The organism is Cupriavidus gilardii, assembly GCF_008801915.1.
Taxonomy (GTDB): Bacteria; Pseudomonadota; Gammaproteobacteria; order Burkholderiales; family Burkholderiaceae; genus Cupriavidus; species Cupriavidus gilardii.
This window is the reverse complement of record NZ_VZOV01000010.1, coordinates 57,672-173,014: the sequence shown is the minus strand read 5'-3', so window position 1 is coordinate 173,014 and position 115,343 is coordinate 57,672. Positions and strand designations below refer to the sequence as shown.

General features: G+C 67.7%; 94 protein-coding genes, 2 tRNA genes and 1 pseudogene (2 of these 97 cut by a window edge). 57 read left to right on the top strand and 40 right to left on the bottom strand.

Going from position 1 to position 115,343, the window contains the following annotated elements; all coding sequences use genetic code 11:
* From F7Q96_RS14395 to F7Q96_RS14235, 31 genes are all read left to right on the top strand, one after another.
* Positions 1-746 carry the 3' portion of a replication initiator protein A gene (locus tag F7Q96_RS14395; protein WP_016254212.1) on the top strand. 112 nt of this gene lie to the left of the window's left edge, so 746 of the gene's 858 nt are visible here — the last part of the coding sequence; its start codon lies beyond the left edge, outside the window; it ends in the stop codon at positions 744-746.
* Positions 747-999: 253 nt separating this feature from the next.
* The gene (parA, locus tag F7Q96_RS14385; protein WP_003139018.1) at positions 1,000-1,638 is read left to right on the top strand and encodes a ParA family partition ATPase; all 639 of its coding nucleotides are present in this window, start codon (positions 1,000-1,002) and stop codon (positions 1,636-1,638) included.
* Positions 1,635-1,919 carry a hypothetical protein gene (locus tag F7Q96_RS14380; RefSeq protein WP_016254213.1) on the top strand — a complete coding sequence of 95 codons (285 nt, stop codon included), beginning with the start codon at positions 1,635-1,637 and terminating at the stop codon, positions 1,917-1,919. Before parA ends, F7Q96_RS14380 begins: the two co-directional genes overlap by 4 nt.
* The gene (locus F7Q96_RS14375; protein ID WP_016254214.1) at positions 1,916-2,473 is read left to right on the top strand and encodes a DUF2840 domain-containing protein; all 558 of its coding nucleotides are present in this window, start codon (positions 1,916-1,918) and stop codon (positions 2,471-2,473) included. The genes F7Q96_RS14380 and F7Q96_RS14375 overlap by 4 nt, the downstream gene beginning before the upstream one ends.
* Positions 2,470-3,045, top strand: a complete 576-nt coding sequence (locus tag F7Q96_RS14370; protein WP_003139016.1) for a S26 family signal peptidase — start codon at positions 2,470-2,472, stop codon at positions 3,043-3,045. Before F7Q96_RS14375 ends, F7Q96_RS14370 begins: the two co-directional genes overlap by 4 nt.
* Positions 3,046-3,493: 448 nt before the next feature.
* Complete coding sequence (locus tag F7Q96_RS14360) at positions 3,494-5,479, top strand: relaxase/mobilization nuclease domain-containing protein (RefSeq protein ID WP_016254215.1); 1,986 nt, start codon at positions 3,494-3,496, stop codon at positions 5,477-5,479.
* A gap of 110 nt (positions 5,480-5,589) precedes the next feature.
* Positions 5,590-5,988 (top strand): BlaI/MecI/CopY family transcriptional regulator, encoded by a 399-nt coding sequence (locus F7Q96_RS14355; RefSeq protein ID WP_025297936.1) that lies wholly within the window; start codon positions 5,590-5,592, stop codon positions 5,986-5,988.
* Complete coding sequence (locus tag F7Q96_RS14350; protein ID WP_016254216.1) at positions 5,988-6,983, top strand: M56 family metallopeptidase; 996 nt, start codon at positions 5,988-5,990, stop codon at positions 6,981-6,983. The genes F7Q96_RS14355 and F7Q96_RS14350 overlap by 1 nt, the downstream gene beginning before the upstream one ends.
* Positions 6,984-7,123: 140 nt before the next feature.
* Positions 7,124-8,371: a TolC family protein gene (locus F7Q96_RS14345; protein WP_003139003.1), complete on the top strand. Its 1,248-nt coding sequence runs from the start codon at positions 7,124-7,126 to the stop codon at positions 8,369-8,371.
* Positions 8,368-9,597: an efflux RND transporter periplasmic adaptor subunit gene (locus F7Q96_RS14340; RefSeq protein ID WP_003139001.1), complete on the top strand. Its 1,230-nt coding sequence runs from the start codon at positions 8,368-8,370 to the stop codon at positions 9,595-9,597. Before F7Q96_RS14345 ends, F7Q96_RS14340 begins: the two co-directional genes overlap by 4 nt.
* Positions 9,598-9,607: 10 nt before the next feature.
* The gene (locus tag F7Q96_RS14335) at positions 9,608-12,745 is read left to right on the top strand and encodes an efflux RND transporter permease subunit (protein ID WP_003138997.1); all 3,138 of its coding nucleotides are present in this window, start codon (positions 9,608-9,610) and stop codon (positions 12,743-12,745) included.
* Positions 12,746-12,792: 47 nt separating this feature from the next.
* The gene (locus tag F7Q96_RS14330; protein WP_022580528.1) at positions 12,793-13,485 is read left to right on the top strand and encodes a HupE/UreJ family protein; all 693 of its coding nucleotides are present in this window, start codon (positions 12,793-12,795) and stop codon (positions 13,483-13,485) included.
* 12 nt (positions 13,486-13,497) lie between these two features.
* On the top strand, positions 13,498-14,166 hold the full coding sequence (locus F7Q96_RS14325; protein ID WP_003138992.1) for a hypothetical protein: 669 nt from the start codon (positions 13,498-13,500) through the stop codon (positions 14,164-14,166).
* Between the two features lie 50 nt (positions 14,167-14,216).
* Positions 14,217-14,522, top strand: a complete 306-nt coding sequence (locus F7Q96_RS14320) for a hypothetical protein (RefSeq protein WP_003138990.1) — start codon at positions 14,217-14,219, stop codon at positions 14,520-14,522.
* Positions 14,523-14,708: 186 nt separating this feature from the next.
* Positions 14,709-15,644, top strand: a complete 936-nt coding sequence (locus F7Q96_RS14315) for a LysR family transcriptional regulator (RefSeq protein WP_022580529.1) — start codon at positions 14,709-14,711, stop codon at positions 15,642-15,644.
* A 4-nt stretch (positions 15,645-15,648) separates the two neighbouring features.
* On the top strand, positions 15,649-15,927 hold the full coding sequence (locus F7Q96_RS14310; RefSeq protein ID WP_025297938.1) for an EexN family lipoprotein: 279 nt from the start codon (positions 15,649-15,651) through the stop codon (positions 15,925-15,927).
* A 236-nt stretch (positions 15,928-16,163) separates the two neighbouring features.
* The gene (locus F7Q96_RS14305) at positions 16,164-18,164 is read left to right on the top strand and encodes a conjugal transfer protein TraG (protein ID WP_003138988.1); all 2,001 of its coding nucleotides are present in this window, start codon (positions 16,164-16,166) and stop codon (positions 18,162-18,164) included.
* Positions 18,161-18,625 carry a CopG family transcriptional regulator gene (locus F7Q96_RS14300; protein WP_003138987.1) on the top strand — a complete coding sequence of 155 codons (465 nt, stop codon included), beginning with the start codon at positions 18,161-18,163 and terminating at the stop codon, positions 18,623-18,625. The genes F7Q96_RS14305 and F7Q96_RS14300 overlap by 4 nt, the downstream gene beginning before the upstream one ends.
* Entirely contained in the window at positions 18,622-19,692 is a 1,071-nt protein-coding gene (trbB, locus tag F7Q96_RS14295) for a P-type conjugative transfer ATPase TrbB (RefSeq protein ID WP_003138986.1), read from the top strand. The genes F7Q96_RS14300 and trbB overlap by 4 nt, the downstream gene beginning before the upstream one ends.
* Positions 19,689-20,081 carry a TrbC/VirB2 family type IV secretion system protein gene (locus tag F7Q96_RS14290; protein WP_003138985.1) on the top strand — a complete coding sequence of 131 codons (393 nt, stop codon included), beginning with the start codon at positions 19,689-19,691 and terminating at the stop codon, positions 20,079-20,081. Before trbB ends, F7Q96_RS14290 begins: the two co-directional genes overlap by 4 nt.
* Complete coding sequence (locus tag F7Q96_RS14285) at positions 20,078-20,350, top strand: VirB3 family type IV secretion system protein (protein WP_003138984.1); 273 nt, start codon at positions 20,078-20,080, stop codon at positions 20,348-20,350. Before F7Q96_RS14290 ends, F7Q96_RS14285 begins: the two co-directional genes overlap by 4 nt.
* 12 nt (positions 20,351-20,362) lie before the next feature.
* Entirely contained in the window at positions 20,363-22,816 is a 2,454-nt protein-coding gene (trbE, locus tag F7Q96_RS14280; RefSeq protein ID WP_003138981.1) for a conjugal transfer protein TrbE, read from the top strand.
* Complete coding sequence (trbJ, locus tag F7Q96_RS14275) at positions 22,813-23,538, top strand: P-type conjugative transfer protein TrbJ (RefSeq protein ID WP_003138979.1); 726 nt, start codon at positions 22,813-22,815, stop codon at positions 23,536-23,538. Before trbE ends, trbJ begins: the two co-directional genes overlap by 4 nt.
* 11 nt (positions 23,539-23,549) lie before the next feature.
* The gene (locus F7Q96_RS14270) at positions 23,550-23,870 is read left to right on the top strand and encodes a hypothetical protein (protein ID WP_016254219.1); all 321 of its coding nucleotides are present in this window, start codon (positions 23,550-23,552) and stop codon (positions 23,868-23,870) included.
* Positions 23,867-25,237 carry a P-type conjugative transfer protein TrbL gene (gene trbL, locus F7Q96_RS14265; protein WP_003138975.1) on the top strand — a complete coding sequence of 457 codons (1,371 nt, stop codon included), beginning with the start codon at positions 23,867-23,869 and terminating at the stop codon, positions 25,235-25,237. Before F7Q96_RS14270 ends, trbL begins: the two co-directional genes overlap by 4 nt.
* 12 nt (positions 25,238-25,249) lie before the next feature.
* Positions 25,250-25,954 (top strand): conjugal transfer protein TrbF, encoded by a 705-nt coding sequence (gene trbF / locus F7Q96_RS14260; protein ID WP_003138973.1) that lies wholly within the window; start codon positions 25,250-25,252, stop codon positions 25,952-25,954.
* On the top strand, positions 25,951-26,940 hold the full coding sequence (gene trbG / locus F7Q96_RS14255) for a P-type conjugative transfer protein TrbG (protein ID WP_003138972.1): 990 nt from the start codon (positions 25,951-25,953) through the stop codon (positions 26,938-26,940). Before trbF ends, trbG begins: the two co-directional genes overlap by 4 nt.
* A gap of 2 nt (positions 26,941-26,942) precedes the next feature.
* A complete protein-coding gene (locus tag F7Q96_RS14250) occupies positions 26,943-28,214 on the top strand; it encodes a TraB/TrbI/VirB10 family type IV secretion system protein (RefSeq protein WP_003138971.1) in 1,272 nt (423 codons plus the stop codon).
* Positions 28,211-28,453, top strand: a complete 243-nt coding sequence (locus F7Q96_RS14245) for a DUF2274 domain-containing protein (protein ID WP_016254220.1) — start codon at positions 28,211-28,213, stop codon at positions 28,451-28,453. The genes F7Q96_RS14250 and F7Q96_RS14245 overlap by 4 nt, the downstream gene beginning before the upstream one ends.
* 718 nt (positions 28,454-29,171) lie before the next feature.
* A complete protein-coding gene (locus F7Q96_RS14240; protein ID WP_151022871.1) occupies positions 29,172-29,528 on the top strand; it encodes a hypothetical protein in 357 nt (118 codons plus the stop codon).
* Between the two features lie 159 nt (positions 29,529-29,687).
* On the top strand, positions 29,688-30,095 hold the full coding sequence (locus tag F7Q96_RS14235; RefSeq protein WP_053822150.1) for a heme-binding protein: 408 nt from the start codon (positions 29,688-29,690) through the stop codon (positions 30,093-30,095).
* A gap of 126 nt (positions 30,096-30,221) precedes the next feature.
* On the opposite strand, the gene F7Q96_RS14230 is transcribed toward F7Q96_RS14235, so the two are convergent.
* The 4 genes from F7Q96_RS14230 to F7Q96_RS14215 form a co-directional block, all read right to left on the bottom strand.
* Complete coding sequence (locus F7Q96_RS14230; protein WP_053822149.1) at positions 30,222-30,566, bottom strand: hemin uptake protein HemP; 345 nt, start codon at positions 30,564-30,566, stop codon at positions 30,222-30,224.
* A gap of 238 nt (positions 30,567-30,804) precedes the next feature.
* Entirely contained in the window at positions 30,805-31,218 is a 414-nt protein-coding gene (locus F7Q96_RS14225; RefSeq protein WP_006579474.1) for an ExbD/TolR family protein, read from the bottom strand.
* A gap of 38 nt (positions 31,219-31,256) precedes the next feature.
* Positions 31,257-31,985, bottom strand: a complete 729-nt coding sequence (locus F7Q96_RS14220; RefSeq protein WP_023263789.1) for a MotA/TolQ/ExbB proton channel family protein — start codon at positions 31,983-31,985, stop codon at positions 31,257-31,259.
* Positions 31,986-32,031: 46 nt separating this feature from the next.
* Positions 32,032-32,697 (bottom strand): energy transducer TonB, encoded by a 666-nt coding sequence (locus tag F7Q96_RS14215; protein WP_151022869.1) that lies wholly within the window; start codon positions 32,695-32,697, stop codon positions 32,032-32,034.
* A 589-nt stretch (positions 32,698-33,286) separates the two neighbouring features.
* On the opposite strand from F7Q96_RS14215, the gene F7Q96_RS14210 reads away from it, so the two are divergent.
* Entirely contained in the window at positions 33,287-35,587 is a 2,301-nt protein-coding gene (locus tag F7Q96_RS14210) for an AAA family ATPase (RefSeq protein ID WP_053822147.1), read from the top strand.
* Positions 35,588-35,675: 88 nt separating this feature from the next.
* Here the strand turns inward: F7Q96_RS14210 and murI are convergent, their stop codons facing one another.
* The 4 genes from murI to F7Q96_RS14190 form a co-directional block, all read right to left on the bottom strand.
* Positions 35,676-36,512, bottom strand: a complete 837-nt coding sequence (gene murI / locus F7Q96_RS14205) for a glutamate racemase (protein ID WP_053822146.1) — start codon at positions 36,510-36,512, stop codon at positions 35,676-35,678.
* Positions 36,513-36,784: 272 nt separating this feature from the next.
* Positions 36,785-38,308, bottom strand: coding sequence for a fumarate hydratase (locus F7Q96_RS14200; protein WP_053822145.1), 1,524 nt, complete (start codon positions 38,306-38,308; stop codon positions 36,785-36,787).
* 217 nt (positions 38,309-38,525) lie between these two features.
* The gene (locus F7Q96_RS14195) at positions 38,526-39,074 is read right to left on the bottom strand and encodes a TIGR00645 family protein (RefSeq protein WP_043441654.1); all 549 of its coding nucleotides are present in this window, start codon (positions 39,072-39,074) and stop codon (positions 38,526-38,528) included.
* Between the two features lie 87 nt (positions 39,075-39,161).
* Positions 39,162-40,157: a DMT family transporter gene (locus F7Q96_RS14190; RefSeq protein ID WP_226994744.1), complete on the bottom strand. Its 996-nt coding sequence runs from the start codon at positions 40,155-40,157 to the stop codon at positions 39,162-39,164.
* 389 nt (positions 40,158-40,546) lie between these two features.
* Here F7Q96_RS14190 and acs point away from each other — a divergent pair, with 389 nt between their 5' ends.
* Both acs and F7Q96_RS14180 read left to right on the top strand, forming a co-directional pair.
* The gene (acs, locus tag F7Q96_RS14185) at positions 40,547-42,529 is read left to right on the top strand and encodes an acetate--CoA ligase (RefSeq protein ID WP_053822144.1); all 1,983 of its coding nucleotides are present in this window, start codon (positions 40,547-40,549) and stop codon (positions 42,527-42,529) included.
* A gap of 92 nt (positions 42,530-42,621) precedes the next feature.
* Positions 42,622-44,667, top strand: coding sequence for a sodium:solute symporter family protein (locus F7Q96_RS14180; protein ID WP_053822143.1), 2,046 nt, complete (start codon positions 42,622-42,624; stop codon positions 44,665-44,667).
* Here F7Q96_RS14180 and F7Q96_RS14175 read toward each other — a convergent pair.
* The 9 genes from F7Q96_RS14175 to F7Q96_RS14135 form a co-directional block, all read right to left on the bottom strand.
* Positions 44,664-45,836, bottom strand: coding sequence for an HlyD family efflux transporter periplasmic adaptor subunit (locus F7Q96_RS14175; RefSeq protein WP_053822142.1), 1,173 nt, complete (start codon positions 45,834-45,836; stop codon positions 44,664-44,666). The two genes, F7Q96_RS14180 and F7Q96_RS14175, sit on opposite strands and share 4 nt — an antisense overlap.
* Before the next feature lie 4 nt (positions 45,837-45,840).
* Entirely contained in the window at positions 45,841-48,024 is a 2,184-nt protein-coding gene (locus F7Q96_RS14170; RefSeq protein WP_053822141.1) for a type I secretion system permease/ATPase, read from the bottom strand.
* Positions 48,025-48,187: 163 nt separating this feature from the next.
* The gene (locus tag F7Q96_RS14165; protein WP_390885691.1) at positions 48,188-49,567 is read right to left on the bottom strand and encodes a TolC family protein; all 1,380 of its coding nucleotides are present in this window, start codon (positions 49,565-49,567) and stop codon (positions 48,188-48,190) included.
* A gap of 359 nt (positions 49,568-49,926) precedes the next feature.
* Positions 49,927-56,862, bottom strand: a complete 6,936-nt coding sequence (locus tag F7Q96_RS14160; RefSeq protein WP_151022867.1) for an Ig-like domain-containing protein — start codon at positions 56,860-56,862, stop codon at positions 49,927-49,929.
* 294 nt (positions 56,863-57,156) lie between these two features.
* Positions 57,157-58,122 carry a helix-turn-helix transcriptional regulator gene (locus F7Q96_RS14155; RefSeq protein WP_053822138.1) on the bottom strand — a complete coding sequence of 322 codons (966 nt, stop codon included), beginning with the start codon at positions 58,120-58,122 and terminating at the stop codon, positions 57,157-57,159.
* A 469-nt stretch (positions 58,123-58,591) separates the two neighbouring features.
* The gene (locus tag F7Q96_RS14150) at positions 58,592-58,921 is read right to left on the bottom strand and encodes a DMT family transporter (RefSeq protein ID WP_053822137.1); all 330 of its coding nucleotides are present in this window, start codon (positions 58,919-58,921) and stop codon (positions 58,592-58,594) included.
* Positions 58,922-59,042: 121 nt separating this feature from the next.
* Positions 59,043-59,531 carry a GFA family protein gene (locus F7Q96_RS14145; RefSeq protein WP_053822136.1) on the bottom strand — a complete coding sequence of 163 codons (489 nt, stop codon included), beginning with the start codon at positions 59,529-59,531 and terminating at the stop codon, positions 59,043-59,045.
* A gap of 159 nt (positions 59,532-59,690) precedes the next feature.
* Positions 59,691-60,929 carry an NAD(P)/FAD-dependent oxidoreductase gene (locus F7Q96_RS14140; RefSeq protein ID WP_053822135.1) on the bottom strand — a complete coding sequence of 413 codons (1,239 nt, stop codon included), beginning with the start codon at positions 60,927-60,929 and terminating at the stop codon, positions 59,691-59,693.
* Between the two features lie 122 nt (positions 60,930-61,051).
* Positions 61,052-61,972, bottom strand: a complete 921-nt coding sequence (locus F7Q96_RS14135; protein ID WP_053822134.1) for a LysR family transcriptional regulator — start codon at positions 61,970-61,972, stop codon at positions 61,052-61,054.
* 188 nt (positions 61,973-62,160) lie between these two features.
* Between F7Q96_RS14135 and F7Q96_RS14130 the strand changes: the two genes are divergently transcribed.
* The gene (locus F7Q96_RS14130; RefSeq protein WP_053822133.1) at positions 62,161-63,153 is read left to right on the top strand and encodes a Bug family tripartite tricarboxylate transporter substrate binding protein; all 993 of its coding nucleotides are present in this window, start codon (positions 62,161-62,163) and stop codon (positions 63,151-63,153) included.
* A 6-nt stretch (positions 63,154-63,159) separates the two neighbouring features.
* Positions 63,160-64,692 (top strand): amidase, encoded by a 1,533-nt coding sequence (locus F7Q96_RS14125; protein WP_053822132.1) that lies wholly within the window; start codon positions 63,160-63,162, stop codon positions 64,690-64,692.
* On the opposite strand, the gene F7Q96_RS14120 is transcribed toward F7Q96_RS14125, so the two are convergent.
* The 4 genes from F7Q96_RS14120 to F7Q96_RS14105 all read right to left on the bottom strand — a co-directional run bounded on the left by F7Q96_RS14120 (position 64,625) and on the right by F7Q96_RS14105 (position 66,730).
* Positions 64,625-65,218: a DUF3800 domain-containing protein gene (locus F7Q96_RS14120; RefSeq protein WP_082371502.1), complete on the bottom strand. Its 594-nt coding sequence runs from the start codon at positions 65,216-65,218 to the stop codon at positions 64,625-64,627. The genes F7Q96_RS14125 and F7Q96_RS14120 overlap by 68 nt on opposite strands.
* Complete coding sequence (locus tag F7Q96_RS27400) at positions 65,163-65,534, bottom strand: DUF3800 domain-containing protein (protein WP_170292923.1); 372 nt, start codon at positions 65,532-65,534, stop codon at positions 65,163-65,165. The genes F7Q96_RS14120 and F7Q96_RS27400 overlap by 56 nt, the downstream gene beginning before the upstream one ends.
* Before the next feature lie 600 nt (positions 65,535-66,134).
* Positions 66,135-66,225 (bottom strand) — tRNA-Ser (locus F7Q96_RS14110).
* A 103-nt stretch (positions 66,226-66,328) separates the two neighbouring features.
* Positions 66,329-66,730, bottom strand: coding sequence for a VOC family protein (locus F7Q96_RS14105; protein WP_053822130.1), 402 nt, complete (start codon positions 66,728-66,730; stop codon positions 66,329-66,331).
* A 419-nt stretch (positions 66,731-67,149) separates the two neighbouring features.
* Here F7Q96_RS14105 and F7Q96_RS14100 point away from each other — a divergent pair, with 419 nt between their 5' ends.
* Together F7Q96_RS14100 and F7Q96_RS14095 are read left to right on the top strand one after the other, a co-directional pair.
* Positions 67,150-67,779 (top strand): hypothetical protein, encoded by a 630-nt coding sequence (locus F7Q96_RS14100; protein ID WP_053822129.1) that lies wholly within the window; start codon positions 67,150-67,152, stop codon positions 67,777-67,779.
* A 47-nt stretch (positions 67,780-67,826) separates the two neighbouring features.
* Positions 67,827-68,444 (top strand): annotated as a pseudogene (locus F7Q96_RS14095) (TetR/AcrR family transcriptional regulator); the annotation flags it as partial.
* Positions 68,445-68,580: 136 nt separating this feature from the next.
* On the opposite strand, the gene F7Q96_RS14090 reads toward F7Q96_RS14095, so the two are convergent.
* From F7Q96_RS14090 to glpK, 13 genes are all read right to left on the bottom strand, one after another.
* The gene (locus tag F7Q96_RS14090; RefSeq protein ID WP_053822128.1) at positions 68,581-68,850 is read right to left on the bottom strand and encodes a hypothetical protein; all 270 of its coding nucleotides are present in this window, start codon (positions 68,848-68,850) and stop codon (positions 68,581-68,583) included.
* A complete protein-coding gene (gene bcsG / locus F7Q96_RS14085) occupies positions 68,847-70,448 on the bottom strand; it encodes a cellulose biosynthesis protein BcsG (protein WP_053822127.1) in 1,602 nt (533 codons plus the stop codon). Before bcsG ends, F7Q96_RS14090 begins: the two co-directional genes overlap by 4 nt.
* A 54-nt stretch (positions 70,449-70,502) precedes the next feature.
* Positions 70,503-73,070: a UDP-forming cellulose synthase catalytic subunit gene (gene bcsA, locus F7Q96_RS14080; RefSeq protein ID WP_151022863.1), complete on the bottom strand. Its 2,568-nt coding sequence runs from the start codon at positions 73,068-73,070 to the stop codon at positions 70,503-70,505.
* Entirely contained in the window at positions 73,067-73,927 is an 861-nt protein-coding gene (gene bcsQ / locus F7Q96_RS14075; protein WP_053822126.1) for a cellulose biosynthesis protein BcsQ, read from the bottom strand. The genes bcsA and bcsQ overlap by 4 nt, the downstream gene beginning before the upstream one ends.
* Positions 73,924-74,127, bottom strand: coding sequence for a hypothetical protein (locus F7Q96_RS14070; RefSeq protein ID WP_053822125.1), 204 nt, complete (start codon positions 74,125-74,127; stop codon positions 73,924-73,926). Before F7Q96_RS14070 ends, bcsQ begins: the two co-directional genes overlap by 4 nt.
* Positions 74,128-74,134: 7 nt before the next feature.
* Entirely contained in the window at positions 74,135-76,003 is a 1,869-nt protein-coding gene (gene bcsE, locus F7Q96_RS14065; RefSeq protein WP_053822124.1) for a cellulose biosynthesis protein BcsE, read from the bottom strand.
* A 16-nt stretch (positions 76,004-76,019) separates the two neighbouring features.
* Positions 76,020-79,850: a cellulose synthase subunit BcsC-related outer membrane protein gene (locus F7Q96_RS14060; RefSeq protein ID WP_053822123.1), complete on the bottom strand. Its 3,831-nt coding sequence runs from the start codon at positions 79,848-79,850 to the stop codon at positions 76,020-76,022.
* Positions 79,832-81,025 carry a cellulose synthase complex periplasmic endoglucanase BcsZ gene (gene bcsZ, locus F7Q96_RS14055; RefSeq protein ID WP_053823141.1) on the bottom strand — a complete coding sequence of 398 codons (1,194 nt, stop codon included), beginning with the start codon at positions 81,023-81,025 and terminating at the stop codon, positions 79,832-79,834. The genes F7Q96_RS14060 and bcsZ overlap by 19 nt, the downstream gene beginning before the upstream one ends.
* Positions 81,026-81,056: 31 nt before the next feature.
* Complete coding sequence (bcsB, locus tag F7Q96_RS14050; RefSeq protein ID WP_249041682.1) at positions 81,057-83,351, bottom strand: cellulose biosynthesis cyclic di-GMP-binding regulatory protein BcsB; 2,295 nt, start codon at positions 83,349-83,351, stop codon at positions 81,057-81,059.
* Positions 83,352-84,021: 670 nt separating this feature from the next.
* A complete protein-coding gene (locus F7Q96_RS14045) occupies positions 84,022-84,405 on the bottom strand; it encodes a hypothetical protein (RefSeq protein ID WP_053822121.1) in 384 nt (127 codons plus the stop codon).
* Between the two features lie 83 nt (positions 84,406-84,488).
* Positions 84,489-84,881, bottom strand: coding sequence for an MliC family protein (locus F7Q96_RS14040; protein ID WP_082371500.1), 393 nt, complete (start codon positions 84,879-84,881; stop codon positions 84,489-84,491).
* Between the two features lie 62 nt (positions 84,882-84,943).
* Positions 84,944-86,554 (bottom strand): glycerol-3-phosphate dehydrogenase/oxidase, encoded by a 1,611-nt coding sequence (locus tag F7Q96_RS14035; RefSeq protein WP_151022861.1) that lies wholly within the window; start codon positions 86,552-86,554, stop codon positions 84,944-84,946.
* A 116-nt stretch (positions 86,555-86,670) separates the two neighbouring features.
* The gene (gene glpK, locus F7Q96_RS14030; RefSeq protein WP_082371499.1) at positions 86,671-88,254 is read right to left on the bottom strand and encodes a glycerol kinase GlpK; all 1,584 of its coding nucleotides are present in this window, start codon (positions 88,252-88,254) and stop codon (positions 86,671-86,673) included.
* A gap of 95 nt (positions 88,255-88,349) precedes the next feature.
* Here glpK and F7Q96_RS14025 point away from each other — a divergent pair, with 95 nt between their 5' ends.
* Together F7Q96_RS14025 and purU are read left to right on the top strand one after the other, a co-directional pair.
* Positions 88,350-89,210: an NUDIX hydrolase gene (locus F7Q96_RS14025; protein WP_082371639.1), complete on the top strand. Its 861-nt coding sequence runs from the start codon at positions 88,350-88,352 to the stop codon at positions 89,208-89,210.
* 84 nt (positions 89,211-89,294) lie between these two features.
* Positions 89,295-90,161, top strand: a complete 867-nt coding sequence (gene purU / locus F7Q96_RS14020) for a formyltetrahydrofolate deformylase (protein ID WP_053822118.1) — start codon at positions 89,295-89,297, stop codon at positions 90,159-90,161.
* 193 nt (positions 90,162-90,354) lie between these two features.
* On the opposite strand, the gene F7Q96_RS14015 is transcribed toward purU, so the two are convergent.
* Positions 90,355-91,122: a DeoR/GlpR family DNA-binding transcription regulator gene (locus tag F7Q96_RS14015; protein ID WP_053822117.1), complete on the bottom strand. Its 768-nt coding sequence runs from the start codon at positions 91,120-91,122 to the stop codon at positions 90,355-90,357.
* A 207-nt stretch (positions 91,123-91,329) separates the two neighbouring features.
* Between F7Q96_RS14015 and F7Q96_RS14010 the strand changes: the two genes are divergently transcribed.
* The 7 genes from F7Q96_RS14010 (at position 91,330) to waaC (ending at position 98,834) form a co-directional block, all read left to right on the top strand.
* On the top strand, positions 91,330-92,523 hold the full coding sequence (locus F7Q96_RS14010; RefSeq protein ID WP_053822116.1) for an ABC transporter ATP-binding protein: 1,194 nt from the start codon (positions 91,330-91,332) through the stop codon (positions 92,521-92,523).
* Positions 92,524-92,527: 4 nt separating this feature from the next.
* A complete protein-coding gene (locus F7Q96_RS14005) occupies positions 92,528-93,661 on the top strand; it encodes an ABC transporter ATP-binding protein (protein ID WP_053822115.1) in 1,134 nt (377 codons plus the stop codon).
* Entirely contained in the window at positions 93,658-94,539 is an 882-nt protein-coding gene (locus F7Q96_RS14000; RefSeq protein ID WP_053822114.1) for a carbohydrate ABC transporter permease, read from the top strand. Before F7Q96_RS14005 ends, F7Q96_RS14000 begins: the two co-directional genes overlap by 4 nt.
* Positions 94,532-95,353, top strand: a complete 822-nt coding sequence (locus F7Q96_RS13995) for a carbohydrate ABC transporter permease (RefSeq protein WP_053822113.1) — start codon at positions 94,532-94,534, stop codon at positions 95,351-95,353. The genes F7Q96_RS14000 and F7Q96_RS13995 overlap by 8 nt, the downstream gene beginning before the upstream one ends.
* Before the next feature lie 27 nt (positions 95,354-95,380).
* A complete protein-coding gene (locus F7Q96_RS13990) occupies positions 95,381-95,689 on the top strand; it encodes a DUF2160 domain-containing protein (RefSeq protein WP_006576489.1) in 309 nt (102 codons plus the stop codon).
* A gap of 170 nt (positions 95,690-95,859) precedes the next feature.
* Complete coding sequence (locus F7Q96_RS13985) at positions 95,860-97,611, top strand: ABC transporter substrate-binding protein (protein ID WP_053822112.1); 1,752 nt, start codon at positions 95,860-95,862, stop codon at positions 97,609-97,611.
* Between the two features lie 227 nt (positions 97,612-97,838).
* Positions 97,839-98,834 carry a lipopolysaccharide heptosyltransferase I gene (gene waaC, locus F7Q96_RS13980; RefSeq protein ID WP_151022859.1) on the top strand — a complete coding sequence of 332 codons (996 nt, stop codon included), beginning with the start codon at positions 97,839-97,841 and terminating at the stop codon, positions 98,832-98,834.
* A 198-nt stretch (positions 98,835-99,032) separates the two neighbouring features.
* Here waaC and F7Q96_RS13975 read toward each other — a convergent pair whose 3' ends face one another.
* Positions 99,033-99,779, bottom strand: a complete 747-nt coding sequence (locus tag F7Q96_RS13975) for a hypothetical protein (protein WP_053822111.1) — start codon at positions 99,777-99,779, stop codon at positions 99,033-99,035.
* A gap of 316 nt (positions 99,780-100,095) precedes the next feature.
* On the opposite strand from F7Q96_RS13975, the gene F7Q96_RS27025 reads away from it, so the two are divergent.
* The gene (locus F7Q96_RS27025) at positions 100,096-100,584 is read left to right on the top strand and encodes a DUF1801 domain-containing protein (protein ID WP_053822110.1); all 489 of its coding nucleotides are present in this window, start codon (positions 100,096-100,098) and stop codon (positions 100,582-100,584) included.
* Between the two features lie 96 nt (positions 100,585-100,680).
* On the opposite strand, the gene F7Q96_RS13965 is transcribed toward F7Q96_RS27025, so the two are convergent.
* From F7Q96_RS13965 to F7Q96_RS13950, 4 genes are all read right to left on the bottom strand, one after another.
* Positions 100,681-100,755: transfer RNA gene (locus F7Q96_RS13965), tRNA-Val, on the bottom strand.
* Positions 100,756-100,879: 124 nt separating this feature from the next.
* Positions 100,880-101,605 carry a DNA polymerase III subunit epsilon gene (dnaQ, locus tag F7Q96_RS13960; RefSeq protein ID WP_053823139.1) on the bottom strand — a complete coding sequence of 242 codons (726 nt, stop codon included), beginning with the start codon at positions 101,603-101,605 and terminating at the stop codon, positions 100,880-100,882.
* A gap of 10 nt (positions 101,606-101,615) precedes the next feature.
* Positions 101,616-102,065: a ribonuclease HI gene (gene rnhA, locus F7Q96_RS13955; protein WP_053822109.1), complete on the bottom strand. Its 450-nt coding sequence runs from the start codon at positions 102,063-102,065 to the stop codon at positions 101,616-101,618.
* 134 nt (positions 102,066-102,199) lie between these two features.
* A complete protein-coding gene (locus F7Q96_RS13950) occupies positions 102,200-103,003 on the bottom strand; it encodes a class I SAM-dependent methyltransferase (RefSeq protein ID WP_053822108.1) in 804 nt (267 codons plus the stop codon).
* Between the two features lie 10 nt (positions 103,004-103,013).
* Here F7Q96_RS13950 and gloB point away from each other — a divergent pair, with 10 nt between their 5' ends.
* The 9 genes from gloB to F7Q96_RS13905 all read left to right on the top strand — a co-directional run.
* Positions 103,014-103,823, top strand: a complete 810-nt coding sequence (gene gloB / locus F7Q96_RS13945) for a hydroxyacylglutathione hydrolase (protein WP_151022857.1) — start codon at positions 103,014-103,016, stop codon at positions 103,821-103,823.
* Positions 103,824-103,959: 136 nt separating this feature from the next.
* On the top strand, positions 103,960-105,645 hold the full coding sequence (locus tag F7Q96_RS13940; RefSeq protein WP_053822107.1) for a transglycosylase SLT domain-containing protein: 1,686 nt from the start codon (positions 103,960-103,962) through the stop codon (positions 105,643-105,645).
* A gap of 195 nt (positions 105,646-105,840) precedes the next feature.
* A complete protein-coding gene (locus F7Q96_RS13935; RefSeq protein WP_053822106.1) occupies positions 105,841-107,733 on the top strand; it encodes a propionate--CoA ligase in 1,893 nt (630 codons plus the stop codon).
* A 170-nt stretch (positions 107,734-107,903) separates the two neighbouring features.
* Entirely contained in the window at positions 107,904-110,273 is a 2,370-nt protein-coding gene (locus F7Q96_RS13930; protein WP_151022855.1) for a bifunctional salicylyl-CoA 5-hydroxylase/oxidoreductase, read from the top strand.
* Positions 110,270-111,076 carry an SDR family NAD(P)-dependent oxidoreductase gene (locus F7Q96_RS13925; protein ID WP_151022853.1) on the top strand — a complete coding sequence of 269 codons (807 nt, stop codon included), beginning with the start codon at positions 110,270-110,272 and terminating at the stop codon, positions 111,074-111,076. Before F7Q96_RS13930 ends, F7Q96_RS13925 begins: the two co-directional genes overlap by 4 nt.
* A gap of 60 nt (positions 111,077-111,136) precedes the next feature.
* Positions 111,137-111,988: an enoyl-CoA hydratase family protein gene (locus tag F7Q96_RS13920; protein WP_151022851.1), complete on the top strand. Its 852-nt coding sequence runs from the start codon at positions 111,137-111,139 to the stop codon at positions 111,986-111,988.
* Positions 111,989-112,003: 15 nt separating this feature from the next.
* Positions 112,004-113,224: an acyl-CoA dehydrogenase family protein gene (locus F7Q96_RS13915; protein ID WP_053822104.1), complete on the top strand. Its 1,221-nt coding sequence runs from the start codon at positions 112,004-112,006 to the stop codon at positions 113,222-113,224.
* A gap of 44 nt (positions 113,225-113,268) precedes the next feature.
* Positions 113,269-114,939 (top strand): AMP-binding protein, encoded by a 1,671-nt coding sequence (locus F7Q96_RS13910; protein WP_053822103.1) that lies wholly within the window; start codon positions 113,269-113,271, stop codon positions 114,937-114,939.
* A protein-coding gene (locus tag F7Q96_RS13905) for an acyl-CoA thioesterase (RefSeq protein WP_053822102.1) crosses the window boundary here: on the top strand, positions 114,936-115,343 show its 5' portion. It continues 96 nt past the right edge of the window; only the first 408 of its 504 coding nucleotides appear in the window; its start codon is at positions 114,936-114,938; its stop codon lies beyond the right edge, outside the window. Before F7Q96_RS13910 ends, F7Q96_RS13905 begins: the two co-directional genes overlap by 4 nt.

Here is a 115,343-nt window from a genome sequence, read left to right as displayed (position 1 = left end):
TGGCCTATCCGTTCTTCTCGCTCGCCAAGTCCAAGCGGGTCAAGCCCATCGACTTCCGGGCGGGCAACGTCACGATCCGCGTGGAAGGCACGCAGGAGCATGGCATCGCCACGATTTGGGATGCCGACGTGCTGATTTGGGCGGCCTCACAGATCGTGGAGGCGAAGGATGCGGGCCTGCGGCCTTCGCGGCTGATCCGTGCGACGCCCTACGAGATCCTGCGCTTCATCGGGCGCGGCAAGTCGCTGCGCGACTACCAGCGCCTCAAAGCGGCCTTGGATCGCCTGCAATCGACCACGGTGGCCACGTCCATCCGCGAGACAACCGGGCGGCGTTTGCACCGCTTCTCGTGGATCAACGAATGGAAGGAACTGGCCGATGCCAGCGGCACACCGCTGGGCATCGAGCTGATCTTGCCGGACTGGTTCTATACGGGCGTGCTGGATGCCGCCCTGGTGCTGACCATCGACCCGGCGTATTTCCGGCTGACCGGCGGCATCGAGCGGTGGCTGTACCGCCTGGTGCGCAAGCACGGCGGCAAGCAGGCATACGGCTGGCAGTTCGACTTCCGCTACCTGCACCAGAAATCCGGCAGCACCGCCAAGCCCTACGACTTCGCCTGCGACCTGCGCGCGCTCGTCGCGCGGCAGTCGCTGCCCGGCTATGTCCTGGGCATCGAACGGATGCCGGACAACGGCATGGAACTGCTGACCTTCCGGCCCGTGCCGCATACGGCACGGGGATAACTCGGGGAAAGCCTGTGAATGGAGTCGTGCTATCAGGCGTGCGGGGTATCGTGCTATCAGGCGTGGGACTATCGTGCTATCAGGCGTGCCAATCGGCCGAAAACCCGCGCCAGCACTGGGTTTGCGCGCCCTCTAACTTCCCTAACTTAATTTCTCTAACTTTTAGTAGGGAAACGCCGCTGCGGTGGATAACCGCCACGCGGCCACAAACGCAGCAGCAACAGCCGGGCTTTCCAGCAGGGAGGGCCGCGTCATGATCGTTGCTCTGCTCAACCAGAAAGGGGGCGTCGGCAAGACCACGCTCGCCACCCACATCGCCGGCGAACTGGCAATGCGTGGCCAGCACGTCGTGCTGCTGGACGCCGACCCGCAGGGTTCATCGCTGGACTGGACGCAGCGTAGAAGCCAGCAAGGCTTGCCACGGCTGTTCAGTGCCGTGGGCCTCGCACGCGAAACGCTGCATCAGGAAGCGCCAGAGCTTGCCAGGCGGGCCGATCACGTCGTCATCGACGGCCCGCCGCGCATCGCCGCCTTGGCGCGCTCCGCGCTGCTGGCGGCCGAGCGCGTGCTGATCCCGGTGCAGCCCAGTCCCTACGACTTATGGGCCAGCGCCGAGATGGTGGCGCTGATCCGCGAGGCGCAGGTGTTCCGGCCTGCGCTGCGCGCGGCCTTCGTCATCAACCGGCGCATCAGTACCACCGTGATCGGGCGCGAAGCGCGCCAGGCGCTGGCCGACCAGCCGCTTCCTGCGCTGCGCGCGGAAGTGCATCAGCGCATCGTGTTCGCCGACAGCGTGGCCGCTGGCCGGCTTGCACGCGAGACGGCACCGGTCAGCGCCGCCGCGCGCGAAATCACCGCCCTGGTGGACGAACTGCTGCGGTGGACGACATGACAGCGAAGCCACCACAGAGCGGCAAACGCACGGCAAAACGCGTCGGCATCGGTGCGCGTCCTCCTGCGAATCCGCACGCCGAGGCGTGGATTCGCCAGGGCGATGCCGATGCGCTGGGCAAGGGCGACCTCTACACGGCTCGCCTCACGCTCGACATCACGCCCGCACTGCGGGCGCGCATCAAGGTATCGGCCTTCACGCAAGGCGTGACCGTGGCCGACCTGCTGCGCGGCCTGCTGGAGCGGGAGTTTCCCGAGAACCGCAGGGAGAACACACCATGACTGCATCCACTGCACCTGCTGCCGCGCCTGCCGCTGGCGCGGCCACGGCTGCGCCACAGCCATCATTCATCGCACCTTCCGGCCAGCCCGCCAGCGCGCCGCTGACGCGCGTGGCGCTGGCCTACATCGAGGCCCGTTTCAAGCTCTACCTGCGCTTTGGCGAACCCGCGCGCACGCACCAGCTCGACCGCTGGCGACGCTGCGCCATGTTCCTGCCGGGCGCTGTGTTCTGCCGCGTGCGCTGGCAGGCCAACGACTACGGCACCGTGCGCTGGCAGCTCATGGTGATGCAAGCCTGCACACCGCTGGACGCGGCGCAGCGCATCCCCGGCGTGCAGCCTGGCGCGCGCCTGCTACTGCACGCCGAGGGCGACGGGCAAGTGCGCGCCGTGCTGGAACGCATCGACGCCATCGAGGCGCTGGGCATCGCGCCTGTCGCCGTCTCGCCCGCGTACTGGCGCACGCTCGCCAACCGGCTCGCTGCGCGCCTGCCGCTGCCCGAGTACACCGCCGAGCGGCACGCCGCCTGGTTGGCCGGGAGGGTGCTGCCATGACCGCCGTTTCCACTGGCGCCAACACCACTGGAAAGGCGCCGCGTCCTCGCTCGCGCCAGCGCGCTCGCATCGTGCTCGCGGGCTTCGCCGCCTGCGGCCTTGCTGCGCTGGCCTGGGCGTCCTTCGTGCATCCGATGCCGCGCCTGATCTACAACCCGTCCGACAGCGTTCCGGTGGGCTGGTATCGCATCGCGCCACCCGATGCGCCGCGCGTCGGCTCCATCGTGCTGACCACGCTGCCGCCAGACGCCGCCGCGCTGGCCGCGCAGCGCGGCTACCTGCCGGCGCGCGTGCCGCTGCTCAAGCGCGTGGGCGCGGTCGCGCCGCAGGAGGTGTGCGTTGCCAGCGGCATCGTCCGCATCGACGGCGTGCCTTCGGCCGCCGCGCTGCCCGCCGACCGTTGGGGCCGCCCGCTGCCATCCTGGCAGCAGTGCCGCCGCCTTGAACCCGGCGAGCTTTTCCTGTTGAGCGTGACCAACCCGTCGTCGTTCGACAGCCGGTATTTCGGCCCGGTTGCCGCATCCGCCGTGATCGGCGTCGCGCACCCGATCCGGCTGGAGGCCCGCCCATGATGGCCGCCGACTCGCTGCACGTTGTCGTGCATCTTGTCGTGCCATTGGGCGTGCCGATCCAGTGGCTTTCGGCATGTCGTCGCGCGTGCAGTGCGAGCGCCGATCCTACGTATCGGGTGCCGCACTTCGCGCTGCCTTCCCATGTGCAGGCGTCTTGCCTCGAACGCTGCCGGCCTATGGCCGTCGCCGCGTTCGCCGGCGCGCTGGCTGCTCGCGCAGCAGCGCCGCCGGGCCGCCGCTGCCCGGAGCGCCAGCGAGGGGCAAAGGCGGAAGGCAAGACAAAAGGACGCGGCACCGGGCCGCGTCGAAAGCCAGTCTGCACGTGGGGTTGGCGCGGCACGGCGCGGCTTTGCCGCCGTGCCGCGTGGGGCGCGAGGCCCGCGCCAATGCAGGCATGTCCGCGTGCTTCGCACGACAGGACACGCCAGAGCTTGCAGGGAGCGCAGCCATGAGCGACCGCCGCGACGACGATTTCCGCGTGCGCCCCAGCGCCCCGAAGAACCGGGGCAAGGGCCAGGGACAGAGCTTCGTTTCCAAGGTGCTCAAGCAGACGGGCAAGGCCAGCGGCGGCAAGTCCACGGTGCGCCGTTCTGGCGCAGCGCGTGGCACCGGCCAGCGTCCCGGCTCGCGCCTGGGCCGCGGCCATACGGCGGCGCGCTTCGCGGGCGCGAAGCTGACACCCATGTCGCGGCGCGTGACCATCAAGACGCTGCTGGTCAACCAGCGCCAGGCCAGCCCGCAATCGCTCGCCAAGCACCTTCGCTATATCGAACGTGATGGCGTGGGGCGCGACGGCGAGCCGGGCCAAGCCTACGGGCCGCAGACCGACGCCGCCGACCTCGACGCCTTCAAGGAACGCTGCGCCGACGACCGGCACCATTTCCGCTTCATCCTCTCGCCCGAGGATGGCGCGGAACTGGAAGACCTGCGCACCTATACGCGGCACCTCATGGGCCGCATGGAAGCCGACCTGGGCACAGGCCTCGATTGGGTGGCCGTGAACCACTGGAACACCGACAACCCGCACATGCACATCGTCGTGCGCGGGCGCGACGACACCGGCAAAGACCTCATCATCGCGGGCGACTACATCGCCGATGGTTTCCGCCACCGCGCCGCCGAGCTGGCGACCGAATGGCTGGGGCCGCGCACCGAACTGGAGATCCAGCAGACTTTGCAGCGCGAGGTGGAACAGGAACGGTGGACGAGCCTGGATCGCACCTTGAAGCGCGAGGCCGGCGACCATGGCCTGGTGCATGTCGAACGGCTCAACGAACCCCGCTTGCAGCGCCAACGCCTGCTGCTGATCGGCCGCCTGCAACGCTTGCAGCGCCTGGGCCTGGCCGACGAGACGCAGCCCGGCACCTGGGCCGTCCATGCCGATGCGGAAAAGACCTTGCGCGCCCTGGGCGAGCGCGGCGACATCATCCGCACGATGCAGCGGGCCATGCGCGGCGAGCCGCGCGAGCTGGCGGTGTTCGAGCCTGGAGACGATGGCCGAACCATCCTCGGGCGCGTGGCCGCGAAGGGACTGGCCGACGAGCTGCGCGACCGGGGCTATCTGGTCATCGACGGCGTGGACGGCAAGGCCCACTACGTCGCGCTCAACGCCCGCGACGAGCTGGCGAACTATCCGACCGGGGCCGTGGTGGAGGTGAAGGGATCGGCCGACGTGCGCGCGGCCGACAGGAACATCGCCGCGCTGGCGAGCGATGGCCTGTACCGCACCGACCATCACCTCGCCATCGCGCAGGGCCAGGTCGTCCCCGGACGCGACCCGCAGGAGGTTGTGGCGGCCCATATCCGCAGGCTGGAAGCCCTACGCCGGGCGGGCATCGTGGAGCGCGTGGCCGAGGGGCTATGGAAGGTGCCGGGCGATCTGCCCGAGCAGGGCCGCCGCTACGACGCGCAGCGCATGGGCGGTGTGGCCGTGGAGCTGAAATCTCACCTGCCCATCGAGCGGCAGGCCCGCGTAATCGGGGCCACCTGGCTAGATCAGCAGTTGATCGGTGGCGGCTCGGGCCTGGGCGACCTGGGTTTCGGTAGCGAGGCCAGGCAGGCGATGCAGCAGCGCGCCGACTTCCTGGCCGAACAGGGGCTGGCCGAGCGGCGCGGGCAGCGTGTGATCCTGGCGCGCAACCTGCTGGGCACGCTGCGCAACCGGGAACTGGCACAGGCCGCCAAAGACATTGCCGCCGATACCGGCCTGGAGCATCGCCCGGTGGCCGACGGGCAGCGCGTGTCCGGCATCTACCGGCGCTCCGTCATGCTCGCCAGCGGGCGCTACGCGATGCTCGATGACGGCATGGGCTTCTCGCTGGTGCCGTGGAAGCCGGTGATCGAGCAGCGGCTGGGGCAGCAGCTTGCGGCAACCGTGCGCGGTGGCGGGGTGTCCTGGGAGATTGGGCGGCAACGCGGGCCTACTGTCGCTTGATTGCCCGCAAGAGCGAGGCGGAGTGCCGGCATGGCACAATAAACCGATTGACGGTCGGTTTTTTCTGGACGATACTCATTAGTTCGAGTCAAAGCTCGGAGCTGACAACCTTGACCAACCACAGCGTACCAACACTTGGCGATCTGGAAATCGCCGTGCTTGAAGACATCTGGCGCTTCGGCCCGTCCGACACCAAGGCGGTTTATTCCCGCATTGGACAGTCGCGCTCGATTTCTTTGAACACCGTGCAATCTACGCTGGAACGTCTATTTCGCAAGGCCATGCTCCAACGCGAAAAGATCAGCCACGCCTACGAATACTCAGCGCGAGTTTCCCGCCGAGAATTGATCCAGAAACTGGTGGAATCCACGGTGCGTCGTGTTGCAGGCCCGCAGCCCGATGCGTTGCTGAGCGCATTTGTCGATCTTGCTGCAAGGGCGGATGACGACCAGCTCAAGAGGTTGGAGGAATTGATCGCACGTCGTCGGGCTGAATTGGATCAGCCGTGATGACGAGCTATGGCCCACTACTTCAGTTTGCATTGCTGTCCGGCTTCGTGCTGGCGGTGACGCTTACTCTGCTGATCGGTGCCTGCGAGCGCCCATTGCGCCGTGCGCTGTCAGGCAAGGCCCCCTCTCAGCGGGCGCGGGTATCTTGGTGGATGCTGGTAACGCCTGCATTGGCGGGTATCACCTACGCGGTGATGACCATTGCAATGCCGTCGATGTTTGACGACTCGGCCCGATTTGCCGCTGCCTGTTCTGCGCATGCCGACACGCTTCTGCATCTGTGCGTTTGGCACCCGAGCAGTAACGGGCAAAGTGCTTGGCTATGGGGTGCATTGGCGTTGCTGGCAGGATATGCAGCTTGGCTGGCGGCGCGGGCCGCAGCAGGTCTTTGGCGCGCTCGTCGAACCCTTGCCTCGCTGGTGCGGCTGAGTGGTCGTCCAGGGCATCCCGACAAACTGCGCGTGCTCGATGTTGAACAGCCTATGGCGTTGGCCTGCGGCGTCGGGCGTGGTCACATTCTGCTTTCAACGTCGTTGATGCGACGACTCAATCCAATGCAGTTGCGCGTGGTGCTCGCGCACGAACAGGCTCACATCGCCAATCGTGATGTTCTGAATCGCTTGACCGCTGCCGTACTGTCCAGCATCCAGTTGCCCGGCGTCCGTCGTCGGTTATTGCGCGATCTGGAACTCGCCTTGGAGCAGCGTTGTGATTTTGCTGCCGCTAAAGAAGTGGGATGCCCTGTCACCGTGGCCGAAACCATCGTTACGGTGGAGAAGATATTTCGGCAACACGCGAGGGAACAGGTGCCGTTGACGATGGCGTTCTTTTCCGATTTTGTCCCTGAGCGCGTTGAAGCATTGCTGTCATCCAGGCACACGTCGATCTCGTATTTGGGGCCAATGCTCGGCATCTTTGTTCTGGCGTTTTGCAGCCTATCTACCGGCTGGCTGCACTTTGTGGCTGAATCTCTCATCACCGTGATGACGAGGTAAGTTCATATGCGCGCGTGCCGTGTTTTTTTGCTTAAAAAACCGATTGCTGATCGGTTTTATCGTGATTCCGCTCCAGCGTGCGTGGGAGGTCGCTGCGCGGAATCGTTTGATCGCCATCTGTTGTCGTCGTGAGGGTTTTCATGAAATTGATCCGCTTAGTGGCCTTGGTGTTCGTCGGGGCCTGCGGCACATCCGCAGCCCTAGCCGCCGAACCCCTGCGGCTGGAGGAGGCAGTCTCCCGCGCGCTCGCTGCCCATCCCTCCATCACAGCCGAAACGGCGCAGCTCCAGGCTGTTCGTGCCCGCACCCAGCGCGAAGCCCTGCCACCGCCTTACACGATTGGCGGTGAGATGGAAAACGTCGCCGGGAACGGCAATCTGCGGGGTATTCGTTCGGCTGAAACGACATTGCGCATCGGCCGAGTTATCGAACTCGGCGGCAAGCGCGAGGCTCGTCAAACATTAGGGCAAGCCGAACTGAGGGAACAAGAGCATCAGGCCACCAAAGCGCGGATCGACTTGGCCAGCACGACCGCGGCTCGATTCATTGAAGTGCTCGCTAGGCAACAGCGATTGGCCTATGCCGAGGAGCGCGTTGAGCAGGCAGAACGCACCCGACAGGAGGTTGCAGCCTGGGTGAAAGCCGCTCGCAATCCCGATTCTGATTTGCAGGCCGCCAATATTGCAGTCGCAGAGGCGCAGCTTAACCGCGAGAGTGCAGAACACGAATTGGCAAGCGCCAAGATGACCTTGGCAGCGAGTTGGGGCGCGTTGACGCCGGACTTCGGTGAAGTCGTCGGCGACCTGCAAACCTTGCCGACCGTAGCGCCATTCGAGACGTTGGCCGCTCGTTTGCCCATGACCCCCGAGCTATGGGCGTCGCGCTTGCGAGCCGACACCATCGGCGCCCGTCGCCGGCTCGCGGAGGCCGAGGCCAAACCCAATCTGGACGTTAGCTTGGGTGTACGTCGTTTTGAGGCCACCAGGGATCACGCCGTGGTGGCGTCAATCTCGATCCCGCTTGGTGGGCCGACACGCTCTGGATACGCGGTGTCCCAGGCCAACGCCGAACTGGCTGCGCTGGAGGCACGGCGCGATGCCGAACGCTTCGAGCGCCACCAGGCACTGTTCGACAAGTATCAGGAACTCACGCACGCACGTCACGAACTGGGGTCGTTGCGCGAACGGATGCTGCCTATGGCCGAAAGTGCCTTGGCAACGACTCGTCGTGGCTTTGAGCAAGGCCGCTTCTCCTATTTGTCGCTGGCCCAAGCACAGCGAACGCTTTTCGATCTTCGCTCGCGTGCTGTCGAAGCCGCCGCTCGCTATCACCTTCTGCTGGTCGAGGTGGAACGCCTCACCGCCACCGTTGAGGAAAACGCACCATGATTCGCATTCTTTCCCTGCTGCTCCTTTGCGTGTTCGCCGCTGCGTGCAGCCCTGGTGGCGACAAGCCCAAAGAGGAGGCCAGCGCCCAAGCCAGCGGAAGCTATGAGCGTGGGCCAAACAATGGCCGACTACTCCGTGATGGAGACTTCGCCCTCGAAGTCACCATCTACGAAACCAATGCGCCCCCGCACTACAGGCTATTTGCCTACCGCGACGGCAAGCCTGTCGCCCCCGCCGATGTTGTTGCGACCATCAAGCTCTCCCGCCTGGATGGCGAGGTCAACCAATTCACGTTCACGCCGGAGAACAACTATCTAGTCGGCAGTGGCGAAGTGACCGAGCCGCATTCGTTCGACGTGGCCGTATCCGCCGAGCATGCCGGAAAGAAGTCCACATGGTCTTACGAGTCCTACGAGGGGCGCGTCAGCATTCCTGCCAGTATCGCCAAGGATGCCGGCATCAAGACCGAATCGGCGGGGCCGGCAGTCATCCGAGACGTTGTGCGACTAATGGGAACTGTTGTTCTGGATGCCGACAGGCACGCAGCGGTTCGTGCGCGCTTCCCCGGCATCGTGCGCTCTGTGAACGTGCAGCAAGGCGAGCGCGTCCGCCGCGGCCAGACGCTGGCCGTCGTCGAGGGCAATGACAGTATGCGTACCTACCCGATCACGGCGCCGTTCGATGGCGTCGTGCTCGCGCGCAATACGAATGTGGGCGACGTGGCCGAAGCTGGTGCGCTGTTCGAGCTGGCCGACCCGTCCAATGTATGGATCGACCTGCGTGCCATCGGCACAGACGCCGAAGTTCTACAGCCAGGCCAAGCCGTGCGAATCCGGTCAGCGACCGGAAAGACCGAAGCCAGTGGAAAGATTCAACGGCTGTTGCCGGTGGCCGGCAGCGGCCAGAGCGTCATTGCCCGCGTCAGCATCCCGAACCCGGAGGGGCGCTGGCGTCCCGGTATGACCGTGGCCGCCGAGGTCACAGTAGGCACGCGCAACGTATCGCTTGCGGTGAAGGAGTCGGGATTGCAGCGATTCCGCGACTTCACCGTGGTATTCGCACAGGTCGGCGAAACCTACGAAGTGCGAATGCTTGAGCTTGGGGAGCGGGATGGCGAATACGTTGAAGTGACCGGCGGACTCAAGCCCGGCACGAACTACGTGGCCGAGCAAAGTTTCCTGATACGCCAAGACATCGAAAAGTCTGGCGCCAGCCACGATCACTGAGGACGCGGATATGCTCGAACGTATCATTCGCGCGTCCATCGCGCATCGCTGGCTGGTGCTTCTACTGGTGCTCGCCCTGTCCGGGCTGGGGATCTGGAACTACAGCCGCTTGCCGATCGACGCGATCCCGGACATCACCAATGTCCAAGTGCAGATCAATACCGAGGCACCGGGCTACTCGCCAATGGAGGCAGAGCAGCGCGTCACCTTCCCGGTTGAGACGGCATTGGCTGGCCTTGCTCGGCTGGACTACACACGTTCGATTTCCCGCTACGGTCTGTCGCAGGTCACGGCGGTCTTTGAGGACGGCACTGACATCTACTTTGCTCGCCAGCAGGTCGCCGAACGCTTGCAGCAGGCATCCTCGCAGCTTCCGACGGGCTTGAATCCTTCCCTCGGGCCGGTGGCAACCGGCCTCGGCGAGATATTCATGTACACCTTGGAACCCGAGAAGGGCTACGAGGAAGTATGGACGCCAACGGCGCTGCGCACGTTGCAGGACTGGTCAGTGCGTCCGCAGCTTCGCAACCTGAAAGGCGTCACCGAGGTCAACACCATCGGCGGCTACGTGCGCCAATTCCACATCACGCCCGATCCGGTCAAGTTGCTGGCCTACGGGTTGACGATGAACGACGTGCTGAACTCCGTCGCGCGCAACAACGCGAACGTCGGTGCCGGGTACATCGAGCGTCATGGCGAACAGTATCTGATCCGCATTCCCGGCCAAGTGGGCGACATAGAGCGGCTGCGGAAGATTGTCGTGGCAACGCGCGATGGCCTTCCGCTCCGAATGGGCGATGTGGCGGAAGTGCTGGAAGGCAGCGAATTGCGAACCGGCGCTGCAACGAAAGACGGCAAGGAGGTCGTGTTGGGTACGGCCTTCATGCTGATTGGCGAGAACAGCCGAGCGGTTGCGCAACGCACGGTGGAAAAGCTCGCTGAAATCGACGCGACACTTCCCGAGGGAGTCCGCGCGCATGCGGTTTACGACCGCACGCAGCTCGTTGATCGCACCATCGCCACCGTGCAGAAGAATCTTCTGGAAGGCGCATTGCTGGTGATCGCAGTGCTTTTCCTGCTGCTGGGCAACATGCGGGCAGCTCTGATAACTGCTACCGTGATTCCGCTTGCCATGCTGCTGACGATTACCGGCATGGTGCAAAACCGTATCTCGGCCAATCTGATGAGCCTGGGCGCGCTGGACTTCGGCCTGATCGTCGATGGCGCGGTCATCATCGTGGAGAACTGCTTGCGCAGGTTCAGCGAGCGACAGCACCAGCTCGGTCGCCTGCTGACCCGCGATGAGCGTTTCTCGCTGGTTTCGAGTGCCAGTGCGGAAGTCATCAAGCCCGCCTTGTTCGGGCTGTTCATCATCACGGCTGTTTACCTTCCGATCTTCGCGTTGTCGGGCGTGGAAGGAAAGATGTTCCATCCGATGGCCCTGACCGTCGTCATCGCCTTGACCGGCGCGATGGTGTTGTCGCTGACCTTCGTGCCCGCTGCGGTCGCCCTGTTTGTCACCGGCAAGGTTTCCGAGAAGGAAACCAAGGTGATGCGCGGCATCAGCCGCTTCTATGCACCGCTTCTCAAGCAGGCGATTAAGTTGAGAGTCGCCATCGTCGCGGCAGCGGCAGTGCTGGTGGTGCTGTCCGGCCTGCTTGCAGCACGCTTGGGAACCGAGTTCATCCCGAACCTGGATGAAGGCGACATCGCCCTGCACGCGATGCGTATCCCCGGAACGAGTCTGACGCAGGCGATTGGCATGCAACGCCAACTGGAAGCCCGGATCAAGGAGTTTCCCGAGGTGGAGGAAGTCGTCGCCAAGATCGGCACCGCAGAGGTTGCGACCGACCCCATGCCGCCTTCGGTCGCTGACACCTTCATCATGCTGAAGGATCGCAGCGAATGGCCCGATCCACGCAAGCCGAGGGCCGTACTGCTCGCCGAACTGGAGAAGGCGGTGAGCGCCATTCCCGGCAACAACTACGAGTTCACTCAACCCGTGCAGATGCGCATGAATGAGTTGATTGCAGGTGTTCGTGCCGAGGTGGCAATCAAGGTGTACGGCGACGACATGGAGCAACTGGCAGAAATCGGCTCGAAGATCGAAGCCGTGGCCGAGAGTATCGACGGGTCTGCCGATGTGGCGCTTGAGCAGATTACGGGCCTGCCGCTGATGACGATCACGCCGAATGTGGATGCACTGGCTCGGTACGGCCTGGCGATCGACGACATACAGCAGACGGTGGCGATCGCGCTAGGCGGTGCCGTCGCTGGCCAGGTGTTTGAGGGAGATCGCCGATTCGACATTGTGGTTCGGCTACCCGAAGCGCAACGCCAAGACCCGAAGGCACTGGCGACACTGCCCATTCCGATTCAAGCCGGAACGGTTGCCGGGCTAGGCCAAGCAGCCTATGTGCCACTCGGCCAGCTTGCGTCCATCGAAGTAGCGCCCGGCCCCAATCAGATCAGCCGCGAGAACGGCAAACGCCGGATCGTTATCACCAGCAACGTGCGCGGGCGCGATCTAGGTTCGTTCGTGGAAGAACTACGTGAGCGGGTGAGCCGTGAAATCACACTGCCCGAAGGTTATTGGGTCAGCTACGGCGGCACGTTCGAGCAACTTATCTCGGCCAGCCAACGCCTGTCCGTCGTCGTGCCGGCCGTGCTGGTTCTGATTTTCGGCCTGCTGTTCATGGCCTTCGGCTCGGGCCGGGATGCAATGGTCGTCTTTAGCGGCGTTCCGCTGGCGCTAACGGGTGGTGTAGCCGCATTGTGGCTACGCGATATTCCGCTCTCGATTTCAGCAGGTGTCGGCTTCATTGCGCTGTCCGGCGTGGCTGTGCTCAACGGACTGGTGATGGTGAGCTTCATTCGCAAGCTGCATCACGACGGCGCACCGATTCAGGACGCCATCGTGAATGGCGCGATGACGCGACTGCGCCCAGTGCTGATGACCGCGCTGGTTGCAAGCCTTGGTTTCGTACCGATGGCCATCAATGTCGGAACAGGCGCGGAAGTGCAAAGACCACTCGCCACTGTCGTCATCGGCGGCATCGTTTCCTCGACGCTGCTGACGCTGCTGGTTCTACCTGCGCTGTACCGGCTGGTCTATCGCCACAAAAACACCGAGAGGGTGCCAACGTGAGCCGGTGCCCATTCCCATTTCCCTTGGAGGTTCCCTTGTTGTCACGCATGTTCCGTTTCCCCGACCGAAGCCAATGGCTGATGGTGCTGGTGCTGTCCCTGTTGCCACTGTGGGCGTTTGCCCACGGTGTCACCGGCGATGATCAGGCGTTTCTTGAGCAGAACACCGGCCGTAATTTGCTGGTGTTCACCTACCTCGGGGCCAAGCACATGGTCACTGGCTACGACCATCTGCTGTTCCTGCTGGGCGTGGTGTTCTTCCTGTACCGGATGCGCGACGTCGGCACCTACGTCACCCTGTTCGCGGTCGGCCACAGCGTCACCTTGTTGCTGGGCGTGCTGGGCGGGTTCCACGTCAACGCCTATCTCGTCGATGCCATCATCGGCCTGTCGGTGGTTTACAAGGCGCTGGACAACCTCGGTGCGTTCAAGCGTTGGTTCGGCTTCCAACCCAACACCAAGGCCGCCGTGCTGATCTTCGGTTTCTTCCACGGTTTCGGTCTGGCGACCAAGTTGCAGGATTTCGCGCTGTCGCGTGATGGTCTGGTGCCCAACATGCTCGCGTTCAACGTCGGCGTGGAGTTGGGCCAGTTGCTGGCCCTGGCCGGCATCCTGATCGTGATGGGTTTCTGGCGGCGCACTGCCGCTTTCCCGCGCCAGGCCTTCGCAGCCAACACCGTCCTGATGACCGCCGGCTTTGTGCTGATCGGCTACCAACTCACCGGCTATTTCGTTTCCTGATCGAGGTTATCCATGTCCTACATTCCTGCTCCGCAATCGCTTCCCAGCACCGCCCGCCTGCTCAAGGCCACCGGGCTGGCCATCGCCGTGGCATCCGTCCTGCTGGTGACGGTCGTGCTTCCCGCCGAATACGGCATCGACCCGACCGGCATCGGCACCCGGCTGGGGTTGGACGTGCTGGGTGCCAAGGCCGAAACCAAAGCCGCGCAAGCACCGGCATTGGCCGCGCCCACTTCTGACAAGACAGCGGCAACGCTGCCGGCAACTGAAGCCGAACTGGAAGCCAAGGCCATTGCGGCCTTCGGCAAACGTTCGCTGGGGCAATCGCTGGACGTGCGTGCCATGTCGCCCAGCGCCAATGCCGTGCGCAGCGACACCCTCAGCCTGACGCTGGAGCCGGGCAAGGGTGCGGAGGTGAAGATGCACCTCAAGCAAGGTGAGGGCGTGGTCTTCCAGTGGAAGGCCTCGAACGCTGTCCTGCTCGACATGCACGGCGAACGTCCGAACGCGAAGGGCGAGTGGACGAGCTATTCCATCGAGCCGGCGCAAAACGAGGCTCGCGGCACTTTCGTGGCCCCGTTCGAGGGAAGCCACGGCTGGTACTGGAAGAACGAGAACGATGAACCGGTCACGGTCGAAGTGGCCGTGACCGGCTTCCAGCCCGATTTGCATCAACCCTGATTTCCACCCATTCCAAGCGTTCCACCCAACCCAACCACAGGAGTCTCCCGATGAAACTGCGTTCGTCTCTCATGATTGCTTTTGCCGCCACCGCACTGCTGACCGGCACCGCCTTCGCTCATGACCCGGCACTACACAGCAAGGAAGATGAAGCCAAGGCCAAGCCCGCCACCTGCCAACAACTCAACGACCCGGAACACTACGAAATCGACTTGAAGGATGATTCCACCCGGTCGCTGAAGGCGCGTTGCGATGCCCGCAAGAAGGCGCAAGAGCAGACGGCTGCCCCGGCGCAGAAGAAGCCGGCTACAACGCCGGCTCCGGCACCCCGTCAATCGTCCGACGGCAAGAGCTGATTTTTCAGATTGTGGCCGTGACTCACAAGGTCACGGCCATCGCCTGATTGAGTTGGCAACTCCGCTTTGGCCCTCGCTCGGCTGCTCGGAGCTGCCAATACTCAGCACTGGCCTGGGTGACGAATCATGGCTCTAGCATTAACCGAGAAGCAAGTGCTATGTCGGCTCGGAGGGAATGAATATTCTATGGAGTTGAGACACCTGAAGTATTTTCTCGCCGTAGCTGAGGAGCTTCGCTTCGCCCGTGCCGCAGAGAAGCTGCACATTGAGCAATCGCCCTTGTCCCGAGCCATCAAGGAACTGGAAGAAGAACTGGGTGTTGTGCTGTTTGCCCGCACCACCCGCAGCACCAGGCTAACCCGCGCTGGCAAGTTGTTCTTGGAGCACGTTCGTCGCGTACTCGCTGCTGTGGAACAGGCTCGCGAGAGCGTCAAGGCTGCGGCCAACGGCTTTCACGGGCAGTTGCGCGTGGCGTTGTCCGATGGCATCACGCCATCGCGTCTATCTGCCTTGCTCGTACTTTGTCGCCAGGAAGAACCTGAGGTAGAAATCCGATTCTTCGAGGTGCCCCTGTCACAGCAGATCAAAGGGCTTCATAGCGATCTGTACGACGTGGGATTCGCCCAGTCCAACGAGGTTGGTGATGGCATCGTCACCGTACCTGCCTGGAGCGATACGCTGATGGTCGCGGTTCCTGGCCGGCATCCGCTGCTGGCCCACAAACGCATCCCCTTGGATGAGCTGCTGCGCTACCCATTGGTCTTGTGCGATCCGCAAGTGTGCGAAGGCCACGCCAAGCATGTCGAACGAGTGCTTCGCCATACTGAGATGGAGCCTTTGATTGCAGAACGTGTTGCTTCTTGCGACCTGATGATGGCGCTGGTATCGGCTGGTTTCGCGCTCGGGCTGGCCGGCGCCGCACACATTGCCGCCAGCCGTGAGCCAGGTGTCGTGGCCCGTCCGCTGGCGCAGCGCGTGCCACCGTTGACGACGTACTTGCTTCATCTTGACGGTGATCTATCCGACGAACTGGCAAGATTCATTGAGCGCGTACAGACCATCGAATCTCTGGAACCCCCAAGGCCGATACGAGGTCGAAATCCCGATGCTTCGGAGGAATGATGCCATTAAGAAAATCATCCCGTTCTTGCTGATGGCTGCATTGGCTGCCTGCGGCCAGTCCGAGACGCCACAGAAGCCCGCTGATTCCACAGTCAACGTCCCGACGGTGGAAGAACTCGCGGCCAACCCCGAGCGGCTCAAGGAACTGCGGCAGCAGTGCAAGACCGACCGCGCCAAGCTGGGCGAAGTGCTGTGCAACCGCGTGGCGGAAGCTACGCGCAAACGGTTCTATGGCGACGGCCAAACGCCATATACACCACCGAAGGAATCGCCCAAGTTCTGATTGTTGGCAACTCGCTGCATCATCTTCATTTTTCTTCTCGACACGCCGCAATGCGCTACCGCTTGCGGCGTTTTTCTTTGGCCTGCCGCAGCACTAATTCTTTCTTTTTCCTCGACCTTTCTGCTCTAAACGGTCTTTGACCGGCACTGATCCGACACCGATCCTGACGCCTGCGGCACGTCCTTGTGCCGCTTCTTCCATGAGGAATCAGCGCAGGAGAAATCGGAGGCCAGGTCATGCAAGGGACGAACGTGCTGTTCGGTCAGATCGCCGTGGTATTCGGCATCGTGATCGCCGGAGTGTGGGGCGCCACACAATGGACAGCAGCAGCCCTTGGCTATCAGCTACGCCTTGGCTCGCCCTGGTTCGATTTTCTTGGCACGCCGATCTACTACCCGTGGAAGCTGTTTGAGTGGTGGTTCTCTTACGGCGCCTATACCCCGGAAATCTTCGACACGGGCGGAGCCATCGCCGGTGGCAGCGGCATGGTCGCCGTGGCCGTCGCCATTGCCATGTCGGTCTGGCGCTCGCGACAGGCACGCCTGGTCACGACCTACGGTTCGGCCCGTTGGGCGAATGCGCAGGACATTCGCAAGGCGGGCCTCACGCAGCCGGTCGGCGTGTTCCTCGGCCAGTACGATCGCCAGTACCTGCGCCATGAAGGGCCAGAGCATGTTCTGACCTTCGCGCCCACACGCTCGGGCAAGGGCGTCGGCCTGGTGGTTCCCACCTTGTTGAGCTGGCCGGCCTCGGCGGTCATCCACGACATCAAGGGGGAGAACTGGCAGATCACCGCCGGCTGGCGCAGCCGTTTCAGCCACTGCCTGCTGTTCAACCCGACCGATGCAAAGTCGGCGGCCTACAACCCGCTGCTGGAGGTACGGCGCGGCGCGCATGAAGTGCGCGACGTGCAGAACATCGCGGACATTCTAGTCGATCCCGAAGGCGCGCTGGAGAAGCGCAACCATTGGGAGAAGACCTCGCACGCGCTGCTGGTCGGGGCGATCCTGCATGTGCTCTATGCGGGCGAGGACAAGACGCTGCGCGGCGTCGCCAACTTCCTCAGCGACCCGGCCAGCCCCTTCGAGCTGACCTTGCACCGGATGATGACCACGCCCCACCTGGGCGATGGGCCGCATCCGGTGGTGGCATCCGCTGCGCGCGAAGTGCTCAACAAGTCGGACAACGAGCGTTCTGGCGTCTTGAGCACCGCCATGTCGTTCCTCGGCCTGTACCGCGATCCCACGGTGGCCGAAGTCACGTCGCGCTGCGACTGGCGCATTGCCGACCTCATATCCGCCGAGCATCCCGTATCGCTGTACCTGGTGGTGCCGCCTTCGGACATTTCGCGCACCAAGCCGCTCATCCGCCTGATCCTCAACCAGATCGGGCGGCGCTTGACCGAATCGCTCGACGGCTCTGACGGCATCGAACGCCGCCACAAGCTGCTGCTGATGCTCGATGAGTTTCCGGCCCTGGGCCGGCTCGACTTCTTCGAGACGGCGCTCGCATTCATGGCGGGCTACGGCATCCGCAGCTTCTTGATTGCGCAGTCGCTCAACCAGATCGACAAAGCCTACGGCCAGAACCATTCGATTCTGGACAACTGCCATGTGCGCGTGACGTTCGCCACGAACGACGAGCGCACCGCCAAACGCATCTCCGAGACGCTGGGCACGGCCACCGAGCTGCGCGCACAGCGCAACTACGCGGGCCACCGGCTCGCGCCGTGGCTGGGGCACCTCATGGTGTCGCGCCAGGAGACGGCCCGCCCGCTGCTGACACCGGGCGAAGTCATGCAGCTTCCGCCCGATGAGGCGGTGGTGATGGTGTCCAGCGTGGCGCCGATCAAGGCCCGGAAGCTGCGCTATTACGCCGACGCCAATTTCAAGCGGCGCGTGTTGCCGCCGCCCGCGCTGGCGGACTGCCAATACGCCGACGCGCCGCCGCTGCGCGCCGACGACTGGAGCGGGCTGGCAATCCCACCAACGCCCACCGCACCAGCCACGGCATCCGCCGATGGCCTCGGTTCCGCCGACGACGGCGGCCCACGCCGTCAGCCCGAACTCTCCGAAGCCGTCGCCTACGACCCCGAGCTGGCCGCGCCCGCGGCCGACCTCGGTTTGCTCGATGACGACGACGACCTGCCGCTTCCCCTTCCTCGCCAGCTTGATCCGGCCATGCAGCGCACGGCCCGGCTGGCTTCCCTCGACCCCAACGACGGAATTGAGCTATGAGCCACTACCGCCTGAACCTCTTTATCCAGCCCGAGCACGCCCAGCGGCTTGATGAACTGGCCGCCAAGAAAGGCGTATCCAAGTCGTCCATCGTCGCGGCGGCGCTCGCATCGTGGCTATCGCCCGATGCTGCTGACCAGCGCGAAGCGGCCATCGCCAAGCGGCTCGACCGGCTGTCGCGCCAGGCCGAGCGCATGGAGCGCGACCAGAACATCGCCATCGAGACGCTGGCGCTGTTCATCCGCTACTACCTGACCGTCAGCACGCCGGTTCCCGAGGCGCATCAAGAGGCAGCTCGCGCCCAGGGCAAGGCGCGCTTCGAGCAGTTCACCGAGCAGCTTGGCCGCCACCTGATGCGCGGACGCAGCTTGGTGCGCGACGTGGTGGAAGAACTGCATCCCGACCCGATGCGGATGGAGGACGCGGCGGCAGCCGCCCAGGCGCGGGAGCGTGCGTCATGAGCGCCGTTTCGCAGTTGCCACCCGAGCCACGCTCGTCCGCTGCGGCCTCGCTCGACCGGCGCATCCAGATGCTGCGCACGGCGATGGGGCCGCTGATCGCCACTGCGCTCGAAGACCCCGACGTGGTGGAAATCATGCTCAACCCGGATCGTACCCTTTGGGTGGATCGGCTTTCGAGTGGGCGCGCGCCGATGGGCGTGGAGATGCCCGAGGCCGATGGCGAGCGAATCATCCGCCTGGTCGCGGCCCACGTCGGCGCGGAGGTGCATCGCGGCCAGCCGCTGCTATCGGCCGAGCTGCCCGAGACGGGCGAACGCTTCGAGGGCATCTTGCCGCCCGCCGCGCCAGGGCCGGCCTTCGCGCTGCGCAAGCGCGCCATCGGCGTGATCCCGCTGGAGCGGTATGTCGTGGACGGAATGATGACCGCCGCCCAGGCGGGCTTTCTGGTGCGCGCCGTGCGCGAGCGTCAGAACGTCCTGATCGCCGGGGCCACCAGCAGCGGCAAGACCACGCTCGCCAATGCCTTGCTCGCCGAAATCGCCGCCACGGGCGACCGCGTGTTGGTGCTCGAAGACACGGTGGAGCTGCAATGCGCGGCCCGCGACCACGTTCCGCTGCGCACGCGCGCGGGCGTGGTGTCGATGACCGAGCTGGTGCGCTCGTCCATGCGGCTGCGGCCGGATCGCGTGGTGGTTGGCGAGGTGCGCGGCGCCGAGGCGCTGGATCTCATCAAGGTGTGGGGAACGGGCCACCCCGGCGGGATCGCCACGATCCATGCCGGCTCCGCGTTGGGCGCGCTGCTGCGCATGGAGCAACTGATTCTCGAAGTGGCGGTGAACCCGCCGCGTGCGCTGATCGCCGAGGCGGTCAACGTGGTGATCCACATCGCCGGACGCGGGCGCAAGCGCCGCATCGAGAGCATCGCCCGCGTCGTCGGCTCCGACGGCGTGGGCTACCAACTGGCGGACGCGCTGGAGACGCCGTTTCCCGAACTGCCGCTATTTCCCGAAGCCGCACCCGCTGCGGCGACTTCCCCGTCCCCTGACCAACCTGGAGAACTGCCATGACGCAGATGATCGTTCCTGCTTTCCGCTTTTCTGCAAATCCGGCTTTGCGCCTTCCCGCGCGGTCGCGGCTGCACCGCCTGGCCCGCCCTGCGGCACAAGGGCTGCTGCTGGCCGCGCTGCTGCTGTTCCTGGCCGGAACCGCGCAGGCCGCCGGTTCCTCGATGCCATGGGAAGGCCCGCTGCAATCCATCCTCGAATCCATCCAGGGGCCGGTGGCGCGCATTGTGGCCGTCATCATCATCATCGCCACGGGCTTGGCGCTGGCCTTCGGCGACACGTCGGGGGGCTTTCGCAAGCTGATCCAGATCGTGTTCGGCTTGAGCATCGCTTTCGCCGCGTCCTCGTTCTTCCTGTCGTTCTTTTCGTTCTCTGGCGGGGCTGTCGTATGAGCGGCCCGGATACCTTCGCGGCAGGGTTCGAGGTGCCTTTGCATCGCTCGCTCACCGAGCCGATCTTGCTGGGCGGCGCACCGCGCACCGTGGCGATTGCCAACGGCACGCTGGCCGCCGCTGTCGGGCTGGGGCTGCAACTGTGGATTCCGGGCGTGGTGCTCTGGATCGTCGGCCATTCGCTGGCGGTGTGGGGTGCGCGCGTCGATCCGCAGTTCATGGCCGTGTTCGCCCGGCACATCAAACACCGCCCGCTGCTGGACGTGTGAGGGGATGCCGCCATGCTGAACCTTGCCGAATACCGCCAGCGGCCCGCGCTGCTCGCCGACTGGCTGCCTTGGGCCGGACTGGTCGCGCCAGGCGTCGTCTTGAACAAGGACGGCAGTTTCCAGCGCACGGCCCGGTTTCGCGGGCCTGACCTCGACAGCGCCACGCAAGGCGAGCTGATCGCCACGTCGGCACGCTTGAACAACGCGCTGCGCCGGCTGGGTTCGGGCTGGGCGCTGTTCATCGAGGCCGAGCGCCGCGCCGCTGCCGACTACCCGCACTCCGAGTTTCCCGAGCCGCTGTCTTGGCTGGTGGACGAAGAACGCCGGGCCACCTTCGAGGAATCGGGCAACCACTTCGAGAGCGGCTACCACCTGACGCTGGTGTACCTGCCGCCCGAGGAATCGCGCGCCCGTGCCGCCAAGATGCTCTACGAGAACACGCCGACGAATGGCGTGGACTGGCGCGAGCGGCTGCAAGCCTTCGTCGCGGAAACGGATCGGGTCTTTGACCTGCTCGAAGGCGTGATGCCGGAAATCGCCTGGCTCGATGACGCGCAGACCCTGACCTACCTGCACGCGACCATCTCGACGCGGCGCTACCGCGTGGGCGTACCCGAAGTGCCGTTCCACATCGACGCGCTGCTGACCGATTCGCCGCTGGTCGGTGGCCTCGCGCCCATGCTGGGCGACCGGCACCTGCGCGTGGTGTCGGTGCGTGGCTTTCCGACCTCGACCTGGCCGGGGATTCTGGACGACCTCAACCGCCTGGGATTTGGGTATCGCTGGAGTACGCGCTTTCTGTGCCTCGACAAATCCGAGGCGGAACGGGAATTGGGGCGCTTGCGCCGCCAGTGGTTCGCCAAGCGCAAGAACGTCATCGCGCTGTTGCGCGAAACGATCTTCCAGCAGGAAAGCCCGCTGGTCGATACCGATGCGAACAACAAGGCGGCGGACGCGGATGCGGCCTTGCAGGAGCTGGGCAGCGATCAAGTCGCCTTCGGCTACCTGACGGCGACCGTCACCGTCATGGACGCGGACGCCAGCGCAGCGGACGAGAAGCTGCGCATGGTGGAGCGCGTCATTCAGGGGCGCGGGTTCGTCACCATCCCCGAAACGCTCAACGCCGTGGATGCGTGGCTGTCCTCGCTTCCGGGCAACGCCTACGCCAATGTGCGCCAGCCCATCGTCTCGACGCTGAACCTGGCGCACATGATGCCGGTGTCGGCGGTATGGGCCGGGCCGGAGAAGAACGACCACCTGGGCGGCCCGCCGCTGATCGTCACGCGCACCGATGGCGCGACGCCGTTCCGGCTGGTGACGCACATCGGCGACGTGGGCCACACGCTGGTCGCCGGCCCGACCGGCATGGGCAAGTCGGTCTTGCTCGCCACGCTGGCGATGCAGTTTCGCCGCTATCGCGGCTCGCGCATCTTCGCGTTCGACATGGGCTGCTCGATGCGCGCCACGATCCTCGGGCTGGGCGGCGAGCACTACGACCTGGGCACGGATGGCGAAATCGCTTTCCAGCCGCTTGCCCGTATCGACCGTGAAGGCTACCGCACCTGGGCGGCCGAATGGATCGAAGGCCGCTTGCTGCATGAAGGCGTGACGGTCGGCCCCGATGAGAAGGCCGCCATCTGGTCGGCGCTGGGGAGCCTGGCCGGTGCGCCGGTGGAGCAGCGCACGATGACCGGGCTTTCCGTGCTGTTGCAGAGCAATGTGCTGCGCCAGGCGCTCGCGCCCTATGTGCTGGGCGGCGCGCACGGCAAGCTGCTGGACGCCGATCACGACCGGCTGGGCATGGCCGACGTGCAGTGCTTCGAGATGGAGGAGCTGATGCACAGCAAGGCCGCCGTCATGGCCGTGCTGCATTACCTCTTTGCGCGTTTCGATGAACGCTTTGACGGTGCGCCCACGCTGCTGATCCTCGATGAAGCGTGGCTGTTCCTCGATGACGCGGTGTTCGCGGCGCGCATCCGCCAGTGGCTCAAGACGCTGCGCAAGAAGAACGTCAGCGTCATCTTCGCCACGCAGTCGCTTGCGGACATCAAGGATTCGAGCATCGCGCCCGCGATCATCGAAAGCTGCGCAAGCCGCATCTTCCTGCCGAACCCGCAGGCGACCGAGCCGCAGATTCGCACGATCTACGAGGGCTTCGGCCTCAACAGGCGGCAGATCGAGATCGTCGCCACCGCGCAGCCCAAGCGCGACTACTACTACCAATCCCGCCTCGGCAACCGCCTGTTCGACCTCGACCTGGGACTGGCGACGCTGGCCTTCGCGGGCGCTTCCACGCCGCAAGACCAGCGCGACATGGATCGCGTGCTGCTGGACGCCGGCACGCCCGGCTTCGCGGGCGCATGGCTGCGCCATCGCGGCCTCGATTGGGCGGCTGACCTGCTGCCCTCGTTCCCCGGCCTCGCGCCGGTTTCCTTCGCTGACCAACCACTGGAGAACCTGCCATGAAGAAGCGCCTTGTCGCCGCTGCCATCGCGGCCATGCTTTGCACCGCCACCGCCCATGCGCAATGGGTCGTGATCGACCCCACGAACCTCGTGCAGAACACGCTGACCGCGATCCGCACGCTGGAACAGATCAACAACCAAATCCAGCAGCTTCAGAACGAAGCGCAGATGCTGATGAATCAGGCGCGCAACCTCGCCAGCCTGCCGTCCAGCGTCGTCGGCCAGTTGCGCGCCAACCTGGCGACCACCGAGCGGCTGATCGCCCAAGCGCGCGGCTTGGCCTACGACGTGACGAATCTGGATCGGGAGTTCGCGCGCCTGTACCCGGAGCAGTACGCCGCCACCGTCAGCGGCGACCAGATGTACCGCGACGCCCAAGAGCGGTGGAAGAACACGCTCAACGGCTTGCAGACCACCATGCAGATGCAGGCGCAGGTGTCGCAGAACCTGGGCGAAGACGAAAGCGTGCTGGCCGATCTGGTCGGCAAGAGCCAGTCAGCGCAAGGCGCGCTGCAAGCGATGCAGGCCATGAACCAGTTGCTCGCCTTGCAGGCCAAGCAGTCGATCCAGTCGCAGCGGCTCCAGATCACGCAAGACCGGGCCGCCTCGCTGGAACTGGCGCGGCAGGCGGCGGCCACCGAGCGCGCCCGCGAAGTGCGGCGGCGCTTCCTCGGGGAAGGCACGCCGTACACGCCGCAGTCCGTCAACTTCTACCGCGACTGACGGGGGCCGACATGCGATGCGTCCTCGTCCTTGGTGCCGTGCTGCTGGCCGCCTGCGGCGAGCAGCCGGCCGACAACCTCGCCGATGCCCTGGCCGCCGATCCCGTGCGGCTCAAGGCATTGCGCGCGCAATGCGCGGCCGACCGGCAGGCCACGGGCGAGGACGCTTGCCGCGCCGCCGCCGAAGCCTTCCGGCGGCGCTTCTTTTCCGGCGAGGCCGGGCCGGATGAATACCAGACGCTGGCCGACCTGCCGCCGATCTCGCCCAGCTTCGAGGAACCGGCCGATGGCACCGCGCCGGCCTTGCCCGCCGCCCCGGAGGGCACGCCATGAATGACGTGACGATCATCGACCAGTTCCTCAACACCTTCGCCACCTACATCGACTCGGGTTTCGGGCTGCTGCGCGGCGAAGTGGCGTTCCTCACGGCCACGCTGATCGTCATCGACATGACGATCGCCGGGTTGTATTGGGCCATGAGCCATGCCACCGGCCAGGGCGAGGACGTGATCGCCAAGCTGCTGCGCAAGGTGCTGTACGTCGGTGCCTTCGCCTACATCATCAACAACTTCAACTGGCTGGCCAGCATCGTGTTCCGCTCGTTCGCGGGACTGGGTATCACCGCCACCGGCTCGACTATCACGATGGAAGACTTCTTGCAGCCGGGCCGGCTGGCGAAGGCCGGCCTTGATGCGGGCGGGCCGATCTTCCTGCAACTCGATGACCTGATGGGATTTCCCGAGGTGTTCTTGAACCTCGATGCCATCTTGGTGCTGTTCCTCGCATGGCTAGTCGTGGTGCTGTGCTTCTTCGTGCTGGCGATCCAGCTTTTCATCACGCTGATCGAGTTCAAGTTGACGACGCTGGCTGGCTTCGTGCTGGTGCCGTTCGCGCTGTGGAACAAGACCTCGTTCCTGGCCGAAAAGGTGCTGGGCAACGTGGTATCCGCTGGCGTCAAGGTGCTGGTTCTGGCTGTGATCGTCGGTATCGGCTCGGGCCTTTTCGCGCAGTTCCAAGTCCATCCTGACGAGCCTTCTATCGACCACGCGCTGGTCATCATGCTGGCCTCGCTCACCTTGCTGGCGCTCGGGATCTTCGGCCCCGGCATCGCCACGGGCCTCGTGTCCGGTGCGCCCCAGCTCGGCGCGGGCGCGATGGCCGGTGCCGCTATCGGCGCAGCCGGAACGGCAGTGGCTGTCGGTGCTGCCGCGACGGGCGTGGGCGGTGCGGTGGCCGCTGGTGCCCGCATGGCCCCGGCCGCCGCCAAGCTGGCCGGCAGCGGCGCGCGTGCCGCCACGTCGGCGGCTGGCAGCGCGAAGTCGGCGTTCCAGGCCGGTTCCGCAGCAGCAGGCGGCGGTGCCAAAGGCGCGATGGCGGGCTTGGGCAACGTCGCCAAGACCGGCGCGCAGTCCGCCGGACGCGCTGCCGCATCCCGCGCTTCCGCTGCTGGGCAGCGCATGGCCGCGCCGTTCCGCGCTGGCTGGAAAGGCGACGCTGGCGCGTCAGCCGGCCAAGCCGCCACCAGCGAAGCCCCCGCAGGCGCTGCCGCTGCACAGACGCCCGAGCAACCCGCCTGGGCCAAGCGGCTGCAACGCCGCCAGCAACTCACTCATGCCGCGACCACCACCGCCCACACGCTGCGCGGTGGCGATGGCGGCGGCTCCGGCCAAGGGCCGAGCCTGCGCGATTCCGACTCATAAGGAGAACTGACCATGCGATTCAAGAAACCGCAGGTGCGCTACGCCGACACGCCGCAGCCTGCCACGCCGTACCAAGCTGCCGGCCAGGTGTGGGACGACCGTATCGGCTCGCCGCGCGTGCAGGCGAAGAACTGGCGCTTGATGGCGTTCGGGTGCCTGACGCTCGCGCTGCTGATGGCCGGCGGCCTGGTGTGGCGCTCGGCGCAGTCCATCGTGACGCCCTATGTGGTGGAGGTGGACAACGCGGGCCAGGTGCGCGCTGTGGGCGAAGCCGCCACGCCGTACCGCCCCAGCGATGCACAGACGGCGCACCACATTGCGCGCTTCGTGACGCTGGTGCGCTCGCTGTCCATCGACCCCATCGTCGTCCGCCAAAACTGGCTGGACGCCTACGACTACACGACCGACAAGGGCGCGGCCGTGCTCAACGACTACGCGCGGGTCAACGACCCGTTCGCACGCATCGGCAAGGAGTCGGTGACGGTGCAGATCACCAGCGTCGTGCGCGCCAGCGACACGTCTTTCAACGTGCGCTGGACGGAACGGCGCTACGTCAACGGCGCCGCGGCGGGCCTGGAGCGGTGGACGGCGGTGGTGTCCATCGTGCTCCAGCCACCGCGCACCGAAGAACGCCTGCGCAAGAACCCGCTGGGCATCTACGTCAACGGCCTGTCGTGGAGCCGTGAACTGGATTCTTCCGAAGGAGCAAAGCCATGAATGATGTTTTCCGCAAATCCGCCTTGCCGCTGATCCTGCTGGCCCTCGCGGGCTGCGCCACGCAGGGCAAGCCGCCGCCGACCATCTCGCTCGATGAGCCGGTGCAGGCGCAGCCGCTGCCGGAGCCGCCCGCGCCGGTGGAGGTGGTCAAGGTGCCCGAGCCGCTGGCGCTGCCGGCGCAGTTGAAGCCATTGCCCGAAGCCGAGGCTGCCAAGCCCGTCCCTGAACCTGCCGACGAAACCGTGCGCGTCTCGCGTGCCAACGCCGAGGCCCGCATCGCGCCCACGCGCGAGGGCTACGTCAATGCGATTCAGGTGTGGCCCTACACCGATGGCGCGCTGTATCAGGTCTATGCGGCCGTGGGCCGCGTGACCGTGATCACGCTCCAGCCGGGCGAGGAACTGGTGACGGTCGCCGCTGGCGACACTGTGCGCTGGATCGTGGGCGACACATCCAGCGGCAGCGGTGATGCGCTGCGCGTGAACGTGATGGTGAAGCCCATCCGCTCGGGCCTCAAGACGAATCTGGTCATCACCACCAGCCGGCGCACCTACCTGCTGGAGCTGACCTCGACAGAGAAGACGTGGATGGCGTCAGTGTCGTGGGAGTACCCGAAGGACAAGATGCTGGCCTTGCAGCGCCAGGCGCAGGCGGCCAGCGCCGCCGCGCCAGTCGATACCGGCTTGTCGCTGGAGAAGATCCGCTTCCGCTACGCGATCAGCGGCAGCAATCCGCCGTGGAAGCCGCTGCGCGCCTTCGATGACGGCGAGAAGGTCTATATCCAGTTCCCGCCGGGCATCGCGCAAGGCGAGCTGCCGCCGCTGTTCGTCATCGGCGCGCAGGGCGACGGGCAACTGGTGAACTACCGCTTCCGTGCGCCGTACTACATCGTGGATCGCCTCTTTGGGGCGGCGGAGCTGCGCTTGGGCGGCGACAAGGGCGACGTGGTGCGGATCGAGCGCACGGACGGCGCGCGGAGGAACTGACCATGAGCCAGGACGACACCCCCGACCGTGCCGCGCCGCAGGTGGGCAAGGTCGCGCCCGAGGCGGTGGCGCTGCGCGCGCAGCCGCGCCCGGTCACGCGCCTTAACCGGCGCACGCTGGCGATGTTCATGGGCGGCCTGTCGGTCGCCGTGCTGGGTGCGACCATCTGGTCATTGCAGCCGCACCGGCGCGGCGCGGGCGAGCAGACCGAGCTTTACAACGTCGATCGCGTGTCCAAGTCCGAAGGGCTGGACGGCCTGCCGGCCGACTACTCGAAGCTGCCGCAGAAGGTGCCCGAGCTGGGGCCGCCGCTGCCGGGCGACCTTGGCCCCGCCATCGTGGCCTCGCAGCAGCCGGTCACGCCGACCTATGTGCCGCCCGGCCACGACCCCGAGGACGCCTTGCGCAAGGAGGCTGACGCCGCTGCGGCCTCATCGGTGTTCTTCCGCTCGGGCCAGCAGGGCAATGCCGCAGCGCCAGCCACGGCCCAAGCCGCTGCGGCTGCGACTGGCAACGCCTTGGCAGGCTTCGACCCGCTGGCGGCTGGGCCTGCCTCGATGGCGGCCCAGCCTGCCGACCCGACTGCCACGCAGAACCGGCAAGACCAGAAGGAGGCATTCCTGAAAGGCGGTTCTACGGAAACCCGCAATTCCGGCAACCTGCAAATGCCGGCCTCGCCGTATCAAGTCATGGCCGGGACAGTGATCGCGGCTGCGTTGGTGACGGGCATCAAGTCCGACTTGCCGGGCGACGTGATCGGCACGGTGACAGAGCCGGTCTATGACTCGGCCACGGGCAAGTTCCTGCTGATCCCGCAGGGATCGCGCATCCTCGGCAAATACAACAGCCAGGTCAGTTACGGGCAGAGTCGCGTGCAGGTGGTGTGGAACCGGATCATCCTGCCAGACACGTCTTCGCTGACCATCGACAACCTGGTGGGTACCGACCCGGCCGGCTACTCCGGCCTCGAAGATGGCGTGGACTACCACTGGGGCCGCATCGTCGCCGGTGCGGCACTGACGACGCTGCTGGGCGTAGGTGCCGAGTTGGCCGCGCCCGAGAACCGCCAAGACGGCAACCGCATCGTGATCGCGGGGCGCGACAGCGCCCAAGACAGCATCAATCAGGTTGGACAGGAGATGACCCGGCGCAACATGAACATCCAGCCGACGTTGACCGAACGGCCGGGCCTGCCGGTGCGGATCATCGTCAACCGCGACTTGGTGCTGCGACCGTACCAGCCGATGTTCTTCAACCGGGGAGCGATGCGATGAGCACGGGTAAAAAGCTGCGGCTCGGGCCGCTACCGAAACTGGAATCCACGAAGATGACCTTCGCGTGCCCGGCCAGCCTACGGGCCGACCTCGACCGCTACGCGGCGCTGCACGCGCAGACCTACGGCGAGGCGGTCGATGCTGCGACGCTCATCCCGCACATGCTGGAGGCGTTCATGGCGGGGGATCGGGGATTCAAGCGCACGCACGCCATGAACGGAAAAGCCGCCCCCGCGTGAGCTGGAGCGGCTTTGGATTGGTGCCCGAGGCCGGAATCGAACCGGCACGCCTTTCGGCGAGGGATTTTCTTCCCACTTCGACTTTCGCCGCCGCCCTACTCAACGCAGGGCGTTCGTGGTCTGGAGCACGCCTTCACCATAGCCTTGCGGCCGTAGGTGCCCGCCGTCTGCTCTCTACACCTTCCCAAGCGATTGCTCGGGCTTGGCTCGGCGTTGGCTCGGTTGCCGAAGCATCCAGGGCTTTCGCCGAATTTGACGGGCTTCACTTCGGACGTTTCCCCCCGAAGGCTCAAATTATTCAAGTCCCTTGTGTCTACCGATTTCACCACTCGGGCGGAGTGCTCACCGCACTGAAAACACCTACTTCCATCTGTTGGCCCCTAGTTGGCCCTTGGCCGTCAAGCCAAGCTGTGCGACCGCAACTAGGATGCCCGCAAACCGTTGTCACTATTCACCTTTTGGCCCGGTAGCTCAAGTAGAAAAGACTTGACAAAAGGGATTTTAAGTCTGCTGAGTCTACCAATTTCTCCACGGCCGCACGGCAAGCCCGGTATTGTGGGCGGTCGCCGCCCGGGACGCAAGCGCCGCATGATCGTTTCCGTACCCTTGCCGGCAAGGATGTTACTGGCGGTAACAATGTAGAACCCGCCGTTGCACCTGTGATCCGGCGTAGGCCTAGAATACGGGTATCAAGATCAACCTTGCGAGGAGCAAGATCATGAAACGTTGGTTGCTCGCAGGGCTCGGCGTGCTGGCTGCGATGGCCTCAGGCGCCGCGATGGCCCGTGTCGACGTCGGCGTGGTGATCGGCGTGCCGGGCGTCGTGGTCGGCGGTCCTGCCTACTACCCCCCGCCGCCCGTCGTGGTCGCGCCCGCACCGGTCTATTACGGTCCGCCGCCGGTGGTGGTGCGGCCGGGTTACGGCTACTACGGTCCGCCGCCGCGCTATTACGGCCCGCCGCCTGCACACTACTATGGCCCCCCGCGCTATTACGGCCATCCGGGCCGGCACTATCATGGCGGTCGGCATGGTCACTGGCACGGCGGCCATGGACATCGCCACTATCGCGACTAGTTCGGCAAACCGGACGATCCGATGTACAAGGGTCCCTGCGGGGCCCTTTGCTTTTTAGGCACGGCTGTTTTGCCCGACAACGGTGCCGCGCGTCATGGTCACGGAAGTGGTGCCGGCGCTATACTGCCGGCTCATTGTTTATCGATTCAGGAGAGTGGTATGCAGCAAAAGTCCGTGCTGACTGCGGAAGACGTGAAGAAGGTGATGGCCGCAGCCGAAGCCGAGGCAAAGGCCCATCACTGGGCCGTGTCGATCGCCATCGTCGATGACGGCGGCCACCTGCTGGCCCTGCAGCGGCTCGACGGCGCGGCGCCGATCTCCGCCTATATCGCGACCGAGAAGGCCCGTACCTCGGCGCTGGGCCGCCGCGAATCGAAGATCTACGAAGACATGATCAACAACGGCCGCAACTCGTTCATGACCGCGCCGGTGCTGCAAGGCATGCTGGAAGGCGGCGTGCCCATCATCGCCGGCGACCAGGTGGTCGGCGCGGTCGGCGTGTCGGGCGTCAAGTCCAGCGAGGATGCGCAGATCGGCCGTGCCGGCATCGCCGCGCTGGGCCTCTGATCGGGCGGCCTGCGCCTGATCGTTCTTCATCGGCCGCGGCGCTTGCGGCGGCCGGACCCGCTCCGTCCTGGAGCGGGCAGCCCGAAGCCGGGATGCCGCGACATGCGGCATGCCACGGCGGGCGGCTCACTTCGTCAGAATCAGCTTGCCGTAGCGCGTCTTGCGCAGCGTATAGACCTCGCCGTTATGCAGGATCGGCAGCGTGGTCGCGCCGCGCATCAAGGCTTCCAGCGGGACCGCCTCGGCGGTCTGCGCAGGCGCCGCCTGGGCCGCGGCATTGGCGCTGCGATTGTCGCGCACCAGCGCCTCGAGGCGGGCCACCGCCGACTTGACCGTCGCCATCGCCGACGGGGCCGCGGCCTCGCGGCGCGCGTTCGGCGCCGGATCCTGGTTCACCACCACGCGGCGCAGCGACAGGCGGCGGCGGGTGACTTCGCGCGGTTGCGTCAGCGGCAAGGCTAGGGTGCTCATCGATGGGCTCCTGTTCGGGGATGGTCGGTTTCACGGCACCAGCTTCGGTGGCTGCCGTCATTCCGTTCATATTAAATGAGAATCGTTATCATTACAACGATTCTCTGCATGATATCGGACCGCGCACGTCGGCGCCGCCAGCAATCGCAATTGGTTTCATTCGAAACACAAAAGAAAAAGCCCCACCGCAGGGTGGGGCTTGGGGAAAGCGGCGCAGCACTGCGCGCCGCTGGGGGTCTTACTGCTTCGGCTCCGTGATGAAGCCGATCTTGCCGAGACCGCCGTGCTGGGCGGCGGCCATCACTTCGGCCACGCGCTCGTAGCGCACGTCGCGGTCGGCACGCAGATGCAGCTCGGGCTGCGGCTGTTGCTGGGCCGCCTGCGCGATATTGTTCTGCAGCGTCGCGTCGTCGATCTCCTGCTGGTTCCAGAACACCTTGCCGGCTGCGTCGATCGACAGGTTGATGTTCTGCGGCTTGGGATCGTTGGGCTGATTGGTCGCACGCGGCAGGTCGATCTTGACCGCGTGATTGATCACCGGGATGGTGATGATGAAGATGATCAGCAGCACGAGCATGACGTCGACCAGCGGCGTCATGTTGATCTCGCTCATCACTGCGTCATCGTCATCGTCGAGGGTACCGAATGCCATGATGACTTCCTTTCGAGCGGAGGGCGGTCCGCGTCAGTTCAGTTCTTGACCGCGAGACGCACCGCATTGTCGTCGGCGGTGCGCGCGCCGGTCGGGCGCACACGGGCGCCGGTGACGAAGTAAGCGTGCAGATCGTGGGCGAAGCGGTTCAGCTTCGAGATCACCGCCTTGTTGCCGCGCGTCAGCGCGTTGTAGCCGAGCACCGCGGGGATGGCCACCGCCAGGCCGAAGGCCGTCATGATCAGCGCTTCGCCGACCGGGCCGGCGACCTTGTCGATGGTCGGCACGCCGGAGGCGCCGATGCCGATCAGCGCGTGGTAGATGCCCCAGACGGTGCCGAACAGACCGACGAACGGCGCGGTGGAGCCCACCGAGGCCAGGATCGCCAGGCCCGACTGCATGCGCGACACGGCGTCGTCGATCGCGCTCTTCAGCGAACGGGTCAGCCAGTCGGAAATATCCATCACGTCATGCAGCTGCGGCTGGCTGGCGCGATGGTGCTGGGCCGCTTCCTTGCCGGTCAGCGCCAGCGTGCGGAACGGATTCGATTCGCTGCTGCCGAGCGTTTCGAGCGCGTGGTCGAAATCGTCCGAATGCCAGAAGCGCTTTTCCGCGCCCTGCGCCATTTTCTTCAGGCGGACCAGATCCCACGCCTTGGTGAGAATCACGATCCATGACGCCAGCGACATGACGAGCAGAATGATGGCGGTCGCACGCATGACGAAATCGCCTTGCGCCCACAGATGGCTGAGTCCGAGGTCCTGCATGATGGTTCCTGGTAAGTCGTAAATCGTATGGAGGGTTCAGTTCAAATCAGTTCAGTTCGAAAGCGATCGGCTGCTGCGCGGTGACCGCGATCGCACGACCGTTTTCGACATAAGGCTTGCAGCGCATCCGCTGGACCGCGTCGATCGCCGCCTGGTCCAGGCGTGACGAACCGCTGGAGCTGACCACCGCGGTCTTGACCACCTTGCCGGTATCGTCGGTGGTCAGGCGCACCACGGTCTTGCCGGTTTCGCCCATCCGCCGCGACTGCGACGGGTAGGTCGGCTGCGGCGGCGTGCACTGGATCTCGCCGATGCCGACCGCGCGTGGACCGGTGGCGACCGGTGCCGGCTCGGGCGGCGGCGGGGGAGCGGGCGGGGCCGGCGGTGCGGGCGGCGCTTCGACCGCGGTCGGCGTCGGCGGCAGCGCGGGCGTCGGCTCGATGCGCGGTTCGGGCTTCGGTTGCGGCTTGGGCTGCGGCGTCGGCTTGGTGACCTTGACCTGCTTGGGCGGCGTCTCCGGTTTCGGTTGCGGCTTGGGCGGCTCCGGTGCCGGCTGCTGCGGCGGTTCCAGCGGAATGATACGGGCGATGATTTCAGGCGCGATCACCGCTTCGGTCATCTTGCGCGCGAGCCCACTCTGGATCAGATACAGCAGGCCGGCGTGGAAAAGCAGAACGGCAAGCGTGATCTTCAGGAAACGTTGATCGAACATGTGAGACAACAAATTTCGGCTAACCGGCGTTGCAGGCGCGGCCTCCCGCCCGAAGGCGGCATCGGTGTGTCGGGCGCGAGCGGCGCGGCGATCGGGCTGTTCGGCGGCTGTTCCGCAGCCGTTACAGCAATCTATTTACGGCGAAACAGCACCAGCGAAATACCGCAACCAACCAGCAGGCTAATCAGCAGTTCCATGATAAACGCTCCTTCAAAGTCAAAGCCTGGGGGAGCGCCACTCTCTGGCAGCGTGTCAGCGCGTGAGTATAAACGATAATGATTCCTATTTGTCGGCCTTCTCGCCACTTGACCCTGCTGGAAGCCGGGTCGTCGCCGGCCATGCCTGCGGGGACGCCCCGACTAACCGCACCCGGCAAAGCGAGCTAGCATACGAAAAAAGGGCCCGGTGAACTGGCAGGCGGCCGGCGGGACAAAGGCTGGAAGCAGGCGGAACAGCAGGCGATCGCGGTCGACAACAGAGCACGCGGCAGGAACAGCGGCAAAGCAGGCCGAGAACCAAGCGAAAAAAACGGCGAAGGAAGCGGCGGCGACGGTCCTCCGTCGCTCGTCCGGGACGAGGAGCCTTGCCCATGGATTTCACCCGCAGCATCGACGAGGACCGGCCGGCGCTGTTGCGCGCGGCCCCCGGGGCGGGCGCCACCACGGCGCTCGACTGGATGTGCGCCCAGTTCGCATTGCGCGTGGTCTGCGCGCTGGGACCGCGTTTCAACCTGCGCAGCAATATCAACGACGTGCTGACGGTCAGCGCCCAGGAGCTGGTCTGGCCCTATGGCGTCGTGATGCGCGTGCAGCGTTTCCTCGCCGCGCGCTGCGCCGACATGCCGGCCTGGCGCGGCGCGGCCCGGCTGACTCCCGAGGAATTTCTCGAGCGGCACGGCCAGTGGAACAGCGCCTTCGACGAGGGGGCGCTGTTCTATTACCTGGACGAGTACGTCAAGCACCATGCCAAGGACATGTTCACCGTGTTCGAGGTATCGGCCGCCGCGCTGGCGGCCAGGCTCGACGGCGAGCGCGTGCTGCTGGTCCGCAATATCGACATGCTCAGCCATGTGCTGGACTTGCCCGACCACGAGCGCAAGCTGCTGCTGTTTGCCGCGCTGGCCAAGTACAAGCGCGACCTGCGCGCGGTGATGGTCGACTGCAAGGTCGCGCACAGCCAGGAGGCCTTCCAGATCCTGGCCGGGCTGACAGGCGCCACCGCGGCCCAGGTTGCCGCCTCGTTGCGGCCGGGCTCGCGGCTGGAGACGCTGAACCTGATCGAGCAGCCGCTGCCCGAGAACAGCGTGACCGATCTGGGCGACCTGATGCGGCTGTCCGACCGGTTGCTGCACGTGCTGCTCGGCAACTACGCCGACGAGGCCGAGATGATGGCGGTGTTCACGCGCCCGGCCGCGCCGCCGACGCTGTCGAGCACCGACTATCCCCATGTCGAGAGCGATGCCCGCTACCTGACCGCGCTGCTGGCGAACGCCACGCGCCAGCATGCCGAGGGCGTCAACGTGCTGATCTACGGGCCGCCCGGCACCGGCAAGACCGAATTTGCACGGCTGCTCGCGCGCGAGGCCGGCTGCGAGCTGTACGAGGTCGATTGCCTGGACCGCGACGGCAACAGCCTGTCGGGCAAGGATCGTTATCGCTCGCTGCAGGTGTCGCAGGCCTTTCTGCGCGGCCGCGCCAATACCGCGCTGCTGTTCGACGAGGTCGAAGACGTATTCCCGGGCTCGGCGCGCGAGCTGATGAGCCTGTTCGGCCAGGAGGACACGCGCGGTTCGGTCAACGGCAAGGCCTGGGTCAACCAGACGCTGGAGCGCAATCCGGTGCCGGTGATCTGGATCTCCAATTCGATCCGGCAGATCGATCCCGCCTATCTGCGCCGCTTCCATTTCCATCTGGAGCTGCGCATTCCGCCGCCGCAGGTACGCGAGAACATCATCCGCAAGTATCTGGGCGGACTGGCGGTCAGCGATGCCTTTATCGCGTCGCTGGCGGCGCGCCGCACGCTGACGCCGGCGCAGGTGCAATCGGCCGCGCGTTTCGTGCAGCTGGCCCAGCCCGGCATCGGCGAGCCGGTCGAGACGCTGATCCTGCGCCAGCTCGAGCACGCCGACCGCGCGATGGGCCTGCGGCCCGAAGCGGAGACGCGGCCGGTGGTCACGCATTACCGGCTCGACCGGCTGAACCTGGAGACCCGCTATCGCGTCGAGCGCATCATCCGGGCGCTGCAGGCGCGGCGCCGCGGCACGCTGTGCTTCTACGGCCCGCCGGGCACCGGCAAGACGGCGCTGGCCGAACATATCGCCGCCGCGCTGGAGCTGCCGCTGATGATGCGGCGGGCCTCGGACCTGATGAGCAAGTACGTCGGCGAGACCGAGCAGCAGATCGCCGCGATGTTCGCGCGCGCCGAGGAAGACGGCGCCGTGCTGCTGCTCGACGAGGCCGACAGCTTCATGCAGAGCCGGCAGCAGGCGGTGCGCAATTACGAGGTCTCCGAGGTCAACGAGATGCTGCAGGGTATGGAGCGGTTCAACGGCATCTTCGTCTGCACGACCAATCTGTTCGACCGGCTCGACGAGGCCGCCTTGCGCCGCTTCTCGTTCAAGATCCGCTTCATGCCGCTGCTGCCGGCGCAGCGCGAATCGATGTTCGTCGACGAGGCGCTCGACGGCGACGCATCCGCGCTCGACGATGCGATGCGGCGCGAACTGGCCGGGCTCGACGGCCTGACGCCGGGCGACTTTGCCACCGTCAAGCGGCAATGCGCGCTGCTGGGCGAGGCGCTGACGCCCGACGAATTCCTCGCGCAGCTGCGCCAGGAGCATGCGGTCAAGCCGGAGGTCAGGGAGCGCCGTCAGGTGGGCTTCGTCCGCTGAGGCAACAAGGCCGAGCGGCGCCGCGCAAGGAGACGCGAAAGGAGGCGCGCAAGGAGGCGGGCAACGAGGCGCGCAGCGAGGCGCGAGATCAGGGCGTGATCGGCGCCGGCTCGATCACCACCGTTTCCGCTGCGGCATCGACATGCAGCAGCGCGCGCGCCATCCGGCGCAGGTGTTCGGCGTCGCTGGTGGTGCAGTAGCGCGCCACCGCGATCGGACTCGCGCCAGCGTCCACGCCGCTGCCCGCGTCGGCCGCCAAGCCGTGCTCGGCCAGCTTGCGCTGCAATTGCCGCGCGACCGCGACGCCGGTATCGATCAATGTCATCCGCTCGCCGATCAGCTCGCGCACGGTTTCGCTGAGGAACGGATAGTGGGTGCAGCCGAGCACCAGCGTATCGGCGCCCGCTTCGAGCATCGGCGCCAGGCAGGTCTGCAGACGTTCGCGAACCAGCGGCCCGTCGATATCGCCCTGTTCGATGCGCGCGACCAGCCCGCCGCCGGGCTGGCAGACGAAGCGGCACTGGTCCTGCAGCGAATGCAGCAGCCGCGCGAACTTGTCGCTGGCCAGCGTATTGGCGGTGGCGAGCACACCGACCACCTTGCTGCGGCTGGCCGCTACCGCCGGCTTCAGTCCCGGCTCGACACCGACGATCGGCAACGGCAGGCGCTCGCGCAGCGCCTGGATGCCATGCGCGGTGGCCGTATTGCAGGCCACCACCAGCGCCTTGCAGCCCTGCGCCGCCAGCCATTCGCAGGCCTGCAGCGTGCGCGCCTGCACGAAGCCCTGCGGCTTCTCGCCATAGGGCGCATAGCGCGAGTCGGCCAGGTAGAGCAGGGTTTCGTGCGGCAGCAGCGCTCGCACCTCGCGCAGCACGGACAGGCCGCCGAGGCCGGAATCGAAGATGCCGATGGGGGAGGGGGACACGGGGGAGAGCTGGCTTAGGGGAATAGGGGGCGGTTGCGCTCTCCCCCGGCCCCTCTCCCGCAAGCGGGAGGGGGGAGCAAACCAATCGCGTTGGAGACTGCCCGGTGTGTGCCCCCTCTCCCGCAAGCGGGCGAGGGCAGCAAACCGATCGCGTTGGCAACTGCCCGGTGTGTGCTCCCTCTCCCGCTTGCGGGAGAGGGTGGGGGAGAGGGCAAGGGCGGTTGATGGTCGCGGGCGATGGCTGTCGCCCGCGACTCACCAATCTTGAACCCTTAAAGCGCCGCGACCGGAATCTTGCCGATCCTGGCCTGCCATTCGGCGGGGCCGGTCTTGTGCACCGACGTACCGCTGCTGTCGACCGCGACCGTGACCGGCATGTCCTTGACGTCGAACTCGTAGATCGCTTCCATGCCGAGGTCTTCGAAGGCCAGCACCTTGGCGCCGCGGATCGCCTTCGACACCAGGTAGGCCGCGCCGCCGACCGCCATCAGGTAGGCCGACTTGTGCTTCTGGATCGCTTCGATCGCCACCGGGCCGCGCTCGGCCTTGCCGATCATCGCGATCAGTCCGGTCTGCGACAGCATCGTCTCGGTGAACTTGTCCATCCGCGTGGCGGTGGTGGGGCCGGCCGGGCCCACCACTTCGTCGCGCACCGGATCGACCGGGCCGACGTAGTAGATCACGCGGTTGGTGAAGTCGATCGGCAGCTTCTCGCCCTTGGCCAGCATGTCCGCGATGCGCTTGTGCGCGGCGTCGCGGCCGGTCAGCATCTTGCCGTTCAGCAGCAGCGTCTGGCCTGGCTTCCACGAGGCCACTTCCTCGGGCGTCAGCGTGTTCAGGTCCACGCGCTTCGACGTCTCGGTGTTCGGTGCCCACTCGACCTTCGGCCACTGCGACAGGTCCGGCGCTTCCAGCCTGGCCGGGCCGCTGCCGTCCAGCGTGAAGTGCACGTGGCGGGTGGCGGCGCAGTTCGGGATCATCGCCACCGGCTTGGACGCGGCGTGCGTCGGCGCAGCCATGATCTTGACGTCCAGCACGGTGGCCAGGCCGCCCAGGCCCTGCGCGCCGATGCCCAGCGCATTGACCTTCTCGTACAGCTCGACGCGCAGTTCCTCGATCCAGTCCTTCGGACCGCGGGCGATGATGTCCTGGATGTCGATCGATTCCATCAACGATTCCTTGGCCATCACCATCGCCTTCTCGGCGGTGCCGCCGATGCCGATGCCCAGCATGCCGGGCGGGCACCAGCCCGCGCCCATGGTCGGCACGGTCTTGAGCACCCAGTCGACGATCGAGTCGGACGGGTTCAGCATCACGAACTTGGACTTGTTCTCCGAGCCGCCGCCCTTGGCCGCGACCTGGATGTCGACCTTGTCGCCCGGCACGATCTCGTAGTGGATCACGGCCGGCGTGTTGTCCTTGGTATTCTTGCGGCCGCCTTCGGGCGGATTGACGATCGAGGCGCGCAGCACGTTGTCGGGGTGGGTGTAGCCCCGGCGCACGCCCTCGTTGATCATGTCGGTCAGGCCCATGGTGGCGCCGTCCCAGCGCACGTCCATGCCGACCTTGACGAAGACGGTCACGATGCCGGTGTCCTGGCAGATCGGGCGCTTGCCTTCGGCGCACATGCGGCTGTTGGTCAGAATCTGCGCGATCGCGTCCTTGGCCGCCGGACTTTGTTCCAGCTCGTAGGCACGGCCCAGGCTGGTGATGTAGTCCATCGGGTGGTAGTAGCTGATGTACTGCAGGGAGTCGGCGACGCTCTGGATCAGGTCTTCTTGCTTGATGACGGTCATGTCTTGTGGGGGAGGGCAGTCGGACAAAAGCGGACGAAAATTCCGCCCGAATCATACACCCCCTCGCCAGACGCGTCCCGGACGGAGGGCGGCTGCCTGCCGCTAAAAGTGGCGTTAATTTCACATCGTGCGCGAATATCGGACAAACGGCCGACGAGCGCGGCGCAATAAAAAACCGCGGCGCCGGGCCGCGGTTCTTGCTCCAGCGCAGGTCGGGTTACAGCCCCCGATCCTGCAGCGCCGGATGCGAGTGCGTGATCATCTTGTCGACCCACGCCATCGCGATCGCCGAGAACAGGAAGGCGACGTGGATCACCACCTGCCACATGATCGTATGGGTGTCGCGCTGTCCCGCGTCGATGAAGGTCTTGAGCAGATGGATCGACGAGATGCCGATCAGCGCCATCGACAGCTTGACCTTGAGCACGCCGGCATTGACGTGGTCCAGCCACTCCGGCTCGTCCGGATGATTGTCGATGCCCAGCCGCGACACGAAGGTCTCGTAGCCGCCGACGATCACCATGATCAGCAGGTTCGAAATCATCACGACGTCGATCAGGCCCAGCACCACCAGCATGATCTTGTTCTCGTCGTACTCGGTGACGTGGGCCAGCAGATGCCAGACCTCCATCAGGAAGTGATAGACGTAGACGCCTTGCGCGACGATCAGGCCCAGGTACAGCGGCAGCTGCAGCCAGCGCGAGGCGAAGATCAGACGGGGAATCGGGCGCATCCGATGCGGCTCAGGCGACAAGTTCGATGCCATGGTGGTTGCGTTAGCTTTGCGTAAGGGATTGTGTTGCTCGGTACGGAGGACAGCCGCCGGCCGGCGGCCGATCGTGCGGCGCGCCGGTCAGCGGCCGCGGGATTGTACCGTGGCGCCGGGTTCGGGCTCGATGCCGGCGGACGCAATGCCGCGAGCCTGGCCGCTGCCATCGCCGCGTGCGGCCGCCGCGCGCGCCAGCTTGCCGGGCCAGCTCGCCAGTGCAATGCCCGCCAGCACGCAGACCAGCGCGACGCCGTGCGCCCAGCCCGGCGTTTCGCCGAGGAACACGATTCCGTACAGCGCGGCGGCGATCGGCAGCACCGAGGTGAACACGCCGGCCAGCTGCGCCGGCACATGGCGGATTCCCTTCATCCACAGCCAGAACGAGAACACGCTGGCCGACAGCGCGTACCACAGCACCATGGCCCATACATGCAGCGGCACGGCGCCCGCATCGAAGTCGAGCAGCGGCACCAGCCCCAGCGGCAGCATCAACAGGCCGCCGATCAGATGCGTGTAGGCGCAGATCTCGATCGCCGCCAGCGTCTGCGCCAGACGCCTGGACAGGATCACGTAGATCGACTCGCAGACCACCGCGCCCATCACCATCAGGTTGCCGAGCAGCGCATCGGCGCCCGCGCCGCCTGGCTGGCCGCCGCGGGCGATATTGAGCACCGCGATGCCGGCCACCGCCAGCAGCACCGCCAGCACGGTGCGGCGCGACAGCCGTTCGCGCAGCACCAGCCAGGACAGGATCGCCACGGTCGCCGGAATGGTGCTGGTGATGACGCCGGCGGACATCGCGCTGGTCAGGCGCACGCCGCCGAGCATCAGCAGCGTGAAGAGGAAGGTCCCGAAGAACGCCTGCAGGAACAGGTTGAACCATTCGCGGCGGGACACGCGGCGCATCCGCGCGGGCCGGTACCACGGCGACAGGCAGACGATGGCGATCACGAAGCGCAGCAGCGCAAACAGCAGGATCGGCACATGGGCGACGATGGCCTTGCCGAGGCCGACGTTGCTGCCGACCAGCGCCATCGACGCGGCCAGCAGCAGGGCATTCAGGGGGACGGAAGGGGGCACGGGTTCGGTAGTCGGTGGCACGTCGCGCGCGCGGCGCGATGGCCGAGATCGCGCCGCATATTGACCGCAACCGGGCCGCAAGCGGACTTCAGACAGGCCGCAAGCAAGCCTCGATCGGCGCGGCAGCGCGCGCCATCGCACGCGCCGGGCGATTATAGCTATGCTAGCCTTAAGGCTTAGGCTTCACATGCGGACGCCGCGGGCATCGCCGCGGCGCGCCCGCGCAGCCGGCATCATTGCTGCGTCGCAATGCGCCTTTGCCCTGAAAGAGCGAGGGACGCGAAGGACGGAAAGGACAGGCAAGGACAGCGTCAGGTTGCAGTAAGCCGCGCAGCGTAGCGTTGCGGCAAAAGTATCGAAGCCATATCCGGCCTTTCAGGAGACGAGCTATGTCCGCCATCGAATCGGTGATGCAAGAGCATCGCGTATTCCCCCCACCCGAATCGTTCGCCAAGAGCGCCGCCATTTCCGGCATGGACGCCTACCGCGCGCTGTGCGAAGAGGCCGAGCGCGACTACGAAGGCTTCTGGGCGCGCCACGCCCGCGAGCAGCTGGTCTGGGCCAAGCCCTTCACCAAGGTGCTGAACGAGAGCAACGCACCGTTCTACAAATGGTTCGAGGACGGCCAGCTGAACGCCTCGTACAACTGCCTGGAGCGCAATCTCGAGAACGGCAACGCCGACAAGGTCGCGATCGTGTTCGAGGCGGACGACGGCACGGTGACCAGGGTCACCTATCGCGAGCTGCATGCGCGCGTGTGCCAGCTCGCCAATGGCCTGAAGGCGCTGGGCATCAAGAAGGGCGATCGCGTCGTCATCTACATGCCGATGTCGATCGAGGGCGTTTGCGCGATGCAGGCCTGCGCCCGCATCGGCGCCACGCATTCGGTGGTGTTCGGCGGCTTTTCCGCCAAGTCGCTGCAGGAGCGGCTGGTCGACGTCGGCGCGGTCGCGCTGCTGACAGCCGACGAACAAATGCGCGGCGGCAAGGCGCTGCCGCTGAAGGCGATCGCCGACGAGGCGCTGGCGCTGGGCGGCTGCGAGGCGGTCAAGCACGTGCTGGTCTATCGCCGCACCGGCGGCAAGGTCAACTGGGTCGAAGGGCGCGACCGCTGGCTCGACGAGGTCTGCGCGGGCCAGCCCGAGACCTGCGAGGCCGAGCCCGTCGATGCCGAGCATCCGCTGTTCGTGCTCTATACCTCGGGCTCGACCGGCAAGCCCAAGGGCGTGCAGCACAGCACCGGCGGCTATCTGCTGTGGGCCTTGATGACGATGAAATGGACCTTCGACATCAAGCCCGACGACCTGTACTGGTGTACCGCCGATATCGGCTGGGTCACCGGCCACACCTACATCGCCTACGGCCCGCTGGCGGCCGGCGCCACGCAGCTGATGTTCGAGGGCATCCCGACCTATCCGAACGCCGGCCGCTTCTGGGACATGATCGCGCGGCACAAGGTCAGCGTGTTCTACACCGCGCCGACCGCGATCCGGTCGCTGATCAAGGCGGCCGAGGCCGACCAGGCCGTGCATCCGAAGCAGTACGACCTGTCGAGCCTGCGCCTGCTGGGCACCGTCGGCGAGCCGATCAATCCGGAAGCGTGGATGTGGTACCACGAGAACATCGGCCGCGGCCGCTGTCCGATCGTCGATACCTTCTGGCAGACCGAGACCGGCGGCCACATGATCACGCCGCTGCCGGGCGCGACGCCGCTGGTGCCGGGCTCGTGCACGCTGCCGCTGCCGGGCATCATGGCCGCGGTGGTCGACGAGACCGGGCAGGACGTGCCCAACGGCAGCGGCGGCATCCTGGTGGTCAAGCGCCCATGGCCGGCGATGATCCGCACCATCTGGGGCGATCCGGAGCGCTTCAAGAAGAGCTACTTCCCGGCCGAACTGGGCGGCAAGCTCTATCTGGCCGGCGACGGCGCGGTGCGCGACAAGGAAACCGGCTACTTCACGATCATGGGCCGCATCGACGACGTGCTGAACGTGTCGGGCCACCGCATGGGCACGATGGAGATCGAGTCGGCGCTGGTCGCCAATCCGATCGTCGCCGAGGCCGCCGTGGTCGGGCGTCCGGACGACACCACCGGCGAGGCCATCTGCGCGTTCGTGGTGCTCAAGCGCGCGCGTCCGACCGACGACGAGGCCGCGCAGATCGCCAACGAGCTGCGCAACTGGGTCGCCAAGGAGATCGGGCCGATCGCCAAGCCGAAGGACATCCGCTTCGGCGACAACCTGCCGAAGACGCGCTCGGGCAAGATCATGCGCCGCCTGCTGCGATCGCTGGCCAAGAACGAGGAGATCACGCAGGACACCTCCACGCTGGAGAATCCCGCCATCCTCGAACAGCTGCGGCAGGCCAAGTAAGACCGGCCGCGCGAAGCGGGCGCCGCAACCACGGCGCCCGCTTCGCGTTTGCCCGCCACCGCCTCTTTCGGCTTTCCCTTCCGCCCACGCCCATGGCCCAGTCGCGCTTTCGCCGCCGGCTGCTGCTGTACTACGGCCTGTTCACGCTCGGACTGTTCGGCTTCATCGGCATGATGGGGCTGCTCGAGCGGTCCAACGCCGACGCGCTGTGGCTCGGCTACGTCTTCCTGTTCATCACCATCGCGATCTATGCCTGCATCGGGCTGATCTGCCGCACCGCCGACCTGCACGAGTACTACGTCGCGGGCCGGCGCGTGCCCGCGATGTTCAACGGCATGGCGATCGCCGCCGACTGGATGAGCGCGGCGTCCTTCATCGGCCTGGCCGGCATCCTGTTCGCCTCGGGCTACGAGGGGCTGGCCTATGTGATGGGCTGGACCGGCGGCTACTGCCTGGTGGCCTTCCTGCTCGCGCCGTATCTGCGCAAGTACGGCGGCTACACGATTCCCGATTTCCTCGCCGCGCGCTACGGCAACGGCAAGCCGGGCGGCAACCTGCCGGTGCGCGGCATCGCGGTGCTGGCCGCCTCGCTGTGTTCCTTCGTCTATCTGGTCGCGCAGATCCAGGGCGTCGGCCTGGTGGTCACGCGTTTCATCGGCGTCGACTTTGCCGTCGGCGTGTTCTTCGGCCTGGCCGGCATCCTCGTCTGTTCGTTCCTCGGCGGCATGCGCGCGGTGACGTGGACCCAGGTCGCGCAGTACATCGTGATGATCGTCGCGTTCCTGACCACGGTGTCGATGATCGCGTGGAAGCATCATGGCGAGGCGGTGCCGCAGTTGGGCTACGGCACGGTGCTGACCGATGTCGCGCAGCGCGAGCGCGAGCTGCTGCGCGATCCGGGCGAGCTTGCGGTGCGCGAACACTACCGTCAGCAGGCAATCGAGCTGCAGGAGCGCATCGCACGGCTGCCGCAGTCGTTCGACGAGGTGCGCGACGGGCTCAATGCGCGGCTGCTGGAGCTGCGCGCCCGCAATGCGCCGCTGCGCGAGATCAAGGCGGTCGAGCGCGAGCGGGCTGACTATCCGCAGGACCCCGCCGCGGCCCTGCAGCAATGGACCCAGCAGCGCGAGGAGGCGCTGGCGCGCAGCCAGCCGCCGGTGCCCGCCACCGAGCCCTATCCGTCGCCGTCGGAGGCCGAGCGCAAGACCGAGCGGCTGAACTTCGTGCTGCTGACCTTCTGCCTGATGCTCGGCACCGCGAGCCTGCCGCATATCCTGACGCGGCTCTACACCACGCCGTCGGTCAAGGAGAGCCGCAATTCGGTGGCCTGGGCGGTGTTTTTCATCGCGCTGCTGTACGTCAGCGCGCCCACGCTGGCGGCGCTGGTCAAGTACCAGTTCCTGCATCATCTGGTGGGCACGCCCTATGCCGATCTGCCGGCCTGGGTCATGCAATGGCGGCGCATCGATCCGCCGGTGTTCGGCATCCGCGATGTCAATGGCGACGGCATCGTGCAGTGGGCCGAGGTGATGATCCAGCCCGACATGATCGTGCTGGCGGCGCCGGAGATCGCGGGGCTGCCATACGTGATCTCGGGGCTGGTCGCCGCCGGTGCGCTGGCGGCGGCGTTGTCGACGGCCGACGGGCTGCTGCTGACGATCGCCAACGCGCTGTCGCACGACGTCTTCTATCACATGGTCGATCGCGGCGCGAGCCAGCAGCGGCGCGTGACCACCGCCAAGATCCTGCTGCTCGGCGTCGCCCTGTTCGCGGCCTACGTGACCTCGCTGCGGCCGGGCAACATCCTGTTCCTGGTCGGCGCCGCGTTCTCGCTGGCGGCGTCGAGCTTCTTCCCGGTGCTGGTGCTGGCGATCTTCTGGAAGCGCACCACCGCGGCCGGCGCGTTCGCCGGCATGCTGGCCGGGCTGTCGGTGTCGATCTACTACATCTTCGTCAACTACCCGTTCTTCACGCGGATGACCGGGATCTTCGGCGACCGCTGGTTCGGCGTCGATCCGATCGCGTCGGGCGCATTCGGCGTGCCGGCCGGGTTTGCGGTCGCGATCGCGGTCAGCCTGCTGACGCGGCGCAATGCGCCGGTGATCGACCGGCTGGTCACCTACCTGCGCAAGGGCTAGCGTTCGCGCAGCGCCTCCGCCGCGCGGTTCAGCGGCTTGACCAGATAGTCCATCACGGTGCGGCGGCCGGTGCGGATCTCGGCGGTCGCCACCATGCCCGGCAGGATCGGATGGCGCTTGCCGTCCTTCGTCTCCAGGAAGGCATGCTGGGTCAGCACGTAGACGCGGTAGTAGTAGATGCGCCGGTCGACCTGGTCCTCGATCGTGTCCGGCGAGATGCGGTCCACCCTGGCTGGCAGCGTGCCGTAGATCGACGGCTCGAACGCGGTGATCTTGACCGTGGCCTCCTGGTTCGGATGGATGAAGGCGATGTCGCGCGGCGACAGCCGCGCCTCGATCAGCAGCTGGTCGCCGAGCGGCACGATCTCCATCAGCACGCCACCCGGCGTGATCACGCCGCCGATCGTCGAGACCCGGATGTCCTTGACGATGCCGCGCGCCGGCGACGTGATCGCGGTGCGGCGCAGCTGGTCCGCGCGTCCCTCGCGCACCTTCAGCAGCGGGCCCAGGTCCGCCATCGTCTTGGCGTAATCGGCCTTGAGCGCGACGTAGTACTCGCTCTGCGTCGAGTCCAGCTTGGTGGCGAACTCGGCCACCTTCTGCCGCAGCCGCAGGATCTCGACCTCGTTGGTGGCGCCGGTGCGCAGCAGCGGCAGCGCGATCTGCAGCTCCTGCTCGGCCAGGCGCAGCTGCTGGCGCAGATTGGCGAGATTTTCGCGGAAGGCCCGGCGGTTGGCGACGAACAGCTGCCGCTCGCGCTCGACCACCGCGGTGTCGCGCGCCAGCTCGGCGGGGAAGTTGACGGACTCGGCGTCGTTCATCTCGGCGTGCAGCCGCGCGGCGCGCGCCTGCAGCGCGGCGATTCGCTCCAGCGTCTCCTCCATCGACGAGCGCGCCTGCACCGGGTCGAGCGTGGCCAGCTGCTGGCCGGCCTCGACCACATCGCCCTCGCGCACCGCCAGTTCGGCCAGGATGCCGCCCTCCAGGCTCTGGATGATCTGGCCCTTGGAGGCGGGCGTGACCTTGCCTTCGCCGACCGCCACTTCGTCCAGGCTGGCGAAGGCCGACCACAGCAGGAAGGCGGCGATCGCGCCGATGCCCAGCCACAGCAGCAGGCGCGCGCCGCCGGCGCCGTCTTCGAATCGTGCACGCATCGGGATCTTGTCCATGGGGCTACTCCGCGGCCGGGGCCGTCTGGGCGGGCGCCGGCGACGAGGGTTGCGCGGACGGTTGCGTCGGCGGTTGTGCCGATGCCGCCGACCGTGGCGGCGCCGTGCGCTTGAGCTGGGCCAGCACCTCGTCCTTCGGCCCGTCGCGCACGATGCGCCCGCGCTCGACCACGATGATCCGGTCGACCAGCGACAGCACCGGATAGCGATGCGTCGCCACGATCAGCGTGCGCCGGCCCATCCATTGCCGCATCCGTTCGATCACCGCGAGCTCGGTGCCCTCGTCCAGCGAAGCGGTCGGCTCGTCCAGCAGCAGCACCTGCGGGTCGCGCAGGAAGGTGCGGGCCAGCACCAGCACCTGCTTCTGGCCGCCGGACAGGCCGATGCCGTTCTCGCGGATGCGCAGGTCCAGCCCATGCGGCTGGTTCAGCAGCAGCTGGTCGGCGCAGGCGAGCCGCAGCGCGCGCAGCAGCTGCTCGTCGCTCGCCAGCGGGTTGGCGATCAGCAGGTTCTCGCGCAGCGTGCCGTAGAAGGGGCTCGATTCCTGCAGCACGCAGCCGATGTCGCGGCGGATGTCGGCGACGTCGATCAATGCCATCGGCGTGTCGTCGAGCACGATGCGTCCGTGCGTCGGCGCGGCGAGGCCGCCGGCGAGCCGCAGCAGCGTCGACTTGCCGGCGCCGACGCGCCCGAGGATCGCGATGCGCTCGCCCGGCGCGATGCGCAGCTGCGGAATCGTCAGCACCGGCTTTTCCTGCGGGTCGAAGCCGAAGGCTACGTTCTCGAAGCGATAGCCGCCCCGCAGCAGCGGCTTGTGATAGGCGTCCTTGTCGGGATCGTGGTCCACCGGCAGCCGCAGCAGCTCGTCCAGCGCCTTCTTGCCGACGCGCGCGTTCTGGATGCGGCCCAGCACCGCGGGGATCTGCGCCAGCGGCGCGATGGTGCGGCTGGTCAGGATCGAGCAGGCCAGCACCGCGCCGAACGACAGGTTGCCGTCCAGGATGCCGTAGACGCCGGCGATCACCACGCCGACATAGGCGACCTGCTGCACCGTCTGCGACACGTTGACCAGCAGCCCGGCGATAAAGCGCTGCTTCAACCCGATCTCGCCGTTGACGTGGTTGGCGTGGTCCCACAGCCCGCGGAAGCGCGGCTCGGCCTGCAGCGACTTGATGTCCTCGGCCCGGTAGATCGACTCCATCAGGATTGCATTGCGCAGCGCGGCCTCCGCCATTCCTTCGCGCGACAGCCGGGCCAGCGGAATCTGCGCCAGCAGCCCCGGCAGGATCAGCAGCGGAATCGCGGCCAGCGGGATCGCCACCAGCCAGCCGCCCAGCACCCAGATGATGAACAGGAAGGCGGCGACGAAGGGCAGGTCGATCAGCACGCCCAGCGTGCTCGAGGTCAGCAGTTCGCGCAGCTGTTCGAGGTCGCGCAGCTGCGCGATCAGCGTGCCGGGCGAGCGCGGCCGCGCATCGTTGCGGATATCGAGCACGCGGGCGAAGAACATCGCCGACAGCTTGATGTCGACGCGCTTGCCGAAATGGTCGGTGATCGAGACGCGCGCGGTGCGGATCAGCAGCTCCAGCGCCAGCGCAAGCGCCACGCCCGAGGCCAGCACCCACAGCGTATGCAGCGAGCGCGCCGGCACCACGCGGTCCCACACCTGCATCGCGAACAGCGAGGTGCCGACCGCCAGCAGGTTGCCGAACAGCGAGCCCAGGCCGAGGTCGAGCATCGTGCGCCAGTGCGTGGTGAAGATGCCGGTCAGCCACGAGTCCGGCGCCGCGCGCAGATAGGCGTCGAGCCGGTCGCCGCGGCGCGCGGCGCGCGCCTGCACCAGCAGCGGGCGGCCGCTCGCTTCCCGGGCCAGCGCGTCCAGCGTCAGGCTGCGCTCGACCGGTTTGCCGTCCATCGGCAGCAGCAGGGTGGCCACGCCATTGACCACGGCGATCACCATGCCGACCGTCGGGGTGGTGCCCTGGCCCAGCGGCACCAGCACTGGCAGCATCACCGGCGACAGCGATGCCGGCGGCAGGTCGACGAATTGCGCCGACAGGCCGGCCGAGGCGGCCAGCTCGACGACGGCGGCCTCGCGCTGCGGTTGGCCGCGCGCGGCCCACGCCGCGGCATTGCGCAGCTGCTCGGGCGAGGCCGGCGCGTTCAGTTGCCGCGCGGCGAGCAGCATCGCGTCGATCCACGGTTGCAGCGAGGCCTCTGCCTCGGCGTCGGCCTGCCGGGGCGATGGCGTCGGGGATGGCGGGGATGTGGGGGATGACGGGGACGAAGGGGGCGAAGGGGGCGAAGGGGACGTCTGCGCCGCCTGCGCCAGCGCGCTCAACGGGGTGGGGTCATTCATCGCGTGCGCCTTCCTGCTGCCGCAGCAGCTCCACGAACTTGCCGACCGCGGCATACGCCTTGATGCGGGCGCGGATGCCGTCGGCCATGGCGTTGATCCATTCTTCCTCGGCGAGGAAGATCTCGCGGTCGCGCGTGATCACCTCGGTCAGCGAGCGCTTGTTCAGCATGTATTCCTGCCAGTACAGATTGCGCGACGAGCGCGACAGCTCGATCACGTTGCGGTAGCTGGCCAGCCGCGCGGCCGCGCCCTCCGCCTCGGTCTGCGCTGCATACAGCGCCGTGCGCGTGCGCAGCCGCTGGTTCTCCAGTGCATCGGCGGCGGCGCGCTCCTGCGCCTGCGCGGCGGCGATGCGGTGCTGGGCGAGCCGGCCCAGCGAAAAGTCGCCGCGGATCGACAGGCCGACCCAGGTATCGTCGTTGGCATTGGCGCGTCCGGTCGACAGCGACCGGCTGACGCCGACGCTGACCGACGGATAGCGCTCCGCCTTCGCCAGGTCGACGTTGGCCGCCGCGGCATCGACCGCGGCGCGCGCGGCCAGCACCGACGGCGTGTCGTCGATCTGGTCGTCGCGTCCGCCGCCGCCATCGCGCGTGATCCGCTCGATCACGCCGCCGGTATTGGCCAGGTCGGCCACCTGCCGCGGACGCGCGCCGATCAGCTCGGCCAGCCTGGTGGCGGCGACGTCGAAGCGGTTGCGCGCCTTCAGCACCTCGGCGCTGGCGCGCAGCGTGGCCACCTCCGCCAGGTCCCGGTCCGACGACACCGACAGCCCCGCCCGCACGCGCTCGCCGATGCGCGCGCGCGTCTCGTTCATCGATTCGACCTGGCGCTGCGCGGCCGCGATTACGGCCTGGCTGGCGGCCAGTTCGACGAAGGTGTCGGCGGTATTGGCCGCCACGGTCTCGACGGTATCGGCGAGCTGATGTTGGCTCTTGCCGAGGTTGGCGTCGGCGGCCGAGATCTTGCTGCGCGTGCGGCCGAAGTCGTAGAGCAGCTGGCTCGCGCCGACCGAGGCGCGCGAGCCCAGGTCGTTGCCGCCGCTGCCGAAGCTGCCGCCATAGCCGGGCTGCACGCCGTATTCGATCTTCGGATACCAGGCGGCCTTGGCGACCGAGATTTCGGACAGGTTCTGCGTGACCACCGCGTTCGCACGGCTGATGTCGGGATGGCGCGCAATCGCGATGCCGACCGCGTTGCGCAGTGTCAGGCCGTCGAGGGCAATGCGTTGCGGTGTCGAGGGGCCTGGCATGCGGTCCGGGCTCGCCGGGGCCGTGGCGGCGGAAGCGGAGGCGGCAGCGGCAGCGGTATAGGGCGCGGCCGATGCCGGTCCGGCGCAGGGCACCGCGAGCACGGCCAGCGCGGCAAGCACGGACAGCGTCGCCGGCGGGGGCGCGGTTCGCAGCGTGTACCCGGCGGGAAGCCGGGAAAGGAGCGGGCGCTGCCGGGTCCGCGCTCCGTTGGCAAGGAGGGCCACGATGGATCTCAACGATGTCGGTTTCACGAAATCACCACGGTCCGCGGTGAAGGCTTTTGACATGTGGCCACGCATCGGTCGCGAGGCAGCGTCGCGGCCGACGGGGTATTGCAGGGTGGATCGATGCGGTGGGGGCGGGTCTCCTCGTCGACGTGGAACAGGGCGCGAGAACGGGGTGGGGACGTGGTGAGCACCTGGTGAGAAAGCGTCTGGCGAAGCGGGCGGCGGAACGGGGGAACCGCCGCCCGCCTCGCTCAGACCAGAACCTGACGATTGGCCAGCAGCGTCTCCAGATCGGTGTTGACGTTGTTCAGCGTGATCAGCGTCTCGGAGCCGAAGGCGGTGCCGCCGCCGTCGCGGTCGATGCTGATGACCGTATTGGCGCCGTCGTTGGTCACGCTGAGGAAGTCGCCGATGTTGTCGCCTGCGTCGATGGTCGCCGCGCCGTTGACGTAGTGCGCCGGGCCATCGCCGTCCGCGGTGTAGCCGACCAGCAGGCTCGACAGGTCGATCACGTCGGAGCCGGCCTGTCCCGGCGCCGTCCCTACCGTGAAGTCGGTGATGACGTCGCTGCCGTTGCCGCCGGTGCCGTCGTTGGCGGTGACCTCGTACAGGAACACGTCCCCGCCGGCGCCGCCCGTCATCGTGTCGTTGCCGGCGCCGCCGATCAGCAGGTCGTTGCCGTTGCCGCCGTTGAGCGTGTCGTTGCCCGCGCCGCCGCGCAGCAGGTCGTTGCCGTCGCCGCCGTTCAGCGTGTCGTCGCCGGCGTAGCCGTACAGGCGATCGCTGCCGCTGGTGCCATCGACGGTGTCCGCGGAGGCGGTGCCTTCGATGATCGCGCTCGACTGGCTCGAGCCCAGCAGGCCGGCGAGTACCTCGGCGCTGGCGAGCTGGGTCGCGTTGGCCGTATCGGTCAGCCCGGTGGTGTCGGTCGCGGTGATCGTGAAGTTCGACAGCACGTCCAGGCTGACGCCCAGCAGGCCGCCTTCGATCGTCACCGAGCCGAGCAGCTCGTTGAGCCGCAGCGTATCGATCGGTCCGCCGCCGACCGACGTGATCGTCAGCGTCGACGATGCCGCGATCACGCCGAGAATGCCCGGGTCGTGCAGCGGGACCACGTTGATGCCCAGCTCCGCGGCAAGGTCGGCGTTGTATCCGAGGCGCTGCAGCGGCAGGCCGAGCAGGCCGCCGTAGCGCAGCACCACCTGCTGGATGTTGTTGTTGTAGTCGCTCGCGCCGAACACCTGCTGGGAACTCAGGTCGATCAGCCCCAGCACGTTGGCGTCGACGATGCCCAGCAGCCCGCCCGATTCCTGCGCCGACACTTCCGGCGCGACGTTCGTCGAGATCGTGAAGGCCTGGGTGTCGGTGGTGCCGAGGTTGCCGGCGGCGTCGATCACGCGCACCGTCACCGAGTGGTTGCCGTCGGCGAACTGGTGATTGGCCGCGGCCCACGACCAGCTGGTGCCGTTGACGGTCGCCTGCGTCCAGGTATTGCCCCCGTCGTAGCTGACCTCGACCCGGTCGCCGGCGGCCAGCGGGGCGCTGAGCGTGCCGGAGAATGTCGGCGTGGTATCGCCGGTGATCCAGTCCCCCGCCGTGCCGGTGTCGTCGGTGACGCCGGTGATCGCCACCGTGGCGGCGGGCGCCGCGGTATCGACGGTCAGGTTGAAGGCCGCGCTGGCGGGGCTGGCATTGCCGGCCGCATCGGTCGCGGTCACGGTCAGCGCGTACGCGCCGTCGGCCAGCGGCGCGGTCGGCGTGAACGACCAGTTGCCGGTGCCGTCGGCGGTTGTCGTGCCGATCAGCATGGTGCCGTTGAAGATGCGCACCGTGCTGTTCGCCTCGGCCGTGCCTGCGATGGTCGGCGTGCCGTCGTTGGTGGTGTCCCCCGACGTCAGCGCGCCGCTGACCGGATCGACGTCGTCGGTGACGCTGGCGATCGCCGGGACGGCCGGCACCACGGCGTCGACGGTCGCGCTGCCCGGGGCACCGGTGTTGCCCGCGGCATCGGTGGCAGTGGCGCTGACCACGGTGCCATCGGGCAGCGGCGTGGCCGGGGTATAGCTCCAGTTGCCGGCGCCGTCGGCGGTGACGGTCGCCTCGGGCGTGCCATCGCCATTGGTGTCGATCTCGATCGTGCTGTTCGCTTCCGCGGTGCCTGCGATCACCGTGCCGTTGGTGGGCGCAATGACGGGCGCGGCCGGCGGCAGCGCATCGACGGTCGCCGTGGCCGGCGCGCTGGTATTGCCAGTGGCATCGGTCGCGGTGACGCTGACGACGGTGCCGTCCGGCAGCGGCGTGGCGGGGGTGTGGCTCCAGTTGCCGGCGCCGTCGGCGGTGACCGTGGCGTCCGGCGTGCCGTCGCCATTGGTGTCGATCTCGACCGTGCTATTGGCTTCGGCCGTCCCCGCGAGCACCGTGCCGTTGGTCGGCTCGATGGTCGGTGCGGCCGGCGGCAGCGCGTCGACGGTGGCGGTGGCCGGTGCACTGACGTTGCCGGCCGCGTCGCGGGCGGTGACGTTGACGACCGTACCATCGGCCAGCGGCGTGGCCGGCGTGTAGGTCCAGTTGCCGGTGCCGTCGGCGGTGACCGTGGCGTCCGGCGTGCCGTCGCCATTGGTGTCGATATCGACCGTGCTGTTCGCGTCCGCGGTGCCCTGCAGCAGCGTGCCATCGGTCGGCTGGATCGTCGGCGTGCCCGGCGCCACCGCGTCGACGGTGGCGCTGGCCGGCGGGCTGATGTTGCCGGCGGCGTCGGTCGCCGTGACGTTGACGACCGTGCCATCGGCCAGCGGCGTGGCCGGCGTGTAGGTCCAGTTGCCGGCGCCGTCGGCGGTCACCGTGGCGTCCGGCGTGCCGTCGCCGTCGGTGTCGATATTGACCGTGCTGTTGGCCTCGGCCGTGCCTTGCAGCAGTGTGCCGTTGGTCGGCGCGATCGTCGGCGCGGCCGGTGCCACGGAATCGATCGCGATCGTGGCGGGTGCGCTGACGTTGCCGGCGGCGTCGGCTGCCGTCACGCTGATCGTCGTGCCGTCGGCGATCGGCGTCGTCGGCGCATGGGTCCAGTTGCCGCTGGCATCGGCCGTCACGGTGACATCCGGCGTGCCGTCGCCATTGGTGTCGATGGCGACGGTGCTGTTGGCTTCGGCGGTGCCGGCAATCGTGCCGCCATTGGCCTGGGTGATGACGGGCGTGCTCGGCGGGGCCGTGTCGACGGTGAAGTCGAACGCGCCGCTGGCAGGACTGGTGTTGCCGGCGGCGTCGGTCGCCGTGACGGTCAGCGAGTAGGGCCCGTCGGCCAGCGGCGTGGTCGGCGAGAAGGTCCAGTTGCCGCTGCCATCGGCGCTCGCCGTGCCAAGCAACGTGCTGCCGTTGAAGATCTGCACCGTGCTGTTCGCCTCGGCGGTGCCGGAAATCGTCGGCGTGGTGTCGTTGGTGCTGTCGCCGGAGGTCAGCGGCGCCGACACCGGATCGGCGTCATCGACGACCGTGGCGATGGCCGGTGCGGCCGGCGCGGCTGCATCGACCGTCGCGGTGGCCGGCGGGCTGACGTTGCCGGCGGCATCGGTCGCCGTGACGCTGACGACCGTGCCGTCCGCCAGCGGCGTGGCCGGCGTGTAGGTCCAGTTGCCGGCGCCGTCGGCGGTCACCGTGGCATCGGGCGTCCCGTCGCCGTCGGTGTCGATGCCGACGATGCTGTCGGCCTCGGCGGTGCCTTCCAGCACCGTGCCGTTGGTCGGCGCGATCGTCGGCACGGCGGGAGCGGCCGCATCGACCGTTGCGGTGGCCGGTGCGCTGGTATTGCCGGCGGCATCGGTCGCGGTGACGGCGACGACGGTACCGTCGGGCAGCGGGGTGGCAGGCGTGTGAGTCCAGTTGCCGGCGCCGTCGGCGGTGACCGTGGCGTCCGGCGTGCCGTCGCCATTGGTGTCGATATTGACCGTGCTGTTCGCTTCGGCCGTACCCGTGAGCACCGTGCCGTTGGTGGGCGCGATCGTCGGCGCGGCCGGCGGCAGCGCATCGACCGCGGCGGTGGCCGGGCCGCTCGCGTTGCCGGCGGCGTCGGTCGCGGTGACGCTGACCACGGTGCCGTCGGCCAGCGGTGCAGCCGGCGTAAAGCTCCAGTTGCCGTCGCCATCGGCGGTCACGGTACCGTCGGCGGTGCCGTCGCCATTGGTATCGATGGCGATGATGCTGTCCGCCTCGGCGGTGCCCGTGATCGTGGTGCCGTTGGCCTGCGCGATGACCGGCACGGCGGGCGCGGCGGTATCGACGGTGAAGCCGAAGGCGGCGCTGGCAGGGCCGGAGTTGCCGGCGGCGTCGGTGGCAACGGCGGTCAGCGAGTAGCTGCCGTCGGCCAGCGGCGTGGTCGGCGAGAAGGTCCAGTTGCCGCTGCCATCGGCCGTTGCCGTCCCCAGCAGCGTGGTGCCGTTGAAGATCTGCACGGTGCTGTTCGCTTCCGCGGTGCCGGCGATCGTCGGCGTGGCGTCGTTGGTGCTGTCGCCGGAGGTCAGCGGCGCGGAGACCGGATCGACGTCATCGACCACCGTGGTGATGACGGGTGCGGCCGGCGCGGCCGCATCGACGGTGGCAGTGGCCGGCGGGCTGACGTTGCCGGCGGCATCGGTCGCGGTGACCTCGACGACGGTACCGTCGGGCAGCGGCGTGCTCGGCGTATAGGTCCAATTGCCGGCGCCGTCGGCGGTCACCGTGGTGTCGGCGGTGCCGTCGCCGTTGGTGTCGATATTGACGGTGCTGTCGGCCTCGGCGGTGCCCTGGAGCACCGTGCCGTTGGTCGGCGCGATCGTCGGCGCGGCGGGAGCGGCGGCGTCGACCGTAGCGGTGGCCGGCGCGCTGGCATTGCCGGCGGGATCGGTCGCGGTGACGGTGACCGTCGCGCCGTCGGCCAGCGGGGTGGCCGGCGTATAGGTCCAGTTGCCGGCGCCGTCGGCGGTGACCGTGGCGTCCGGCGTGCCGTCACCGTTGGTATCGATCGCGATCGTGCTGTTCGCGTCCGCGGTGCCCGCGATCGTGTTGCCGTTGGCCTGGACGATGACCGGGACTGCCGGCGGCGCGGTATCGATCGTCAGGTCGAAGGCAGTACTGGCCGGGCTGGTGTTGCCGGCGGCATCGGTGGCGGTGGCCGTCAGCGAATAGCTGCCGTCGGCCAGCGGCGCGGTTGGCGTAAAGGTCCAGTTGCCGCTGCCGTCGGCGACGACGGTACCCAGCAGCGTGGTGCCGTTGAAGATCTGCACGGTGCTGTTGGCTTCCGCGGTACCGGCGATCGTCGGCGTCGCGTCGTTGGTGCTGCCCCCCGAGGTCACCGGGCCGCTGACCGGGTCCATGTCGTCGGTGACGCCGGCGATGGCCGGCGCGGTCGGCGCCATGGAATCGATGGTCGCGGTAACCGGCCCGCTGCTGTTGCCGGCGGCGTCGGCCGCGGTGACGCTGACCGTGGTGCCGTCGGCCAGCGGCGTGGCAGGCGTGTAGGTCCAGTTGCCGCCGCCGTCGGCGGTGACGGTGGCGTCCGGTGCGCCGTCGCCGTTCAGATCGATCGCGATGATGCTGCCGGCTTCGGCCGTGCCGGCCAGCGTGGTGCCGGTGGCCTGGGTGATGGCCGGGGCGGCAGGGGCGGCGGTATCGACGGTGATGACGAAGGCGGTGCCGGGGCCGCTGACATTGCCCACCGCGTCGGTGGCCGTCGCCGTCAGCGAATAGGTGCCGTCGGCCAGCGGCGTGGTCGGCGAGAAGGTCCAGTTGCCGCTGCCGTCGGCGACGACGGTGCCCAGCAGCGTGGTGCCGTTGAAGATCTGCACGGTGCTGTTCGCTTCCGCGGTGCCGGCGATCGTCGGCGTGGTGTCGTTGGTGCTGCCGCCCGAGGTCAGCGGGCCGCTGACCGGGTCCATGTCGTCGGTGACGCCGGAAATCGCCGGCGCGGCGGGCGCGGCCGCGTCGACGGTCGTCGTCGCGGGGCCGCTGGTATTGCCTGCGGGGTCGGTCGCGGTGACGGTGACCGTGGTGCCGTCGGGCAGCGGCGAGGTCGGCGTGTATGTCCAGTTGCCGCCGCCGTCGGCGGTGACGGTGGCGTCCGGTGCGCCGTCGCCGTTCAGGTCGATGCCGACGGTGCTGCCTGCTTCCGCGGTACCGCTCAGCGTGGTGCCGTTGGTCGGGTTGACGGTCGGGGTGGCCGGCGGCTGGCCGTCGACCGTCGTCGTCGCCGGCTCGCTGGTATTGCCTGCCGGGTCGGTCGCGACCACGGTCACGGTGGTGCCGTCCGGCAGCGGCGAGGTCGGGGTATAGGTCCAGTTGCCGTTGCCGTCGGCGATGACCGTGGCATCGGGCGCGCCGTCGCCGTTCAGGTCGATGCCGACCGTGCTGCCGGCCTCGGCGGTACCGCTCAGGGTCGCGCCATTGCTGGGATTGAGCGTCGGCGTGGCGGGCGCCGTGGTGTCGATCGCCACGTCGATCACCGTGGGCTCGCTGGTCTTGCCATCGCTGCCGCTCTGCGTGACGACGATCCGATGCTGGCCGGAGGGCAGCGCGGGCGGCGTGTAGGTCCAGTTGCCGCTGGCGTCGGCATTGACGGTCACCGGCGGCTGGCCGTCGATCGAGATCTGGATGCGGCCGTTCGGTACGGCGCCGGTGCCCTGCAGCGTCGGCGTGGCGTCGTTGGTGGCGCTGCCGTTGGCGATCGTTCCCGTGCCCGGGGCCTGGTCGTCCAACAGGCTGACCGTCGGCCTTGCGGGCGCCGCGCGACTGTCACCGCCGCCACCACCACCGCCGCCGCCGGCCGCTGCGGCGATGACGCCGGCACCGGCCGCCAGGCCCAGGATGCCGAGCAGCGCCGCGCTGCCGTCCGCAATCGGCTCGTAGACCACCGCCGATTCGAGGACGTTGTCGCCGCTCGCCATCAGCGCCTGGTCGAAGGTGGCGAGCCAGCGCGAATCGCCCTCGACGAACACCAGGTTGTTGAAGTTGACGCCATTGGCGAAGAAGCCCTGGATGCGCAACGTCTGCCCATCCTTGAACTCGATCAGCAGGTCGTTGCCTTCGCGCGCATAGTTGGCGACGTTGTCCTTGTTGCCGGCGACCAGGAAATTGGCGGCGCCCTCCGGTGCCGCGACGGTGCTGGTCCCCGCGGGCACCGCGACATCGATGTGGTTTTGCAGAACAGCTGACGAAGCCATGCCTGTCTCCTTGGGTCGATCGAAACGACTGCGCACTATTGGAAGTGGAGCGTATAAGTGATTCCCAAGTGGCGGTATGTCTTCGTCTGTACGGCAAGCGATATAGTGCGTGCGATTGATATGGCCTGCGTTTTTTTGATAATGAAGCGCGGAAGAGGCATTAACCGTGGCGGGGTATTTACGAGAAAAAATACCCCTACGCCGGTAGGCGCAGGGGTATTAAATTCCCGATTCAATTAAATCTGGTTTAAGCGATATTTATCTGGCTGCCGACAATTTCCGCCGGCGGTGCCGTCAATCGCCCCGGCGTGTCTGGGAAGGGGTTTCGCCGAAGGCCATGCGGTAATCCCGCGCGAATTGCCCCAGGTGGCTGAAGCCCCAGCGCCGGGCGATGTCGGCGATCGACTGTTCCGCGCCGGCGGTACGCAGGTCCGCATGGACACCCTCCAGCCGCACCCGCTTGACATAGCCCATCGGCGTGAAGCCCTTGAACCTGGCAAAGCCGGCCTGCAGCGTACGGATGCTGACGCGGGCCGCCAGCGCGATGTCCGCCAGCCCGAGCGCCGCCCTGGCGTTGGCGTGGATGTACTCGATCGCCCGGCGCACATGCCGCGGGGACGGGCCGGCATGGCGGCGCGCCAGGTACACCGAATAGTTGTGCGGGATCTCCTTGAGCATGGCGAAGATCACGGCGTCCTGCAGGCTTTGCACGATGTCCGGGGCGATCGCCTGCGGGCCGCCGTCCGCCTTCGAATAGCGCCCCGCCGCGCGCACCAGTTCACCGGCGAAACGCACGCCGGACGGCACGCTACCCTCCGGCGGGGCGAATTTGACGCGGTGCATCACCGGCCGTTCGATCGACTGCGACAGCCGGCCGTGCACGCTGGCCGCATCGATCAGGATGGCTTCGTAGCGGCCCGGGCCGAAGCCCCATGCAGTGACCCGCCTGGCGTCGGCAACGGCGGTGCCGGCCGGCAAGGGCCGCAGCCCGTCCTGCTCGGTGGCAAGGGAGAGCTGGCCATCGGCCTGCGTGTACAGCAGATAGCCGTCGTGCTGGCAAGGCAGCCGCAGGCACAGCGGGGTGTCCGTGGCCAGCGTATGCACGGCCATGCCGTCGAGATAGTCGATCTGGATTTCCAGCCTGGGCTCGCCGCCATCGGCCTCGATCGTGATGCCGGGATAGTGGCGGCCGAGCCAATCCTGCGCCTGCGCGACGCTGGACGCGACGATCGCGTCCGTTCCAATGCGGGTTTGAGCCATACGCCAGTTCTGTCCTGCGAAAAAAACGAGCGCACGCCGGGCTGGCGAACGCTACAGGCGATCCCACAGAGGGCCGCGGCAAAACACCGCGGCAAATCGGGTAGGCTGAACCGGCGATGACGACAGACCGCGACAATGACCCTGGATATTCCATGGCAATGGAATATCCATCAATTGGCATGGGCTGTGCCCGGATGCCCCCCGGAATTCTTCGGTCAATATTGGCGCCGGAATTCGAGTGTGTGCCGCAATGGAATGCGCGGCGTCGCCGAATTACCGTTTGCCAGTTGGCTGACTTTAGTTTTGTTTATATCGATATTGCGTAATGTCTTAATCGATTGTTATTAGCGTACTGCATTTCTTACAAATGGTGGAAGCTTCCAGTGCACTTTTCAAGGCGCTTACATTTGTTTGCAGTTGGTAGGGTGTCGGTAGGGTGCCGGGAGGGGGAGGGTGCGGCGTCGCCGATTCAATGCGTGACCGACTTCGACCACAGGTTGATCACCAGCACGCCGGCCATGATCAGCGCGATGCCGAGCAGGGCCGGCAGATCTAGCCGCTGGCCGAACAGCAGCCACGCCGCCACCGACACCAGCACGATGCCGACGCCCGACCAGATCGCATAGGCGATGCCGATGGGCACGTGGCGCAGCGTCAGCGACAGGCAGAAGAAGGCAATCGCATAGCCGGTGACGACGACCAGCGAGGGCAGCGGACGGGTAAAGCCGGCGGCGGCCTTCAGTGCGGTGGTGGCGATGACTTCGGCGACGATGGCGATGGCCAGGTAGATCCAGTGCATGGGATGGCGCGGTGTCGGATAGTGTCCGGATAGTGTCGGGTATTGACGGAGCGCCAAGAATAGCAGCGGTGCGCAAGCCGTCCCGCTGCGGATCCCACTCCCGGACCGGTCCCGGGCCCGCTCAGCGCTGCTCCAGGCCGTGCCGCCGATGCCATTGCGCCAGTGTTTCCTCGGGCCACTGCGCGCAGTGCACGTGTCCCTTGCCGCTCGGGACGTCGACCCACGACGCCGCGGAGTCGAGTTCCGCGTCGACAATTTCCGGCGGACGCGGCAGCGGCGTGTCGATGGCGGCAGCATGGGGATAGACCCGCTCGGGCTCGTCGGGGCTGCGTATCCACAATGCCGTGCCGCATTTCGTGCAGAAATGACGCTCCATCGGCGAACGCCTGGCGCGCTTGCCGGGCTCGCGCATCACGGCGTGATAGATGCCGATGTGCCGACGGCCCCGTACGCGCAGGGTGTCGCCCAGTGCGCCGATATTGGCCGCATAGCCGCCGGCGCCAGCGGTCTTGCGGCAAATCGAGCAGTAGCAATGCAGATAGGGGTAGGGCCAGGGGGATTCCACGCTGAAGCGGACCGCGCCGCAGTGGCAGGAGCCTTCGAGATGCATGCGACCTCCGACAGGTTGGGGCGAGCGTCGCCGACGCGTCGCTCGCCGTGGCTGCCATCGGATTTTGCATGACATCGGCCCGCCGGTGGCTGGCCCGGGCATCCCAACATCTCGCCTTTGCAGGCGTGGCTCGAACCTTGTTCCAGCCTTCCCTGGGCGCTATTCGAATCGCGCCGGATCGTAGGGCCGCGGGTCGACGTACGGTGTCTCGCCGTCGATCAGTTCGGCAAGCAGCCGCGCGGTGGCAGGGCCGAGCGTGAAGCCCTGATGCGCATGGCCGAAATGGAACCACAGCCCGCGGTGGCGCGGCGCGCGTCCTATCACGGGCCGCATATCGGCGACGCAGGGCCGCGCGCCCATCCACGGCTGCGCTTCGACGGGCGCGCCGAGATCGACCAGTTCGCGCGCGTAGCGCTCGGCCGCCGCCAATTGCACCGGCGTCGGCGGTGCATCGTGGTGAGCGAATTCGGCGCCCGTGGTCACGCGAAGACCGCGCCGCATCGGCGCCAGCACGAAACCGCGTTCGGCATCGAGCAGCGGCAGCGACGGCATGCGCTCGCTCGCGTAGTGGCGGTGGTAGCCCCGCTTGATGAACAGCGGCAGGCGATACCCGAGCGGCCGCGTCAACTTCGACGCCCACGGACCCAACGCAATGACGGCGTGAGCGGCCGACAGCGGGCCGGCTTCGGTCATCACGCGCCAGCCGCTGCCATCGGGCTGCAGCGTCGTGGCGTCGCCGCGGCGGACGATGCCGCCCTGCCGTTCGAACAGCGCGGCATAGCGCTGCACCAGTTCGCCCGGATCGCTGACGGTCCACGGGTCGCGCCAATGGATCGCGCCCGCCAGGCCGCCATGCAGCGCGGGCTCGGCGGCCCGCAGCGCGGCACCATCGAGGACCGCGCAATCGAGTCCGTGCTCGCGCGCCACCGTCGTCGCGGTTCGTACCGTGTCATCGAAGGCGTGCGGGCTGCGGTAGGCCTCGAGCCAGCCCGCCTTGCTGACGAGATCCTCCGCGCCGGCGGCCGCAATCAGCTTCTCGTGTTCGCTGACGCAGTGCCTGACCAGCGCCGCATAGGCGGCGATCGTGCCGGTGTAGCGGTCCGGTGCCGATTCGCGCCAGTAACGGGCCAGCACCGGCAGCAGGCGCAGCATCGCGCCGGGGTGGTAGTGCACGTCGTTGCCCTGGCGGGCGATCACGCGAACGATCGTCTTCCAGTCGCGCGGGAACGCATACGGCTGCACCGCCTCGCGCTGGATGAAGCCCGCGTTGCCATAGGAGGTCTCGGTGCCCGGCGCGGCGCGATCGACAAGAACGACCTGGTGCCCGCGATGGCGCAGGGCCAGTGCGGTGCTGACACCGACCATGCCGGCGCCGAGAACGAAGATTTCCTGTGACATGAAGGCAGCAACTCGTGCGGAACGTGGAAGGGTGGATCAAGTCGGGATTTTCGCCGCCCCCCGCCTCGGTAAGGTCATGCGATGCACGCAATATTGCGAATGGCCGATTGCGTTTTCGGCAATCACGATTGCGGAAGCTCGATCAGGCCCTGCCGCAAATGCTCGACGAAGGCGCGCGCCGCGGGCGGCAGCTTGCGGTTGGCCAGCGTCTGCACCTCGATCTGCCGCTCGTTCATCTCGCGATCGCGCAGCGGGACCGCGGCGATGGTGCCCGCCTTCAGCCTGCCGCGGATCGACACCTCGCCGTAGAAGCAGATCGCGCCGCCGCCGGCCGCCGCGAAGCTGACCAGCGAATCGAGCTGGTTGCTCGAGAACACCGTCTGGTAGCGCAGGCCCTGCCGGCTGCAGCCGGCGTCGAGCAATTGCCGCACCGAGCTGTCCTTGGGCGGTAGCGCCAGCGGGTAGGTCGCGACCTGCGCCAGCGACAGTTGGCGATGGCGCGCGAGCGGATGGTCCGGCGCCATCACCGCCAGCACCGGTGCCGGGTGCCGCAGCTCCACGTGGATCTCCGGCTCGGGCAGCCACGCCAGCGTAATGCCGATATCCGCTTCCCCGTCGCGAATCCGCCGTGCGATTTCGCCCTGCGGGCAGACCTCGAGCTCGAAGTGAATGCCCGCATGGGTCTCGCGAAAGCTGGCGGCAAGGTTCGGCAGGAATTCATGGGCGATGCCCTCGACCGCCGCGAGCCGCACGCGTCCGACACGCAGCCCACGCAGCGCCTGGATATCGCCGGCCACGCGTTCGATGTCCTGCTGCGAACGCTTGGCGAACGCGGCCAGCAATTCGCCCGCCGCATTGGGCACGAGGCCGCGCGGGCGCCGGTCGAACAGCAGCGTGTCGAGCTCGCTTTCCAGCTTGGCGATCTGCCGGCTGACGGCCGACGGCGCGACGTTCAGCTTGATCGCCGCATCCTTGACCGATCCGGTGCGAACCACTTCGAGGAAGTAGCGCACCGCGGTCTCCTGCAGGGCTCGATAGGACATGGGATATCGATGAGAACGTGGCCGGGCGACCTCGGGAAAACCCGCTCGGGATTGCACGAACGATTGCCTTTTCGGCAATCGATTGTTCGAAACATTGCGACGATTCTATGCGAAGTTTGACATTAGGATGACATCGAGCCGATGCACTTGTACCGGCATCGCCTTGGATTCTTACGAGAGAGCATCCCATGCGTCCTTCCGCCTCACCCGTCCGTTTACTGTTTGCCGCCACCGGCCTGGCGCTCGTTGCGATGGCGCCGTCGGCGGCCTTTGCGCAGGACAGCTTCCCCGCCAAGCCGATCCAGCTGGTGCTGCCATTTCCACCCGGCGGCGCCACCGATGTGGTGGGGCGCATCGTCGCGCAGAAGCTCGGCGAGCGGCTCGGCAAGACCGTGGTGGTCGAGAACCGGGCCGGCGCCGGTACCGTCGTCGGCGCCAGCTACGTCGCCAAGGCCGCGCCGGACGGCTACACGCTGCTGGCCAGTTCCGGCACGACGTTCACGGTCAATCCCGCGGTCTATCCGAAGCTGCCGTACGACCCGCAGAAGAACTTCGAGCCGATCGGCCTGATCGGCGTGACCGGCCTGATCCTGCTGGCCAATCGCGATGTGCCGGTGAACAACCTGAAGGAGTTTGTGGCCGCGGCGAAGAACGATCCCGGCAAGTACTCGTACGGTTCGTTCGGCGCCGGCACCACCGCGCATTTCGCCGGCGAGCAATTGCTCAATCTGACCGGCGCCAGGCTGCTGCACGTTCCCTACAAGGGCAGCGCGCCTGCGATGACCGACCTGATCGGCGGCCAGATTCCGTTCAGCATCGACACCGTGGCCGCGGCGCTGCCGCAGGTGCGCGCCGGCAAGGTCAAGGCCATCGCGGTGACGACGGCCAGGCGCTCGTCGCTGCTGCCCAATGTACCGACCGTCGCGGAGGGCGGCTATCCCGGCATGGATGCCAGCACGTGGATCGCGCTGGTCGCGCCGCGCGGCCTGCCGGCCGACGTGCATGCCAAGCTCGAGAAGGCGCTGGCCGATACGATCGCCGATCCCGATACGCGCAAGAAGCTGGCCGACAACGGCATCGAGCCGTCGTTTGCATCGGGCAAGCAGGTCAGCGCACTGATCGAGAAGGAAATTCCGCAGATGCGGGCCATCGCGCAGCGCGCCAATATCAAGCTCGACTGATACGCCATGTCCGACCACAACGCACTGACTTCGCTGTCCGCCGTCGAACTGCGCCGCCTGATCGGCGCCCGCCAGCTCTCGCCGGTGGAACTGCTCGAAGCCTGCATCGCGCGGATCGAGCGCTACAACCCGCTGATCAACGCGATCACCGCGACCTGCTACGAACGCGCGCGCGAAGAGGCCAGGGCCGCCGAACAGGCGGTGATGCGTGGCGAGTCGCTGGGCCTGCTGCATGGCCTGCCGCTCGGCGTCAAGGACCTCGAAGCGACCGCCGGCCTGCTGACGACCTACGGCTCGCCGCTGTACCGCGGCAATGTGCCCGCGCAGGACAACACACTGGTCGCGCGGCTGCGCGCGGCCGGCGCCGTGGTGGTCGGCAAGACCAATATTCCGGAGATGGGCGCCGGCGCCAATTCGCGCAACACGGTCTGGGGCGCCACCGGCAATCCGTTCAATCCGAACCTCAATGCAGGCGGGTCGTCGGGCGGCTCCGCTGCCGCGCTCGCGGCCGATTTCCTGCCGGTCTGCACGGGCTCCGATACCGGCGGCTCGCTGCGGATTCCCGCCGCCAAATGCGGCGTGGTGGGATTCCGCCCATCGCCGGGGCTGGTGCCTAACTCGCGCAAGCTGCTCGGATGGACGCCGATCTCGGTGGTCGGCCCGATGGGCCGCACGGTCGCCGATGCCTGCCTGCAGCTTGCCGCATCGGCCGGCCAGTCGGCAGGCGATCCACTGAGCCATGCGGTCGATCCGCTGGCGTTCCTGACGCCGCCGCGCATCGATCTGTCGGGCCTGCGCGTGGGCTGGACCGAGGACTTCGGCAGCTGCGCCGTCGATCCCGACATCCGCCGCGTGTTCCGTGCACGGATCGCCGCGATGCGGCACCTGTTCAAGTCCTGCGACGAGGTCGCGTTCGACCTGGGCGATGTGCATCGCTGCTTCGACGTGCTGCGCGCCGAGAGCTTCGTTGCCTCGCTGCGCGACACCTACGAACGGGATCCCGACAGCCTCGGTCCCAATACGCGCGCCAACTACGAGATCGGCGCGCGCATGTCGCTGGTCGACAGCGCATGGGCGCAGGCCGAGCAGACCCGCATCCTGCAGCGCTTCCAGCAGGCATTCCGCGACTACGACGTGATCCTGTCGCCGACCACGCCGGTCTCGCCATTCCCGTGGACCCAGCTCTACGCGGACGTCGTCGACGGCCAGAAGCAGGAGAACTACTACCGCTGGCTGGCGCTGACCTATGTCGTGACGCTGACCACCCATCCGTGCATCGCCTTGCCGTGCGGCACCGACGAGGCCGGCATGCCGTTCGGCCTGCAGATTACCGGCCCCTTCCGCGGCGACGCGCTGACGCTCGGCGTCGCGCAGGCGATGGAATCGGCGTTTGCTTCGATGCCCGGCTTGTCGCGCCCGAAGCCGGATCTCGACCGGCTCAAGCCGGCCGAGCCTGACTTGCGCTCGATCGTTACGGCGCCGCCGGAGGTGGTGGGGGAGATAGGGAAGGTGTGGGCTGGCACGGTGTCGGCGGTGTAGCGGGACGGAGTACTGACAAGCCGGAAGCTCGGCCCGTTACCGTCGAACCTTTACGGTGGTTCGCGGCAGACGCTCGTCGTGTAGGAGCCGGGAAGGGGAACTCGGGGGCGCGGATGCTCGCCAGCCGCTGGTTGGTCTCCGCGGATAGCGAAGTGATCAGACCAGTTCTGCATCCTTTTCGTCCGTGGATGTAGGGCTCTATGAGCCTGTAGCCTCTGTCGTCGCCGCTTTCAAAATAGCGAAAAATCCAGTACGCAATCAGATCCGCCATCTGGATGAGGCGAGAGGCCTTCGAATCGAGGAAAAGCGGCACCTCGGCAAAGTTTTGCAGCTTGCCGTTCGTATGCCCTTCGTGTTTGAAAACCCGTGACAGAGCCTGGAGCTGTTCTTCGTAGCTCGTCTTGTCGACAATGACAAGTCCGCGCTGCGCGTTGGAGTTCTTTGCCAGATACAGCGACGTCAAGTACTTATCAAATTCGCTCGCGACGTTTTCGAAGCTTCGTTGCACGATCTCGTCGGCTGCCATCGTGCTCTTCCTCGATCACTGAAGCGAAGACCTTGAGCTTCAGTTGGCGGTCAGCCAGCAAGGAAAGAATATCAACGACCGCCTGGACTCTGTCCGCGGGCTTGATACCTTGCCACTCCTCCTTTCCGGCGCGCATGGGGGCGCCATGAAACTCGATGCCTCTCGGGTCGGTAGTGCTAAACCGCTCTGCGATCGGGTCGATGTGAGACTCAAGCCAGTGGGTCTGCCGCTCAAAGATGCAGAACCCAGCCAGGACGAAGAATTTCGTCCTGGCATCGTAGGCGTGGCCCGACTCATCCAGGTAGAGAAGATACACAGCGCACCCACTAACGAAAAAGCGGACCGCATTTGCGGTCCGCTCAGATAAGAGGTAAGCCGAGTGGAACAATCGTCCAACGCACCGATGTCTCAGCGCTCCCGACTATTCGATGAGTCTAGCTTGGTGATCAGGGGGCTGCAAGCGTCGTGGCTGTACAAGCGGACGGCTTGGGCATAGAACCTAAAGCTCTTTGATATTGGCTACAGAGTCGGCACGGCAACTCCGCGGCCTTGGCCAAGGCTGACACCGGTGTCCACCGCGCTTCCGCTCCTCGATTCGGGCTTGCGCGTCGCGATGCATCGCCGGAAATCGCTGCAGCTTTTCGTCGGAGGGATTTTGCCGGCCAAGCGCCATCACCGAGGCGCTTGGCTGCCCCGGCTGTTCCAGCCCCATGAATCGGTGCGATGGAGACGGATGGCACCAACTGCTACGGTAGATGACGTGCCAACGCAAAACGGCGCCCGAGTGGGCGCCGTAGTGTTTTACTTTCGTAGCTTCGATGTTGCGATTTGGTTCCGATTCCCCACCGAATTCGATGGTGTCTGACGGTAATAATCGCGGCGTCGTTATGCCAAGTGCTTGATTCGCTTGAATTCGTGGCGGAGAGAGGGGGATTCGAACCCCCGATGGGCTATTAACCCATACACGCTTTCCAGGCGTGCGACTTAAACCACTCATCCATCTCTCCGGAAGCCCGCGATTATATCAGAGTCCCCTCTCACCGCCACAGTTTCGTGAAGTCGGCGGAGTGAAATGGCGGCTCGCTACCCCGTTCATGGCCGCCGACCGGCTCACCAACTGATCACCACCGCTTCCGACGATCGCTGGTGTGGCCCGTGGTAGACCGCCTCGACGTTGTTCCCGTCGGGGTCCAGCAGGAACGCCGCGTAATAGCCGGGGTGGTAGGTCCGCTCGCCAGGGCCGCCGTTGTCGCGGCCGTCGGCGGCGAGGCCGGCCTTGTAGAAGGCCTCGACGGTGTCGCGGTCCTTGGCCTGGAAGGCGAAGTGGGCGTGGGTGATCTGGCCGGGCGTGCCTTCGTCGACCCACAGCTCGTCGGCGTAGAAATAGCCATCGCCGTCGGTGATGGCGATGCCAAGCACGCCCAGCACCGCGCCGTAGAAGCGGCGGGAGGCGGCGAGGTCGCGGACTTTCAGATGGAGATGGTCGATCAGGCGGCCGCGTTGGATCTGCATGGAAGTCTCCTCGTGAAGGCAGGGAATGCGCGGTCCGATCGGAGGCCGCTTCGGCCTCGATGCGCTCGCTCGATACAACTTGAGGCGACTCGGAGTGACCGCGTTAAGTGCATTTTCCGGCGCCCCGCAAAGGGCGGTCCAGTATCGAAGCATTATGGGCGCCAGCGACCCTGACGGAAGCGATCGAAAAAACTCCTTGACTATCTACCTAGTAGTAGATAAAGTAGACCACATGGACGCGACGCCGCACCGAAGAAGAAGTGAAGCGGCACTCAAGTCCACGCAACAACCCCGGGAATCCGGGTTTTTTTCGAGTCAGGTTATCTATCTACTAGTAGATGTGGTTCGTAGATTCGACAGCCGGATTCCACATTGACCGATTCGATCCGCCAGGCGCGGATCCCCGAAAGGAGCTGATCATGACCAACCGTACCTTCGCCAAGTCCCTGTTGACCGCCGCCACCCTTGCCGCCGCTTTCGTCGCCGGTACCGCTCAGGCTGCCACCGTTCCCGCCGACAAGTACGGCTACGAATTCCGCGCCGGCGAGCGCAGCACTTATGTCGACGGTGCACGCAGCGGCAAGGCCGATCCCTATACCGATGGCGCGCGCATCGTCGCCGGCCTGGATCGCACCGGCGTGTCGGCTAGCCCCGCCCGCAGCGTCGACCAGTACACCGACGGCGCCCGCAGCGTTGATCAGTTCACCGACGGCGCCCGCAGCGGCAAGTTCGATCCGTACACCGATGGGGCACGTGTGCTCGCCGGCCTGGACCGCACCGGCGTGTCGGCCAGCCCTGCCCGCAGCGTCGACCAGTACACCGACGGCGCCCGCAGCGTCGATCAGTTCACCGACGGCGCGCGCAGCGGCAAGTTCGACCCGTACACGGACGGCGCTCGCATCGTCGCCGGCCTGGATCGCACCGGCGTCTCGGCCGAGCCGTCGCGCAGCCCGTACACCGACGGCGCCCGCCAGGGCCGCTTCGATGTCTTCACCGAAGGCGCGCGTCAAGGTCAGTTCGACGTTTTCACCGAAGGTGCCAACGTTTGAAGGGCAATACCGCAACGGCCGCTCGTGGTAGCGGGGGAGGGCATGTCATGAAAGACGCTTCGACTTCCCGCTCCGCCGGCCGGGCTCATCCGGCCGGCGCGAGTTCGACGGTGCGTGACCGGCTGCTCGAACATACGTTCGACCTGATCCGCAAGCGGGGCTTCAACGGCTTCAGCTATCGCGATCTGGCCGAGCGTGTCGGCGTCAAGACGTCGAGCATCCACTACTACTTCCCGACCAAGGAAGACCTGGCGCTCGAAGCGGTGAACGCCTACAGCGAGCGTGCCGCGCGCTATCTGGCCGACATCGATCCGACGCTGCCGCCGCTGCAGCAGGCCGAACGCTATCTGGCATCGTGGCGGCGCGAATGTGGCGGGCAGCAGGTATGCCTGGCGGGCATGCTGTCGACAGAGGCGCTGTGCCTGCCCCCGGTGGTGCATCGCGCGCTGCAGGAGTTTCATCGGATCAACGAAAGCTGGCTGACGGCGCTGCTGGATCGCGCACGCGAGCAGAACGGGGCCGATGCGCAACCGGCAATCAGCTCGGCGGCGCTGGCGCAGGTGTTGTTCGCCGCGCTGCAGAACAGCCTGGTGTCCGTGCGATTGTTCAATCAGGCCGAGCGCCTCGAGCCGGCGGCGAATCTGCTGCTGGCAGCGGTGGCAGGGTCCAATGCCTCGGCGTTGGTCTCGGCGGCTTCCGTCGAAACCGGGGCGGACGAGCCGAACAACGACCCGCATAACGAGCCGAACAGCGAGCCGAACAACGAGCCGAACAACGAGCCGAACAACGAGCCGCAGGCCCTCAACGCGGCGTCGGCCTGAGCGCCGGCGCATCGACGAAGGCGTGATCTTCCGGCTCGCCGTTTTCCCCATAGCCCAGCCATCCCGCCAGCCGCGGCCAGCGCGTCGCGGCGGCGCGGGCCGCCTGGGCTTCCTGCTCGTCGACATAGCGTTGCGCGGCAAAGCCCGGCACCTTCATCGCCAGCGCCTCGATATCGTTGTTGGGCCGCGGCGTGTGCCGCGCCCGCAGGCCGCGCCGCGGTCCGCCGCGCTTGCGCTCGCCATCCGTCATTTGCCGTCCACCCATACGCCGTCGGGCGTGCGTACCACGTAGCCGGTTCCGCGCTTCATCATCACGGTCGCCTCGTTCTCGCCGACCATCCGCGTCTGCGGCAGGTCCGCCGCATACTGCGACGGCGCGGGCGCGCCTTGCCGGAACGGACTGTCCGCAACCAGATTCGACAACAGCTGCGACAGCGCCAGATAGCTGCTCGGCGCGTGAATCGTCACCGGGCCGGTGGCGGCTTTGTCGTTGCCGCCTGCATCGGCACCCTGCAACCCGATCAGCTTGACCCCCACCGGCACATGGACGATCCGCGGCGTGGGAATCTCCCGCATGCCGGCGATCTGGTTGGCATCGCCACGCAGCGCCGCGCCGTGCTCGGGCACGAACACCACCACCGCCTTGCGGCCAGACTGCGCGATCATCGCGATCAGCTTGTCGATATCGTCGAGCAGCCGCGTCAGCCGCAGCGGATACGACTGGATGCTGGTCAGCTTCGAATCCGGCAGGCGGTTGCCGTCGTGCAGCGTGACCGTGTTGTAGTACAGCGCCTGCGGTCCGCCGTTCTGCGCGAGCCGCGCCTTGTACCACTTCTCCAGTACCGCGAAGTCGCCGAGGATCGGCGAATTGTCGAAGGCCCGCATTGCCGGCGGCACGCCGTCGACCGGCACATGGGTGACGTTCGGAATGCCGATTTCCTTGTCGACGAAGCCACGGAAATTGTCGAAGCGGCCATCGTGGTTCATCAGCACGCGCGTATCGAAGCCGGCCTGCGCCAGCGCCTCGAACAGATGGCATTGCCCCTGCGCCGGGGAGTACAGCGCCTGGTGCGGCTGCTGGCCGCACGCCGCGCGCAGCAGCCGGATCGCGGCCGGACCGCTGTAGCTCGCCGCCGAGCTGAACTCGGTGAACAGATAGTCGAAGCGCGACAGCAGCGGGTGATTGCGCGCCTTGGCGACATCGAGATCGTCCCAGGACAGCGAACAGACGTGCAGCACGATGATGTCGAACTGACTGTCGGGCGAGGCGCTGATCGGCGTGAACGCGACCTGGCGCGTGGCCTCCTGCGCGCGAAAGGCGTTCAGCTGCGCCTCGTTGTCGCCCACTTCGGCCGGGCTGTCGATCCGCATGGTCGGGGCCGGCCGTTGCGGGCCGCGCGCCGCGCCGGTGCCGGTTGCCGCCGTCCCGGTTGGCACCGTGCCGGTGCCTTGCCACAGCGGCACCACGATCAGCGCGAGCAGCACGAAGGTGGTGACGCGGACCCAGCGGTTGATCACCAGATAGCCCAGCGTGACGACGATCGCGCCCAGCACCAGGTTCGGACTGACGAAGCGCTGCAGCAGTTCGAGCAGATAGGCCGGCGTGAAGGCGCTGAGGTTCGAGAACTGCGACATCACGCGCGCGAACGGCGGCAGGTTCGATTCGTGGTACAGCAGCGCCACGCCGACCACCACCGCCAGCACCTGGCGCAGCACGCGCAGGCCGCGGTGTTCGAGCGGCAGCACGAGCCACAGCGCGAACAGCAGGTTGAGCAGCCAGCGCGGCTGCACCTGTCCGATCGCGAACAGGTACAGCTTGGCGGCGAAGTAGAGGTTCCAGAGTCCCATATGGATCGCAGGATGTGCAGTTCGGGCGTGTGGTCTGTCGAGGCGGCCGCCGGCTCATGACTGGCGCGTTCGCCGCCGTGCCAGCGCGGCCTCGAGCATGTCGAGCGCGGCGTCGTACAGCCGCAGGAAGCCCTGATATCCCATCTCGATGACCTCCTTGAGCCCGCGCAGCGGCGCATCGCGCGGCTGGTCGTCGAGCCAGTCGATCCACGCGTCGGCACGGCCGAAGGTGCACTGGATCAGCTGGGTCTCGGCTTCCGGGCTCAGGTCCTGCATCCGCACGCCGAGGTGGCGGTTGACGTTGCGCGCCACCGTGGCGGCGAAGTGATATTCGCGCGCGCCCCGCGACAGGCAGACGCCGACGCGGTCGCCCTCGTTCAGTGCCACGTCGATCGGCAGCAGCAGCCCCAGGCCGCCGAGCGAATAGTCCTCGGTCTTGCAGGCCAGCGTGGTGCCATCCGGCAGCAGCAGCGTGGCCGGCACGCGCATCGGAATCCGGTGCGACACGCGCACCTGGCGCGCTTCCTTGGCGACGCCGATCGCGGCGCCCAGCATCAGCAGGTTGACGCTGGCCCAGACCATGTTCATCACCACCGTGCCCGGTTCGGTGGTCGTGCCCATCAGCAGCCGGCCCACGCCCATGCCGAGGCCGATCACGTTCAGTGCGAGCAGCAGCAGATAGGGCTTGGAGATCGTCCAGTCCAGATAGTCGTCCTCGATCCGCCCGCCCTTGGCCGTCACGTTGAACTTGCCCAGCCGCGGATTGATGAAGGCCATCGTGGTCGGCAGCACGATGTACCACGCGAGCACCGACTCGTAGACCTCGGCCCAGAACGAGTGGCGATACTTGCCCTGGATGCGCGAGTTCGTGATGTTGGCGATCACCAGATAGGGCAGCACGTAGGCCGCGATCATCGCCGCGGAAGTGTTGATCACGTGCATGCCGAACACCAGATAGGCGAGCGGCATCGTCAGGAAGATCAGCCGCGGGATGCCGTAGAAGAAATGCAGCATCGCGTTCGAATAGCACAGCCGCTGGAACAGCTTGAGCCCCTTGCCGAGCAGCGGGTTGTCGATGCGGAAGATCTGCGCCATGCCGCGCGCCCAGCGGATGCGCTGGCCGATATGGCTGGCCAGGCTTTCGGTGGCCAGGCCCGCCGCCTGCACCGTGCGCAGGTACGCCGTGTTGTAGCCGCGCCGGTGCAGCTTGAGCGCCGTGTGCGCGTCCTCGGTCACCGTCTCGACCGCGATGCCGCCGATTTCGGCCAGCGGCGCGCGCTTGATCACCGCGCACGATCCGCAGAAGAACGCCGCGTTCCACAGGTCGTTGCCGTCCTGGATCAGCCCGTAGAACAGGCTGCCCTCGTTGGGCACGCGGCGGAAGGTATCGAAGTTGCGCTCGAACGGATCGGGCGAGAAGAAGTGGTGGGGCGTCTGTACCATCGCGCAGCGCGGATCGGCGATGAACTCGCCCATCGTCATCTGCAGGAAGGAGCGCGTCGGAATGTGGTCGCAATCGAAGATCGCGATGTAGTCCCCCTGCGTGACCGACAGCGCATGGTTGATGTTGCCGGCCTTGGCGTGGCGATTGTCGCCGCGGGTCAGATAGTGAATTCCGGCCTGCTCGGCGAAGGCCTGCATCTGCGGCCGGCGGCCGTCGTCGAGCAGGTAGATGTTCAGCTTGCCGCTGGGCCAGTCGAGGCTGCGCGCGGCGTAGACGGTCGGCTGCACCACCGACAGCGGCTCGTTGTAGGTCGGGATATAGACGTCGACCGTCGGCCATTGCGCGGGGTCGGCCGGCATCGGCTTGGGCCGGCGCGACAGCGGCCAGGCGGTCTGCACATAGCCGAGGATCAGCACCAGCCAGGTGTAGGCCTCGGCGGCGAACAGCAGATAGCCGATGGTGACCTCCATCGGCGTGGCCAGGTCCAGCGTCTCGGTGGCGCGCCACCAGATATAGCGCAGCGTCATCAGCAGCGACAGCGCCATCATCGTCAGCGTGGGGAAGCGCCCCGGAATCTTGCGCAGCACCATTACCGCGATCCAGACCAGCGCGAACACCGTCAGCTGTCCGCCCAGCGGCAGCGGCGTGGTGCACAACACCAGTCCGGTCAGCGCGGCCAGTACCAGCAGCGTGGGCGCGAGGCCGCGCACGCGATGCACCAGCGCGGCCACATGTGCGAGGCCGCTGCTGGCGCGCATCCAGTCGACGCGCGGCAGCCGCGCCGCCAGCCGGCGCCGCTTGCGCGCGACGTAGCGGTAGGCCGGCTCGAGCCGGTGATCGAGCCAGCGGCGCAGCGCCGATTGCGGCGGCGGCTGTTCCGGCAGGCTGCGCCGGCGCGTCGGCGCTGCCAGTCGCCGGCGCGGGCGGGGCGGCCGTACGAAGAGCCGCCATACGCGGCGCGGCAGGCTATGCCGCGGATCGATGCCGAGACGCTCGGCGCCGCGGCGCGACAGCCAGGCGGCGAACTCGGCCGGCCAGTCGCGCTTGCCGGGCCGCGCCGGGCGGAAGAACAGGCGCACCAGCCAGTCGCCGCGCGCCGGCTGCTCGCCAAGGTCCAGGCCTTGCGCCAAGGCGGCACGCAGCCGCAAGGTCAGGTCGAGCAGCACGCCGAGAATCATCGATGCGCCTCCGCATCGGCCGCGGCCGAGCCGAGCGATGCCGCGACCCACTGCGACAGCCAGGCCGCGATGCCCTGCAGATCGTGCGCGGCCTGCGAATGCGGCATCGCGCGGCAGAAATTCTCGCCGCGCGCGAGCGCTTCGGGCAGGCCGTGATCCAGGTGCACCTGATAGGGCAGCAGCCGCTCGCGCAGCCGGGTGCGCAGCAGCGCCAGCACATCGCCATGCAGCTGGCGCGCCGGCTGGACCCGCGTTGCGACCACGCGATAGGGCAGGGCGATCCGTTCCAGCGCGTGCTGCAGGCGCGGGAGCGTGGCGCACACTTCGGGCTCGGGCGGCGCCAGCACCAGTGCCAGATCGGCGGCCGCGAGGGCCTGCGCGGCATGCGGGGCCGGCCAGGCCGGCGTATCGACCAGCACGATGCCGTCGTCTGGCAGGTCGACCTGCGCCAGCAGCGTGCGCAGCCAGTGCGGCCGCTCGAGCAGGCATCGCGTGGCGGCGGCCTCGGCATTGGCGTCGGCATTGGCATCGGCGTCGGCGTCGGCATTGGCGCCACCGTCATTGCGATCGGCGCCGCCATGCACACCATCGGCCTGACCCCACGGCAGCAGCAGCACGTCGTCGTCGCTGCGCAGCGCCGCCGCGGCCCAGTCGCTCGCCGATGGCCGCAGGGCCGCGTCGACCAGTCCCCGTTCGACGGGCTCGCGCAGGCCGAAATGCAGGCCCAGCAGATTGCGCGGATCGCATTCCAGCGCCAGCACGGCATGCCCGCGTCCGGCCAGCAGCGAGGCCAGCGCGGCGGTCACCGTGCTGCGGCCCGCGCCGCCGACCGGCGCGACGATGGCGATCGTCTTCATCGTGTGCCGTCCTTCGGCGCCTGCCACCGCTTGCCGCGGATCACGATGCCTTCGAGTTGAGGCGGCAGCCGCACCGCGCGGCGCTGGCGCGGCTGGAACCAGCGCGGCAGCGCACGCATCAGGTCCAGCTTCCAGATCAGCCAGGCGACCGGAGCGGCCAGTATCAGGCCCCAGATGAAATATCCGATGAAGACGCGCATGGCGAGGCTATTCCCTGGCTTTGAGCGGCACCGCGGCCGGTGTCGGCACGGTGCGGGGTTTGGCATGCGAGGCGGCGTGGGCCGATGCGGACGGCCGCAGTGCATCGAGCGGGGACAGCAGCGGCAGCGCGGGCGTGGCGCGTTCGGCCGACGAGGTACCGGCCGCGGCGCGCGGGGGTTCGCTCACCGGCATCGTCGACACTGGTGCGCCTTCCTCCGGCGTCGCGCTCGCCTGTTCCCTTGCCTGCAGCCAGCCACTGTAGTCGGGCAGTGCCCGCTCCTGCGCCTGCTGCGCGAATGCGTTCAGCGCGGCCTCGATGGTCGGCGCATCGCCGCAGCGCAGCTCGCCCGAGAACAGCGCCTCCAGCGGCCGCTGGAACACGCGCCGGCAGACTGCGTCGGCGTCGTCGAGCCGGCAGGCGAAGAAGAACACATAGATGCTGTCGGCGTCCGCGCTGCAGATGTCGCCGGTGCGGTTCATCCGGCAGGCGCGCAGCGCGTCGATATGCGCGACTTCCGGCAGCAGCGTGAGGCGCAGCAGCACATGCGGCAGCCGGATCGTGCGCCCCTGTTCGACGGCGCCGCGCACCGTGTCGATGAACTCGGCCGGCGGCACATAGCCGCTCGCCGAGCCGGTCAGCACCGCCGAGAGCGCGGTGCGGTAGTCCGCCGGCAGCGGGCGCGAGAACACCTGGCCCTGCACGCCTTCGAGCATCGCCTGGACGCGCGCGAACGGCGTACGGCGGGCGATCACCAGGTTCGCGCCGAGATTGAGCAGCAGCAGCTCGTAGTGCTGCCGCATCGCCTCCTGGTCCTCGCGCACGACGATCTTCAGCGCGCTGCCGCGCGTGCGCCGCAGCCGGTGCACCTGTTCGGCCAGCGTCTCGAAGGCGCGGTTGCCGTGGTAGTGCAGCAGCACGGTCGCCGCCACCGCGCCGCTGGCGCTCGCCACCGCGGCCTCGTTGCTGTCGACCAGTTGCCAGGACTCGGGCACCCAGCGCTCGTGCGCGACCGCATCGCGGCAGACGATCACGCGGTGTTCGTCCGGCGCCAGCAGGCCGGCCGCCGCCGCATCGCCGCCTTCGCCTTCCACGCCGGCGCCGCTGACCATCAGCCGATGCTCGTCGGCCGCGAAGCGCAGCGGCAGCGAACGGCCGGCGAGCACCGCCTCGCGCTCGCGCCAGAACGCGACCTCCCAGGTGTATTGGCCCTGCACCTGCGCCAGATGCGCGGCGCCGGCAAAGCGCGCGTGCAGGCTGCCGAGATCGGCGGGCCGCCGGGTATCGTCGATGTCGTCGGTCGGCGGGGCCAGCACCAGCAGCAGCGACAGCCGTTCGCGCTGGCACCATGCGGCCAGCCTGGCGCCTTCGCGCGACAGGCGGGCGCCGTCGTTCCATGAAAAGCAGGCCTCGGCGCCCTCGACCATCATCACGCTGTGGCGGGCCGCGCATTGGTCGGCCAATGCCTGCAATGCATCGATCAGCGTGTCGATGCCGGCGCCGCGCCCGCTTGCGCGCAGCCCGCACAGATTGGCGCGATGATGCAGCGCGCCGGCGACGTCGATATCGAGCCCGTGCTCGCGCAGTGCCTGGGCAATGCCGTCGGCGGGACGGGCGGACAGCACCGTGGCGGGTCCGCGCAGCGCAGTGGCGGCGGTTTGCCAGAACAGCGCATCGCGCGCCGGCGACGGCGCGGCGTAGACGATATGCACATGGCCCGGCGCCAGCGCCGCGAGTTCGGCGGGCAGGCCGTCGATCGCCAGCGCGGGCCGCGCCTGCAGCCGCGCGAACAGCGCCGAGCGCGGCGGCGCGGGCGCGGTCGATGCAGCCGAGTCCGGGGTCAGGGAAGTGGCGGCGGGCCTCGTCGATGGGCTCATCGTTCGTCGATCCGATCTAGTACGAGGAATACGGCCGCACCGGCTCGGGCGGGAAGGGCACCGGTCCGCGTTGCGGTTCGAAGTGATAGCGCAGGTACGCGATCGCGCGATTGGGCGCGTAATCGCGCGAGCGGTCGATCTGCAGCGCCATGCCGGCGACCCACTTCGGCGCGAAGCGGTATTCGACCGCGGCCAGCGCGGTATAGCTGAAGCCGCCGCCATTACCGCCGCCGAACGTCCGGTTGCCTGACAGCGCCTGCAGGTCCGGCCGCGTCGGATAGAAGGGCATGTCCTTCTCGTAGGTATCCGACCAGCCGGCCGAGCCGCCCAGCCGCCACGACCAGGCGCCGCGCCGCCCGGACCATTCGAGCGGTACCGACAGCGACAGATAGCGCTGCGGGCTGTAGTAGCCGCCGTGGCCGAACGTGTAGTAGCGCAGGTTTTCCTGATAGCGCCAGTAGTTGACCACCAGGCCGCTGGTCACGCGCTGGTGGCGCGCCTGCAGCAGCGGCCAGTCGAAGCCGGCGCGCACCGTGAATTCGCGGTTGGTGCGGACGTTATGCCCGGTCAGCACGCCGGAGCCGACGGTGGCGAACACGCTGCCGCGGCCGACGTCGTGCGAATAGCCGAGCGTGACGCCGTTGCGCACCACGCCGCCCCAGCGTTCGCCGCTGGCCGGATCGATCGCGCCCGCGTAGGAAATCAGGCTGCTGGTCACCGCGCGGCGCGACACGTCGATGGTGGCCGCGGCGCGGTTCAGTTCGGCGCGATAGCGCAGGCCGCCGACCACGGACTGCTGCAGGAAGCCGAGCGGCGTCGTGCCGAGGTCGGCGCGCCAGCTGTCGTAGGCGCCGTTGTATGCATAGCCGGCGGCCAGCGCCACGCCCTTGTCGCTTTGCCCGCGCGGTGCGATGCCGGTGCTGCCGCGCGCGGCGATCTGGCCAAACTCTTCGGCGCCGCTGGCGTCCATGCGCAGCGTGCCGGCATCGAGCAGCACGGTGTCGGCGTGGAAGAACGCGTGGCCGGTGTAGCCATGTGGAATCCGCACGTACAGCGGGATTTCGGTCGCGCTCAGCTCGGAAATGCCGCTGTCGCCCGACTTGCGCGAGAACAGCGTGGCGGTCGCGACCTGTCCGTCGCGGCGCGCATCGAGGTCCTGCAGCGCGCGCTGCGCGGCGGTGCCGCCGGCCATGGGCGCTGTGGCGTCGGCCTGCTCGAGCGTGCGGGCCCGCCGGTACAGCGAAGCCGCGTCGTCGAAACGGCCGCCGGACTGCGCGATCCGTCCCTGCTGCACGACGATATCCGCGCGCTGCGGATAGCGCTGGCGCAGGGGTTCGACCACCGCGGCCGCTTCGCTTTCGCGGCGCAGCGCGGTCAGACGGCGCGCCGCCGACAGTCGCGTATCGATATCGTCCTCGGCCGTGCCGGCCAGCACCTCGCGCACGATGCGCAGCGCTTCGTCATTGCGTCCGCCGCGTTCGGCCAGCCGCGCCAGCGTCAGGCGCGCGTCGGCATCGTCCGGGTTGCGCGCCAGCACCGTGCGCGCGGCAGCGGCGGCGCCGTCGAGATCGCCCTGGCGCTCGCGCACGTCGGCGAGCGCCAGCGACCAGCGCGGGTCCTGTTGTTGCTCGGCCGGTACCGCCGCCAGCACGCGCAGCGCCCCGGCAGCATCGTCGTCATCGAGACGGCGGTCGGTATCGCGCAGCGCGAGACGCAGCGCCTGGTCGCCGAGCGCGGCACGCTGCGCGGGCTCGAACGCGCCGCGTTGGCCGCGGCTTTGCATGTCGCGATCCCGCAGGTCTTCGAGCCAGGCACGCAGCGCCTCGTCGCGCCCGGCGGCGGCGAGCAGTTCGCCGTAGCGCAGCCGCACGCCGATCGCCGGAGCGTCGGGATGGGCGGCCAGCCACTGCTGCACCAGCCCGAGCCCATAGTCGGACTCGCCGAGGGCGATCGCCTCGCGGCCCACGGTGGCGAGCATCTGCGGATCCGCCTGCGTCGCCTGCGCGGCCTGCCGCAGCAGCGCACGGGCCTCGTCGGGCCGGCCGGCGGCCAGCGCCAGGCGGCCCTGTCGCAGCAACTGCTGCGCGTGCAGATTGCCGCCGAGCTCGCGCATGCCTTCGGTGCGCTCCGCTTCGGGAATCTGCGCGAGCAGCGCGGCCGCGGCATCCGGGTCGTCGACGGAATTCAGGTACAACGCGCTCGCATGGCGCATGTCGGCGTTCGGCGCGAGGCGCAGGCCCTCGTCCATGGTCTCGCGGCCCAGGGCCGGCAGCCCGAGATCGCGATAGGCCCGTGCCAGCGTGTAGCGTGTCCACGGTGCGTCGGGGGTCAGCCGCAGCGCTTCCTCGAGTCGGGCGATGGCCGGGCTCGCGCGGCGCTCGGCCAGCAGCTGGTCGGCCTGCCGCGTCAGCAGCTCGGCGCGCAGTTGGCGCAGCGTCTGCGCATTCGCCGGCGATGTCTGCAGGCGCGCCTCGGTGGCGGCCAGCAGCGGATCGATCTCGGCCCCGCGGCCGTTGTTCTGCAGCAGCGTCACCAGCCGGCGCAGCGCGCCGGGGTCGGGCATGCGGCCGGCGAGCTGCTGGCGCAGCAGCGTCTCGGCCTCGGCCTCGCGCTGCTGGGCAACGAGCGCGTCGGCGAGGATCACCAGCGCATCGGCGTTGTCCGGTTGGCGCGCCAGCGCCTGTCGGGCCAGTGTCTCGGCTTCGCCGGGCTTGCCCTGCGTGCCGGCCAGCCGCGCACGGGCGATCGTGCCCCAGAAGGTGGCGGTGTCCAGCAGGCTGCGCCACTTGTTGCGCTGCTCGGGATCGAGCTGCAGCGCGCGGGAAAACAGGGCGCGCGCTTCGTCGTGACGGCCCTCGCGCAGCCGCACCAGCCCGAGGCCACCGACCACCTCGGCATCGTTGCCGCGTGTGCGCATCGCCTGCTCGAAGGCGGCCTGCGCTTCGGCGAGATTGCCGCGCTCGAGTTGGCGCAGTCCGCGCTGGCGCGCCTGGTAGGCGGGATCGGCCAGCATGCGCCGATGCGCCTCGCGCCTGGCCTCGAGTTCGGCCAGCGTCTGCCGCGCGATGTCGTCGTCGGGCGCTTCCTGCAGATAGCGCTCGAACCAGACCGCGTAGGCGGGATCGTCGCTGACGCGATACAGCGTGCGGCGCCAGATATCGAGCGCGGTCTTGCGGTCGGCGTCGGTGCGCTGGCTCAGCCGGTACAGCAGGCCGAGGCCTTCGGCGCGCGTGGCGGGACGATCGGTCAGCAGGTCGCCCAGCACCAGCGCGAGGCGCGCATCGTCGGGCCGCTGCGCCAATTGCCGGCGCAGTTCCGCGATCGCGCGCGGACGGCCCGCGTCGGTGCCGGCCAGGATGCGGTAGTAGTCGATTCCCAGCTCGCCCTGCGGCGGCCCGTCGGGAAACAGCTTATGCAAACGTTCGAGCGCTTCCTTCTCGTTGCCGCCGCGCGCAAGCATGCGCACCGTCGCCATTTCGCGCTTGTCCTGCGTGGCGATGCGGTAAGTGTCCTCGAGCTCGCGGGTGGCCGGGTGTTTCGGATGGTGCTGCCGCAGACGCTGCAGGATCCGTTGGGCTTCGGCGGGGCGGTTCGAACGCAATTCGATCTGCGCCAGCAACAGCAGCGCATCGGGCTGCTGCGGCTCGATCGTCAGGATCTTGTCGAGCGCGTTGCGCGCCAGATCGGCGCGGTTCTTGGCTTCCCACATGCGCGCCGACGACAGCAGGCGCGCCAGTTCCGCGTTGGCGGAAGGGGCGACGGCGGGCGCAGCGGCGGTCTGCGCGGTGGCCGGCAGCGCGGGAACGATCAGTACCGCGGCGGCGGAGATCAGCGGCGAGCGGGACATGTCGCGGTCCAGGCCGGCGTCAGCGCGCCATCGGCTTCGAAACGGTACAGGCCATCGAGATGGCCGAGCGCGAACAGCGCCAGCACCTGGCTGTAGTAGCCCAGCGGCTGCTCGGCGGCCAGCTTGCGCATCCGCTCGACCTGGCGCTGCGCCGCGCCGGTCTCGCCGAGCGCTGCCAGATACGGCGCTACGGCGGCGGAAAAACCGGCATTGCCGGAATTCGGCCCGACGGTGCCGGAGCGGGTATCGACGCGTTCGGGCGGATGCCCGTGCGCGATCGTGTAGTCGGCCATCGGGCGATAGGCCTTCAGCAGCGGCCCGCGCAACGGGTCCTGTGGCGACAGCGTGCCCGCCCACAGATAGACGCGGATCGCGTTGTAGGCGCCTTCCGCCTGCGTCTGCTGGTCCGGACGGAAGCCCGGCTTGGCGCCGCCGTGATACTCGACCCAGTCCGGCGAAAAGCCGCGCGGCGCGGTATCGAGCAGCAGCCGGGCGGAGCTCGACAGCAGCTGGATCCATTCGGGCTGTTGCGGCCACAGCGCGGCGAAGCGGCGCATCAGCTGCGGCGGCACATAGCTCGGATTGAGCCGCCACAGCGTCGGCGAAGGATGAAAGCCCACCGGGCCGGGCAGCAGCGTGCGGCCCAGCCCCGGCAGCAGCGCGCTTTCACGCTGCAGCACCTGGCGCGCGATCACGGTGCCGAGCGCGGTGTAGCGGCGCTCCTGCCAGAGCCGGCCGGCCTCGAGCAGCGCGTAGGCGATCCACAAATCGGCGTCGGAGGCGGGGTTGGTGTCGAGCACGCCCCAGCTTTCCGGCTTGCCGTCGGCCGCCTCGCGCTTGCCCCAGATCCACGCAGGCAGGCGCGAAGCGAGGTCGCCTTCGGCCAGGTTGTTCTCGGTCCAGGCCAGCAGCCGCTCGAACGTTGGCCGGTCGTTGGCGACCAGCGCGAAGAACAGCGCATAGGCCTGTCCCTCGGACACCGTGGTCTGCTGCGGCGTGCTGGCGTCGATCACGCGGCCGTCGGCGCTGACCGTGTCGCGCTTGAAGCTGTCCCAGGCGGGCCAGGGGCAGGAGGCCGCGGCACAGCCGAGCGACGCCGTCAGCAGCGCCGCGCCGAGCAGCGCGCGCGAAGCCGCCGCGAGCCGGCGGAGGTTGCCGCGCAGGCACGCAGCCATCGCGAACCCCGCCATCGCGAACCTCGCCATCTCAGCCCCCGTTGCGCCGCGCGGCCAGCCGGGACAGCGCCCAGAACGCGCTCAGCGCCACCGCGAGGCCGGCCAGGATGCCGGCAATGCCGAGGAAGACCGGGTGCGAGGACACCCGCACCCAGACCCGCGCATACCAGGGGAAATCGCCGACGAAATAGCGCTCGCCGAGCCGCAGGCCTTCGACTTCCTTCGCACGCACCACGGTCAGGTCGCCGCGAATCTGCGCGACCTTGGTCGGATCGTCGAGGGCATCGAGCACATCGCCGAGCCGGTCGGCCTCGGTCGCGGTCACCGCGATCACGCTGTGCCGTTCGCGAAAAGGCGATTCGAAGCCGACCAGCGCGGCCAGCGGACCGTCGGCCGACAGGATTGCGCGCCCGGCCGGCGTCATCGCCTCGGGTTCGCTGTCGCTGAGCCAGTTCGACCATGCGCTGGCGCGCTGGTCGCGCAGCGCCATCTCGGTCTTGCCGCGCGCGATCATCAGCGGCAGCGACTTTCCCCAGCGCGCCAGCAGCTCGCCCGCGCTCCCGTTGCCGACGATCAGCAGATTGCGCTGGCCGACCGCTTCGACGTCCTTCGCGGGCACCACCGACACGCGCAGCGCCGGCAGTCCGGTCCAGCGGCCCATATGGCCGAGCAGCGTCAGCAGGGCCTCCTGGTCGATCGCGCGCGGGGCGTCGGGCAGCACCACCGCGGTATCGGCCAGATCGGCCAGCCGCGTGAACGGATAGCCGCTGTTGGCGAAGAAGGCGAGGTTCGGCATTGCGGCGTAGTGCGCGAAGCCGCTGAAGTCGATGCTCGAGTCGGGGTCGATCGCTGCGCGCGCGACCTTGGCCGGCGTCGAGGCGCACAGGCCGGTCTTCTGCGAATCCAGGTGAAAGCGGAACTGCATCTGGTTGTCGCTGCCGACGCGGAAGGCCGGCACGCGGATCTCGTTGGAGACCACCGCGTCGCTGCCCGACAGCAGCGGCACACTGACCAGATTCTCGTCGTCGCTGCCCGACAGCGGCCGCAGCCGATACGAGCGCACCAGCTGCTCGTTGATATCGACGTTGAGCACCGAGTCGTTGTACGTCGACGGCGCCGTATAGCGGTATTTGAGGTTCAGCGGCACGCTGCGCTGGTTCCAGCCGTACAGGTCGGCCGGCACGCGCAGGTTGACGCGGATCGCCTGCGGATCGTTGCCCGACACCTGCAGCTGCTGCGGATCGGTGACCAGCTCGCGGAACAGCACCGGACGATCGACCGGCGCCCAGTTCGGCGCGTCATACGGCGCGCGCGGCGGCCCCAGGTCGACGGTCTGGATCGACGCCTGGCGGCCCGCCATCGCGGCCTTGCCGAGCACCAGCGCATTGGCGGCGGTCGTCAGTTCCTCGGCATTGCGGCCGGCGATGACCAGCAGCTTGTGGTCGGGACTGTTCGGATTGGGCATCACCGTGACCGTCGGGCCGGCGATCTCGCGCAGCCCCAGCGCGGCCGCGGCGGGGCCGGGCAGCGTCAGCATGATCGCGTGCTGGCCGGCCGGCGCGCTGCGCGCCACCGGGAAGCGCGCGCCGCGATAGTCCGCCAGCGCACCCAGCCACGATGCCACCACGCCGGCCGCGCGCAGCGTCGCCATGTCGGCGTTCTCCGCCAGTACGAACGGCACCGTGACGCGCCGGTTGTCGCGGCGATCGAAAAAAGGCAGCGGCAGCAGCGCCAGATTGTCCGGCAGCCGCAGCGCGGCGGTGGTCAGCGTCAGCGCGCTGTTGGCGCTGATATCGGTCCACAGCGCCGAATGCGCGGCGTCCTCGCAGTGGTCCACCGTGTAGTGGCCGATGAATTCGATCGCCAGCCGATTGAAATCGGTAAACAGCCGCGGCTCCAGCGCAATGTCGCGTGTGACCTGCTGGCCCGCGCGATTCGCTTCCAGCGGCAGCGTGGCGACGACCTCGTCGTTCAGCTTGATCTTCAGATGCGACAGCGGATAGATCAGCGAGGGCGAATACGTATAGTGCAGCCGCAGCGTGGCACTGGTGACGACCTCGTCCGCACGGATGCCGACATTGAGCACGCGTTCGGGGTCCAGTCCGCGCAGCGCGATCGGGCCGTAGGCGCCCATCTCGGCGACCGTCAGCGTCTGCCGGCGCGTCGGCGTGCCGGCCGGCGCGGACGCGGCGGCGGGCGCGGCGCCGACGCCGGAGGCGGCGCTGCCCTGGCTGCTCGGACCTTCGACTGCGGAATTGGGGGAGGCGGGTTGGGAGTGGGCCGGCGGCAATGCCATCGCGGCCAGAAGCCATGCCGTGGTCAGCATGGCGCCACGCCGGCGCGGCGTGGCGACAGTCGAATCGATCCTCGTCATCAATGCCAAATAAACGATGAACGCCCGTTGTGCGTCCGTCTGGCCAGGTTCCCCTCGATAGCAGCGGCGGGGGCGGCGCTCTGTGGCAATACGATGCGCCTTGTCCGGCGGAGTCTACACGAATGTCGACGCGGGTCCGCTGTGGCGGGATGGCAAGGGGCAACAAAAACGTCCGCCTTGCGGGCGGACGTTGGATCGTTGCCACATGGGGCGTGGCCGGCGGCGAGATGGTCGACGAGACCGTCACGGAAGCCGCCGGCCATGTCGGGGGATCAGTGCGCGAACAGCCAGATCAGGACCAGCACGAAGGCCGGTACACCCAGCAACCAGGCGAGGATATAAGGCATGGTTTCGCTCCTTGTCGTGAACTCCATGGCTTCACTATAGGGAGCGCGGGCGGGGCCTACTGTCGGGACCGCTCTGCTAGGCTTGTAGGACTGGGCCGACCGGGTGTCCGCGGGGCTGCCGGTATCGCGGACGGGGATCGATGCGCCGCATCAATGCAGGCACGGGCCCATTTCCGCTTGATTTGGGCCCGCATTCCGCCCGCTTCCCGCCTGCTTCCCGCCTGCTTCCCGCCTGCTTTTCACCTGTTTTCCGCATGTTGCCGGCGCGCTTGCGCTCAATCCTCGTCGTCTTCGCTGTCGAGGAAGTCGCGCCGGATCATCCAGTTGCGGATGGCCTCGTCGCAGACCTTCTTCAGCTTCTGGCGGTCCGGCAGCTTGTCGAACAGCTCGAAATTGACCAGCGCCATGCCTGCATCGGTGATGTAGAACAGGCGCGCGGGGTCGTCGTAATGGACGATGCGGCCGTCGATGCCCGACTCGTCGCTCTCGGTCGGCATGTCCTCGAGCTCGACCACGCGGCAGGTGAAGCGCGGGCTGCGGGTATGGGTCAGATACTCGAATTCGTCGTGCATCACTTCGCCCCCCTTGCCGGTGGCGATGGCGAAGCCCCAGATGAAGCGGGGCATCGGCAGATCGGACAGATCGTCTATCTCGTCCATGGTGTTCTCCCTGATTCGATGACCCGCATTATCGCTCGGACACCATGGCCGCGCCCACCCTCCGCCTGTCTGGCGCCGCGCCGCTATCGCCGGGCGCGGCAGTTCGCGTAGACCGGCGGCGCGTTTTCGCCCTGCGTGATGTCCTGCAGCATGCCCTCGTCGCCCTTGGTCCACCAGACGTGCTGGCCATGCGCATAGCGTGCGCCCGATGCGCTCAGGACGGAGACGAACAGCAGCGGCTTGCCGTCGAGCCGCAGGATCGCGATCTGGTTGTCGGCGCTGTTGAAATAGCGCGCGGTCAGTTGCTTGCCGTCATCGCAGCGGTAGCGCACGGTGACCGGCGCATCGAAGCGCACGCCGTCGATGCCGGGACGGGCCCGTGCCGGCGCGGCGAAGGCGGCCGCGGCGAAGGCGGCGGCGAGCAGCGCGGCGCCGGGAAGCCGGGCGGCGCGGACAAAGGGCAGGGAGATGGCCATATCGGTTCGTTCGGCAGAGGGCGGTCGAGGGAATCGATGAGCAGGCTCGTCGCGCGTGACGCTCAACGTTGCCCGCCGGCATCGAGCCGATAGCTGGCCGCGAGCTTGCGCACGCTGTCGACCTCCGCCTGCTGCCAGGCGGTGTCGTGCCCCAGTTCTTCGGCGAGGATCGCCGCCACGCGCGGGGCCGCCGCCTCCGCCGCGCGGGCGTCGAGGAACAGCAGCCGATTGCGGCGCGCGACCACGTCCTCGACCTTGCGCGCCAGCTCATAGCGGGCGGCGAAGCGCACGTGCGCCTCGGTCAGGCCCGATTCCGGTGCGAGCACGTTGTCGGCGCCGGGCAGGCTGCGCAGCAGCCCGAGATCGCCGCCATAGTAGCGGTCCGGCGCGTTCAGGTTGGCCTGTTGTCCGGCCCACGCGCCGGCGCCATGCAGCGGCAGGTCGGCGGTCACGCAGGGCGCGGCGCGCAGCATCTGGCGGCGAATCGCGGTGTCGATCACGTCCTCGGCCATCTTGCGATAGGTGGTCCATTTGCCGCCGGTCACGGTGATCAGGCCTGCCTTCGACACCACGATCGTGTGTTCGCGCGACAGCGAGGCGGTCGAGCTTTCGCCGGTCGCCTTGACCAGCGGGCGCAAGCCGGCCCAGACGCTGGTGACATCGTCGCGAGTGGGATCGCGCGACAGGTAGCGCGCGGCAGTTTCGAGGATGAAGTCGACGTCGTCATCCTCGGCGCGCGGCTCCAGCGGCAGATCGCGTCGCGGGGTGTCGGTGGTGCCGACGATCGTGTGGCCGTTCCAGGGCACCAGGAACAGCACGCGGCCGTCGTCGGTCTTGGGCACCAGGATCGCGCGATCGCCGGGCAGGAAGCTGCGCGGCAGCGTCAGGTGTACGCCCTGGCTGGGCGCGACCATCATCTGCGCGCGCTCGTCCTCCATGCGCCGCACCGCATCGACCCAGACGCCGGTGGCATTGATCACGCATTCGGCATGCAGCGTCAGTTCGGCGTCGCCGAGCGCGTCGCGCACCGTGACGCCGCCGACCACGCCAGCCTGCATCACGAGTCCGGTCACGCGGGCATAGTTCAGCGCGACGCCGCCCAGATCGAACAGCGTGCGCATCAGTGCGATCGCCAGCCGTGCATCGTCGAACTGGCCGTCGAAATACAGATTGGCACCGCGCAGCGGCCGCCCGCCGACATGCTCGGCCAGTGTCGGCGCCGCGGCCAGCGCCTGCTGGTGGTTCAGCCAGCGGCTGTCCATCAGATTGCGGCTGCCGGCCAGCATGTCGTAGACCTTCAGGCCGATGCCATAGAACGGCTGGTCGAACAGTTGGTAGGCGGGGACCACGAAGCCCAGCGGCCACACCAGATGCGGCGCGTTGCGCGCGAGCATGCCGCGCTCCTGCAGCGCCTCGCGCACCAGGCCGATATTGCCCTGGGCCAGATAGCGCACGCCGCCGTGTACCAGCTTGGTGGCCTTGCTCGAGGTGCCCTTGGCGAAGTCGGCGGCCTCCAGCAGCAGCGTGCGGTAGCCGCGCGAGGCGGCATCGACCGCGGTGCCGAGGCCGGTGGCGCCGCCGCCGATCACGATCACGTCCCAGCGGCGCTCGCGCTCCAGCGCGGCGAGCAGCGCCGCGCGATCCGGGGGCAGGGTAGGGTTGGGTGTCTGCATGGCGAAGGTGAGCGGTGCGAATCGGATCGGGGGTGGCGGTGGCGGTTCTGCCGCGCGTCGGCCGATCGTCGGATCGTCGGTGATAGGCGATTATCTGATGGTGCGAGCGAACGCGTTCAGCTGGTCGCCGAGGCGGTGGCGGATGCGGGATCATCGCGCGCCCAGTCCCGCGCGCGCTCCACCGCGCGATGCCAGCGCGCGAGCTGGCTGGCGCGCGCATCGGCGGACAGCCGCGGCTCGAAACGCTGTTCGATCTGCCACTGGCTGGCCAGTTCCTGCTGGTCGCGCCAGAAGCCGCTGGCCAGGCCCGCCAGATAGGCGGCGCCCAGCGCGGTGGTTTCGGTGACGCGCGGGCGCACGACCGCGGTGCCGAGCAGATCGGCCTGCATCTGCATCAGCAGGTCGCTGCGCGAGGCGCCGCCATCGACGCGCAGTTCGGCCAGCGCGATGCCGGCATCCTTCTGCATGGCGTCGAGCACGTCGACGCTCTGCAGCGCGATCGCCTCGAGCGCGGCGCGCGCGATCTGCGGGCGGCCCGTGCCGCGCGTGATGCCGATCAGCGTGCCGCGCGCAAACGCGTCCCAGTGCGGCGCGCCGAGTCCGGCAAAGGCGGGGACCAGCACCACGCCGCCGGTGTCGTCGCATTGCCGCGCCAGCGGCTCCACCTCGGGCGCGCTCTGGATGATCTGCAAGCCGTCGCGCAGCCACTGGATCGTCGCGCCGCCCATGAAGACGCCGCCTTCGAGGCAATACTGGGTGGTGGCTTGCGCGCAGCCTTGCCCGCCGCCGGCGGACGGACCGAGCTGCCAGCCGATCGTCGTCAGCAGCCGGTTCTGCGAGACCACCGGCGCCGATCCGGTGTTCATCAGCAGGAAGCAGCCGGTACCGTAGGTGTTCTTCGCCATGCCGGGCGACAGGCAGGCCTGGCCGAACGTGGCCGCCTGCTGGTCGCCGGCGATGCCGGCGATCGGCAGCTCGGCGCCGAACACGCGCGCCGCGGTGCGGGCGGCCTCGCCGCTGGACGGCACGACTTCGGGCAGCAGGCTGCGTGGGATGTCGAGCAGCGCCAGCAACTCGTCGTCCCAGCGGAATTCATGGATGTTGAACAGCATCGTGCGCGACGCGTTGGAGACGTCGGTCACATGGCGCGCGCCATCGGTCAGCTGCCAGATCAGCCAGCTGTCCACCGTGCCGAAGGCCAGCTCGCCCCGCGCCGCGCGTTCGCGCGCGCCGTCGTAGTGGTCGAGCATCCAGCGCAGCTTGGTGCCGGAAAAATAGGCGTCGATGACCAGACCGGTCTTCGCGCGGAAGCGCTCGCCATGGCCGTCGCGCTGCAGCGCCTCGCACATCGGCGCGGTACGGCGGTCCTGCCATACCAGTGCGCGGCCGACCGGCTCGCCGGTGCGGCGGTCCCACAGCACCGCGGTCTCGCGCTGGTTGGTGATGCCGATCGCGCGGATCTGGCGCGCGGACACGCCGGCGCCGTTCAGCACCTCGTGCGCGACCGCCAGCTGCGATTGCCAGATCTCGTAAGGGTCGTGCTCGACATGGCCGGGCTGCGGGTAATATTGCCGGAATTCGCGCTGGGCGATCCGCACCACATTGCCGGCATGATCGAACAGGATCGCACGCGAACTGCTGGTGCCCTGGTCGAGCGCCAGGATGTATTCGCCGCGCGCTGGCGTCGTGCTGTCGGTCATGGCTGCCATCCTGCTGATTTCAATGATTCCGTGGTTCCGTGTTTGCTGACAGCGGCGCCGCGAGTAGAACGTCCCTGCCGGGCGCCAACATGTCGATGTCCCGTTCCCACGACCTTGCCCAACGCATTGCCGCCAACCTGAGCGCGCGTTCGCGCTTCGATCCCGCCCAGCATCTGCGCCTGACCATCGACGGCCTGCAGGTCGGCTGGCTGCCGCGCCGGCATGCGCAGACGCTGCGCGAGCTGGAAGGGGCCGAGGGCATCGACTTCGCGGTGCTGGGCGCCGAAACGGCCGACGCGGTCGTCCTGCTGCCGCGGATCGATGGTTTCGATGCGCGTACCGCGGCGCTTGCCACGCTGGCCCGCCGGCTGGCCGCGCACAGCCTGCTGCGCGGCTGGCGCGATGAAGCGTTTGCCGTCACGCCGGCGCTGGACCATCCGGCGCTGGCGGTGATCGAACGCGCCGCGGCGCGCTATCTCGGCCTGTTGACCTTCGCCTCGCACATGAACGGCATCGTGGCCGGCGAGCGCACGCTGTGGATCGCGCGGCGAAGCGACAGCAAGGCCGTCGATCCCGGCATGTGGGACAACCTGGTCGCCGGCGGCATGCCGCATGGCAGCGATCCGCTGGCGACGCTGGTGCGCGAATGCGACGAGGAGTCCGGCATTCCCCCGTGGCTGGCGGCCCAGGCGCAGGCCCACGGCACGGTGCAGGTGCTGCGCGAAATCGACGAGGGCGTGCAGTGGGAAACGGTCTATCTGTACGACCTGGAACTGCCGGCCGACTTCGTGCCGCACAACCGCGACGGCGAGGTCGCCGAGCACCGGCTGGTGGGGCCGGACGCCGCGCTTGCTATCATGGCGGATGGCGCGATGACGCTCGATGCCACGCTGGTGACGCTCTGTGCGCTGCGCCGGCGCGGTTGGGCGCCGCCGGTACCGGGCTTCGCCGACTAGCGCAGCCGCGCTGTACCGGGCCCCGTACGGCGCGCGGCAAGGCGGCCGGTTCGCCGGGCGCGCCCCCTCCAGAGAACCCCAACGATGAGCAATCCAGGCTTTATTCTGACCATTTCGTGCCCCGATCAGCCGGGCATCGTGCATGCCGTTTCGGGACTGCTGTTCCAGCACGGCTGCAATATCGTCGATTCGGACCAGTACGGTGACGAGTACACCGGTCGCTTCTTCATGCGCGTGCATTTCACCGCGGCCCCGGGCGGTCCGGAGCTCGGCGCGCTCAAGAGCACGTTTGCGCCGGTCGGCGAGCAGTTCTCGATGCAGTGGGAGCTGTTCGATGCCGCGATCAAGCCGCGCGTGATGATCATGGTGTCGCGCATCGGCCATTGCCTGAACGATCTGCTGTTCCGCGCCAAGAGCGGGCAGCTGCCGGTCGAGATCGCGGCCATCGTGTCGAACCACCGCGATTTCTACCAGCTGGCCGCGTCCTACGACATTCCGTTCTTCCATCTGCCGCTGATGAACGCGTCGGCCGAGCAGAAGGCCGCGCAGGAGGCCAAGGTGTTCGAGGTGGTGCAGGACCAGAAGATCGACCTGGTCGTGCTGGCGCGCTACATGCAGGTGCTGTCGAACGACCTGTGCCGCAAGCTCGAGGGCCGCGCGATCAATATCCACCATTCGTTCCTGCCCAGCTTCAAGGGCGCCAAGCCCTACTACCAGGCGCACGATCGCGGCGTCAAGCTGATCGGCGCGACGGCCCACTATGTGACCGCCGACCTCGACGAAGGCCCGATCATCGAACAGGAGATCGAACGCGTGGACCACAGCATGGACCCGGACCAGCTGACCGCGGTCGGCCGCGACGTCGAATGCGTCGCGCTGGCCCGCGCGGTCAAGTGGCATGCGGAACATCGCATCCTGCTGAACGGGCACAAGACGGTCGTTTTCAAGTAACGAGCGCTGTTGTCCGTTCCCCTGCCTCTGTCCTGCCTCTCCCGCATGCAGAGGGGAGAACACGGCCGGAACGGGCCGGCGTTCGTTCTCCGTCATCCCCGCGGCAGCCTCTGCGAATACCGGCGGCACGCGCGCGCCGGTCCCCCCGCTCCCGCGGGCGGGAGAGGGGCAGGGGAGCGCGCAGTGCCGCGCCTTATTCCCCCGCCACCACACACTTCACCCCGCTGTCCGCGACGATCTGCTCGAACGGCGCCCGCAACGGCTCGTCGGTGAAGAGCCGGTCGATCTGCGACAGGTGCGCCAGCTCGACCATCGCCTGCCGGTTGAATTTGGTCGCATCCGCGGCCAGCCAGACCTCGCGCGAATGCTCGATGATCGTGCGCGCCACCTTGACCTCGCGGAAATCGTAATCGCGCAGCGTGCCGTCGGCCTCGATCCCCGAGATGCCGATCAGCCCGATATCGACCTTGAACTGGCCGATGAACTCGACCGTGGCCTCGCCAATGATGCCGCGGTCGCGCGAACGCAGCACGCCGCCGGCCACGATTACCTCGCAGTCCTGGTTATCGGCCAGGATATTGGCGACGTGCAGATTGTTGGTGATCACGCGCAGGCCGCGATGATGGACCAGCGCGCGGGCGATCTCCTCGACCGTGGTGCCGATGTTCAGGATCAGCGAACAGCCCTCGGGCACCGCCGCGGCCACCGCGCGCGCGATGCGCGCCTTGCCCTCGGCATTGAGCAACTGGCGCTGGCGATAGGCGATGTTCTCGGTGGTCGAGCCATCCATCCGCACGCCGCCGTGAAAGCGCGCCAGCATGCCGTTCTCCGCCAGCAGGTTGACGTCGCGCCGGACCGTTTGCAGGGTCACGCCGAACTTGCGTGCTAGCTCTTCGATCGAGGCGAAACCCTGGCTGCGGACTTCTTCCAGAAGAGCGGTCTGGCGGGGATTGAGCGTCATGCCGGGATTCTAGTTCAAACAAAAACGAAAACAAATGACGCATTGCACTATTGTTTTTTGTTCGCTTCTTTACTAAAACGAGCAGGCAAGCAATCGATGCGCGCCGGTGTTCCCTTTTGCGTCCCGTTCCGTGTCCGCTGATCGCGCGACCTTCCTTCGGGCCGAACCATGCCGTGCGCCGGGCAGCAGAACCCTGACGGAGACCGGATGCAGCTCAGACTGGAAGGCATCGCGCAGCAGGCAGGTTCGCAGGTCCATCTCTATCCGATGTCGCTGGCCCCGGTCCCGGGCGCGGTGACGATCCTGCTCGGCGCGACCCAGGCCGGCAAGACGTCGCTGATGCGGGTGATGGCCGGGCTCGACCGTCCCAGTGCCGGCCGCGTGCTGGTCGACGACGCTGATGTGACCGGCATGCCGGTACGCCAGCGGAACGTGTCGATGGTCTACCAGCAGTTCATCAACTACCCCTCGCTGACGGTGTTCGACAACATCGCCTCGCCGCTGCGGCTGCGCGGCGCCGACGAAATCGACCGGCACGTGCGTGCGCTGGCCGCGCGCCTGCATATCGACCATCTGCTGGAGCGCCATCCCGCCGAGCTGTCGGGCGGCCAGCAGCAGCGTGTTGCGCTGGCGCGGGCGCTGGCCAAGGGCGCGCCGCTGATGCTGCTGGACGAGCCGCTGGTCAATCTCGATTACAAGCTGCGCGAGGAGCTGCGCGACGAGCTGGCCCAGCTGTTCGCGCAGGGCGACGCCACCGTGATCTACGCGACCACCGAGCCCGGCGAGGCGCTGCTGCTCGGCGGCCATACCGCCGTGCTCGATGCCGGCGAGCTGCTGCAGTACGGGCCGACGGCCGAGGTCTTCCACTACCCCGACTCGCTGCGCGTGGCGCGCGCCTTCAGCGATCCGCCGATGAACCTGATCGCCGGCGAATGGCGCGACGGCGCCGTGCATCTGCCCGACGGCATCGAGGTGGCGCTGCGTCCGGACGACAGCGCGATCGACAGCGCGATCGGCAGCGCCATCGCTGGTGCCCGCGATGCGCTGCAGGGCTATGCCGGCCCGGCCACCGTCGGCGTGCGCGCCGGCACCCTGTGGCTCGATGGCGTATCGGACCGGCACGACGAGCTCGCGGTCGGCGTACCGCGCGCGCGGGAGGGCGTGCCGCTGCCGGGACGGGTGGCGCTGGCCGAGCTGTCGGGCTCCGATACCTTCGTGCACGTCGACACCGCGGTCGGCAACCTGGTCGCCCAGGTGCCGGGCGTGCTGGAACTGGCGCTGGGCGAGACGGTGACGCTGCGGCTCGATCCGTCCCAGCTCTATCTGTTCGATGCACAGGGCCGCTGCATTCGCGCGCCGCGCCGTGTGCATCTGCGGCCCGCCAACCGGCAGGGGAATTGAGGCCATGGCACGCATCGACCTGGACCTGGCCCATGCCTACGGCCCCGATCCGCGCAGCGACGAGGACTATGCGCTGCTGCCGCTGCGCTTTACGTTCGACGACGGCGGCGCCTATGCGCTGCTGGGGCCCTCGGGCTGCGGCAAGACCACACTGCTGAACTGCATCTCGGGCCTGCTGCGGCCTTCGCAGGGCACGGTGTCGTTCGACGGGCGCGACGTCACCGGCGACTCGCCGCAGGCGCGCAATATCGCTCAGGTGTTCCAGTTCCCGGTGATCTACGACACCATGACGGTCGGCCAGAACCTGGCCTTTCCGCTGCGCAATCGCGGCGTGCCGCAGGCCCAGGTGCGCGCACGGGTCGGGCAGGTGGCCGAGATGCTGGACCTGTCGGCCGTGCTCGACCGCCAGGCCAGCGGCCTGGCGGCCGATGCCAAGCAGAAGATCTCGCTGGGGCGCGGGCTGGTGCGCCACGATGTCGCCGCGATCCTGTTCGACGAGCCGTTGACCGTGATCGACCCGCACCTCAAATGGCAGCTGCGGCGCAAGCTCAAGCAGATCCACCGCGAATTCCATCTGACGCTGATCTATGTCACGCATGACCAGACCGAGGCGCTGACCTTCGCCGATCAGGTGGTGGTGATGTCGCGCGGCAAGGCCGTGCAGGTCGGCACCGCCGACGCGCTGTTCGAGCGGCCCGCCCATACCTTCGTCGGCCATTTCATCGGCTCGCCCGGCATGAATTTCCTGCCGGCGCGCTGGCGCGACGGCTGGATCGAGCTGGCGGGACGGCGTTATGCACCGCCGTCCGACGCGGCCATCGCGCAGCGGCTGCAGGCGGCCGGCACCTTCAAGATCGGCGTGCGGCCCGAATATCTGCGGCTGGCGCGCTCCGATGACGAGCAGGCAGTGCCCGCGGTGATCGAGCGCGCGCAGGACATCGGCACCTACTGGATCGCCGCCGCGCGGCTGCAGGACAGCGGTGCCGGTGGCGCAAGCATCGACAGCCCCGTTGGCGCGCCGCTGCTGCGCGCCCGGCTCGGCGACGAGGCCGCCGCGCTGCGTTCGGGCGACACCGCGTGGTTCTCTGTCTTCCACCGCCATACCTGCTATTACGTCGACGAGGAGCTGGTCCGATGAAGCCGATCAACCAGAAGGCGTGGCTGCTGGTGCTGCCGGTGGTGATCTGCGTCGCGTTCTCGGCGATCCTGCCCTTGATGACCATCGTCAATTACTCGGTGCAAGACATCATCTCGCCGGAGCGGCGCGTGTTCGTCGGCACCGAGTGGTTCCGCGCGGTGCTGCGCGACGGCGAGCTGCACGACGCGCTGCTGCGGCAACTCGGCTTCTCGCTGGCGGTGCTGCTGGTCGAGATCCCGCTCGGCATCCTGCTGGCGCTGTCGATGCCGGCGCGCGGCTGGAAGGCGTCGGCGGTGCTGGTGATCGTCGCGCTGTCGCTGCTGATTCCGTGGAACGTGGTCGGCACCATCTGGCAGATCTTCGGCCGCACCGATATCGGCCTGCTCGGCGCCGCGCTGGCCGCGCTCGGCTTCGACTACAACTACACCGGCAACGCACTCGATGCGTGGCTGACGGTGCTGGTGATGGACGTCTGGCACTGGACGCCGCTGGTCGGGCTGCTGTGCTACGCCGGCCTGCGCGCGATCCCCGACGCCTACTACCAGGCCGCGCAGATCGACGGCGCCTCGCGCTGGGCGGTGTTCCGCCACATCCAGCTGCCCAAGCTGCGCGGCGTGCTGATGATCGCGGTGCTGCTGCGCTTCATGGACAGCTTCATGATCTACACCGAGCCCTTCGTGCTGACCGGCGGCGGACCCGGCAACGCCACCACCTTCCTGTCGCAGTACCTGACGCAGAAGGCGGTGGGGCAGTTCGACCTGGGCCCGGCCGCGGCGTTCTCGATCGTCTATTTCCTGATCATCCTGCTGCTGTGTTTCGTGCTGTACAACTGGATGCAGCGCGCGGGCACCGTCGCCGAGGAGGTTCCCCATGCATGATCCGGCCTCGCGCGGCGGCTGGTGGCGCGCCGCCTTCCTGCTGCTCTATCTGGTCTTTGCGATCCTGCCGATCTACTGGATGCTCAACATGTCGTTCAAGACCAACGACGAGATCCTGTCGACGCTGTCGCTGTGGCCGGCGCAATTCACGCTGGAGCACTACCGCACGATCTTCACCGATTCGTCGTGGTACTCCGGTTATATCAACTCGCTGATCTATGTCGCGCTGAACACCGTGATTTCGGTCACCGTGGCGCTGCCGGCCGCGTATGCGTTCTCGCGCTACCAGTTCATCGGCGACAAGCATGTGTTCTTCTGGCTGCTGACCAACCGGATGACGCCGCCGGCGGTGTTCCTGCTGCCGTTCTTCCAGCTCTATACCAGCGTCGGGCTGATGGACACCCACCTGGGCGTCGCGCTCGCGCACCTGGTGTTCAACGTGCCGCTGGCGGTGTGGATCCTGGAGGGCTTCATGTCGGGCGTGCCGCGCGAGATCGACGAGACCGCCTATGTCGACGGCTATTCGTTCCCGCGCTTCTTCCTGACGATCTTCTTGCCGCTGATCAAGGCCGGCGTCGGCGTCGCGGCGTTCTTCTGCTTCATGTTCAGCTGGGTCGAGCTGCTGCTGGCGCGCACGCTGACCTCGGTGGACGCCAAGCCGATCGTGGCGACGATGACGCGCACGGTGTCCGCATCCGGCATGGACTGGGGCGTGCTGGCCGCGGCGGGCGTGCTGACGATCGTGCCCGGCGGCATCGTGATCTGGTTCGTGCGGCACTACATCGCGAAGGGCTTCGCGATGGGCCGCGTCTGAGCGGGGGTGGCGATGGAAACGACGGCCATGTTCGGCTGGATGGTGTGGACCACGCCGGTCGCGGTGTTCTTCGTCTGCGTGGTGCTGATGCTGATCGGCATGACGATCTGGGAGCTGCGCTCGCCGACGCGCCTGCGCAAGGGCTGGCTGCCGATCGCCACCACGCGCGGCGACCGGCTGTTCATCGGCCTGATGTGCGCGGCATGGATCAACCTGGCGTGGGTCGGACTGGGCGAGGCGATGATGAACTGGTTCTCGCTGCCGGAAGAGCCGTCGGTGTGGATCAGCTTCGTCGTGTCGATGGCGGTGCTGGCGCTGGTGATGCGCAAGGGGTGATGTCCGGGTGATTTTCCGGGTGATTTTCCGGGTGAGTTCAAGGGCGATCCCCGGGGTTGTTCGCTGTGGTTCAGAGGTGCGTCTGGTCGGTATTCGCAGGTAGCGCGGCTCAATCCTTCCCCGGCCGCGACCCGCAACGCTATCGGGAAGGACTATTCCAGGAGACATCGATGACAGCGCTGAAGGGACAGGCAAGGCTTGCGGTGAAGCTGGTGGCGGTGGCCGCCGCGCTCGCCTGCGGCCATGCGGCCTGGGCGGGAGAAGCCGAGGCGAAGAAGTGGATCGACAGCGAGTTCCAGCCGTCCTCGCTATCGAAGGACAAGCAGCTGGCCGAAATGAAGTGGTTCATCGACGCGGCCGCCAAGCTCAAGGCCAAGGGCGTGACCCAGGTCAACGTGGTGTCGGAGACGATTACCACGCACGAGTACGAGGCCAAGACGCTGGCGCGCGCGTTCGAAGAGATCACCGGCATCAAGGTCAATCACGACCTGATCCAGGAAGGCGACGTGGTCGAGAAGCTGCAGACGTCGATGCAGTCGGGCAAGTCGATCTACGACGGCTGGATCTCCGATTCGGACCTGATCGGCACGCACTATCGCTATGGCGCGATCCTGCCGCTGACCGACTACATGAACGGCGCCGGCAAGGAATTTACCAATCCCGATCTCGACATCAAGGACTTCATCGGCACCAAGTTCACCACCGCGCCGGACGGCAAGCTGTATCAGCTGCCGGACCAGCAGTTTGCCAACCTGTACTGGTTCCGCGCCGACTGGTTCGCGCGCAAGGACCTGCAGGAAAAATTCAAGGCCAAGTACGGCTACGACCTCGGCGTGCCGACCAACTGGTCCGCCTACGAGGACATCGCCAACTTCTTCACCAACGACGTCAAGGAAATCGACGGCAAGAAGGTCTACGGCCATATGGACTATGGCAAGAAGGACCCGTCGCTCGGCTGGCGCTTCACCGATGCCTGGCTGTCGATGGCCGGCACCGCCGACAAGGGGCTGCCCAACGGCATGCCGGTCGACGAGTGGGGCATCCGCGTGGCCACGGACAAGTGCACGCCGGTCGGCGCGTCGGTTGCGCGCGGCGGCGCCACCAACAGCCCGGCCGCGGTCTACGCGCTGACCAAGTACGTCGACTGGATGAAGAAGTACGCGCCGCCGCAGGCGATGGGCATGACCTTCTCCGAGGCCGGCCCGGTACCGGCGCAAGGGCAGGTCGCGCAGCAGATCTTCTGGTACACCGCGTTCACCGCCGACATGACCAAGAAGGGGCTGCCGGTGGTCAACGCGGACGGCTCGCCGAAGTGGCGCATGGCGCCGTCGCCGTATGGCCCGTACTGGAAGCAGGGCATGCAGAACGGCTACCAGGACGTGGGCTCATGGACGTTCTTCAAGAAGACCGATCCGAACCGCCTGGCGGGCGCGTGGCTGTACGCGCAGTTCGTCACGTCGAAGACCGTGTCGCTGAAGAAGTCGCTGACCGGGCTGACGTTCATTCGCGACAGCGACATCAACCACGAGTACCTGACCAAGAACGCGGCCAAGTACGGCGGGCTGATCGAGTTCTATCGCAGCCCGGCCCGCGTGGCATGGACGCCGACCGGCACCAACGTCCCCGACTATCCGAAGCTCGCGCAGCTGTGGTGGAAGAACGTCGCCACGGCCGTGACCGGCGAGAAATCCCCGCAGGCGGCGATGGACAGCCTGGCCGAGGAGATGGACCAGGTGATGGCGCGGCTGCAGCGCGCCGGCATGGCGACCTGCGCGCCGAAGCTGAACCCGAAGGGCGATGCGGCCAAGTGGCTGTCCGACGAGCACGCGCCGTGGAAGAAGCTGGCCAACGAGAAGCCGAAGGGCGAGACCATCGCCTATGAGAAGCTGCTGCAGGCGTGGAAGGAAGGCAAGGTGCGGTGATGGCCTGGTAGTCGACTGATTGGTCTGATCTGCTGAACGCCTTCGATTGGGCCACTGAAGTCCGCCCCTCTCCCGCTCGCGGGAGAGGGGCCAGGGGAGAGGGCAACCGCCGCCAACCCGCCCGCAAACTCCCCGTTACCTCCGGAAACGTCCAGCACGCATCCTCTGGTGCATACTACGGCCTTCGCAAAAACCCAGCCCCGCGGCAAAGGCCCGCTCCTGCACCCATGAAGCGCATCCTGGTTATCAAGATCACCTCCCTCGGCGATATGGCGCACACGCTGCCGCTGATCTGGGATCTGCGGCACGCCTATCCCGAGGCCAAGATCGACTGGGTCGCCGATGCCTCGTGCGCCGATATCCCGCGCTGGACGGTCGGCGTCGACCGCGTGATCGCGCCCCCGCTGCGCGGCTACAAGAAGTCGAAGCAATGGACGGACCTGCGCGCGATCCTGGCCGCGGTGCGCGAACTGCGCCGTGAGAAGTACGACGTGGTGCTGGACGTGCACGGCGTCTACAAGAGCGCCATCGTCGGCTGGCTGGCCCGCACCCGCCGCCGCTTCGGCTACGCCGCCAGGCATCTGGGCGAAGCGCGCGCCGAGATGTTCTACACCGACATCTTCGCGCCGCATGGCGACGCCACCGCCCGCCACAAGATGCGCCTGGTCGCCGCCAAGGCCCTCGGCTACGAACTCGACCCGAAAGAGCACTACGAGCTGCGCATCCCGGCCCCGGCCGCGCCGCTCAATACCGATGGCGTACCGCGCGCGATGCTGTTCCACGCGACCTCGCTCGAGATCAAGAAATGGCCGCCGGAGCGCTGGATCGCGGTCGGCCGCGAGCTGAACGCCCGCGGCTATCGCGTGCAGCTGCCCTGGGGCTCGCCCGCGGAAAAGGAGCAATCCGAAGTGCTGGCCCGCGGCATTCCCGACGCCGAGGTGCTGCCCAAGATGACGATCACCGAATGCGCCCAGCGGGTCGCCGCCGCGGACCTGGTGATCGGCACCGACACCGGCTTCGTCCACCTCGCCCATGCGCTGGGCAAGCCCTCGGTGATGCTGTTCACCGCGACCTCGCGCGAGCACTTCGGTATTTCGGAACCCGGCCGCGCGGTATCAATTGGCAATGAAGGCGTGGTGCCGGATGTGCCGGAGGTGATTGGGGCGATTGATCAGGTGACGGGGAAGGTCGGGTTGGGCGCGCCGGCCGCTGCGGGGGCGTAGTTCCAAACAAGTGTCCCGCAAGAGGACGGTGGCGTCGGTCCACGCGTCCTCACCTGCGCGTAGTCTCCGTGCTGATGGAGTCCTCGCGAGGAATCACAGCAAGGAAGCGCGTCCAAATCAATTGTCGTATCACCGATACGACAATCTGCTGTGGTGCGCCATGCCGCCAAGACGCTGGCGACGTGGCGCCGTTACACCTTAGCGCGTGCCCACAAACAACACGCCCGCCGACCGGTCCGCGGTCGTGCCGGCGGCGATCAGGCTGCGATCTTCCGCGCTGTAATACGCGACCCCGCTCATCTTCTGTCCCGCGCGCGCGCAGGGCGACGGGCCGAAGGTCACGGTGATGTCGTAGGCGTTGCCGCGCGCGCGGGGCTTCGCCGTGCCGTCGATTCGGCAGCCGGAAGCGCCTGCGCCGCTGATCGCGCCCGAAGTGGAGACGGTGATCGTCGCCGATTCGCCGCCCTCGGGAATGACCGAGGTGCCGCTGTAGGTGCCGGCCAGCGTGGTGAGCGACGGCGCCAGCTCGTAGTTCTTGTCGTAGGTGCTGGTGAAGGTTGCCGTCTGGCCCGTTGCCGGATAGCGCACCGTGCCGTTCAGATTGCCTTTGGTCGCGTAGGTCCCGTTGATGGCCACATCGAAGATGCCGCGCGACGTCACGCTGAAGTCCTTGCCGTCGTTCGACGAGAAGGTGCCATTGGTGGCATTGAGCTTGCCCTGGATCACGCCCAGCGAGATGGGGGCCAACGAGGTGTAGATCACGTAGTAGGTGCCGTCGTCGAGCACCAGGCCGGCGATGTCCTGATTTGCCGAGGTCTTGCCCGTGTACAGGCCTTCGGCAGCGGAGGTGGCCGGTTGCGGCGCGGGACCGTCGTCGTCGCCGCCGCCACCGCCGCAGGCGGCGAGCGCCAGTGCCATGGAAGCAATCAGCAGGGTTTTGTTCATGGATTTCTCGAAGGGTTGTCTTTGTTGTTCTATCGGGATGGCGCCCTGGCATAGCACCGGGGCGCGGCAATCCTAGAGGCTGGCCGCGGCGCCTGCTATTCCCGATTGGTGGGGTGTTGCACTTTCCCGCGAATCGTCAGACGGCCCGGGCGGGTTGTTGACGGCCGGCGTTCGACATAGCATCGGTCCGGTTCCGTGGCGGACCCTCGAGGTCCGCCCTCGACAGGCACAACTTGTGACGTTGGGGGTGAATACGATGGCAACAAACAACACGCCTGCGAAACCGGTGAAAGCCGCGGCGAAGCCGGCAAGAAAATTGGCGGCAAAACCGGCCGAAGAATCGGCCCGGAAATCGGCCCGGAAATCGGCCAATAAATCGGCCCATAAACCGCCCGCCGACGGCAAGCCGGTCCTGCTGTCGGGCGGCAATCCGCAGATCCCGAAGGGCGACGGCGATGCCCCGGTGCAGGCCTACATCGCCGCCATGCCGGACTGGAAGCGTGAGGTCGGCGAAAAGCTTGACGCGCTGATCGTGCGCACCGTGCCGGACGTGCGCAAGGCAGTGAAATGGAATTCGCCGTTCTATGGCGTGGAGGGGCAGGGCTGGTTTCTCAGCTTCCATTGCTTCACGCGATACGTGAAGGTGGCCTTTTTCAAGGGCTCGTCGCTGCGACCGCAGCCGCCCGGGGAATCGAAGGACCCGAATACGCGGTATCTCGACATTTACCAAACCGACGAGATCGACGAGAAGCGGGTGGGGGACTGGATACGGCAGGCGGCAGAATTGCCGGGATGGGTGCCTTGAGGCGGGTCAGGGCAAAATGAAGGTCAAATCAAGACGAAAAGAAAAAGGCCCTCGACGTTCGTCTGAGGGCCTTTTTCATGCGGTGTCCCGCGAATCTGGTGGGTGGTACAGGGATTGAACCTGTGACCCCTGCCGTGTGAAGGCAGTGCTCTACCGCTGAGCTAACCACCCCTGCTGCTGCGCTTGAAACTGCCGTGCAGCAGAGAAAGCGAGATTATGTCAGTGCCGTTGTATCTTGTAAAGCCCTTAGGCGAAATTTTTCACCCAGTGCTTGCCGCAGCGAGGCGGCCTGGCCTCAGGCGGCCTCTTCGAGCGGGGCTGCCTCCTGCCATACCGTCTTGCCGCCGCTGGCCTTGTCCAGCTCCTTCAGCACCGCGGCGTGCGCCGCCAGCTCGTCCTCGGTCGGCTCCAGCACCGGCAGGCGCAGCGCCGACAAGTCCGTCGCGGCCACGGCGGCCGGACCGGCGCCCGCGCTGGCGTCCATCATGTCGATCACCAGCGAGTTCTGGCCGCGCGTCATCGCCAGATAGACCTCGGCCAGCAGCTCCGCGTCCAGCAGTGCGCCGTGCAGCGTCCGGTGCGCGTTGCTGACGCCCAGCCGTTCGCACAGCGCATCGAGCGAGTTGCGCTTGCCGGGGAACATCTGGCGCGCTTCGAGCAGCGTATCGATCACGCTCGCGACATGCTTGCGGAAGGGCGGCAGGCCCAGCAACTGGAATTCCATGTCGAGGAAGCCCAGGTCGAATGCGGCGTTGTGGATGATCAGCTCGGCGTCCTGCACGAAATCGCGGATCTCGTGGACCACCTCGGCGAACTTGGGCTTGTCCGCCAGGAATTCGACCGTCAGCCCGTGCACCGCGATCGCGCCGGCGTCGATGTCGCGCTCCGGGTTGATATAGAAATGCAGGTTGCGTCCGGTCAGCCGCCGGTTGACCAGTTCGACGCAGCCGATTTCGATCAGCCGGTCGCCGGTGGCGGCGTTCAGGCCCGTGGTTTCGGTGTCCAGTACGATTTGTCGCATGGCGGGCATTCTACTCAACCTGGGCGCCGGTGAGCGAGGCGACACCGCGATTGGCCAGCGCATCGGCCCGTTCGTTGCCCGGGTGGCCGTTGTGGCCGCGCACCCAGTGCCACGAGATGTCGTGCTCGGCCGCGGCGGCGTCGAGCGCCTGCCACAGGTCGGCGTTCTTGACGGGCTTCTTCTCCGCGGTCTTCCAGCCGCGCGCCTTCCAGCCGCGGATCCACTCGGAGATGCCTTTCTGCACGTACTGGGAGTCGGTCCAGACCTGCACCTTGCACGGCCGCTTCAGCGCGCGCAGCGCCTCGATGACGGCGGTCAGCTCCATCCGGTTGTTGGTGGTATTGGCCTCGCCGCCGAACAGCTCCTTGACGTGGCCATTGGCGACCAGCACGGCACCCCAGCCGCCGGGGCCGGGATTGCCTTTGCAGGCGCCATCGGAATAGATCGTGACTTCTTGCATCGATGAACGGTGGGAACCGGTGCAGCGGGAGGCCGCCGGCGCCGGGTGTCCGCCGGGGCGAACGGGGTTGGAAATCGGTCCGAGCACGCAGCGCCCGGAAATGGGGTGATCCGGCAGGGCGGGGCGCGGGCCCCTCACTTCTCTTCGTCGGGGGACTTGCCGTGCGTGCCGTTCGGCGTGGCGACCGGCGCCGCCACCGGGGCCAGCGCGGCCTTGGGCGTCTTCCAGGCCGGCCCGACCAGGCGGATGTTGCGCACGCGCTTGACCGCCGACAGCATATAGACCGCGCCGAAGATTGGCCACCAGCGATCGCCGGCCTTCTCCATGAAGGCGGCCCGCTGCAGCCAGCGGTCGGTGCGGTAGGGCGGGCAATAACAGCCGAAGCGGCCGCGGATGATATCGAAGCCGAGCAGCTTGAGCCAGTCCTTGATGCGCACGAACCCGATCGACTGGGCGTCGGTCGGCAGGAAGGGATCGGCGCCGAGCCGGTTCAGGCCCTGGCGCGCGCCCCACAGGCTCATCGGATTGAAGCACGACACCACCACGCGCCCCTCGGGCATCAGCACGCGCGAGACCTCGCGCAGCACCTCGTGCGGATCCTCGGAGAATTCGAGCACATGGGGCAGCGTGACCAGGTCCAGGCTCTGCGTATCGAAGGGCAGTTCGTCGAAGCGGCACAGCAGCTGCGGGCCAGGGGCGATGCCGGTTTCCGCGGCGCGCGGACCGTGCGGGCCGCTGCGGGCGTCCAGCGCCAGCGCGCCGAACGGCATGCGGTTCTCGCGCAGCGTGTCCAGCACCGGCATGCCGAGCTGGACCGCGTGGTAGCCGAAGATGTCGGCCACGGTGCGGTCGTACTGGCCTTCCTCCCAGCGCAGCATGTACTGGCCGGGCGGGGAGGCCAGCCAGTTTTCCCAATCTATAATCGGACGCTTGGACATAGGAGCACGCATGTTGAGGGTGGAGCCGATCCCCGCTTTCCAGGATAACTATATCTGGGCGATCGACGACGGTCATGCCGCCGCCGTGGTCGATCCGGGCGACGCCGCGCCGGTGCTCGCCTATCTGGCGCGGACGGGGCTGGTCCTGGGCGCCATTGTAATCACCCACCACCATGGCGATCACCAGGGCGGCGTGGCCGATCTGCTGGCCGCCTATCCGGCGGGACCCGACGGCGAGCCGATGCCCGTGATCGGGCCGGCCGCCGAGCGCATCGGCCATCGTACCCGCGCGGTGCGCGAGGGCGACGAGGTCGAACTGAAGGCGCCGGCGCTGCGGCTGCGGGTGCTCGATGTGCCCGGCCACACCGCCGGACACATCGCCTACACCGGCGAGCTGCCCGGCATCGGCCCCGTGGTGTTCTGCGGCGACACGATGTTCGCCAGCGGCTGCGGGCGGCTGTTCGAGGGCACGCCGGCGCAGATGCTGGCTTCGCTCGACAAGCTGGCCGCACTGCCCGACGCGACCCGCGTCTATTGTGCCCACGAGTATACGCGCAGCAATGTGCGCTTCGCCCGCGCGGTCGAGCCGGACAACGCCGCGCTGGCCGCTTGGGACGAGCGTGTCGAGGCGCTGCGTGCCGCCGGCGAGCCCACCGTGCCGACCACCGTCGGCCATGAGCGGGCGGTCAACCCCTTCCTGCGCTCGCGCGAGCCGTCCGTGCGCCGGGCGCTCGCCGCGCAGGGGGTGCAGGGCGCGCAGGCGGGCGACGATGCCGCGGCGTTCGGCGCGCTGCGCGCCTGGAAGGACGGCTTTCGCTGACGCACCCTCGCCTTGACTCTCCGCCAGATCTTCCTCGCGGCCGTCCACGGCCGCGGAATGCGGAAAATCCGATTGACGCACGAGCCGCTTTGTCTTTAGCATCAGCCAATTTTTAGCGTCACGATCCGAGAACTTGATGAGAATTGGTCGATACCTGGCGGCCGTAGCCTGTGCGGCGCTGCTGGCGGCTTGTGCCAGCACGCCCGTCCCGCCTGACGAAGCCGGCACGGCCGGCTCGCCGACCGCCCTGGCCTCCGCCACCAAGCCCAAATCCGGCCTTCCCCCCACCGATCCGCTCAACTCGATCCACCTGCCGCCGACCATCGCGCGCGAGACCGCGCCGATCAATGTCGACGAAGACAGGATCGACTGGACGCTGGGACAGTCGCAGGACATCTGGGTGCGCATCCGTCGTGGCTTTTCGATGCCGGACCTGGAAGGCACGCTGGTCGAGGACCGCACGCAGTGGTATGCGGCGCGGCCCGACTATATGGAGCGGATGATCGCGCGGTCCAGCAAGTACCTGTACCACATCGTCGCCGAGCTGGAACGGCGCAACATGCCGACCGAGCTCGCGCTGCTGCCCTTCGTCGAGAGCGCGTTCAATCCGGAGGCGGTGTCGAGCGCCAAGGCCGCCGGCATGTGGCAGTTCATTCCGAGCACCGGCAAGCACTACAACCTGAAGCAGAACATGTTCCGCGACGAGCGCCGCGATGTGCTGGCCTCGACCGAAGCGGCGCTGGATTACCTGAGCCGGCTGCATGACATGTTCGGCGACTGGCATCTGGCGCTGGCGGCGTACAACTGGGGCGAGGGCGCGGTGTCGCGTGCGATCGCGCGCAACGAGGCGCGCGGGCTGCCGACCGACTACGCCAGCCTGACGATGCCCAACGAGACGCGCTACTACGTGCCGAAGCTGCAGGCGGTCAAGAACATCGTCAGCAATCCGGCCTCCTATGGCGTCACGCTGCCGCCAATCCCGGATCATCCGTATTTCGTCACGGTGACGACCTCGCGCGACATCGACGTGACGCTGGCGGCCAAGCTGGCCAACATGCCGCTGGAGGAATTCCGCGCGCTCAATCCGTCGTTCAACAAGCCGGTGATCCTCGGTGCGTCGAACCCGCAGATCCTGCTGCCGTTCGAGAATGCCGAGCGCTTCCAGTACAACCTGAACACCTATCGCGGCGGCCTGTCGAGCTGGACCGCGGTGACGGTGGACGGGCGCGAGCGCGTCGAATCGCTGGCGGCGCGGCTGAACGTCGATCCGGACACGCTGCGCGAGATCAATCGAATTCCGAAGGGCATGCGGCTCAAGCCGGGCTCGACCGTGATGATCCCGCGTTCGGGCCGCCACACCGAGGACATCAGCGCCAAGCTGGCGGAAAACGCGATTCTGGCGATGGAGCCGGACCTGCCCGAAGCGCGCCGGCTGGTGGTGCGCGCGGGCAAGCGCGACACGGTGACCTCGGTGGCGCGCCGCTATGGCGTGTCGGTCAGCCAGGTCCGGGCGTGGAACAAGCTGTCGGGCTCCAAGCTGGTGGCCGGCCAGAGCCTGGTGCTGAACGTGCCGGTCAAGCGCGCACGGGCGATCGTCGAGCGCGACGACGAGGTGCGGGTGATCCGCGTATCGGGCAAGGGCGGCCGTGCCGTCAGCGCGCGCCAGCGCGTGGTGGTCGAACCGCACGGCAAGGCCGTGCGGGCCTCGGCGAGAAGCACGGTCAAGGCCACGGCCAAAACCGGCGCCAAGGCGTCCTCCGGCCGGGCGAGCGCCAAGGCGAGTGCGGCGCCGAAGGCGAAGGCCAAGGGCAAGGCGCGCTAAGGGCCAACACCGCAGCGGATACCCGCAGCAGACACGTGAAAGGGCATGCCGAGGGGCGTGCCCTTTCTGATTGGCGCGACCGGTCCGGCCAGCCGGGCCGGGTGACCTTGTGGACATTGCGGATGGCGAAGCCGGTGCCGGTGGTGGCAAACTGATGGTCCAACGATAACCGCCGCCCCAGCGGAGGAGACAGCAATGGCCACCACCCGCGCCCTGCACGCGCGTTCCCTCGTCGATCCCGACGCCTTCTGGGCCGAGCAGGCCCGCCGCATCGACTGGCAGACCCCCTGCGAACAGGTCCTCGACTACAGCCGGCCGCCGTTCGCGCGCTGGTTCGTCGGCGGCCGCACCAATCTCTGCCATAACGCGGTCGACCGGCACCTGGCCAAGCGGGCCGAGCAGCCGGCCCTGGTCCATGTCTCCACCGAAACCGACCAGCGCCGCAGCTACAGCTATCGCGAGCTGCATGCCGAGGTCAACCGGATGGCCGCCGTGCTGCTGGCGCTGGGCGTGCGCCAGGGCGACCGCGTGCTGATCTACATGCCGATGATCCCCGAGGCGGTGTTCGCGATGCTGGCCTGCACGCGCATCGGCGCGGTGCATTCGGTGGTGTTCGGCGGCTTTGCCTCGGTCAGCCTGGCCGCCCGCATCGACGATGCGCGGCCGCGCGTGGTCGTCAGCGCCGATGCCGGCTCGCGCGGGGGCAAGGTCGTGCCCTACAAGCCCTTGCTCGACGAGGCGCTGCGGCTGGCGCAGAACCCGCCCGACAAGGTGCTGCTGGTCGACCGCGGTCTTGCACCGATGGAACGGACGCCGGGCCGCGACGAGGACTACCTGGCCTGGCGCGAGCGTGTCGGCGCGACGCAGGTGCCATGCGAATGGCTCGAATCAAGCGCGCCGTCCTACATCCTCTACACGTCGGGCACCACCGGCAAGCCCAAGGGCGTGCAGCGCGACACCGGCGGCTACGCGGTCGCGCTGGCCACGTCGATGGAGACCATCTTCTGCGGCAAGCCCGGCGACACGATGTTCTGCACCTCGGACATCGGCTGGGTGGTCGGCCACAGCTATATCGTCTACGGGCCGCTGCTGGCCGGCATGACGACGCTGCTGTACGAGGGCACGCCGGTGCGGCCCGATGCCGGCATCCTGTGGCAGCTGGTCGAGCAGTACCGCGTCAACGTGATGTTCAGCGCGCCGACCGCGATCCGCGTGCTGAAGAAGCAGGACCCGTCCTGGCTGACCCGCTACGACCTGTCGAGCCTGCGCATGCTGTTCCTGGCCGGCGAGCCGCTGGACGAGCCGACCGCCAGCTGGATCCAGTCGGCGATCAACAAGCCGGTGGTCGACAACTACTGGCAGACCGAGACCGGCTGGCCGATCATCGCGCTGCAGCACGGCATCGAGGCGTTGCCCTCGAAGCTGGGCTCGCCGGGGCTGCCGGTGTACGGCTATGACGTGCGAATCGTCGACGAGCAGACCGGCGCCGAATGCGCGCCGGGGCAGAAGGGCGTGGTGGCGATCGAGGGGCCGCTGCCGCCGGGCTGCATGAGCACCGTCTGGGGCGACGACGAGCGCTTCGTCAAGACCTACTGGTCGGGCTTTCCGGACAAGCAGCGCTATTCGACCTTCGACTGGGGCGTGCGCGACGAGGACGGCTATCTGTTCATCCTGGGGCGCACCGACGACGTGCTGAACGTGGCCGGCCACCGTCTGGGCACGCGCGAGATCGAGGAAAGCATCGCCTCGCATCCGGCGGTGGCCGAGGTCGCGGTGGTCGGCGTTGCCGACTCGCTGAAAGGGCAGGTCGCGCTGGCGGTCTGCATCCTGCGCGACCCGGGCCGAGCCGCCACGCCGCAGGACCGCATGGCGCTCGAAGGCGAGATCATGCAGACGGTGGACCGCCAGCTCGGCGCGGTGGCGCGGCCCGCCCGCGTGGTGTTCGTCGGCGCGCTGCCGAAGACGCGCTCGGGCAAGCTGCTGCGCCGCGCGATCCAGGCGGTGGCCGAAGGGCGCGATCCTGGCGACCTGACGACCATCGAGGATCCGTCGGCGCTGGCGCAGTTCCGGGAGGCGCTGCAGGGCTGATCGCCCGCCGGCGAGCGGCACGCCGTGGCCACGCCGCGGGGCCGCTTGCCAAGCGGCCAGCCTCGCCCTATTATTTTAGGTATAAAATATTTAGGGCTGTATTGATTACGGCACAGCGCCGGAGCATTCGCGGCGGCGGCAGCGGCCACCACGCCGCGAGGAGACGACAGATGCGAATACTGTGTATTGGCGGCGGACCGGCCGGCCTGTATTTCGGCCTGCTGATGAAGCGGCAGGACCCCCGCCACGAGGTGGTCGTGGTCGAGCGCAACCGGCCGTACGACACCTTCGGCTGGGGCGTGGTGTTCTCGGATGCCACCATGGACAACCTGCGCGAGGCCGACCCCGAGAGCGCGCGCGAAATCGACGCGGCGTTCAATCACTGGGACGACATCGACATTCACTTCCGCGGCCGCACGATGCGTTCGAGCGGGCATGGCTTCATCGGCATCGGCCGCAAGCGCCTGCTGAACATCCTGCAGGCCCGCTGCGAGGCGCTCGGCGTGGAGCTGGTGTTCGAGACCGACGTGCAGGACGACCAGGCGCTGGCGGAGAAGTACGGCGCCGACGTGGTGATCGCCTCGGACGGCGTCAACAGCCGCGTGCGCACCCGATACGCCCAGACCTTCGCGCCGGACATCGATACGCGCCAGTGCCGTTTCGTCTGGCTTGGCACGAAAAAGCGCTTCGACGCCTTCACCTTCGCCTTCGAGCAGACCGAGCACGGCTGGTTTCAGGCGCATGCCTACCGCTTCGACGACGACACCTCGACCTTCATCGTCGAGACCCCGGAATCGGTCTGGCGTGCCGCCGGCATCGAGCAGATGGACCAGCAGCAGGGCATCGCCTACTGCGAGCGGCTGTTCGCCAAATACCTCGATGGCCACCCGCTGATCAGCAACGCCACCCACCTGCGCGGCTCGGCCAACTGGATCCGCTTCAACCGCGTGATCTGCAACACCTGGGTCCACTGGAACACGCTGGCCGGCGGCCGCCGCGTGCCGGTGGTGCTGATGGGCGATGCCGCGCACACCGCGCACTTTTCGATCGGTTCGGGCACCAAGCTGGCGCTCGAGGATGCGATCGATCTGGCCACCAATCTGCGCGGCCTGGCGCAGCCCGGTGCGGACGCGCTCGACGAGGCGCTGCGCCGCTACGAGGCCACCCGCAGCGTCGAGGTGCTGAAGATCCAGAACGCCGCACGCAATTCGACCGAATGGTTCGAGAACGTCGAGCGCTACGCGCGGCTGGCGCCCGAGCAGTTCGCCTATTCGCTGCTGACGCGCTCGCAGCGGATCTCGCACGAGAACCTGCGGCTGCGCGATCGTACCTATGTCGAGGATTACGAGCGCTGGCTGGCGCGCCAGGCCGGCGTGCCCGAGGAAAGCCTGCGCGCGCACGACGGCGCCTTGCCGCCGATGTTCACGCCTTACCGCGTGCGCGGCCTGACGCTGAAGAACCGCGTGGTGGTGTCGCCGATGGCGATGTACTGCTGCGTCGACGGCGTGCCCGGCGACTTCCATCTGGTCCATCTGGGCGCGCGTGCCCAGGGCGGCGCGGGCCTGGTGATGGCCGAGATGACCTGCGTGTCGCCGGACGCGCGCATCACGCCGGGATGCCCGGGTTTGTGGAACGACGTGCAACGCGACGCCTGGCGCCGCATCGTCGATTTCGTCCATGCGGGCACGGGGCTGTCCAGCGGCGCGCGCATCGGCATGCAGCTCGGCCATGCCGGCCGCAAGGGCTCGACGCAGCTGGGCTGGCAGGCGATGGACCATCCGCTGCCCGAAGGTAACTGGCCGCTGATCTCGGCCTCGCCGCTGCCGTATCTGCCCGGCATCTCGCAGGTGCCGCGCGCGATGACGCGCGAGGACATGGATCGCGTGCGCGACGATTTCGCCGCCGCGGCGCGGCGCGCTGCCGAGGCCGGCTTCGATTGGCTGGAGCTGCATTGCGCGCACGGCTACCTGTTGTCGTCGTTCATTTCGCCGCTGACCAACCGCCGTGATGACGAGTACGGCGGCTCGCTGGCCAACCGGCTGCGCTATCCCCTCGAGGTGTTCGCCGCGGTGCGCGAGGTATGGCCGTCGCAGCGGCCGATGTCGGTCCGCATTTCGGCGCACGACTGGGTCGAGGGCGGCATCACGCCCGACGACGCGGTCGAGATCGCACGCGCCTTCAAGGCGGCCGGCGCGGACCTGATCGACTGCTCGTCGGGGCAGGTCAGCCCCGAACAAACGCCGGTCTATGGCCGCATGTACCAGACGCCGTTCGCCGACCGCATCCGCAACGAGGCGGGCATTCCGACGATCGCCGTCGGGGCGATTTCCGAAGCCGATCACGTCGACAGCATCATCGCCGCGGGCCGCGCCGACCTGTGCGCGATCGCGCGGCCGCATCTGGCCGATCCGGCCTGGACGCTGCATCAGGCCGCGCAGCTGGGCTATCGGCCGGTCGACTGGCCGGTGCAATACCAGGCCGGCAAGCGGCAGCTGGAGACCAACCTCGAGCGCGCCGCGGCGCTGGCGGGGGCACGATGAGCGCCGATCGTTCGTCGTTGCCGCTGCAGGGTCGCCACGCGCTGGTCACGGGCGGGGCGCGCGGCATTGGGGCCGCCATCGCCGGCCGCCTGCTGGCCGAGGGCGCCGGCGTGACGCTGCTGGGCCGCGACGGCGACGCACTGGCGCGCGCCGTGGAGCGGCTCGGGCAGGACCATCCCGGTGCGCGGCTGCATCGAGTGCAGGCGGATGTCGGCGACGCCGACAGCGTGGCGCGCGCGTTCGACGCCGCGGCGCAGGCGCTGGGACCGATCGCCGTGCTGGTCAACAACGCCGGCCAGGCGCACAGCGCGCCGTTCGCGAAGACCGACCTGGCGCTGTGGCGCCGCATGCTGGACGTGAATCTGACCGGCACCTTCCTGTGCACGCAGGCCGCGCTGCCGGCGATGCGCGAAGCGGGCTGGGGCCGCGTGGTCAATGTCGCGAGCACCGCCGCGCTGACCGGCTATGCCTATGTGACGGCCTACTGCGCGGCCAAGCATGGCGTGCTCGGCCTGACGCGCGCGCTGGCGCTGGAGCTGGCGCGCAGCGGCATCACCGTCAATGCGGTGTGCCCGGGCTATACCGATACCGACATCGTGCGCGAGGCGGTCGCCAATATCGTCGGCAAGACGGGCCGCACCGAAGCGCAGGCGCGGGCGGAACTGGCCGGCCGCAACCCGCAGCGCCGGCTGGTGGATCCGGACGAAGTGGCCGACGCGGTCGCCTGGCTGTGCCGGCCGTCGGCCAGCGCGATCACCGGCCAGGCGATCGCGGTGGCGGGCGGCGAGGTGATGGCGGGCTGAGCAGACCTGCGCGGGCACGGACAACGAACGCTACATCGACACATCGACGAGAGAACGCAGATGAACGAGATCGCACTGGACATGCGCCACCACAAGGGCGGCTTCGCGGACTTCGCGCCGCGCCACTTCCTGTGGTCGGTATCCGCGGACGGCAAGGTCGGCACCGTGACGCTGAATCGCCCCGAGCGCAAGAATCCGCTGACCTTCGACGCCTACGCCGAACTGCGCGATCTGTTCCGTGCGCTGGTCTACGCCAGCGACATCAAGGCGGTGGTGGTGCAGGGCGCCGGCGGCAACTTCTGCTCGGGCGGCGACGTGCACGAGATCATCGGCCCGCTGACGAAGATGGCGATGCCGGAGCTGCTCGACTTCACGCGGATGACCGGCGACCTGGTCAAGGCGATGCGCGCGTGTCCGCAGCCGATCATCGCGGCGGTCGATGGCGTCTGCGCCGGCGCGGGCGCGATGATCGCGCTGGCCTCCGACATGCGGCTCGCGACGGAGTCGGCGCGCACCGCGTTCCTGTTCGTGCGCGTGGGGCTGGCCGGCGCCGACATGGGCGCCTGCACGCTGCTGCCCCGGATGATCGGCCAGGGCCGCGCGAGTGAGCTGCTCTATACCGGCCGCGCGATGAGCGCGCAGGAGGGGCTGCAATGGGGCTTCTTCAACGCGCTGCATGCGCCCGAGCGGCTGGGCGACGAGGCCGCCGCGCTGGCCGCGCAACTGGCCGCGGGCCCGACCTTCGCGCATGGCGTCACCAAGAAGCTGCTGCACCAGGAATGGAACATGGGGCTGGACGAGGCCATCGAGGCCGAGGCGCAGGCCCAGGCGATCTGCATGCAGACCGGCGACTTCCGCCGCGCCTACGAAGCCTTCGTCGCCAAGGCAAAGCCGGTGTTCGAAGGAAACTGAGCGAGGAGAACCGAAATGCCCGCCTGGGACGATGATCTGACGCTGCCGTTCTTTGACGATGCGCATCGCACGCTGGCGCGTGAGCTCGACGCCTGGTGCGCGCGCTCGCTGTCGGCGCAGCCGCACGCCCCTGGCGCCGATGTCGACGCGGACTGCCGTGCGCTGGTGCGCCAGCTCGGCGAGGCCGGCTGGCTGCGCTACTGCGTGCCGCGCGCCTACGGCGGCGCGCTCGACCAGCTCGATTCACGCGCGCTGTGCCTGCTGCGCGAGACGCTGGCGCGCCACGATGGATTGGCCGACTTCGCCTTCGCGATGCAGGGACTGGGCTCGGGCGCGATCACGCTGGCGGGCGACGAGACGCTGCGCCAGCGCTATCTGCCGCGCGTGGCGCGCGGCGAGGCGATCGCGGCCTTCGCGCTGTCGGAGCCGGAGGCCGGTTCCGATGTCGCGGCGATGCAGTGCAGCGCGACGCTGGACGGCGATCACTACGTGCTCGACGGCGCCAAGACCTGGATCTCGAACGGCGGCATTGCCGACTTCTATTGCGTGTTCGCGCGCACCGGCGAAGCGCCTGGCGCGCGCGGCATCACGGCCTTCGTCGTCGATGCCGATACGCCGGGGCTGCAGATCGCCGAGCGCATCGACGTGATGGCGCCGCACCCGCTGGCGACGTTGCGCTTCGACGGCTGCCGCGTGCCCGTCGCGCAGCGGCTGGGCGAGCCGGGGCAGGGATTCAAGCTGGCGATGATGACGCTGGACATCTTCCGCGCCTCGGTCGCGGCGGCCGCGCTGGGCTTCGGCCGCGCGGCGCTCGATGAAGCGATCGGGCGGGCCACCGCGCGCCCGATGTTCGGCGGCAAGCTGGCCGACCTGCAACTGACGCAGGCCGCGCTCGGCGAGATGGCGACCGCGCTCGACGCGGCCGCGCTGCTGACCTGGCGTGCGGCGTGGCTCCGCGATACCGGCGCGGGCCGCAGTCAGGGCGGCACCCAAGGCGGCGCTCCGGTCCGCACGACCCGCGAGGCCGCGATGGCCAAGATGACCGCCACCGAGAACGCCCAGATGGTGATCGATCGCGCGGTGCAGCTGTTCGGCGGACTTGGCGTGCGTATCGGCAGCCGGGTCGAGAGCCTGTACCGTGAGATCCGCTCGCTGCGCATCTACGAGGGCGCCACCGAAGTGCAGAAGCTGATCGTCGCGCGCGAAACGCTGGCCGCGCGGCAACCGCGGTCCTGACCGCGCGCTCCACAGAACGAGCGCCGCCCATCAAGGAGACAGCCATGGCGAGCACAGCCCATCTCGATACCTTTGCCCAGGACCGCCTGCCGCCGCGCGAGGCCTGGCCGCAGTTCCTGTTCAACGACGACACCCGCTATCCCGAGCGGCTCAACGCCGCGGTGGAACTGGTCGATCGCCATGTGCGCGAGGGCCGCGGCGAACGCATCGCGATCCGCTATCCCGATGCCGGCGGCGCCGGTGGCTTTCGCACCGTCAGCTATGCCGAGCTGGCCGCGCTGACCAACCGCATCGCGCGCGTGCTGACCGAGGACATGGGACTGGTGCCCGGCAACCGCATCCTGCTGCGCGGGCCCAACAACCTGATGATGGCCGCGAGCCTGCTGGCGACGCTGAAGGCCGGCCTGATTGCGGTGCCGACGATGCCGCTGCTGCGCGCGCGCGAACTGAAGCAGGTGATCGATCGCGCCGAGGTGGGCGCCGCGCTGTGCGATGCGCGGCTGCGCGAGGAGCTGGACGCGAACATGCGCGAGGGCGGCGAGTTCCACTGTCCGACGATGCGGCAGGTGCTGTGCTTCAACGGCAGCGGGCCGGGCTCGCTGGAGGCGGCGCTGCAGGGCAAGCCCGACGATTTCGCCGCCTGCGATACCGCGAGCGACGACATCTGCCTGATCGCCTTTACCAGCGGCACCACCGGCCAGCCCAAGGGCACCGTGCATTTCCATCGCGACGTGCTGGCGATGTGCGATCTGTTCCCGCGGCACGTGCTGCGGCCCACGGCCGACGACGTGTTCTGCGGCACGCCGCCGCTGGCCTTCACCTTCGGCCTCGGCGGGCTGCTGTGCTTTCCGCTGCGAATCGGCGCGTCGACCGTGCTCGCCGAGAAGCTGACGCCGGACACGCTGCTGGCGCTGATCCAGGACGCGCGCGCGACCATCGTCTTCACCGCGCCGACCTTCTATCGCCAGATGGCCGCGGCGGCCGAGCGCTACGACCTGTCGAGCCTGAAGAAGAGCGTGTCGGCCGGGGAGGCGTTGCCCGACGCCACGCGCCAGAGCTGGAAGGCCGCGACCGGCATCGAGATGATCGACGGCATCGGCGGCACCGAGATGATGCATATCTTCATCTCGAGCGCCGGCGACGAGGTGCGGCCCGGCGCGATCGGCAAGGTGGTGCCCGGCTATGTCGCGCGCATCGTCGACGAGAACATGCAGACGCTGCCGCCCGGCGTGCCCGGCAAGCTGGCGGTGCAGGGCCCGACCGGCTGCCGTTATCTGGACGATCCGCGCCAGGCCAACTATGTGCGCGACGGCTGGAACCTGCCCGGCGACACCTTCGTGATGGACGCCGACGGCTACTACTTCTATCAGGCCCGCTCGGACGACATGATCGTCTCGGCCGGCTACAACATCGCCGGCCCCGAAGTCGAGGCCGCGCTGATGCAGCACGAAGCGGTGGCCGAGTGCGGCGTGGTCGGCGCGCCCGACGATGGGCGCGGGCAGGTGGTGGCGGCCTATGTGGTGCTGCGTCCGGGCTTTCACGGCGACGATGCGATGCGCGTGACGCTGCAGGAGTACGTCAAGCGGCAGATCGCCCCGTACAAGTATCCCCGCCGCATCCACTTCGTCGACGCGCTGCCGCGCACCGAAACCGGCAAGCTGCAGCGCTTCCGGCTGCGGCAGATGGCCGAGCAGAACGGGACACCGGCGTCATGACGGCACCGAGCTTCCGCAACACCGTGCGGGTGCGCTTCAAGGACTGCGATGCCGCCGGCATCGTGTTCTTTCCCCGCTATTTCGAGATGCTGAACGATCTGGTCGAGGACTGGTTTCGCGAGGCGCTCGACTGGCCGTTCGAGCGCATGCACGGCGCCGACCGGGCCGGCGTGCCGACCGCGGACCTGCAATGCCGCTTTGTCGCGCCGAGCCGGATGGGCGAGGTGCTGACGCGCGAGCTGGCAGTGACGCGGCTGGGCAGCTCCAGCTGCACGTTGCGGGTGCGCTTTCTCGGCGCGCAGCACGACGGACGGGCGGACCTGCGTGTCGAGTTCAGCCAGCGCCTGGTCTGCGTCGATACCGCACGCATGGCGCCGCGACCGTTTCCTGCGCCGGTGCGCGAG

What these genes read in the sequence shown, in the direction of transcription:
- F7Q96_RS14135 (WP_053822134.1), bottom strand. Translation starts at nt 61,972, where the DNA reads ATGTCCTATCGAGCCCTGCAGGAGACCGCGGTGCGCTACTTCCTCGAA.
- F7Q96_RS14005 (WP_053822115.1), top strand. Translation starts at nt 92,528, where the DNA reads ATGGCACGCATCGACCTGGACCTGGCCCATGCCTACGGCCCCGATCCG.
- F7Q96_RS14300 (WP_003138987.1), top strand. Translation starts at nt 18,161, where the DNA reads ATGAGCCACTACCGCCTGAACCTCTTTATCCAGCCCGAGCACGCCCAG.
- F7Q96_RS14045 (WP_053822121.1), bottom strand. Translation starts at nt 84,405, where the DNA reads ATGGACGAGATAGACGATCTGTCCGATCTGCCGATGCCCCGCTTCATC.
- F7Q96_RS14200 (WP_053822145.1), bottom strand. Translation starts at nt 38,308, where the DNA reads ATGACCGTCATCAAGCAAGAAGACCTGATCCAGAGCGTCGCCGACTCC.
- acs (WP_053822144.1), top strand. Translation starts at nt 40,547, where the DNA reads ATGTCCGCCATCGAATCGGTGATGCAAGAGCATCGCGTATTCCCCCCA.
- F7Q96_RS14100 (WP_053822129.1), top strand. Translation starts at nt 67,150, where the DNA reads ATGACCAACCGTACCTTCGCCAAGTCCCTGTTGACCGCCGCCACCCTT.
- F7Q96_RS14290 (WP_003138985.1), top strand. Translation starts at nt 19,689, where the DNA reads ATGACGCAGATGATCGTTCCTGCTTTCCGCTTTTCTGCAAATCCGGCT.
- F7Q96_RS14335 (WP_003138997.1), top strand. Translation starts at nt 9,608, where the DNA reads ATGCTCGAACGTATCATTCGCGCGTCCATCGCGCATCGCTGGCTGGTG.
- F7Q96_RS14015 (WP_053822117.1), bottom strand. Translation starts at nt 91,122, where the DNA reads ATGACGCTCAATCCCCGCCAGACCGCTCTTCTGGAAGAAGTCCGCAGC.
- F7Q96_RS14035 (WP_151022861.1), bottom strand. Translation starts at nt 86,554, where the DNA reads ATGCAGACACCCAACCCTACCCTGCCCCCGGATCGCGCGGCGCTGCTC.
- trbJ (WP_003138979.1), top strand. Translation starts at nt 22,813, where the DNA reads ATGAAGAAGCGCCTTGTCGCCGCTGCCATCGCGGCCATGCTTTGCACC.
- F7Q96_RS14230 (WP_053822149.1), bottom strand. Translation starts at nt 30,566, where the DNA reads ATGAGCACCCTAGCCTTGCCGCTGACGCAACCGCGCGAAGTCACCCGC.
- F7Q96_RS14155 (WP_053822138.1), bottom strand. Translation starts at nt 58,122, where the DNA reads ATGGCTCAAACCCGCATTGGAACGGACGCGATCGTCGCGTCCAGCGTC.
- F7Q96_RS14195 (WP_043441654.1), bottom strand. Translation starts at nt 39,074, where the DNA reads ATGGCATCGAACTTGTCGCCTGAGCCGCATCGGATGCGCCCGATTCCC.
- F7Q96_RS14315 (WP_022580529.1), top strand. Translation starts at nt 14,709, where the DNA reads ATGGAGTTGAGACACCTGAAGTATTTTCTCGCCGTAGCTGAGGAGCTT.
- F7Q96_RS14360 (WP_016254215.1), top strand. Translation starts at nt 3,494, where the DNA reads ATGAGCGACCGCCGCGACGACGATTTCCGCGTGCGCCCCAGCGCCCCG.
- trbB (WP_003138986.1), top strand. Translation starts at nt 18,622, where the DNA reads ATGAGCGCCGTTTCGCAGTTGCCACCCGAGCCACGCTCGTCCGCTGCG.
- trbE (WP_003138981.1), top strand. Translation starts at nt 20,363, where the DNA reads ATGCTGAACCTTGCCGAATACCGCCAGCGGCCCGCGCTGCTCGCCGAC.
- F7Q96_RS14105 (WP_053822130.1), bottom strand. Translation starts at nt 66,730, where the DNA reads ATGCAGATCCAACGCGGCCGCCTGATCGACCATCTCCATCTGAAAGTC.
- F7Q96_RS14270 (WP_016254219.1), top strand. Translation starts at nt 23,550, where the DNA reads ATGCGATGCGTCCTCGTCCTTGGTGCCGTGCTGCTGGCCGCCTGCGGC.
- F7Q96_RS14130 (WP_053822133.1), top strand. Translation starts at nt 62,161, where the DNA reads ATGCGTCCTTCCGCCTCACCCGTCCGTTTACTGTTTGCCGCCACCGGC.
- F7Q96_RS13935 (WP_053822106.1), top strand. Translation starts at nt 105,841, where the DNA reads ATGGCCACCACCCGCGCCCTGCACGCGCGTTCCCTCGTCGATCCCGAC.
- F7Q96_RS13915 (WP_053822104.1), top strand. Translation starts at nt 112,004, where the DNA reads ATGCCCGCCTGGGACGATGATCTGACGCTGCCGTTCTTTGACGATGCG.
- dnaQ (WP_053823139.1), bottom strand. Translation starts at nt 101,605, where the DNA reads ATGCGACAAATCGTACTGGACACCGAAACCACGGGCCTGAACGCCGCC.
- trbL (WP_003138975.1), top strand. Translation starts at nt 23,867, where the DNA reads ATGAATGACGTGACGATCATCGACCAGTTCCTCAACACCTTCGCCACC.
- F7Q96_RS14090 (WP_053822128.1), bottom strand. Translation starts at nt 68,850, where the DNA reads ATGACGGATGGCGAGCGCAAGCGCGGCGGACCGCGGCGCGGCCTGCGG.
- F7Q96_RS13985 (WP_053822112.1), top strand. Translation starts at nt 95,860, where the DNA reads ATGACAGCGCTGAAGGGACAGGCAAGGCTTGCGGTGAAGCTGGTGGCG.
- bcsZ (WP_053823141.1), bottom strand. Translation starts at nt 81,025, where the DNA reads ATGGCTGCGTGCCTGCGCGGCAACCTCCGCCGGCTCGCGGCGGCTTCG.
- F7Q96_RS14000 (WP_053822114.1), top strand. Translation starts at nt 93,658, where the DNA reads ATGAAGCCGATCAACCAGAAGGCGTGGCTGCTGGTGCTGCCGGTGGTG.
- F7Q96_RS14375 (WP_016254214.1), top strand. Translation starts at nt 1,916, where the DNA reads ATGACTGCATCCACTGCACCTGCTGCCGCGCCTGCCGCTGGCGCGGCC.
- F7Q96_RS14345 (WP_003139003.1), top strand. Translation starts at nt 7,124, where the DNA reads ATGAAATTGATCCGCTTAGTGGCCTTGGTGTTCGTCGGGGCCTGCGGC.
- F7Q96_RS14140 (WP_053822135.1), bottom strand. Translation starts at nt 60,929, where the DNA reads ATGTCACAGGAAATCTTCGTTCTCGGCGCCGGCATGGTCGGTGTCAGC.
- F7Q96_RS14325 (WP_003138992.1), top strand. Translation starts at nt 13,498, where the DNA reads ATGTCCTACATTCCTGCTCCGCAATCGCTTCCCAGCACCGCCCGCCTG.
- F7Q96_RS14225 (WP_006579474.1), bottom strand. Translation starts at nt 31,218, where the DNA reads ATGGCATTCGGTACCCTCGACGATGACGATGACGCAGTGATGAGCGAG.
- trbF (WP_003138973.1), top strand. Translation starts at nt 25,250, where the DNA reads ATGCGATTCAAGAAACCGCAGGTGCGCTACGCCGACACGCCGCAGCCT.
- F7Q96_RS14380 (WP_016254213.1), top strand. Translation starts at nt 1,635, where the DNA reads ATGACAGCGAAGCCACCACAGAGCGGCAAACGCACGGCAAAACGCGTC.
- F7Q96_RS14125 (WP_053822132.1), top strand. Translation starts at nt 63,160, where the DNA reads ATGTCCGACCACAACGCACTGACTTCGCTGTCCGCCGTCGAACTGCGC.
- F7Q96_RS14210 (WP_053822147.1), top strand. Translation starts at nt 33,287, where the DNA reads ATGGATTTCACCCGCAGCATCGACGAGGACCGGCCGGCGCTGTTGCGC.
- parA (WP_003139018.1), top strand. Translation starts at nt 1,000, where the DNA reads ATGATCGTTGCTCTGCTCAACCAGAAAGGGGGCGTCGGCAAGACCACG.
- F7Q96_RS14305 (WP_003138988.1), top strand. Translation starts at nt 16,164, where the DNA reads ATGCAAGGGACGAACGTGCTGTTCGGTCAGATCGCCGTGGTATTCGGC.
- trbG (WP_003138972.1), top strand. Translation starts at nt 25,951, where the DNA reads ATGAATGATGTTTTCCGCAAATCCGCCTTGCCGCTGATCCTGCTGGCC.
- F7Q96_RS14350 (WP_016254216.1), top strand. Translation starts at nt 5,988, where the DNA reads ATGACGAGCTATGGCCCACTACTTCAGTTTGCATTGCTGTCCGGCTTC.
- waaC (WP_151022859.1), top strand. Translation starts at nt 97,839, where the DNA reads ATGAAGCGCATCCTGGTTATCAAGATCACCTCCCTCGGCGATATGGCG.
- F7Q96_RS14060 (WP_053822123.1), bottom strand. Translation starts at nt 79,850, where the DNA reads ATGTCCCGCTCGCCGCTGATCTCCGCCGCCGCGGTACTGATCGTTCCC.
- F7Q96_RS14330 (WP_022580528.1), top strand. Translation starts at nt 12,793, where the DNA reads ATGTTCCGTTTCCCCGACCGAAGCCAATGGCTGATGGTGCTGGTGCTG.
- F7Q96_RS13910 (WP_053822103.1), top strand. Translation starts at nt 113,269, where the DNA reads ATGGCGAGCACAGCCCATCTCGATACCTTTGCCCAGGACCGCCTGCCG.
- bcsE (WP_053822124.1), bottom strand. Translation starts at nt 76,003, where the DNA reads ATGAGCCCATCGACGAGGCCCGCCGCCACTTCCCTGACCCCGGACTCG.
- bcsA (WP_151022863.1), bottom strand. Translation starts at nt 73,070, where the DNA reads ATGATTCTCGGCGTGCTGCTCGACCTGACCTTGCGGCTGCGTGCCGCC.
- glpK (WP_082371499.1), bottom strand. Translation starts at nt 88,254, where the DNA reads ATGACCGACAGCACGACGCCAGCGCGCGGCGAATACATCCTGGCGCTC.
- F7Q96_RS14285 (WP_003138984.1), top strand. Translation starts at nt 20,078, where the DNA reads ATGAGCGGCCCGGATACCTTCGCGGCAGGGTTCGAGGTGCCTTTGCAT.
- F7Q96_RS13930 (WP_151022855.1), top strand. Translation starts at nt 107,904, where the DNA reads ATGCGAATACTGTGTATTGGCGGCGGACCGGCCGGCCTGTATTTCGGC.
- purU (WP_053822118.1), top strand. Translation starts at nt 89,295, where the DNA reads ATGAGCAATCCAGGCTTTATTCTGACCATTTCGTGCCCCGATCAGCCG.
- bcsG (WP_053822127.1), bottom strand. Translation starts at nt 70,448, where the DNA reads ATGGGACTCTGGAACCTCTACTTCGCCGCCAAGCTGTACCTGTTCGCG.
- F7Q96_RS14250 (WP_003138971.1), top strand. Translation starts at nt 26,943, where the DNA reads ATGAGCCAGGACGACACCCCCGACCGTGCCGCGCCGCAGGTGGGCAAG.
- gloB (WP_151022857.1), top strand. Translation starts at nt 103,014, where the DNA reads ATGTTGAGGGTGGAGCCGATCCCCGCTTTCCAGGATAACTATATCTGG.
- F7Q96_RS13940 (WP_053822107.1), top strand. Translation starts at nt 103,960, where the DNA reads ATGAGAATTGGTCGATACCTGGCGGCCGTAGCCTGTGCGGCGCTGCTG.
- F7Q96_RS13925 (WP_151022853.1), top strand. Translation starts at nt 110,270, where the DNA reads ATGAGCGCCGATCGTTCGTCGTTGCCGCTGCAGGGTCGCCACGCGCTG.
- F7Q96_RS14150 (WP_053822137.1), bottom strand. Translation starts at nt 58,921, where the DNA reads ATGCACTGGATCTACCTGGCCATCGCCATCGTCGCCGAAGTCATCGCC.
- F7Q96_RS13920 (WP_151022851.1), top strand. Translation starts at nt 111,137, where the DNA reads ATGAACGAGATCGCACTGGACATGCGCCACCACAAGGGCGGCTTCGCG.
- bcsB (WP_249041682.1), bottom strand. Translation starts at nt 83,351, where the DNA reads ATGCTGACCACGGCATGGCTTCTGGCCGCGATGGCATTGCCGCCGGCC.
- F7Q96_RS14145 (WP_053822136.1), bottom strand. Translation starts at nt 59,531, where the DNA reads ATGCATCTCGAAGGCTCCTGCCACTGCGGCGCGGTCCGCTTCAGCGTG.
- F7Q96_RS14370 (WP_003139016.1), top strand. Translation starts at nt 2,470, where the DNA reads ATGACCGCCGTTTCCACTGGCGCCAACACCACTGGAAAGGCGCCGCGT.
- F7Q96_RS14040 (WP_082371500.1), bottom strand. Translation starts at nt 84,881, where the DNA reads ATGGCCATCTCCCTGCCCTTTGTCCGCGCCGCCCGGCTTCCCGGCGCC.
- F7Q96_RS13975 (WP_053822111.1), bottom strand. Translation starts at nt 99,779, where the DNA reads ATGAACAAAACCCTGCTGATTGCTTCCATGGCACTGGCGCTCGCCGCC.
- F7Q96_RS14025 (WP_082371639.1), top strand. Translation starts at nt 88,350, where the DNA reads ATGTCCCGTTCCCACGACCTTGCCCAACGCATTGCCGCCAACCTGAGC.
- F7Q96_RS14175 (WP_053822142.1), bottom strand. Translation starts at nt 45,836, where the DNA reads ATGGACAAGATCCCGATGCGTGCACGATTCGAAGACGGCGCCGGCGGC.
- F7Q96_RS14010 (WP_053822116.1), top strand. Translation starts at nt 91,330, where the DNA reads ATGCAGCTCAGACTGGAAGGCATCGCGCAGCAGGCAGGTTCGCAGGTC.
- F7Q96_RS14180 (WP_053822143.1), top strand. Translation starts at nt 42,622, where the DNA reads ATGGCCCAGTCGCGCTTTCGCCGCCGGCTGCTGCTGTACTACGGCCTG.
- F7Q96_RS14320 (WP_003138990.1), top strand. Translation starts at nt 14,217, where the DNA reads ATGAAACTGCGTTCGTCTCTCATGATTGCTTTTGCCGCCACCGCACTG.
- F7Q96_RS14160 (WP_151022867.1), bottom strand. Translation starts at nt 56,862, where the DNA reads ATGGCTTCGTCAGCTGTTCTGCAAAACCACATCGATGTCGCGGTGCCC.
- F7Q96_RS14235 (WP_053822150.1), top strand. Translation starts at nt 29,688, where the DNA reads ATGCAGCAAAAGTCCGTGCTGACTGCGGAAGACGTGAAGAAGGTGATG.
- F7Q96_RS14240 (WP_151022871.1), top strand. Translation starts at nt 29,172, where the DNA reads ATGAAACGTTGGTTGCTCGCAGGGCTCGGCGTGCTGGCTGCGATGGCC.
- F7Q96_RS14120 (WP_082371502.1), bottom strand. Translation starts at nt 65,218, where the DNA reads ATGGCAGCCGACGAGATCGTGCAACGAAGCTTCGAAAACGTCGCGAGC.
- F7Q96_RS14340 (WP_003139001.1), top strand. Translation starts at nt 8,368, where the DNA reads ATGATTCGCATTCTTTCCCTGCTGCTCCTTTGCGTGTTCGCCGCTGCG.
- F7Q96_RS13995 (WP_053822113.1), top strand. Translation starts at nt 94,532, where the DNA reads ATGCATGATCCGGCCTCGCGCGGCGGCTGGTGGCGCGCCGCCTTCCTG.
- F7Q96_RS14220 (WP_023263789.1), bottom strand. Translation starts at nt 31,985, where the DNA reads ATGCAGGACCTCGGACTCAGCCATCTGTGGGCGCAAGGCGATTTCGTC.
- F7Q96_RS13950 (WP_053822108.1), bottom strand. Translation starts at nt 103,003, where the DNA reads ATGTCCAAGCGTCCGATTATAGATTGGGAAAACTGGCTGGCCTCCCCG.
- bcsQ (WP_053822126.1), bottom strand. Translation starts at nt 73,927, where the DNA reads ATGAAGACGATCGCCATCGTCGCGCCGGTCGGCGGCGCGGGCCGCAGC.
- rnhA (WP_053822109.1), bottom strand. Translation starts at nt 102,065, where the DNA reads ATGCAAGAAGTCACGATCTATTCCGATGGCGCCTGCAAAGGCAATCCC.
- F7Q96_RS14215 (WP_151022869.1), bottom strand. Translation starts at nt 32,697, where the DNA reads ATGTTCGATCAACGTTTCCTGAAGATCACGCTTGCCGTTCTGCTTTTC.
- F7Q96_RS14170 (WP_053822141.1), bottom strand. Translation starts at nt 48,024, where the DNA reads ATGCTGCTCGCCGCGCGGCAACTGAACGCGCCGGCCTCGCCCGAGCAG.
- F7Q96_RS13990 (WP_006576489.1), top strand. Translation starts at nt 95,381, where the DNA reads ATGTTCGGCTGGATGGTGTGGACCACGCCGGTCGCGGTGTTCTTCGTC.
- F7Q96_RS14070 (WP_053822125.1), bottom strand. Translation starts at nt 74,127, where the DNA reads ATGCGCGTCTTCATCGGATATTTCATCTGGGGCCTGATACTGGCCGCT.
- F7Q96_RS14245 (WP_016254220.1), top strand. Translation starts at nt 28,211, where the DNA reads ATGAGCACGGGTAAAAAGCTGCGGCTCGGGCCGCTACCGAAACTGGAA.